This window comes from Paraburkholderia sp. WC7.3g (genome assembly GCF_050436345.1).
Taxonomy (GTDB): Bacteria; Pseudomonadota; Gammaproteobacteria; order Burkholderiales; family Burkholderiaceae; genus Paraburkholderia; species Paraburkholderia podalyriae.
Genome location: NZ_JBNDMA010000002.1, coordinates 2,407,766 through 2,523,108 on the forward strand (window position 1 = coordinate 2,407,766; position 115,343 = coordinate 2,523,108).

Genomic DNA, 115,343 nt, shown 5'->3' on the forward strand with positions numbered 1-115,343 from the left:
CGAGCCGCAGCCGCGCGAGCGGCGTGCGCAGATCGTGCGAGATGCCCGCTAGCATCAGTGCCCGATCCGCCTCCAGCTGTTCGAGGTCGCGCACCATCTGGTTGAAGCTTCGATTGGTTTCGGCGGCGACCCCCATGCCGCGCTCGGGCAGCGGCTCGGGCGATTGCCCCGAGCCGACCCTGCGCGCGGCCATCGCGAGGCGCGCGAACGGCCGGTTCACCAGACTCGTGATGAACGCGGCGCCGAACAGCGACAGCGCGAGCGCGAACACGCCCCAGCCGGCCCATTGCAGGCCGGTCGCGTTGTCGAGCTGATCGCGGTCGAGCGCGACCCAGTAATCGTCGTCGTCGATCTTGAAGCTGATCCATACGCCGTTGATGTCGTTCACGCTCTGCGCGATCACGGTGTCGTCGCCGAGACGACCGCGGATGTCGTGCTCGATCAGGCGATTGAGCGATTCGTCGGGTTGGAGTTTGTATTTGTCGGTGGCTTCGCGCGGGTACACACGCACCCCTTCATTGCTCTCCAGATCCTGCAGCAACGCGCGCCGCAGGTCGGGATCGGAATAGAGGAGTGCGGTGCGCGTGAGCTTGACGATCGCGACGAGTTGCAGAGCCACGCGCTGCGCGCGCGGCTCCCGCTCGATCACGCGAAAGCTCTGGAACCACGCGGCGAGACTGACTGCGATCAACAGCGCGATCAGCAGAAAGGTCCGCCAGAAAAGGCCGCCGAACGCGAGCGTCAGGAGGCGCCGGTCGATCCGCATGGGCCCTTCTTATGTGACACAGAAACGAAAACGGAGCACAAACTCAGGCTGCACCGTCGGGGATGAACACGTAGCCGAGGCCCCACACGGTCTGAATGAAGCGCGGGCTGCCCGGATCCGGCTCGATCAGCTTGCGCAGACGCGAGATCTGTACGTCGAGGCTGCGGTCGAAGACCTCGTATTCGCGGCCGCGCGCGAGTTCCATCAGCTTTTCGCGCGACAGCGGCTGACGCGGATGACGTGCGAACACCTTCAGCACCGAGAACTCACCGGTGGTCAGCGGAATTTCCTGGCCGGCCTTGGTCAGCGTGCGGGTGGCGAGATTCAGCGCGAACTCGCCGAACTCGAACACCTCGGTGGTCTCTGACGGCGCACCCGGCAATTCGGACGGCGACTGACGACGCAGCACCGCGTGAATGCGCGCGACCAGTTCGCGTGGATTGAACGGCTTGGGCAGGTAGTCGTCGGCGCCCATCTCGAGGCCGACGATGCGATCGACATCTTCACCCTTGGCCGTCAGCATGATGATCGGCGTGCGGTCGTTGCTGCCGCGCAGACGCCGGCAGATCGACAGGCCGTCCTCACCGGGTAGCATCAGATCGAGCACCAGCAGATCGAAGCGCTCGCGTACCCAGAGCTTGTTCATCGACGGCGCATTTTCGGCGACGTAGACGTTGAAGCCCTGTTCACCGAGGTAGCGGCGCAGAAGATCGCGCAGGCGTGGATCGTCGTCGACGACGAGGATTTTCGAAGGGTTTTTGGTTTCCATGGTCGGCATCTTAGCGCGATTAGAAAGTGGTGCGCGGTTACACCATTTCTGGGGTTACAGTCGGTTACAAAATTTACCCGCAGTGTGGCGCGACGTAAAGTATGCGCGTTTAGACTCCTTTACTGAATGCGGCTGTTCGGTGGATACTTCACTCGACAAAACTCTCGTACCCGGCTGTTACCGGGGTTTGTATACGCATCTGAGGTAGCCGGTTGCCGCGCCACGAAGGGAACAACATGAAGGGAGGGGTTTGGCCAACTGTGCGCTTGAGCATGATTGCACTGGCGGTAGCCGGTACGCTCGCAGGCACACTGGGCCCGACGCTCGCCCATGCGCAGCCGTCCCCGGACCGAGCGGCGAGCGAGCATGCGTCCCGCTCCGCCAATAACAGAGCCAGCCGCCACAATGCGAGCATCGATCGCCCTGCCTCTGATGTAATGCTGCGTACCGCGGTTCCTCCCGATCTCGATCAACGTCGCCGCGACGGGCATATGACGCCCGAAGAGCGTCGGCTGTTGCGGCAACATATCGAAGACGCCGTGCGCGAGTTGTACAAGCGTTAATCTCAGCGCGCATTGCCGCGCGAAAATTTCTATTGCGTCTTTAGCGTCAACTTGCACGCTGCCGCATTTTCGTTCGATCGAGATCTGGGACACCGCGTCGCGCTCCGATCAATATCTCCGTGACGGCTGTGCTCACACGCGATCGCGCTCGTCAATCCCGCGCAGTTCGTCAGGGCCTTACGATTCGCGACGCCGGTGTCCTCGCGCGAGCGCAATCCGGCGCTCGCACCTATTCTCGACGTCGAAAACGACATCGTGAAGGCAGCCGATCTTCGGCGGCCTGTGCAAGGGCAGTCTCAACTAAAGACCGTGTTTCCAGGCGGCGCGTTCGGCTGCTCGATCAAAAACGGCGATGCAGGTGCTGGCCGCTTCGGACGTCGTGAAGGTAACGGCCGCCGGACGCGCGGTCCGACTGTCAGGCTACTTCGCGCGCCACGTGATCCACAACTTGCGGATCGGCGTCAACGCGATGCGTTGGTGCAGCACGTGATAACCGTCGCGCTCGATTTCATCGAGCAACGCCAACGCGAGCGCCGCGAGAGCGAGCAGCGTGCGCTGGACGCGCCGAGCGTCGGCGGGCACCGCGGCGAGCGCGGTTTGCACCGCATCGCGCGCGCGCTGCGTTTCGAAGCGCATCAATTCGGTGAATGCGTCGGTGTATTTGCGGTTGATCAGATCGGCGGCGGTCACGTTGTAGCGCTGCATCTCGTCGATCGGAACATAGATACGGCCGTGACGCGCATCGTTGCCGGTCTCGGCGACCAACTGCGCGAGCATCAGCGCCTCGCCGAGCGGCGCGGCCCACTCCGACGCTTGCGCGGTATCGCTGGCCGATCCCGTTGCCGCGGCGCGTGACACGAGCGACGCAAAATTGCCGCCGACGCCACGCACATAGCGCCGCAGGTTCGGATAGTCGAGATAGCGTGCCTGGTCGAGATCCATCTCGAAGCCCGCGAGCAGCTCCTGCAGAGCCGAATGTTCGGCCCGCGCGTCGGGCAGATAGGCCGCCAGCGCCTTGGACACCGGATGCGACGGCGAGCCCGCGGCGAGCGCGGCGATTTCTTTCTGCCACCACGCGAGCTTCGTGCGGCCGACCGCGGGATCGCTCGTTTCCTTGACCGTTTCCTCGAACTCGCGACGCAATGCGAAGAGCGCTGTCAACAGCGGCTGACTGGCTGCGCGCGCCTGGCGAAGCGCATAGTAGGTGCTCGATCCTTCGGGCGCCGCTTTCTGCTGGCAATAGTCGTCGAAATTCACGGGATGAGATGGTGGGGAAGGGCTGGCGAGAAGGGCGCCGGCGTCCGTCGCGGCGCCTTTCTCGACGAGCCGAAAATTGTAGCATCGGCACCGCGCGCGCAGATACCGCCGGGTGCAGACAAGCGCGAATCAATCGGTTAGAATCTCGCGCTTACGCTTTCGGGCACGTGTGTTTAGCGCGCCCGGGAGTGCACAGGACAATCGACAATCGGGCGCGACGCATCGCGGCGTACCCGGCTGCGAGGGTGGCGAAATTGGTAGACGCACCAGGTTTAGGTCCTGACGCCCGCAAGGGTGTAGGGGTTCGAGTCCCCTCCCTCGCACCACTTATCGGTAGTCAAGAAAAACCCCGTCAAGTCTTTGGGCCGACGGGGTTTTTTCTTTGTTGCGCGGATTCTGGACGGCCGCTGTGTTGCTCCGCGGCTTTTCGTTGCGAACGCGCGACTCACGCGCCCGGCGTTCCCGGCGCTTCGTGCGAGCCCGGCAATTCCGCCTGCGCGGCGCCTTGGAGGAAACGGCGCGTCGACTCGAATGCCTGCAGCATCTGGTCCGGCCACGGTGTTTGCAGCATCACCGCCTGATGATTTTCAAATGCCGACGACAGCAGTTTCGCCAGCTCCGGCGAACGAAGATGACGCAGCACGACGCTGACCGCGATCGCGGTCGCCTGGCTCGCGCCGGCGGTCTGGAGTTCCGACGCGGTGAGTGCCGCGATCTGTTTGTTGATGTCCACTGAATCGTCCGTGAATGAGAGGGTGAAGGAGCGGGTGAGCGGCGCGTTGGCCGATGTTCAATTTTGCCACGCGCCGCCCAATCACGAACAACGGCGCTTTTAGACCCGGCCGGTTCGCCGCGCGTCATCGCTCGCGCGCGTTCATCGTGCTGATCACCTTGTCGAGCGCCGCGCCGAACGCGGCCCTTTCTGCTTCGTCGAGACAGTCGAACATATCGCCGTTCCATTTGCGCGCGATCGGCATCACCTTGCGATACAGCGCGCGGCCTTCCTGCGTCAGCGAGACCAGCACGACGCGGCCGTCCGCGGCGCTCGCCTCGCGCTGTACGAGCCCCTGCCTGATCAGCGCTTCGGCTGCGCGACTCGCCTGGCTTTTGTCGAGATTGGCATGGCGTGCCAGCTCCATGATCGAGAACGGTCCGAACGATCCCACCGACGCGATCACCCGCGCTTCAGGCAGCGTCACGTCGAGCTTCGCCGCGTAGCGCGCGCTGATGCGGCGCTCGGCCAGTTTGTTCAGCACATGCAGACGGTACGTGAGGAACTGCTCGAGCCCGGTTTTGGCGGAGTCCTTCATGGTCACCCCGTGATGAGTGGAACGGTCGTGGCGCTGTGACTGTTGCCGCAGCCGTTTAGCGGGTCAACGCACGCCGTATTTCAAGCGCGTCAGCTGCTCGGCCTCGTTGGCGAGCAGGCGCGCCGCGTCGCGAATCGCGACGTCGAGCGTGATCGGCCCCGGCGCCGGCGAAAAGCAGCCGCTGAAGTATTCGGCGAGACGCGGTAGCGCGGCGGGGTCGACCGCACCGGACAACAGCGTGGCGGCTACGCCCGCCGCCCGCGCATGCGCGCACGCGATGAATGGCGCCTTGCCATGCAACGTCTGCACATCGGAGCGGCCTTCGCCGGTGATTAGCCAGTCGGCGCCGGCGAGCGCGGCGTCGAGGCCGATTTGCCGCGCGACCGTTTCCGCACCCGGTTCGAACTGCGCGCCGAGCATGTGCAACGCGAAGCCGAGACCACCTGCCGCGCCGGCTCCCGGCAGGTCGCGCGCGGTCTGGCCGAGCGCGGCTTCGAGCAGATCGGCGAAGCGCGCGAGCGCCGCGTCGATCGGCGCGACCTGATCAGGCTTCACGCCTTTTTGCGGACCGAAAATCGCGGTCGCGCCGTGCTCGCCGATCAGCGGATTGTCGACGTCCGACATGCCGACGAACTGCGCGTCGGCAAGCCGCGCGTCGAGCAGCGACGCATCGACCCGCGCCACGCGCGCAAGCTGCTCGGGCGTGCCTTCGAGCGCGTTGCCTTGTGCGTCGAACAGTTGCAGGCCGAGGCCGGTCAGCAGGCCCGCGCCGCCGTCGTTCGTGCTGCTGCCGCCCAGCGCGACGAAAAAGCGCCGCACGCCTGCGTCGAGCAGCGCGCGAATCGCCTCGCCCATCCCGCGCGTGCTGCGCGCCTCGACCGGCACGCCCATGCCGACCGGGTCCGTGATGCCTACGATCTCCGCCGTTTCGATGATCGCGCTACCGTCCGCGAGCAGGCCCGCCAGCGCTTCGCGCGTCGGACCGGCCGCGCCGCGCACGCTAAGCGTGCGGCGCTCGCCGCCGCTCGTGAGCATGGCGTCGAGCGTGCCTTCGCCGCCGTCGGCCATCGGACAGATGCGCACGCTGGCGTCGGGGCGTGCGCGCTGGATGCCGGACGCGATCGCCTGCGCGACCTGTTCCGCGCTGAGCGAGCCTTTGAATGAATCGGGAGCGATGACGACGATAGGCGAGGGCGACGAATTCGGCATGGTGTCTCTGAGAGGTTTGAGTCGTTGTAAGCGGTTGCTGGAGCGGATGAAGCGAATGGCTGTGCGGACCGGCCCGACCGAGTGCGTTAGCTTATCAGCATGGGGACGTCGGCTGAATATGCCGAACGGCATAGGCGGGATCGCCGCCGCGACGCGTCGGCCGCGGGCCCATGCGAGCGTTTGCACGGACCTCGCGGTGCATAACGATAAAGCGCCGCAGGCAAGCGCGGTGCGAACCGGATAGCGATGCCAGCGGCAGACCGCGCTGCCTGCGTCAAAACTAACCGAAAATGGCCCTCAAAACGCGTGGAATGCCGGTAAAACTCGATGCAATTACCGAATCCCGGCTAGGCGCGCAAATAGTTTGCTAAAATATTCGGCTCTTTGGACTCAACCGTGCTGCCGGCGGCCTGCAAGCCCGCGGCGCAGGTGCGTGATCGATGCAATCGGCGCAAATGATGCGAAGCGACATTGACGGGCAGCACGGAGAAGATAACTGATTCGCTCGAATAATTTTAGGACGATTGAAGCCATGGCTAACGTTGTTGAAAACCTCGGCAAGCTCGAACGCCGCGTGACGATTTCCCTGCCGAAGGATGCCGTGCAGAAGGAAGTGGATTCGCGTATCCGTCAACTCGCGAAGAACGTGCGCATGCCGGGTTTTCGCCCCGGCAAGGTGCCGCTCAAGATGGTGACGCAACAGTATTCGGGCCAGGTGGAAGCCGAAGTGCTGAGCGACAAGGTCGGCAAGGAATTTTTCGACATCAGCCGCACCGAGAACCTGCGTGTCGCGGGTCAGCCGAGCTTCGCGCCGAAGGCCGACGCCGCTGAAGGCAGCTACGCGTTCGACGCGACTTTCGAGGTGTACCCGGAAGTGAAACTGGGCGACGTCGCCACGGCTGAAATCGAGCGCACCACGACCAGCATCAGCGAAGCGGAAATCGACCGCACGCTGGACATCCTGCGCAAGCAGCGCGTGCACTTCCACGCTCGCGGCGAAGCCGGCGAGCACGGCGACGGCGGCACGGACACGGCGGCGAAAGACGGCGATCGCGTGACGGTCGACTTCGCCGGCAAGCTCGACGGTGAAGCATTCCAGGGCGGTAGCGCCGAGGACTTCGGCTTCGTCCTCGGCGAAGGCCGCATGCTGCCGGAATTCGAAAAGGCGGCGCTCGGCCTGAAGGTCGGCGAAGCGAAGGAATTCGACCTGAAGTTCCCGGACGACTACCACGGCAAGGAAGTGGCGGGCAAGACGGCGCAGTTCACGATCACGATGAAGAAGATCGAATGGCCGCACCTGCCGGAAGTCGACGGTGAATTCGCGAAGTCGCTCGGCATCGAAGACGGCGATCTGACCAAGATGCGCGCCGAAATCAAGGACAACCTCGAGCGTGAAGCGAAGCGCCGCACGCAAGCGATCGTCAAGAACCAGGTGATGGACGCACTGCTGAAGATCTCGGAACTCGACGTGCCGAACGCGCTGATCGAACAGGATCAGGAACGCCTCGTCGCGATGGCCCGCCAGGATCTGGAGCAGCGCGGCGTGCCGAACGCGAAGGACGCGCCGATCCCGGCCGCGATGTTCAAGGAGCAGGCCGAACGCCGCGTCAAGCTGGGCCTCGTGCTGGCCGAGCTCGTGAAGGCGAACGAACTGCAGGCGAAGCCGGAGCAGATCCGTGCCGAAGTCGACGAATTCGCGAAAAGCTATGAAGACCCGAAGGAAGTCGTCCGCTGGTATTATTCGAACCAGCAACGTCTTGCTGAAATGGAAGCGTATGTCGTTGAAGCCAACGTCGTCGACTTCGTCCTCAGCAAGGCCAAGGTGACGGACAAGGAAGTGAGCTTCGAAGAGCTGGCGAGCGCAACGGCGCAAGGGTAAGCGCCGCTGCAACGGCGTGCCGGCTGTCGGAGCGACCGACGGCCCGCACGCCGTTTTTATGTGCCGCGTAAAGGTGCGTCGTAGCGGGTCCGGTCGTGCGGCGCACACATAAGACGGGACTTGAATACGGGCTCATCGCACCAACCTGTGTCGAGCAGCTAATATTCGGAATATTTCCAGACAAGGATCCATTGCATGACCTTTCGCGCCCAAATGCTGGACACGTTGACCTCCCAGTCGTCCCGGGATCTCGAAGCGCAGGCACTCGGTCTGGTGCCGATCGTCGTGGAAACGAGCGGCCGGGGCGAGCGTTCGTATGATATTTATTCGCGGCTGCTGAAGGAACGCATCGTGTTCCTCGTAGGCGAAGTGAACGACCAGACGGCCAATCTGGTGGTTGCGCAGATGCTGTTTCTCGAAAGCGAGAATCCGGACAAGGACATCTACTTCTATATCAACAGCCCGGGCGGCTCCGTGTCGGCGGGTATGGCGATTTACGATACGATGCAGTTCGTCAAGCCGGATGTCTCGACGCTGTGCATGGGGCTCGCGGCGAGCATGGGCGCGTTCCTGCTCGCGGCCGGCGCGAAGGGCAAGCGTTTCGCGCTGCCGAATTCGCGTGTGATGATTCACCAGCCACTGGGCGGCGCGCGCGGTCAGGCATCGGACATTGAAATCCAGGCGCGTGAAATCCTTTACCTGAAGGACCGGCTGAATCATCTGCTCGCGCACCACACTGGTCAGCCCGTCGAGCGTATTGCGCGCGACACCGACCGCGACAATTTCATGTCCGGCGATGACGCGCAGGCGTACGGTCTCGTCGACCAGGTGGCGCACAAGCGTCCCTGATCTGGTACGGTTTTGCCCCGCAAGGTCGTCCCGATTGCGTCAAAAGCGTCATCGGGTCGGTTGTGAATGTTCAACTTCCTTCCGTCCGGGCGTCTGCGGCAAGCGCCGTTATCATGCTTACTAGCTCTGCCGCGCCCAAACTGCGTGGCGGGGGCAAACGGCGTATTATGTAATCCGGTGTCCGGAGGCTCACACATCTATGGCGGACAAGAAAGGTTCTAACAGCGAAAAGCTGTTGTATTGCTCGTTTTGCGGAAAGAGCCAGCATGAGGTCAAGAAACTGATTGCTGGCCCGTCGGTATTCATCTGCGATGAATGTATCGACCTATGCAACGAAATCATCCGCGACGAGGCTGCAGGCGCAGGCATCGAGGCGGGCTTGTCCAAGTCCGATCTGCCGACTCCGCTGGAAATCCGCGAAATTCTCGACCAGTACGTGATCGGTCAGGAACGCGCAAAGAAGATCCTCGCGGTCGCGGTCTACAACCACTACAAGCGCCTCAAGCACCTCGACAAGAAGGACGAAATCGAGCTGTCAAAGAGCAACATCCTGCTGATCGGCCCGACTGGCTCCGGCAAGACGCTGCTCGCGCAGACGCTTGCCCGCCTTCTGAACGTGCCGTTCGTGATCGCCGACGCGACCACGCTGACGGAAGCCGGCTATGTCGGCGAAGACGTCGAGAACATCATTCAGAAGCTGCTGCAGAATTGTAATTACGAGGTGGACAAGGCCCAACGCGGCATTGTCTATATCGACGAAATCGACAAGATCAGCCGCAAGTCCGACAACCCGTCCATCACGCGCGACGTGTCGGGCGAGGGCGTGCAGCAGGCTCTGCTGAAGCTGGTCGAAGGCACGATGGCGTCGGTGCCGCCGCAAGGTGGCCGTAAGCATCCGAACCAGGACTTCATCCAGGTCGATACGACCAACATCCTGTTCATCTGCGGCGGCGCGTTCGACGGCCTCGAGAAGGTCATCGTCGATCGTACCGAGAAGACGGGTATCGGTTTCGGCGCGAGCGTGAAGAGCAAGCAGGACCGCGATGCCGGCGAAGTGCTGCGCGAGGTGGAACCGGAAGATCTGATCAAATTCGGCCTGATTCCGGAGTTGATCGGCCGCCTGCCGGTGGTCGCCACGCTCGGCAAGCTCGATGAGGCGGCGCTGATGAAGATTCTCGTCGAACCGAAGAATGCGCTGGTCAAGCAGTATCACAAGCTCTTCAGCATGGAGCGCGTCGAGCTCGAAATCCGTCCGGGCGCCTTGCAGGCCGTGGCGCGCAAGGCGATCCGCCGCAAGACGGGTGCGCGGGGCTTGCGTTCGATTCTGGAACAGGCGTTGCTCGACGTGATGTACGACCTGCCGCAAATGAAAGGTGTCAGCAAGGTCATCATCGACGACAACGTTATCGACGGCGACGGCAAACCGCTGCTGATCTACGAAGACGCGCCGAAGGTCGCGGGTTCGAACTGATCGGCTTTCGAGTTCTGCAAAAAAGCCGTTCATGGCGACGTGAACGGCTTTTTCGTTTATCGTGTGGTCAGGCTGGTTGTTCTCAACTATGGAGTCACTGAACCTTCGGAGTCACTGAACTTTTCCCACACGCGGAGGCTTGCAATATTTTCTGCTGGCCTCACCTATCGAACGAACTGATTCCACTCATGGGGAAATGAAATGTCAGGAACCCAACTCCTCCCGCCGGAACGCATTACGCTGCCGCTGCTCCCGCTGCGCGACGTAGTCGTTTTCCCGCACATGGTGATTCCGCTCTTCGTAGGCCGCCCAAAGTCGATCAAGGCTCTCGAAGCAGCGATGGAAGGCGGCAAGCACATCATGCTCGTCGCCCAGAAAACGGCTGCGAAAGATGAGCCGACCGAAAAGGACATGTACGAAGTAGGGTGTATCGCCAACATCCTGCAGATGCTGAAGCTGCCCGACGGTACCGTGAAGGTGCTCGTCGAAGGCTTGCAGCGCGCGAAGACGCTTTCCATCGAAGAACAGGAAACGCAGTTCTCGTGCGAAGTCATGCCGCTCGAACCCGACCACGCCGACAGCGCTGAAACCGAAGCGCTGCGTCGCGCGATCGTGTCGCAGTTCGACCAGTATGTGAAGCTGAACAAGAAGATCCCGCCGGAGATCCTGACGTCGCTGTCGGGTATCGACGAGGCCGGGCGTCTGGCCGACACGATCGCGGCGCATCTGCCGCTCAAGCTCGACCAGAAACAGCACATCCTCGAGATGTTCCCGGTGATCGAGCGCCTCGAGCATCTGCTCGCGCAACTCGAAGCCGAGATCGACATCCTGCAGGTCGAAAAGCGTATCCGTGGGCGCGTGAAGCGTCAGATGGAGAAGAGCCAGCGCGAGTACTACCTGAACGAACAGGTCAAGGCGATCCAGAAGGAACTCGGCGAAGGCGAAGAAGGTGCGGATCTCGAAGAACTCGAGAAGCGCATCACGGCTGCCCGCATGCCGAAGGAAGCGAAGAAGAAGGCCGACGCCGAACTTAAGAAGCTCAAGCTGATGTCGCCGATGTCGGCGGAAGCGACGGTCGTGCGCAACTACATCGACACGCTGATCGGCTTGCCGTGGCGCAAGAAGAGCAAGGTCAACAACGACCTGTCGAATGCGGAGCGCGTGCTCGACGAAGACCACTTTGGTCTCGAGAAGGTGAAGGAACGCATTCTCGAGTATCTCGCGGTCCAGCAACGAGTCGACAAGGTCAAGGCGCCGATCCTGTGCCTCGTTGGGCCTCCGGGTGTCGGTAAGACTTCGCTTGGCCAGTCGATCGCGCGCGCGACGAACCGCAAGTTCGTGCGCATGGCATTGGGCGGCGTGCGTGACGAAGCCGAGATTCGCGGCCACCGTCGCACGTACATCGGTTCGATGCCGGGCAAGATCCTGCAAAGCCTGACCAAGGTCGGCGTGCGCAATCCGCTTTTCCTGCTCGACGAAGTCGACAAGATGGGCCAGGATTTCCGCGGCGATCCGTCGTCGGCGCTGCTTGAAGTGCTCGATCCGGAACAGAACCATACGTTTGCCGATCACTACGTCGAAGTCGACTTCGATCTGTCGGACGTGATGTTCGTCGCGACGTCGAACTCGCTGAACATTCCGCCGCCGCTGCTCGACCGGATGGAAGTGATCCGTCTGGCGGGTTACACGGAAGACGAGAAGGTCAGCATCGCGCAGCGTTATCTGTTGCCGAAGCAGAAGAAGAACAACGGCCTCAAGGAAGGCGAGGTCGATGTGACGGAAACTGCGATTCGCGACATCATTCGTTACTACACGCGCGAAGCGGGCGTCCGCTCGCTCGAGCGTGAAATTTCGAAGATCTGCCGCAAGGTTGTGAAGATGCTTCTGCTGAAGAAGGCGGAAGGCGCGGTGAAGGTCGACGGTAGCAACCTCGACACGTTCCTCGGCGTGCGCAAGTACGACTTCGGTCTGGCCGCGAAGGAAAATCAGGTGGGCCAGGTCACGGGTCTCGCGTGGACGGAAGTGGGCGGCGATTTGCTGACCATCGAAGCCGCGGTGATGCCGGGCAAGGGCAATGTGATCCGCACGGGTTCGCTCGGCGACGTGATGAAGGAGTCCGTCGAAGCGGCGCGCTCGGTCGTGCGTTCGCGTTCGCGTCGTCTTGGCATCAAGGACGAAGCGTTCGAGAAGCAGGACATTCACATCCACGTGCCGGAAGGCGCGACGCCGAAAGATGGTCCTTCGGCCGGTATCGCGATGACGACCGCGCTGGTGTCGGTGTTGACCGGTATCCCGGTGCGCGCCGATGTCGCGATGACGGGCGAAATCACGCTGCGTGGCGAAGTCCTGCCGATCGGCGGCCTTAAGGAGAAGTTGCTTGCGGCGCATCGGGGTGGCATCAAGCTGGTGCTGATTCCGGAAGAGAACGTGAAGGACTTGACGGAGATTCCGGACAACGTGAAGAACGCAATCGAAATCGTGCCGGTCCGCTGGATCGACAAGGTGCTCGAGCTTGCGCTCGAACGTGTACCGCAGGCGTTGCCGGAAGAAGAGCCGAAGCCTTCGGCGCCGGTTGGGGCTGAGCCGGGCAAGGATGCCGCGACGGACGTCGTCAAGCACTGAGGTTCAAAGCGCATTAGAACGCGCTGACGCCAGAGCATTCCGCAGCAAGGATGCTCGCTGCAGCAGAAAACCCGCGGTCGAGGCCGCGGGTTTTTTATTGCCCGCACGACTTTGTCGCTGGGTCGCATCGCCAGTCTTTCCGCTGCAACATACTGTGGATGAAAAGGCCCCTCTAAAACCGCCCTGATCAGGCCCAACCCCGGTTGACACAAGGGTTTCGGCCGCTTCTAATGGGGCGGCCTGGCGTTAGCGCCGGCCGCGTGGCAGGAAGTGCTGGAAAGCACGTCACAGTTGCTAATAAACATTCACGGGGGTTTGAATGAACAAGACGGAATTGATCGATCACATCGCACAGCAAGCCGACATTTCCAAAGCCGCGGCCGGCCGTGCGCTCGATGCAGTCATCGCGGGTGTCAAAAGCACGTTGAAGAAGGGCGAGTCGGTCACGTTGGTCGGCTTTGGCACGTTCGCGGTCGGCAAGCGCACCGCGCGCACCGGACGCAACCCGCGCACGGGCGCCGCGATCAAAATCAAGGCAGCGAAAGTTCCTAAATTTAGGCCTGGAAAAGCTCTGAAGGATGCGCTAAACTAATCGACTTGCTGCTTGGCGAATCGCTTAACCCGATTGCATCAACGATTCACGGGGAAACAGCGGCAAAGTGGAAAACATATCAAGCAATGAATCACGAAACGGGTGCTTAGCTCAGTTGGTAGAGCGGCGCCCTTACAAGGCGTAGGTCGGGAGTTCGAGCCTCTCAGCACCCACCAGTTTCAGATTCAGCAATAGTGTTTTCGGCAGCGAATGTCGCAAAAGCGCAGTATAAGGAGTGGTAGTTCAGTCGGTTAGAATACCGGCCTGTCACGCCGGGGGTCGCGGGTTCGAGTCCCGTCCACTCCGCCAGTATCCACGAAAGGCGAACTCCGGTTCGCCTTTTTTGTTGCCCGCTGTTGTAAGATCGGGCGTTCTGTTTTTGGCACCCCTCACGCATGCTCGATTTTTTCCGCAATCACCAACGCCTGATGATGTTCATGCTCATCCTCGTCATTTTGCCGGGGTTGGGTTTCGTGGGTATTCAGGGCTTCCGCGGCTTCTTTGACGAAAGTGCAAACGTCGCGAGTGTCAACGGTCACAAGATCACGCGCGTCGAATACGACGATGCGATGCGCCAGCAGATCGATCGCGGGCGTCAGATGCTCGGCGCGAAGTTCGACATGAAGTCGTTCGACACGCCCGAGCGTCGTCGCCAGATGCTCGACGGCATGATCGAGCAGCGTGTGCTCGCCGACGAAACGCAGCGTCTGCATCTGACCGCGTCGGACCAAGCGGTGCGCCGCGCGCTGCTGTCCGATCCGGTGATCTCATCACTGAAGAATCCCGACGGTTCGATCGACCTCGACCGCTACAAGCAGTTGCTCGCGATGCAGGGCATGACGCCCGATCAATACGACGAGCGGGTACGCTACAACCTTGCGATGCAACAACTGCCCGCCAGCATCGAGGCGAGCGCGTTCACGTCGAAGACGCTCGCGCAGCACCTGACCGAGTTGGCCCAGCAGCAGCGTGAAGTGCAGGGGATCGCGTTCCATCCGCACGACTACGCGGCGAAGATCCAGCCGACCGATGCGCAACTGCAAGCGTATTACGACGCGAATCGCAATGACTTCGCGACGCCCGCTACCGCGACGATCCAGTACCTGGTGATCTCGCCGGCCACGCTGAGCGCATCGGTGCAGCCGAGCGACGCGGACCTCAAGAAGTACTACGACGACAACATCGCGCACTTCCGCACCGAAGGCGAGGTGCGCGCGAGCCATATCCTGATTACGGCACCGAAGGACGCGAGCGCGGCCGACAAGGCGAAGGCGAAGCAGAAGGCCGAGGAGTTGCTCGCGCAGCTCAAGGCGCATCCGGACCAGTTCGCCCAGATCGCACAGCAGAACTCGCAGGACCCGGGTTCCGCATCGAAGGGCGGTGACCTCGGTTATTTCGGCCGCGGCATGATCGCGGGCGGCCAGGCGTTCGACGACGCGGTGTTCGCGCTGAAGAAGGACGAAATCAGCGGCATCGTGCAGACCGACTTCGGTTTTCACATCATCAAGGTCACGGATGTGAAGCCGGCGGTCACGAAGTCGTTCGACGAAGTGAAAGACCAGATCGCCAGGGAACTGAAGACGCAACTGGCGAGCAAGGCGTTCACCGATAGTTCGGAAGGCTTCACGTCGCTCGTCTACGAAAAGTCCAAGAGCCTGCAGCCGGCCGCGGACAAGTTCAAGCTGCAGATCCAGACCGCGACGGTCACGCCGCAGCCGGATACGAAGCTGCCGCCTGACAGCCCGCTGAACAACCCGAAGTTCCTCGGGGCCGTGTTCGCGAACGACTCGGTGTCGGCGCACAACAATACGCAGGCCATCGACGTCGGCAACAACACGCTGATCGCCGCGCGCGTCACGGACTACAAGCCCGCTGCCGTGCCCGCGTTCGACGCGGTGAAGGACGCAGTGCGCCAGAAGGTGATCGCCGGGCAGTCGAACGAAGCGGCGCACAAGGACGGCATCGCGAAGCTGGCCGAGTTCGAGAAGTCGAAGTCGACCGCCGGTTTCTCGTCGCCGCTGAAGGTGTCACGCAATGACGCGCAGGGCGTGCCGCCCGCCGCACTGAGCGCAATCTACACGGTCGATGCGCAAAAGCTGCCGGCCTACGTCGGTGTCGATCTCGGCGACGACGGCTATGCGATCTATCGCGTGAACCAGATCGTGCCGCCCGCGCCCACCGATGCACAGCATCTCGCCGCCGCGCAGCAACAGATTGCGCAGGTGGACGCGCAATCGCAGGCCGAAGCCTATCTGAAGGCGCTGCGCGAGCGCTCGAGCGTGAAGTTGTACGGTACGCCCGACAGCGCCGCGCAAACCGCCGACCAGTAAGCGTTACCTGCCCGTCACAAAGAAAAGCCCCGCAGATGCGGGGCTTTTTTGTCTACAGCCCGAGCGACAGCTTCAAAGACAGCCGCTGATCGCACTGGTGGCGTTGCTGCCGCCAGCGCCGCTAGCGCGGAAACCGACCCACGTGCCCCTGCCGCTATACGACGGACGGACCACCGCGGCCGCGCCGTTGGGCGGTTGCTGGCCCGGGACGTAGACGTCCATTGCCTGATCGTTGGCAAGCGTATTTTGCAAGACCACCTGTTGTTGCGAGCTATCCGCCCATTTCTGCGCAATGCAGGTTGCGACGGCGCGAGGCGGCTGCTGGCTTTGACCGACCGACTGAACGCCGGCCGGCGGTTGAGCCGCGCAGGCCGAGATGGCGACGGTCAAAGCGATTAACGGTAAATATTTCAACGTTATCTCCTCAGAAGTCGCTCACGAATGAGCCGGGTGGCACGGGATTCGAATGTATCGAATGTGTCGGCGATCCGTGCTCCCCCAAGTTCCGGAAACAAGTCGTTAGCAGGCTTTTCAGTGCGGCGAACTTGTGCGAAGGAGTGGCTTGACAGCGGGCCACACGTTGTTGAGTAGCAGCGGCTGTGCCTGCTGCGTCGGGTGGAACTGATCGGCCTGGAACATGTCCGGTTTGTCCGCGATGCCGGCGAGCAGAAACGGCACGAGTGGCAGATGGAACTCCTTCGACAACTGGCCGTATAGGCCGTGGAACTTTTGCGTATAGTCAGGGCCGTAATTGGGCGGCACGTACATGCCGATGAGCACGACCTTCGCGTGGCCTTGTTGCGCCTGTTCGATGATCGTGCGCAGGTTGTCCTCGGTCGTGGAGAGCGGCACGCCGCGCAATGCGTCGTTGGCGCCGAGCTCGACGATTACGATGCTCGGCTTCAGCCGTTCCATCAGCGCGGGCAGACGCGCGCGTCCGCCGCTCGTCGTGTCGCCGCTGATGCTCGCATTGGCGACGCTATAATCGATCCGCTCCTGGGCGAGCCGCTGACGCATCAACGCGACCCAGCCCGTATCGCGGGGCAGACCGTACTCGGCGGAGATGCTGTCGCCGAGTACGACGATTACCGGCTTCGCGGGTTCGGGCGCATTTGCCGCGTGAGCCTGCAACGGTAATGAAACCAGCGCGGCGGCCATCATGGCCGCACCGAATGCCGCAGTCAGCGCCGCGGCGCGAGGGGCGATGGCGCGCACTTTCAACCTACGCTTCACCATGCCAAACAGAACTGATCCAGTCATTGAAGTGCGGGGTTTATGCAAGAAGGTTAAGGATGCGACGGGCGAACTGACGATTCTCGATCACATCGATCTTGCCATCGATGCCGGCAGCAGTGTGGCGATCGTCGGTGCATCCGGCTCGGGCAAGTCTACGCTGCTCGGCTTGCTTGCCGGATTGGACAGCGCCAGCGCGGGCTCGGTTCGGCTGCTCGGCCGCGAACTCGGCGAGCTCGACGAAGACGGGCGCGCCGCGTTGCGCAGCGGCGCGGTCGGTTTCGTGTTCCAGTCGTTTCAATTGATGCCGCATTTGACCGCGCTCGAAAACGTCACGTTGCCGCTCGAGCTGCAAGGCGGCATCGGCACACGCGAGGCCGCCGCGCGTGCGCGCGAGCTGCTCGTACAGGTCGGGCTCGCGCAGCGTACCGGTCATTATCCGAAGCTGTTGTCGGGCGGAGAGCAGCAGCGCGTGGCGCTCGCGCGCGCGTTCGTCACGCGCCCGGCGATCCTGTTCGCCGACGAACCCACCGGCAGTCTCGACGCGGCCACTGGGCACGCGGTCATCGATCTGATGTTCGAGTTGAATCGCGCGCATGGCGCGACGCTCGTGCTTGTCACACATGACATCGAACTCGCGCGCCGTTGCGATACGACGGTGACGATCGAAGCGGGGCGGCTCGCTGGATGATCTAACGGACCGCAGTCTTGCGCTCGCATGCCTCGAGCTGCCGTCGTCGAAGCAAAAACAAAGCGGGCCGTAGCCCGCTTCAGGTTTCCAGTGGCCGCTATCGCGCGCTACTGCGCATTTCAAACTGCCAACTCAGCGCGTTAACGCAGCGCGCGCCCGCGCGATCAACGCCGAGGTCGACGAGTCATGCTTCTTCACGTCGGCGCTTGCCGCGCCCAGATCCGCCTCGACCACCTTGCCGAGAATTTTGCCAAGCTCGACGCCCCACTGATCGAATGGGTTGATGTTCCACACCGACGCCTGCACCAGCACCTTATGCTCATAAAGCGCGATCAACGCGCCGAGCGTGCGCGCGGTCAATGCGTCGAGCAGCAGTGTCGCGGTGGGGCGGTTGCCCGGGAACGTGAGGTGCGGTGCGAGTTCCGGCTTGTCGGGGCCGGCCACCTTCATCGCTTCTTCAAGCGTGCGGCCCAGCATCAACGCTTCGCTCTGCGCGAAGCAGTTCGCGAGCAGCTTCGGATGATGGCTCGCGAGCGGATGCTCGGGCGTCAGCACCGCGATGAAGTCGATCGGCACGATCGTCGGGCCCTGGTGCAGCATCTGAAAGAACGCGTGCTGACCGTTCGTGCCGGGTTCGCCCCATGTGACCGCGGAAGTCGCATAGTCGACCATCGCGCCGTCGAGACGCGCGGACTTGCCGTTGCTCTCCATTTCGAGCTGCTGCAGATACGACGGCAGGAATTGCAGCGCCTGCGAATACGGCGCGACCAGATAGCTCTGCGAGCCGAAGAAGTTGCGATACCAGATGCCGATCATGCCGAGCAGCACCGGCAGGTTCCTGTCGAGCGGCGCGGTGCGGAAATGCTGGTCCATTTCGTTCGCGCCGGCGAGCAGTTCGTCGAACTGCTGCGGGCCGATCGCGATCATGATCGACAGACCGACGGCCGACCACAGCGAATAGCGGCCACCGACCCAGTCCCACATCTCGAACACGTTCTCTTTCGCGATGCCGAACTTCACGACCTCGGGCGGATTCGCCGACACGCCGACGAAGTGCTTTGCAAGCGCGCTTTCCGGGCAGCCGTTCTTGATGAAAAAGTCGCGCAACGAGCGCGCATTGGTCATCGTTTCGAGCGTCGTGAAGGTCTTCGATACGATGATCGCGAGCGTCTGTTCGGGATCGATCTGCTGCATCACGTTGTACAGATCGGCGCCGTCGACGTTAGACACGAAGTGCGTCGAGATCTCGGGCGTCGCGAGATGATGCAGCGCGTGCACGACCATCTTCGGCCCGAGATCCGAGCCGCCGATGCCGATGTTCACGACATGGCGAATCCGCTTGCCGGTGTAGCCGGTCCATGCGCCGCTGCGAACCTGTTCGGCGAACCCGGCCATTTTCTTACGCTCGGCCTGCACTTCGGTGAAGAACGGCGCGTTCGGGTCGGTTGCGCGCAATGCGGTGTGCAGCGCGGCGCGACCTTCGGTCGGATTGACGACTTCGCCCGCGAACATCGCGTCGCGGCGCTTTTCGACGCCTCCTTCGCGTGCGAGTTGCACGAGCAGCTGCAGGGTTTCGTCGGTGATGCGGTGCTTCGAGAAATCGGCTGAGAGACCGCCGCCCGCGAACGTCAAGCGTTCGGCGCGGGTGGGAGCGGGATCGTTCTCGGGGGCGAACCAGTCGCGCAGATGCGCATTGCGAATCGTGTCGTAATGCGTCTGCAGCGAGGACCAGGAGGGGAGCGAGTTCTGGGTCATAGCGTCCGTCTAACCAAGGGGCACGAAGGAAGGTGCGCGCATCAAGCTCTGACGCGCGGCGCAGGCAATCAGTATAGCGGGGATGCGTGACGGGCAGCGGTGCGTTGCGCGCGTTCGCCATGATTGGGCTGGCGATGTTTCAGCCGTGTGAACTGGTGATGCGAACAACCCGCGCGCGATACGTCCGTCAAGCGACCGTCGCCGGATAGAACAGCCGGTTCAACAGGGTACGCACCATCGGCGCCAGCTCGCCGGCCGTCAGACCCGCGGGGCCGTGGCCTTGCTCGCTCAGCGTATCGGCGGCAAGACCGTGCAGATAGACGCCCGCGAGCGCCGCCTCGTAGCGAGGCAGGTGCTGCGCGAGCAGCGCGCCGATGATGCCGCCGAGCACGTCGCCGGTGCCGCCCGTCGCGAGCGCGGCGTTGCCGGTCGGGTTCAGCGCGAGGCGGCCGTCGGGCGCGGCGATGAGGGTGCCGGCGCCCTTCAGCACGACGATGCTCGCAAAACGCGCGCCGAGCGCGCGGGCGGCCGCGGGCCGGTCGCGCTGCACGCTCGCCGCGTCGCTGCCGAGCAGGCGCGCCGCTTCGAGAGGATGCGGCGTGAGGATGCACGGATCGCCTTGCACGCCGCGCGCGGTGACTTCGGCGGCGAGCGCGGGATCTTTGGCGATCAGGTTCAGCGCATCGGCATCGAACAGTTTCGGGACGTCGAGCGGCAGCACGTCGTGCAGTACGCGCGTAGCACGTTCGCCATGCCCCATGCCGCAGCCGATCGCAAGTGCGTCCATCGAATCGAGCGGCAGCGTGTCGATCGGATGCAGCATCAGTTCAGGGTGCGGCGGATCGTAGGGCGGGGCACCTTCGCCGAGCAGCGCGACGTGCACCTTGCCCGCGCCGGTGTAGAGCGCCGCGCGCGCCGCGAGGATCGGCGCGCCGCACATGCCGGTGTCGCCGCCGACCACCGCGAGGCTGCCAAAGGTGCCCTTGTTGGTCGCGAAGTCGCGCGGGGGCATGAACGGGCCAAAGAGCCCTGGGGCGCTGAGCTGCATCGCGGCACGCGGGCCGCCTGTGCCGGCATCCGGGCTGCCGTCGTCATCGATCCCCGCCGCGAGTCCGATCGGTGCGACCGTCACCCGGCCGGCGAGGTCGCGGCCCTGGGCGGTGAAAAGCCCCGGCTTCGCCCCGATGAACGTGATCGTGTGCGTCGCATGAACCGCCGTCGCCGCGTTGCCGCCGATCACCGCGCCGGTGTCGCTGTCGAGCCCGCTCGGCACGTCGAGCGCAAGCACGGCGCCTTGTGTCGGGCGCGTCTTCGTGCGCTGCGACAACTGCCGCGCGAGTGCCGCGAACACGCCATCGAGCGGCCGCGCGAGGCCGATGCCGAACATGCCGTCGACGAGCCAGCCATAGCCGTCGAGCGAGGCCGGCGGCGCCGCGTCGATCGGCACGCCGGCAGCGCGTGCGGCCTCGAGCGCCCAGCGCGCGTCGGCGGGCTTCACGTCGGCCGGCATGCAGACTTCGACGGCGACGCCGGCCTTATGCAGTTCGGTCGCGACGACCAGCGCATCGCCGCCGTTGTTGCCGGGGCCGGCGATCAGCCACACGCGCTGCTGCGATTTCGTCACCGACGTATCGGCGGCGATTCGTTCGAGCAGCCAGCGCGCGGCCGCGAGGCCGGCGCGCGCCATCAGCGTATGTTCGGGCAGCGTCGCGGCGGCCTGGGATTCGGCGATCCGCAAATCGGTCAGCGTCAGCAGCGGCAGCGCGCGCGGCTGCGAGTCGGTCAGCGGATCGAACAGGGTGGGCAGCGAGTTTTCTGCGTCTGGCATGGCGAAGCCTGGCGGTGCGCCCGTGGCACGGCGGGCAGACTTTGGAATCGCTATGGTAGTGCCGAAACGCGCACGGCGTGCGGCTGTTTCGGTTCAACAGGAGCGCGCGAGGCCTTACTGGAACCGCTGCGGCCGCAACGCCGCGAGCGTGTCCGGTGGCAGCGTCGGCGTCTGTCCCGACATCAGCTCGGCTACGAGCTTGCCCGCGCCGCAGGCGAGACCCCAGCCGGCCGGGCCATGCCCGACGTTGACGAACAGCCGCGGATGCAGCGCGTTGCCGATCACCGGCAAGCCATCGGGCGACAGCAGTTTCACGCCTTCCCAGGGCAGCGCCGCCGAAATGCGCGCCGCGCCCGGAATCCAGTCGTGGGTCGCCTGGCCAAGCAGCGCGAGCGCCTCTTTGGTCAGCGCTTCGCCGAGCGGCTTGTCGATCTGGCTGGCGCTTTGCAGCACCGCGCCGCCCGCGATCCGCAGCCGATGGTTCATGCGGCTGATGCCGATGCGCTTGACCGCATCGACGATCGCGACGTGCGGCGCGCATTCCTCGTGCGCGATCGGTGCGACCAGCGTATGCAGCCGCAGCGGATGCAGCGGCAGCCTGAGCCCCGCGCGCTCGAGCAGCGCGAGGCTGCCGTAACCGGCCGCGACCACGACCGCGTCGGCCTGGACCACGTCGATTTCGCGCGAGCGGGGCGCGCCGTCGCGCGGCGCGAGTTCGACCGCCGCACGCTGGCTCTCGAGCCGAATGCCTGTCACTTCACAGTTCGCCATGAACTGCACGCCGCCCAGCGTATCGAGCACCTGTTTGACGAGCTTCGTGAAGAGCGGACAGTTGGCGGTGCGCTCGTGCTCGAACCGCACGCCGCCCGCGAATTCCGGGTCGGTGGGCACCGCGTGCTCGAACGCCGCGCATTCCGCCGGGCTCAGCACGTGATGCGGCACCTCGAACTGGCGCAGCAGATCGAGTGCGGCCGCGCTCAGCTCCCATTCGTGCGCGGCGCGCACGAGATACAGGAGCCCGCTCGCCTGTTCGAATTCGAGGCCGAAGCGGGCTTCGACGTCGGCCATCGCATCGCGCGAGGATTCGATTAGCGGCCGCAGCAGCGCGTATTGGCGCGCGAACGCCCCGGCTTCCTGCCACTCGCCGAGCTGCTTGATGAACTGCCGCGCGGCGCCGTTGAAACCGGTCTTGCTGATCACGCCATTTTTCGCGTTGTAGCGGCTCGCCATGAACGTCGGGCCGAACCAGACGTCGAGCGGCGTCGGCAGCACGGTGCCGCCTTGCCCATAGGTGGCGCCTTGCGCGACGGTCGCGTGACGCTCGACGACGCATACCCGGTGGCCGGCCGCGCGCAGGTGATAAGCGGTGGCGACGCCCGCTATCCCGCCGCCAATGACGATGACATCCATTGCTCTGATTCGATGTGCCGACGGGCCGCTCGCGCGCGTTCCCGTTGGCTGTGACATGCGGCGCCCCGCCGGGTGAAGCCCTGGCCGCGTGCGCCGATCTGGTGAAACGCGAATGATAGCAGTCAAAACACCCGCGCGGCGACGCGACGGGCAGCGCGGCGAGGGCGCGCGGGGCCGGGCGCTGTCGGCCGCCCACGCACCCGGGAGCCCGCTGGAAGCCAGTTCCCGGGGTATAATCCCGGACTTCCTTTCCGCCTCACGTCGCCTGCATGCGCGGGGCTCTCCGGCATCAATGAGCGACGCAACGTCAAGTCCCATGGCCCACTTCTCGTGTTTCCCCGGCGCTTCGGCCCTTTCCGATTTCCGTCAAACCCGCCTGCTCGACACACTCACGCGCATCAACGCGAATATCACCGGCGTGCGCGGGCAGTATCTGCACTTCGTCAACGCCCAGACCGAACTGTCCGCTGAAGACCGCGCGAAGGTCGAGGCGCTGATGCACTACGGCAATCCGTTCGAAGCAGGCAACGAGCGTGGCACCGTCGAGACCTTCCTCGTCGTGCCGCGCTTTGGCACCGTGTCGCCGTGGGCCAGCAAGGCAACCGACATCGCGCATCTATGCGGCCTCACGCAGGTGCGCCGCATCGAGCGCGGCGTCGAATACACGGTGACACTGAAAAGCGGCCTGCTCGGCGGCAGGAAGACGCTGTCCGACGAAGCGAGTGCGGCCGTCGCCGCGGCGCTACACGACCGCATGACCGAGAGCGTCGTGCCGTCGCGCGACCATGCGCTGCATCTGTTCGACGAACTGCCGGCCAGGCCGCTGCAAACCGTCGACGTGCTCGCGAGCGGCCGCGCCGCGCTCGAAACCGCCAACGCGGAACTCGGCCTCGCGCTCGCCGGCGACGAAATCGATTATCTGGTCGACGCGTTCACGAAGCTCGGCCGCAATCCGACCGATGTCGAGCTGATGATGTTCGCGCAGGCCAACAGCGAACACTGCCGCCACAAGATCTTCAACGCGGACTGGACGATCGACGGCGAAAAGCAGGACATGTCGCTGTTCAATATGATCCGCAACACCGAGAAACTGAATCCGCAGGGCACGATCGTCGCGTATTCGGATAACTCGGCGATCATGGTCGGCGGCATGGCCGAGCGCTGGTTCCCGCGCACGCCGGCGCAGCTCGGCGCGAGCGAATTGCCCGAGCACTATGGCCGCAGCGTCGAGCTCACACACACGCTGATGAAGGTGGAAACGCACAACCATCCGACCGCGATTTCGCCGTTCCCGGGCGCCGCGACCGGCGCTGGCGGCGAAATCCGCGACGAAGGCGCGACCGGACGCGGCGCGCGTCCGAAGGCCGGTCTCGCGGGCTTCACGGTATCGAACCTCGAACTGCCGGATGGCGTCGAGACATGGGAAAACGCGCGCGATACCGCCCAGCCGCTCGCACAGCGCAATCCGGCCGACCAGCACGAAGCGTATGGCCGCCCGGACCGCATCGCGTCGCCGCTGCAGATCATGATCGACGGCCCGCTCGGCGGCGCCGCATTCAACAACGAATTCGGCCGGCCGAATCTCGGCGGCTACTTCCGCACCTACGAGCAGAACGTCGCGGGCCTCGTGCGCGGCTATCACAAGCCGATCATGATCGCCGGCGGCATCGGCAATATTTCCGACCAGCACACGCACAAGCACGATCTGCCGGAAGGCTCGCTGCTGATCCAGATCGGCGGTCCGGGCATGCGCATCGGCATGGGCGGCGGCGCCGCGAGCTCGATGGCGACCGGCACCAACACGGCCGAGCTCGATTTCGACTCGGTGCAGCGCGGCAACCCGGAAATCGAGCGGCGCGCGCAGGAGGTCATCAACGCGTGCTGGCAACTCGGCGACAAGAACCCGATCCTGAGCATTCACGACGTCGGCGCGGGCGGTCTGTCGAACGCGTTCCCCGAGGTGGTGGACGGTGCAGGCAAGGGTGCATTGTTTGAACTGCGCAAGATACAGCTCGAAGAGAGCGGCCTGTCGCCGCGCGAAATCTGGTCGAACGAAGCGCAGGAGCGCTACGTGCTTGCGATCGCGCCGGCCGATTTGCCGGTGTTCGAGGCGATGTGCAAGCGCGAGCGCTGCCCGTTCGCGGTGATCGGCACGGCCACCGCCGAGCGTCAACTGAAGCTGATCGACGCCGAACAGCCGGAAGGCGCGCACCAGCCGGTCGATATGCCGATGGAAGTGCTGCTCGGCAAGGCGCCGCGTATGCACCGCGACGTGAAGCATGTCGAGCGCAGACTCGAACCGGTCGACGTGACCGGCCTCGCGCTGCAGGACGTCGCGCAGAGCGTGCTGCGTCATCCGACGGTCGCGAGCAAGTCGTTCCTGATCACGATCGGCGACCGCTCGGTCGGCGGTACGACCGCGCGCGACCAGATGGTCGGTCCGTGGCAGGTGCCGGTGGCCGACGTCGCGATCACGACGATGGACTACGCAGGCTTCAGCGGCGAAGCGATGACGATGTCCGAGCGCACGCCGCTCGCCGTCATCAACGCACCGGCCTCTGGCCGTATGGCGGTCGGCGAGGCGATCACCAACATCGCGGCGGCGCCGATCGCGTCGCTCGACAAACTCAAGCTGTCGGCCAACTGGATGGCCGCGTGCGGCGCGCCTGGCGAAGACGCCGCGCTCTACGACACGGTCAAGGCGATCGGCATGGAACTGTGCCCGGCGCTCGGTATCGGCATTCCGGTCGGCAAGGATTCGCTGTCGATGCGCACACGCTGGGAGGAGAGCGGCGTCGCGAAGGAAGTGGTCGCGCCGGTGTCGCTGATCATCTCCGCGTTCGCGCCGGTCGAAGACGTGCGCCGCCATCTGACGCCGCAACTGAAGCGCGTGAGCGAAGTCGGCGAGTCGGTGCTGATCGCGATCGATCTCGGCCGCGGCAAGCAGCGTCTGGGCGGCAGCATCCTCGCGCAGGTCACGCAGCAGGTCGGCGACACAGTACCGGACGTCGACGATCCGGAAGATCTGAAGCGCTTCTTCAACGCGATCCAGGCGCTCAATCGCGACGGCAAGCTGCTCGCGTACCACGACCGCTCGGACGGCGGTCTGTGGGCGACGGTCTGCGAAATGGCATTCGCGGGTCACGCGGGCGTGTCGCTGAACGTCGATATGCTGGTGCTCGACGCGCATCACGAATCCGATTACGGCGACGCGAAGGACTGGGCGAAGCAGACCAGCGGCCGCCGCGAAGACCGCACGCTGCGCGCGCTCTTCAACGAAGAACTGGGCGCCGTCGTTCAGGTGCGCACGGCCGATCGCGACGCGGTGCTCGCCGCGCTGCGCGAGCATGGTCTGTCGGCGTGCTCGCACGTGATCGGCAAGACCAGCGAGCGCGACCTGATCGAGATTTATCGCGACGCGAAGAAGGTCTACGAAGCGCCGCGTGCCGAACTGCATCGCACGTGGAGCGAGGTGAGCTGGCGCATCGCGCGTCTGCGCGACAACCCGGCTTGTGCCGACGCCGAATACGACGCGCTGCTGGATACGGCCGACCCGGGCATCACGCCGGTGCTGAGCTTCGATCCGGCTGACGATGTCGCCGCGCCGTTCATTGGCAAGGGCGCTCGTCCGCGCGTCGCGATCCTGCGCGAGCAGGGCGTGAACTCGCATCTGGAGACGGCCTATGCATTCGATCGCGCCGGCTTCGATGCGCACGACGTGCACATGAGCGACCTGCTGGCGGGCCGCGCGAACCTCGCCGATTTCGCGGGCGCGGTCGCGTGCGGCGGCTTCTCGTACGGCGATACGCTGGGTGCCGGCGAAGGCTGGGCCAAGACGATCCGCTTCAATGCGCAACTGGCCGACATGTTCGCCGCGTTCTTCGGTCGTGACGACACGTTCGCGCTCGGCATCTGCAACGGCTGTCAGATGATGAGCAGCCTCGCGTCGATGATCCCCGGCGCCGAAGCATGGCCGAAGTTCACGCGCAACAAGTCCGAGAAGTTCGAGGCGCGTTTCTCGCTCGTCGAGGTGCAGGCATCGCCGTCGATGTTCTTCGCCGGCATGGAAGGCTCGCGCATTCCGGTCGCGGTCGCGCACGGCGAAGGCTTTGCGGATTTCTCGCAGCAGGGCGACAGGTCGAAGGTCGCGGTCGCGATGCGCTATGTCGATCACCGTGGTCAGGCGACCGAGCAGTATCCGTTCAACCCGAACGGTTCGCCCGAGGGCATCACGTCGGTCACGACGGCCGACGGCCGCTTCACGGTGCTGATGCCGCACACGGAGCGCGTGCATCGCACGGTGCAGATGAGCTGGCATCCGCAGGGCTGGGGCGAGATCGGCACGGATGCGAGCCCATGGCTGCGCGTGTTCCAGAACGCGCGCCGCTGGCTCGGTTGATGAGTCGAGGGGCTGCCACCCGCGTGCGGCGGCTCCTGTTTTGCGGCAGCCACGCACGCCGCCGCTGCAAATCTTGCAGCAACAAAAAAGCCGCCCACGGGCGTAATGCCGTTCAGTTAAGCGACTGAACGGCATTTTTGTTTTTGGCGCAAACCGGTTGTAAACGGGACGCGGCGATGTTAACTTTCATCGCCATGCTGGTCGATGATCTGCGCCTCCTTGTTGAATCCCGGCCGCCGCTCGATTGGGGCCGGCTGGGTCAGCATCTGCCGTACGAATGGATCGAGTATGCAGTGCAGGCCAGTGGCAGTGCCAGCGTACGTCGGCGTCGGCTGCCCGCGCAACAGATCGTATGGCTGGTGATTGCGCTGGCGTTGTACCGGCACCAGTCGATCAGCGAGGTTGTCGATGAACTGGACCTTGCGTTACCTGTGGCCGATGCGTCGTTTGTCAGTAAGAGCGCCATCACCCAGGCGCGGCAGCGCGTCGGCGCGGCGCCACTGGCGTGGCTGTTTCACGAATCAGCCAGAAACTGGGTTGCGCAGGATCAGGACCAATACCTCTTCAAGGGATTCTCGCTGTTCGCGATGGATGGCACCACGCTGCGCACCGCCGACAGTGCCGCCAACCGCAGGCATTTCGGCGCCTCGGCCGCCGCCCATGGCCGCATTGGCAGCTATCCGCAACTGCGCGCGGTAACGCTCACCGCGCTTGCGACGCATCTGGTGCGTGATGCTGTGTTCGGTCCTTACGACATCAACGAGATGGTCTCGGCGCGTGAACTCATTCCTCGCGTGCCAAACAATTCCATCACCGTATTCGACCGGGGGTTCATGTCGGCCCAGCTCCTGTGCAATCTGGTCTCGGGCGGCGAGAACCGGCATTACATCATTCCGGCCAAATCCAATCTGCGATGCGAGGTCGTGAGCGGGCACGACGGCGACCAGATCGTACGAATGCGAGTCTCACCGCAGGCCCGCACCAAATGCCCGGATTTGCCCGAATCCTGGCAAGCGCGCGCCGTGCTCGCCGTGGATGCAAGTGGGCGGCAACGGACACTGCTGACGTCCCTGACTGATCGAAGACGGTTCAAGGCTGCCGACATCGTGTCGTGCTACGAGCGTCGCTGGCAGATCGAGACCAGCTACCACGAGTTCAAGCAGTCGATGCTGGGCATGGAGCTGACCCTTCGCAGCCAGACCGTGGAAGGCGTCTATCAGGAATTCTGGGGCGCGCTGATCGCCTATAACCTGATACGTCTGGAGATGGCCAAAGCCGCACTGGCGGCCGGACATGCACCCGATGAACTGAGCTTCATCCGCGCGTTCCACACCATTCAGTACGAGATGAGCTGGGCGGCCGTGACGCGCTCGTACGGCAAACTGCCCGCGCTGCTCAAGCGCCTGCGTGAGCGGCTCAAACAACTTCCCAATGAGAAACGGTCCGGGCGCAGTTGCGCTCGAACCGTCAAAACCCGACCGTTTCGTTACACCGTTCGAGTCCTCAAAAGAGACCTTAACTGAACGGCATTACGCCCACGGGCGGCTTTATCGCATTCATGCTTCAGAGCCAGACGGACTATCAGAAGATAATCTGCCCGCCGACCTTTACTGAATCTTCGCGTTCTTGCGCAGATTCTCTTCGAACGCCTGCAGCTTTTCCTGCTGGATCTGCTGCACGATCTGCGCGCGCACCTGCTCGAGCGGAGGCGGCGTGACAGCGCGGATGCCATCGACACGGATGATGTGCCAGCCGAATTGCGTATGCACCGGCGTGTCGGTCATCTGGCCTTTCTGCAGATGCGTGGCCGCGTCCGCGAATTCAGGCACGTAGGCCTTCGGGTCCGACCAGTCGAGGTCGCCGCCGTTCTTGCCCGATCCCGGGTCCTTCGAGTACTGCTTGGCCAGAGCCTCGAAGCTTGCGCCGGCCTTGATCTTCGCGATCAGATCCTTCGCCTGCTGCTCGTTGTCGACGAGGATATGGTGCAGGTGATATTCGTTGCCGCCCGCATCCTTGACGAGCGCGTTGTAGCGCGCGGTGACTTCGGCATCGGTCGGCTGGTTGGTCTTCACGAAGTCTTCGATCAATGCGCGCAGCATCACGGTTTGCTGCGCGACCGCGATTTGGGCCTTGACGTCCGGACGATTCGGTAGCCCGCGACGCAGGGCTTCCTGCATCAGGATTTCGCGGTTCACGAGCTCTTCGCGCACGGCCTGCTGCAGTTGCGGCGTGTCCTGCTGTCCCTGATGAACCAGTTGCTGGATCAATGCATCGGCGCGCGACTTCGGAATCGACGTACCGTTGACGACGGCGATGTTCTGTGCGAATGCAGGTGCGGCCGCGAACGCAGCCAGCAATACCCAGAGGCGGGTTTTCTTCAAGGTCATCGAAAGGTTCCTAGCGAGGCAACAAAGCAAATTCTTCGGGCGTATACGCCGTGATGGCAAGGGCATGAATGCCGCGCTGCATGGCATCGGCCAGCGCATCATACACCATGCGATGCCGCGCCACGCGGGGCTTGCCGGCAAACGCGACGGCCACGATCGTGACACTGAAATGACCGCCGGCCGACGCGCCGGCATGGCCCGCGTGCTGCGCACTGTCGTCGGTGATGCGGATCGACTCGACGGGCGCGAGCGCGGCCGCGAGGCGCGCTTCGATCAGCGCGGCGCGCTCGGCGGTGGTGGCGTGCATAAACAGGTCGCTCATGTCATTCCTCCTTCATGTACTTCGACAGCCACAGGCTCTGTCCGACGATGAACACGAGCAGGCAGCCGGTCGCGCCGAACAGTTTGAAATTGACCCACTGATCGGTCGTGTAGTGATACGCGACGAACAGGTTCAGCAGACCGAGCAGCACGAAAAACACCGCCCAGATCCGGTTCAGCTTGCCCCAGATCGCGTGCGGCAGCGTGATCTGCTTGCCCATCATCGCTTCGATCAGGTTCTTGTCGAAGCCGAGCTGCGACACGATCAGCGCGACCGAAAACGCCCAGTACAGCACGGTCGGCTTCCATTTGATGAAGGTGTCGTTGTGCAGCACGAGCGTCGCGCCGCCGAATACCACGACGACGCCGAGGCTCACCCACAGCATCGGATCGACCTTGCGGTGGCGGAAAGCCACCCACGCGATCTGCACCAGCGTGGCGACGATCGCCACTGCCGTCGCCGTGAAAATGCCCCAGATCTTGAAGGCGACGAAGAACAGGATGATCGGGAACAGATCGAACAGGAATTTCATTATCTGGTCGGGAAGTCGGAGAGTGAGTCGAACAGTGAAGCGCGCCCGATTGGCGTGCAAGGTGCGGCGCCCGCTGGCGAGCGGAACTGCCGCATTGGAAGGGCGCCGCGCGCGGTTCGCGCCGCGGCGCCCGAGGCGCGAAGGCCTGCTGCCGCGCCGCGTTACTTGGGCTCGAATTGTAACGCAGCCGAATTGATGCAGTAACGCAGACCGGTCGGCGCGGGGCCGTCCTCGAACACGTGGCCCAGATGCGCGCCGCAGTTCTTGCACTGCACCTCGATGCGCAGCATGCCGTGCGAGCGGTCGGTCTTCTCGGCGATCACCTCGCCGTTGATGGGCCGGAAGTAGCTCGGCCAGCCGCAGCCGGCGTCGAACTTGGTGTCCGATTCGAACAGCGGCGTGCCGCAGCACACGCAGTCGTAGACGCCGCGTTCCCAGTAATCGTTGTAGCGGCCCGAGAACGGGCGCTCGGTGGCCGCGTGGCGCGTCACCTGGTATTCGATTTCGGACAGCTCTTCGCGCCACTCGGCATCGCTTTTCTGTACGGCTGGCGCGTCATGCTTGAGATCGTCGGGGTTGCTCATGGTCGGGTTCCTGTCTCGGGTTTGTCTCGGTGCTTTCTCGCGGGGCGGCCGTGGCGATTGCGCCGCACCGGCGCGTCATGACGAACAGCTCACCTCCAGCGAGTTCGCCCAGTCGGGCGGCAGGCCCGCATACGATGCGTATTCGGGCTGCTCGTCGAACGGATGACGCAGCACGGCCGCGAGCCGTTCGAGTTCGGAGAAATCCTTCTGTTTCGCGCGTTGGATCGCCGTTTCCGCCAGATGGTTGCGAAGTACGAATTTGGGGTTGACGCGATTCATTGCAATGGCGCGCGTGGCGTCGTCGCGTGGCTCTTCGGCGAGCCGCGCGCGGTACTCGATCGCCCACGCGTCGAAGGCGGCGCGATCGAGGAACAGGTCGCGCACCGGCGCATCGCCGCTCGCGTCGTGTTTCGACAGGCGCGCGAGATTGCGAAACGTCAGCGTGAAATCGGCGCGGTTCGCGTGCATCACTTCGAACAGCCGGTTCACGAGTGCGTCGTCGCCATCGCGCGTCTGTTCGATGCCGAGCTTCGCGCGCATGCGGTTTTCGAGCGCCGGCGCGAAGCGCTCCCTGAAGCCGGCGAGCAGGTGCTGCGCATCTTCGACCGCCTTGTCGGCGCGCACGCTTTCGTCGTGCTTCTCGCCGAACAGCGGCAGCAGGCCCTGTGCGAGGCAGAAGAGGTTCCAGTACGCGATTTGCGGCTGCAGCCGGTACGCGTAACGGCCCTGCGTATCGGAGTGATTGCAGATGTGGCCGGCGTCGAAGCCATCCATGAAGCCGAACGGGCCGTAGTCGATCGTCAGGCCAAGGATCGACATGTTGTCGGTATTCATCACGCCGTGACAGAAACCGACGGCCTGCCAGTCGACCATCAGATCCGCGGTGGAGCGCACCGCTTCGGCGAGCAGCGCCAGATACGGATCGTCGGCCTCGTTGCAATGCGGATAGAAGCGCTCGATCACGTGATCGGCCAGCGCGCGCAACGCGTCGACGCGATCGTTCGCATAGAAGTGCTCGAAGTGGCCGAAGCGCACGAAGCTCGGCGCGACGCGCGTGACCACCGCGGCGGTTTCGATCGTCTCGCGCCGCACCGGCTGGTCGGAGCCGATCACGCACAACGCGCGCGTGGTCGGAATGCCGAGATGATGCATCGCCTCCGAGCACAGATATTCGCGGATCGACGAGCGCAGCACCGCGCGGCCGTCACCCATGCGCGAATAGGGCGTGCGGCCCGCGCCTTTGAGCTGCAATTCCAGACGCTCGCCATCGTGTTCGAGCTCGCCGAGACAGAGCGCGCGGCCGTCACCGAGCTGGCCGGCCCACACGCCGAACTGATGGCCCGAGTACACCGACGCATAGGGCAGCGCGTCGGCTGGCAAGCTGCGCGTCGCGTTGCCGCAGAACAGCTCGACGAAGCCCGGATCACGCTCGATGCGCTCAGGCATCCCGAGCCGCGCGGCGGCCTCGGCCGAAAAGCCGACCAGGTAGGGCGCGTCGAGCGGCGCGGCGGGCAGGCGCGTGAGGAACGAGCCGCCGAGGCGCACGAACGCGTTGGATGGGGGAGTGGCGAGTGTGTTCGAAAGATCCGTCAAAGCTGCGGATAGCCCTGCAATGCTTGGGGAAAACGACATGTTGAGCGCCTCTGGATTAACCGATATTGTAAGTCGGCGCCCGCGGCGCTGCTGGCCGGCCGGCTTTATCGCTCGACCTGCTGCCGCGTTCGTCGCCGCCACGCTCTTCCGCCCCGCGCTTCATCGCACGTTATCCGTTTCTCGATCGCGTACCCAGCCAGACTCGACCCAACCCCGACCCAACCCCGACCCAACCCCATCGACACCGACAAGCCGAGGAGACCCCGCCTTATGACGACGCCGCTGCTGGGCCAGATGATGGACGTGCCGCTGACCGTGTCATCGTTGCTTGCGCATGCCGCGCGGCATTTCGGCAGCACCGAGATCGTGTCGCGGCGCATCGAAGGCGATCTGCATCGCTACACGTACCGCGATTGCGAGACGCGTGCGAAACAGCTCGCGCAGGCGTTGCTCGCGCTCGGCGTCGAACCGGGCGAACGGGTCGCGACGCTCGCGTGGAACGGCTACCGGCATCTCGAAGCGTATTACGGCACGACGGGGTTCGGCGCCGTTTGTCACACGATCAACCCGCGGCTTTTCCCCGACCAGATCGCCTACATCATCAATCACGCCGACGACGCGTACGTGTTGTTCGACACGACGTTCGCCGCGCTCGTCGACACGCTCGCGCCGCAGTGCCCGCGCGTGCGCGGCTGGATCGCACTATGCGATGAAGCGCATCGGCCGCCGATGCAAACCGCGGATGGCCGGCCCCCCGTGCTGTGCTACGAAACGCTGATGGACGGGCAGGACGGCCGCTTCGACTGGCCGGCGCTCGACGAGCGCCAGGCGTCGTATCTCTGCTATACGTCGGGCACGACCGGCAATCCGAAAGGCGCGCTGTATACGCATCGCTCGACGGTGCTGCACGCGTTCGGCGCGGCGTTGCCCGACGCGATGAACCTGTCGGCGCGCGACGCGGTGCTGCCCGTCGTACCGATGTTCCATGTCAACGCATGGGGCCTGCCGCATGCGGGGCCGCTCGCCGGCGCGAAGCTCGTGTTTCCCGGCAAGGACCTCGACGGCAAGTCGCTGTACGAACTGATGGAGAGCGAACGCATCACGTGTTCGGCTGGCGTGCCGACCGTCTGGCTCGGTCTGCTCAACTACCTGCGCGAAACGGGCGCGAGGTTTTCGTCGCTCGAGCGCACGGTGATCGGCGGCTCCGCCTGTCCGCCCGCGATGCTGCGCGTCCTGGAGGACGACTACGGCGTGCAGGTGATCCATGCATGGGGCATGACGGAGATGTCGCCGCTCGGTACCTTGTCGAAATTGACGTGGGAGCAGAGCCAGCGGCCGCTCGCCGATCGGCGCAAGCTGCTCGAAAAGCAGGGCCATGCGATCTATGGCGTCGATATGAAGATCGTCGGCGAGGATGGCCGCGAGTTGCCCTGGGATGGCGTCGCGTTCGGCGATCTGCACGTGCGCGGGCCGTGGGTGATCGACCGGTACTTCCGCAAGGAAGACTCGCCGCTCGTCGACGGCTGGTTCCCGACCGGCGATGTCGCGACGATCGATCCCGACAGCTTCCTGCACATCACTGACCGCTCGAAGGACGTGATCAAGTCGGGCGGCGAATGGATCAGCTCGATCGAAGTCGAGAACGTCGCGGTCGCGCATCCGGCGGTCGCGGAAGCCGCGTGCATCGCGTGCGCGCATCCGAAGTGGACCGAGCGGCCGTTGCTCGTCATCGTCAAACGCGCGGGGCACGACGTCACACGCGACGAACTGCTCGCGTTCTACGACGGCAAGGTCGCGAAGTGGTGGATTCCCGATGACGTGGTGTTCGTCGACGAACTGCCGCACACGGCGACCGGCAAGCTGCAGAAGCTGAAACTGCGCGATCTGTTCCGCGACTACGTGCTGCCATCCGCGCTCGAAGACAGCCGCAACTGTCCGCTGACGCCAGAGGCTTAGGGGAAACCCTGCCTCGCAATAAATTGAACGTTCGTGCTTTTTTGGTGTATTGTGCCTTCTAACCCGGAACCGTCGCTTTAAAAACCCTGACAATGAGCAGGTTCGATGAACCGGACGGGCGGCGCACCATGCGCCGCCTCAATGCATGAATCGCATGGAGGCACGCAGATGGCAGTGGACTACACAACTCATGACGGCGTGGCCGTTCTCACGCTGAACAATCCGCCCGTCAATGGGCTCGGTCTGTCGACGCGAGCGGGGATTGTCGAAGGACTCGAGTGCGCGCAGAACGATCCGGCCGTCAAGGCCATCGTGCTGACGGGCGCGGGCAAGGCCTTTTCGGGCGGCGCCGACATCGCCGAATTCAATACGCCGAAGGCGACCCAGGAACCGACGCTCGCGACCGTCATCAAGACGGTGGAAGGCAGCGCGAAGCCGGTCGTCGCGGCGATCCACAGCGTCGCAATGGGCGGCGGCCTCGAACTGGCGCTCGGCGCGCATTACCGCGTCGCCGCGGCCGGCGCGCAGATCGCGCTGCCCGAAGTGAAGCTCGGCCTTCTGCCCGGTGCGGGCGGCACGCAGCGTCTGCCGCGCGCGATTGGTCTGGAAGCGGCACTGAACATGATCGTGTCGGGCGCGCCGGTGCTCTCCGAAAAGCTCGCCGATTCGGGTCTGTTCGACGAAGTCGTCGCGAATCCCGCCGAACTGGCCGAAGCCGCGCTCGCGTTCGCGCGCAAGGTCGGCGCCCAGGCAGGCCCGCATCCGAAGCTGCGCGAGCGCAAGATCGAGCATCCGAACGCGGCCGGTTTCATCCAGTTCGCGCGCAATAGCGTCGCCGCAATCGCGAAGAACTTCCCGGCGCCGCTTCGATGCATCGACGCGGTCGAAGCCGGTGTGAAAGACGGCTTCGACAAAGGCCTCGCATTCGAGCGCGAATGCTTCATCGCGCTCGTGCAGACGCCGGAGAGCCGCGCGCTGCGTCACGCGTTCTTCGGCGAGCGCGCGGCGAGCAAGATTCCCGACGTGCCGTCCGATACGCCCGTGCGCGATATCAATCAGGTGGCCGTGATCGGTGCCGGCACGATGGGCGGCGGCATCGCGATGAACTTCATCAACGCGGGCATTCCGGTTACGCTGCTGGAAACGAAGCAGGAAGCACTCGACCGCGGTCTCGCGACGATCCGCAAGAACTACGAGGCGACCGTCAACAAAGGCAAGCTGAAACCCGAGGTGATGGAACAGCGCCTCGCGCTGCTGAGCTCGACGCTGTCCTACGACGACCTGAAGCACGCCGACCTGATCGTCGAAGCCGTGTTCGAAGAGCTCGGAGTGAAGGAGCAGGTGTTCCGCCGGCTCGATGAAGTCGCGAAGCCCGGTGCGATCCTCGCGTCGAACACGTCGACACTCGACGTCGACAAGATCGCCGCGTTCACGAAGCGTCCGCAGGATGTGGTCGGCATGCACTTCTTCAGCCCGGCCAACGTGATGAAGCTGCTCGAAGTCGTGCGTGGCAAAGAGACCGCGAAAGACGTGCTCGCCACCGTGATGAAGCTCGCGAAGAAAATCAAAAAGACCGCGGTGGTGTCGGGCGTGTGCGACGGCTTTATCGGCAACCGGATGATCGAGCAGTACGTTCGTCAGGCGCTCTTCATACTCGAAGAAGGCGCGCTGCCCGCGCAGGTCGACCGCGCGATCGAAAAGTTCGGCTTCGCGATGGGTCCGTTCCGCATGAGCGACCTCGCCGGTAACGACATCGGCTGGGCGATCCGCAAGCGCCGCTATCTGGAACACCCGGACATGCATTACTCGAAGATCGCCGACCGTCTGTGCGAGATGGGCCGCTTCGGCCAGAAGACCGGCGGCGGCTGGTACGACTACAAGGCGGGCGATCGCACCGCGTATCCGTCGGGCGTGGTCAACGCAATGATCGGCGAATACTCGAAGGAAGCCAACGCCGAGCGCCGCAACATCAGCGACGAGGAAATCGTCGAGCGTCTGGTGTTCGCGCTCGTCAACGAAGGCGCGAAGATTCTCGACGAAGGCATCGCATCGAAGGCGTCGGACATCGACATGGTCTATCTGACCGGCTACGGCTTCCCGCTCTATCGCGGCGGCCCGATGCTGTACGCGGACATGGTCGGACTTTACAACGTCGAGCGCGCGATTCGCCGCTATGCGGCGCGACCGAACGGCGACGCGTGGAAGCTCGCGCCGGGCATCGCGAAGCTGGCCGCCGAAGGTCGCGGATTCAACGGCTGAGAACCGCTGATTTCAGCGCACGGACCGAATGGTGCGGACTCCTCCCGCATCGCTTACATCAAACGACAGAGGCGGCGCGCAGAGGCGCTTTTGGACGCACGGCAAAGCGCCGGCGCGCCGCTTTCGACATTGCATTTGGAGACAGGCATGACTGACGCCGTAATCGTATCCACCGCCCGCACTGGCCTCGCCAAATCGTGGCGCGGCGGCTTCAACATGACGCACGGCGCGACGCTCGGCGGCCACGTGACGCAGGCCGCGGTCGAGCGCGCCAAGCTCGACCCGGCGCGCATCGAGGACGTGATCATGGGTTGCGCGAATCCTGAAGGCGCGACGGGCGGCAATATCGCGCGGCAGATCGCTTTGCGCGCGGGCTTGCCGGTCAGCGTGCCGGGCATGACCGTGAACCGTTTCTGCTCGTCGGGATTGCAGACGATCGCGCTCGCGTCGCAACGCGTGATCGCCGGTGAAGGCGACGTGTACGTCGCGGGCGGCGTCGAGTCGATCTCGTGCGTGCAGAACGAGATGAACCACCACATGATGACCGACGGCTGGCTCACCGAGCACAAGCCGGAAATCTACTGGTCGATGCTGCAGACCGCCGAGAACGTCGCGAAGCGCTACTCGATCTCGAAGGAGCGTCAGGACGAGTACGGCGTGCGCTCGCAGCAGCGCGCGCACGCCGCGCTCGAAGCCGGCAGGTTCAAGAATGAAATCGTGCCGCTGACGGTGCTCGCGGGCGTCGCCGACAAGGCGACCGGCCGTCTCTATACGAAGGAAGTGACCGTCAGCGGCGACGAAGGCATTCGCGCCGACACGACGCTCGAAGGCGTGTCGAAGATTCGCACCGCACTGCCGGGCGGCGTGATTACCGCGGGCAATGCGAGCCAGTTTTCGGACGGCGCATCCGCTTGCGTCGTGATGAACGCGACGCTGGCCGAACGCGAAGGGCTGCAGCCGCTCGGCATTTTCCGCGGCTTTGCGGTGGCCGGCTGCGAACCCGATGAGATGGGCATCGGCCCGGTATTCGCGGTGCCGAAGCTGTTGAAGAAGGCCGGCCTCAAGGTCGAGGACATTGGCCTGTGGGAACTGAACGAAGCGTTCGCGGTGCAGGTGCTCTATTGCGCCGACAAGCTGGGTATTGCGCACGACCGCCTGAACGTGGACGGAGGCGCGATCGCGGTGGGTCATCCGTATGGCGTGTCGGGTGCGCGGCTGGTCGGCCATGCGCTGATCGAAGGCAAGCGGCGCGGCGTGAAGTTCGTCGTCGTGACGATGTGCATCGGTGGCGGGCAGGGCGCGGCAGGCTTGTTCGAGATCGCGTGAGTCGGGTGCGCACGCGCCTGATATAGCGGGCGCCGCGTGTGTGCCTACTGCGACGCAATGCCCGGCAGCGTCAACATACCCTGATCGACGAAGCGCGTCGTGCCGGTCAGGCCGCCCGCGAGTTTGCCATGCAGCCGGTACGGGACCTGCCCGGACTGCGCGATGCCCGCAAGCCCGAGCGCCTGCCGAACCGCGGCGAAAGCCGGCACGGTCAGCGGCACGGTGACGACGGTTTCGCCAAAGCGCGGCACGGTGCCGCTCTGGTCGCTGACGCCGCTGGCGAACGGCTTGCCGTTCAGTTCCAGATCGAGCGACACGCCGTTGAAGCTGACCGCGGAGTCATTGGGATTCTGCACGCGCAGGTTGACGTTGAAGCGCATCTCCATGCCCTGGCCCGCGATCGGCTCGATGCCCGCCACGTTGACGCGCAACGGGTCGGCGCCGAACAGGCCCGCGCAGCCAGCGAGTGTCAGCGTGACAGCGACGACGGCGGCGAACAGGCGCCACACACGTGAGACCCGGCCCGGCAGCAGCGCGCGAAAGAATGACATGACCTGCACCTGAGGAAGCGGGTTGGTCAGGCATTGTAACGGGCCACGTGGCGTGCGCAGCGACGTTTCAGGCCGCGCGCCGCCACCGTGTGCGCACGGCGACTGCGAGACGCCGAACCGCTTGCAGAATGAAACCGCGCGCGCGCCATTCTGCGCGTGCAGGCATCACGATGAACGCGGCGCGATCGGCCAGCGTCGCGCGGATCGACACGACGCCACGTTGCGATGTCATAAACCGCTCGCCTTCGTGCAATGTGAGCGACGTGAGCGGGGCGTCGTTGCCGAGCCAGGCCAGCGAATGATCGCGGAAGACGAGTTGCAATGCACCTTCGACCGCGATGATCGAACTGCGGGCGCGCAAGTCGTGCAGGGCCATCTGTCCGGCGGCAAGATGCGACGCCGCGGTGTAATCCAGTTCTGCACCGGGTAAACAGCGATCGTGGTATGGACGCACAGGCATGACCGATTCCTTTAAACCGTCTTCGTGTCACACAGCTTAGGGAATCGGTCCAGATGAAAACAGCCGCAGGTGTCGACAATCTGAACCGGTACAGCGGTGCGTTTCGTCACGCTGTATCGGTCCGGATCACGTCGATGTGTATCTGTCGCCGCGCGCGAACTATCCGCACCATCGGCTCATGAGCGAACTCCTCTTCACCCCGCAAGCTCCGTCGACGGACCGGCCAACCGAACGCCAGCCGCTTTACCGGCAACTGGCCGATCAGTACCGCCGCGCGATCGGCAACGGCGTGCTGCGCCCGGGCGACCGCATGCCGTCGATGCGCGCGTTCATGCAGCGCCACGGCGTGAGCCTCGCGACCGCGACCGAGAGTTATCGCGAACTGGAGCGCGCCGCGCTGATCGACGCCCGGCCGCGCGCCGGTTATTTCGTACGCATGCCGTCGACGGCTGCGCTGCCCTGCGCCGCCGAGCCCGATCTCGCGATGCAGCCTGGCGCCGCCGCGCAGTTCGTCGGCATTCACTCGGAGATATCCGCGCTGGTGTCGAAATTCCAGCGCAATCCGCACGCGCTGAATCTCGGCGGCGCGACCGCGTCGCCCGATCTTTATCCGACCGATGCGTTGCAAAAAGCCGCAGTGCGCGCGTTGCGCCGGCGGCCTACCTTGCTGACCGCCGTCGGGCCCGATCAGGGTGATCCGGCGTTGCGCGCGATCATCGCCCGGCGCGCACTCGAGGCCGGCAGCCAGATCGGCGCGGACGACATCATCATGACGCACGGCGGCGTCGAAGCGATGAATCTCGCGTTGCGCGCGGTGACACAGCCGGGCGACACCGTCGCGGTCGAATCACCGTGCTTCTTCGGTTTGCTGCAGGCGCTCGAAAGTCTCGGTCTGCGCGCGCTCGAAATTCCGACCAGCCCGAGCACCGGCCTCGCGATCGAGGCGCTGGCGTTCGCGCTGCACACGCATCCCGACATCAAGGCGGTCGTGGTGGTGCCGAACCTGCAAAACCCGCTCGGCAGCGTGATGCCCGACGCGCACAAGGCGAGCCTCGTCGAACTTTGCGCGCGCGCCGGCATCGCGCTGATCGAGGACGATCCCTACCGCGAGCTGGTGGAGTCCGCGCAGCCGCCCCGCTCGCTGAAGGCGTGGGACACCGATGGCACCGTGATCCATTGCACCTCGTTCAACAAGACGCTGGCGCCTGGCATGCGCGTCGGCTGGATCAACGGCGGCCGGTGGCATCCGCGCATCGGCATGCTGAAGTTCGCGCAGTCGCGCCACAACGAGCAGTTGTCGCAAGTCGTGCTTGCCGGGTTCCTGGAGACAAGCGCGCACGAGCGCCATTTGCGGCGTTTGCGCGAGAGCTTGCAGCTGCAGCGTGAGCGGATGGCCGCGGCGGTGGCTGCATCGTTTCCCGACGGCACGCGATTCACGCCGCCGCGCGGCGGGATGTTTTTCTGGATCGAATTGCCGCGTGAGGTATCGTCGGCGGCTTTTTTCGATGCCGCGTTGGATGACGGGATTCGCATCATGCCCGGCACGGTGTTTTCGAACGCGGGGCGTTTCGACCACTTCATCCGGCTCAGCTGTCCGAGTGCGGATCTGGATCTGACCGATGAAGCGGTGCGCCGGCTGGGGCGCCTCGCGGCACGGATGGCGGTCCATGCGCCAACGCGATAGCGGGTATCATTTCCTGCCGAAGGCGACACATGCGCCGTCGGCTACGAAATCTGATACCTGAGCAATGACCGATCCATCCACCTCATCCAGAACGGGCCATGCATCGTTGCCCGAAAGCCCCTTCATCGACCGTCTCGGCGCGCAGTTGCTGTCCGCTGCCGATGGCGTCAGCGAAGTCGTGCTGCCGTTGCAGCGCGATCATATGAACACATGGGACGTCGCGCACGGCGGCGTCACGATGACGCTGGCCGACGTCGCGCTCGCGATGGCCGCGCGCAGTCTCGCGGGCGACGGTGTCGGCGTCGTCACCGTGGAGATGAAGGTCAACTTCATGCAGCCGGGCCGCGGCGAGTTGCGCGCGACCGGCCGCGTGTTGCATCGCTCGACGACGATGGCCTATTGCGAAGGCGAGATCCGCGACAGCGAAGGCCACTTCGTCGCCAAAGCGCTCGGCACCTTCAAGTACATGCGCCGCCTCGCGGTGGGCCGCGACGTCAGGCAACAGCGTCTGCGCAGTGACCCCGCGGCGAAGCCCGGTCCGAGCGACTGAGCCCCCAACAACCCAAGGAGACGACCGCATGGCCCAGATCAACCGCCAATTGCTGCTGGTTTCGCGCCCGCAAGGCGAGGCCACAGCCGATAACTTCAAGCTCGTCGAAACGCCGCTCGCGCCGCTCGCCGACGGCGAAGTGCGGGTGCGCAACCACTACCTGTCGCTCGATCCGTATATGCGCGGACGCATGAACGACAGCAAGTCGTACGCGCCGCCGCAGCCGTTGAACGAAGTGATGATCGGCGGCACGGTCGGCGAGGTCGTCGAGTCGAGGAATCCGAAGTTCGCGGTCGGCGACAAGGTCGTCGCGATGTTCGGCTGGCAGGAGTACGGCACGTCGAACGGCGCGGGCATGCAGAAGGTCGACGACACGCATGTGCCGCTGTCGGCGTATCTCGGCCCGGTCGGCATGCCGGGCGTCACCGCGTGGTACGGGCTGAACCGCATCATCGCGCCGAAGGCTGGCGAGACGGTGGTCGTCAGCGCGGCGAGCGGCGCGGTGGGCAGCGTGGTCGGTCAGCTCGCGAAGGCGGCGCGCGCGCGCGCGGTCGGCATCGCGGGCGGCGCGGACAAATGCCGCTATGTGGTCGACACGCTCGGCTTCGACGCGTGCATCGACTACAAGGCCGGTAACCTGTACCAGGACCTGAAGGCCGTGACGCCCGACGGTGTCGACGGCTATTTCGAGAATGTCGGCGGCGAGGTGCTCGACGCGACGCTCGCGCGCATGAACGCGTTCGGGCGCATCGCGCTGTGCGGCTTCATCGCGGGCTATGACGGCCAGCCGCTGCCACTCAGGCAACCGTCGCTGATGCTGACGCAACGGCTGCTGGTGCAGGGCTTTATCGTCAGCGAACATATGGACGTGTGGCCCGAGGCGCTCAAGCAGCTCGGCACGCTCGTCGCGCAGAAAAAGCTGCAGTATCGCGAGACGATCGCGCAAGGACTGGAAGCCGCGCCCGAGGCGTTCATCGGCTTGCTGAAGGGCAAGAACTTCGGCAAGCAACTGGTCAAGCTGATCTGAGCGCGACGTCATCACGCAACGACGAGCCGCCGCTCAACGAGGGAGTCACAGGATGTTCGAATTCGCAGGCAAGGTGGCGGTGATCACCGGCGCGGGCAGCGGCTTCGGCCGCGCGTTCGCGCACAAGGGCGCGGCGCTCGGCATGAAGCTCGTGCTCGCCGACGTCAACGCCGACGAGCTCGCGCAGACCGTCGACGCATTGCGCGAAGCCGGCGCCGACGCGATCGGCGTGCCGACCGACGTATCGAACCCCGCACAGGTCGAGGCGCTCGCGGAGGCCGCGCTCGCCACGTTCGGCAAGGTGCACGTGCTGTTCAACAACGCGGGCGTCGGCACTGGCGGCTTCCTGTGGGAGAACTCGGCCAACGACTGGTCGTGGGTGTTCGGCGTCAACGTGATGGGTGTCGCGCACGGTGTGCGCGTGTTCGCGCCGATCATGCTGGCGCAGAACGAGCCGGCGCATATCGTCAACACGGCATCGGTGGCGGGGCTGCTGGCGCCGCCGGCGATGGGCATCTACAACGCGTCCAAGCATGCGGTGGTGGCGCTGACCGAGACGCTCTATCACGACCTGAAGCTCGCGCAGGCCGGCACGGGCGGCGAGGTCGGCTGTTCGCTGCTGTGTCCCGCGTTCGTGCCGACCGGCATCGCGGACGCCGAGCGCGCGCGGCCCGACGCGCTGCGCAACGCGAGCCGGCCGACGCGCTCGCAGATCGCGGCCGGCAAGCAGTTGCAGCGTGCGGTGCAGTCGGGCAAGCTCACCGCCGATGATGTCGCCGACCTCGCGTTCGAGGCGATCGCGGCACGGCGTTTCTATATCATCACGCATCCGGGCATCATGGCGACCGTGAAGCTGCGTCACGAGGACATCGAGCAGTTGCGCGAGCCGTCCGATCCGATGTCGCTGAAGCCCGAGGTGAACAACGCGCAGTAGCGGGAGGCAGCTTGGCCGGCGCGCCGGCACCTGTGAATCTTCGGCGCACTTGCGCCGCCCAATGCGCGACGCGCATCACGTTGCCGAAACCATGCCGCTGAATCCAACGATCGAGCAGGTGCTCGACATGATCGCGCGGGCCAAACGCCCGCAGTATCACCAGATGAGCGCGCAAGCGGCACGCGCGTCGTACGAGAAAAGCGCGCCGATCCTCGAGATCGCGAGCGCGCCGATGTTTTCCGTTGAAGACCTGCGCGTGCCGACGCGCGACGGCGCGACGATCCGCGCGCGTCTCTACTTCCCGGTCGAGCCCAACTGGGCCGAGCCGATGCCGGCGTTCGTGTACTACCACGGCGGCGGCTTCACGGTCGGCAGCGTCGATACGCACGATGCGCTGTGCCGGATGTTCGCGCGCGACGGCCAGTGCGCGGTGCTGTCGGTCGATTACCGGCTCGCGCCCGAGCACAAGTTTCCGATCGCTGTCGACGATGCCTTCGACGCCCTCAGCTGGCTGCACGCGCACGCGGCGGAATTCGGCATCGACGGCACGCGGCTCGCGGTGGGCGGCGATAGCGCGGGCGGCACGCTCGCGACGGTCTGCGCGGTGCTCGCGCGCGAAGCCGGCATCGCACTCGCGCTGCAATTGCTGATCTATCCGGGCACGACCGGCCATCAACAGACCGACTCGCACTCCCGTCTCGCCGACGGCTTTCTGCTGTCGGGCGACACGATCCAGTGGTTTTTCGAGCACTACCTGCGCGGCAGTGGCGATCGTGACGACTGGCGTTTCGCGCCGCTCGACGGCGAGCGCGGCGCGCCCGATTTTCGCGGCGTCGCGCCCGCGTGGATCGCGACCGCCGAATACGATCCGCTCAGCGACGAGGGCGATGCGTATGCGCGGAAACTGCGCGCGCTCGGCAATCCGGTGACGCTCAAACGCTACGCCGGCATGATCCACGAGTTCTTCAAGATGGGCGGCTTCGTGCCCGAAGTCGCGCAGGCGCACGCGGATGCCGCGGCGGCGTTGCGCGCGGCATTCGGCATCGGCTGAAGGGGGGCGGTTCTCGCGAAGCGGTGAGCGGCCGGCGGCGAGCGCGCCGGCCAAGCGGAGATCAAGCGATCACGCCATGCTGATCCGGTCGCGCTCGACGTTAAACGCAAAGCTGCGCTCGAAATCGCCGGGCCGCACGATGCGGTGCGAGCCGTTGTCGTCGCTGCGTTCGGCTACCGCGACGCCGATCACGTCGCCATGGGCGGCGACGCGCAGCGCGGTGGTGCTGCGGGTGCCATAGTCCGGCGATTCGATGAACGCCGCCGACAGCACGCGCTCGCGCTCGAGCGGAATCCCGGTCGACGGCAATTCGTCGTCGCGCGCGAGTCGCGGATCGCGCATCAGATCGATCAACCGTTCGAGCGGCGGCATCGCATCGCGCGCGAGCAGCGTGCCGAGCTCGCCGCGCTTGGTGACGAGCTTCGGCCACGCGGTATCGAGCACCGCGTTCGAGATGCCGTGCGTGCCCGGCGCGAGCAGCGTGGGCCCGCTGTTGCCGTCGACGCTGCCGCGATTGCAGAACCACGCGAGCTCGCGACGCGTCCAGTCGCCGACCAGCAGATTGAAGCCGTTGTAGATGTCGCCGGTCTGCGCGACGTGCTGCAGATACGCGAGCGGCGTCTCGTGCGGATTGCCGTCGGCGTCGCGCGCGGTGCTAGTCAGCCAGTTGCTGACGAGCGTGCCGCGGGTCGGCGCATCGGCACGCATTTCGCCCGGCGCGCGGTAATTGGTCAGCGCGGCGAAGCGGCCGTCGCGCGACAGCCCGAGCCACGTGCCGCCGCCCACGAGATCACGGCCCGCCAGCACGGCCGGCGCGTCGCGCCACCAGCCGATCGGCTCGGCCGTGCGGCGGAAGAACTCGTCGCGATTGGCGGCGAGCGTGAACAGCGGACCATCGAGCGCATCAGGTCGCCAGTCGAAAACGATCAGGCACATCGGGGAGCATCTCCCGGTCAGAGCATGGGCCGGCCGCCCGATGCAGCAACGCAGGCGGCTAAAGAAAGCAGCAAAAGAAAGCGGCAAAAATCGGACGCGAATCAAGCAGCCAATAAAAACGGCGCCCGATCGCGCCGCTTTTTACCCTCTCCAACGATCAGACTTCGGCCGGCAGCCCGTAGGGCAGCGTCAGGAAGCGCAGCGCGGGGCCGTCGGCCGCGCCGACATGCACGCTGCCGCTGTCCAGCGCCGTCAGCTTGATCTCGACCAGCAGATCGACGCCGCCGCCTTGTGCCGACGCCGCGTTGACGATCATCCCGCACGGCTGGCCCGGATCATCCGATTGGAACAGCTCGATGCCGGGGCGCACCGTGTCAAGTTCGCCGGCGACGTTGGCGAGCGATGTGCGTCGCTTGATCGTGCCGCGATACTGGCTGCGCGCGACCACTTCCTGACCCGGATAGCAGCCCTTGCGGAAATTGACCGCGCCGAGCACGTCGAAGTTGACCATTTGCGGCACGAACTGCTCGACGACCGGCTGTGTGATGCGCGGTTCGCCCGCGCGGATGTCGAGCCAGTCCCAAACCGCCGGCGACACGCGCTTGAGCTTGTCATCGAGCGACGGCAGCAGCGCTTCGACCTGCGCCTTCGGCCCGATCCACAGATAGCGCAGCCGCTCCAACGCATCCGGCACGCGGATCAGCGTGCCGGCCGCGCCGTCGACCTGCACGTGCACACCGTCGGGCAGCGCGTCGAACACGCCGGACAGTGCGCCGCGCACGTCGCCCGCGAGGCCGATCACGGCGAGCTCGCCGCTGACGTCCACGAGCTTGGCCTTTGCGCGCAGCACGAACATCGACAGACGCTTTTGCGCCGCGGCCTGCACGTCTTTCGACACCAGCAGGCGGATCGTGTCGCCGCTGCGCCAGCTGAGGAACGACGCAAGCAGCCGGCCCTTGGCCGAGCAGTAGCCGGCGAGGCGCGCGTTCGCGGCATCGAGATGCTGGACGTCGTTGGTCAACTGGGCGTGCAGGAAGCTCGCCGCGTCGTCGCCGGTCGTGTCGATCACGCCGAACTGCGGCAGCGGCATGTAGGCGCCATGCTGGAGCACGGCGGCGAATTCTTCGGCCGACGGGCGCGGCAGGATGGGCAGGGCGGCGGGAGCGTGAGCTGAAGCGTTACCCGATGCACTAACGAGCGGTGTGTTCATGGATTCCGGGAACAGTCAGTTCTGACTTGGGCTAGGGCAAACAGTCATTATATTCAGTCCAGCCCTGTCGCGTTTCGCATGTCCCTGGCGAATGAAGGCTTTCCGAGAGCCTTACGCGGCAGGGGTTTGCACGTTATCACCCTCCGGCTGTGCCCATGTTGGCGTGGTCTGCCAGAGAGTGGAGGGCAAGATGGGCGGATGCGCGGCTGTCATTCCGTGGGCGGCGTGGCCGGTGCCATGCCTGGAAATTATTTTGCTCGGGAATTGTCCGAAGCTGTGCAACTCAGACCTACGTCGTGACAGCGTACGACTCGAGTACCATCGGGCCGACGCCAGCGGATTTCATACCGGCGGTGACCATCTAGTGCCCGCATCTATACAATACAGGTCGCAAAAGGCCGAAAGGGCTGCAAAACGGCACCGTCCCCATGTTGACCGACGCAAGACTTTCCCGTTAAAAATCAGTTCGTTGCCATCTAAACGCTAATTCTCTCCTGTCGTGTCCCTTCTGAAGAAATGTTTCGTCGCCGGCGCGCTCGTCGTTGTGCTGGCCGCGGCGGCCATCGCCGCTGGATACTACTGGGCCACCCGCCCGCTCGAATTGACCCCGGCGCAACTCGACGTCACCGTCAAGCCGCACAGCAGCCTGCGCAGCGTCGCGCTGCAGCTCAATCGCGGCGGCGTGCCGGTCGAACCCGAGCTGTTCATCGCGATGACGCGGCTGCTCGGGCTGCAAAGCGAACTGAAGTCCGGCAATTACGAGTTCAAGAGCGGCATCACGCCCTACGAGGTGCTGCAGAAAATCGCCCGCGGCGACGTCAACGAATACGTGGCGACGGTCATCGAAGGCTGGACCTTCAAGCATATGCGCGCCGAACTCGACGCGAATCCCGCGCTCAAGCACGACACGCTCGGCATGAGCGACGCCGATCTGATGAGCGCAATCGGCGCGCCGGAGGCGTCGATCGGCAACGGCGAAGGGCTGTTCTTCCCCGATACCTACCTGTTCGACAAGGGCACGAGCGACCTCGACATCTACCGCCGCGCGTACCGGCTGATGCGCGTGCGTCTCGATGAGGCGTGGCTCGCGCGCGCGCCGAACCTGCCATACAAAACGCCATACGACGCGCTGACGATGGCGTCGATCATCGAAAAGGAAACCGGCAAGGCGTCCGACCGGGCCCTCGTCGCCGCGGTGTTCGCCAACCGTCTGCGCGCCGGCATGCCGCTACAGACCGACCCGACCGTGATCTACGGGATGGGCGACAGCTTCGCCGGCCACATCAGGAAGAAAGACCTGCAGACCGACACTCCCTACAATACCTACACCCGCATGGGCTTGCCGCCGACGCCGATCTCGCTGCCGAGCGTCGCGTCGCTGCAGGCGGCGATGAACCCGGCGCAGAGCAACGCGCTGTACTTCGTGTCGCGCGGCGACGGCAGCAGCATCTTTTCTGACACCCTCGGCGAACACAACAAGGCCGTGGACAAATACATTCGAGGGCAATGATGGCGCGCGGCAAATTCATTACGTTTGAAGGCATCGACGGCGCGGGCAAGACCACTCATCTGGGCTGGTTCCGCGAACGGCTCGAGGCCAGGCTCGCGCCGAGCGGTCGCTCGGTCGTGATGACGCGCGAGCCGGGCGGCACGCCGCTCGGCGAGCAGATCCGCGAGATCGTGCTGCACCAGAAGATGGACCTCGAAACCGAGGCGCTGTTGATGTTCGCGCTGCGCCGCCAGCATCTGGCCGAGGTGATCGAGCCGGCTCTCGCGCGCGGCGACTGGGTGCTGTCCGACCGTTTCACCGACGCCACTTTTGCGTACCAGGGCGGCGGCCGCGGCTTGCCGCGCGACAAGCTGGAGGCGCTCGAGCGCTGGGTGCAGGGCGGTTTCCAGCCGGATTTGACCGTGCTGTTCGACCTGCCGCCGGCCGTCGCCAGCCAGCGACGCAGCGCGGCGCGCAATCCGGATCGTTTCGAGAGCGAGTCGGCGGCGTTTTTCGAGCGCACGCGTGCCGAATACATGCGCCGTGCCGAAGAAGCGCCGTATCGATTCGCTATCATCGACTCTTCGAAGAGCATCGTGCGAATTCAGAAGCAGCTTGAGGAATTGATTGCAACCGTCTGATTTCAAAGTAATATAAGTTGCTCTTATACTCCTGCTCGATGTTCGTGCAACCTCTGAAATAACGTTCTGATCCTATTGATTCAAAAAGATAAACGATGATCTATCCGTGGCAAGCCGATGACTGGGACCGCCTGCGGCAGCTGCGCGGCCACTGGCCGCACGCGTTGTTGCTGCACGGCCAGGCTGGCATCGGCAAGCTGCGCTTCGCGCAGCACGTCGCGCAGGGTCTGCTGTGCGAGGCGCCGCAGCCAAACGGCGAGCCGTGCGGCGCGTGCGTGGCCTGCAACTGGTTCGCGCAGGGCAATCATCCCGACTACCGCATCGTCGTGCCGGAGGCGCTCGCCGCCGAAGCCGGTCTCGCGAACGCCGCCAACGGCGTCGACGACAAAGCCGAAAAGTCCGACAAGGCCGATGGCGATGAAACCAGGAAAACCCGCGCGGCGAGCAAGGAAATCAAGATCGAACAGATCCGCGGTCTGCTCGACTTCGTCGGCGTCGGTTCGCATCGCGGCGGCGCGCGCGTGGTCGTGCTGTATCCGGCCGAGGTGCTCAACGTCGCGGCCGCCAATGCGTTATTGAAGACGCTCGAAGAGCCGCCCGCGAGCGTCGTGTTCCTGATGGTGTCGGCGCGTATCGACCGTTTGCTGCCCACCATCATCAGCCGCTGCCGTCAGTGGCCGATGAGCGTGCCCGCGCCGGACACCGCGGCGCAATGGCTCGCCGCGCAAGGCATCGACGCCGCCGCCGCGCTGCTTGCCGAAGCGGGCGGCGCGCCGCTCGCCGCGCTCGCGCTCGCCAGCGACGAAAACCGTCCGCTGCGCGACTGGACGCTCAGGCAGCTCGCGGCCGGCGCCGGATGTGACGCATTCGCGTGCGGCGAGACGCTGCAGAAGCTGCCGGTGCCGGTCGTGCTCGGCTGGCTGCAGCGCTGGATGTACGATCTGCTCGCGCAGCGCACCGCCGGCGCGCCGCGATATTTCCCGCAGGCGTCGGCCGCGCTCGCGCGTTGCGCCGCGGCAGCCGACGCCAATGCATTCGCGCGTTTTCTGCGCACGGTCACGCGCCAGCGCGCCGTCGAAAACCATCCGCTGAACGCACGGCTCGTGTTCGAGGAACTGTTCATCGGCTATCGGGCGCTGTTTGCGTGAACCCGCAGCCGGGGAAGCCTTTCGGTCTTTTTTGATTCAAGCCAACTGACATGAGCCTTTGCTACCGCGACGCCACGCTCGACGATCTGCCCGCGATCGTCGCCATCTACAATTCGACGATCCCGTCGCGCCAGGTCACCGCGGACCTCGAACCGGTCAGCGTCGAGAGCCGGCAAGCGTGGTTTCACGCGCACGCCCCGCACAAGCGGCCGCTGTGGGTGGTCGAGGATCCGAAACAGGCGGGCCGCGTGATCGCGTGGCTCAGCTTTTCCGATTTTTATGGCCGGCCGGCCTATCAGCGCACCGCCGAAGTCAGCATCTATCTCGACGAAAGCGCCCGCGGCCAAGGGCTCGGCAAGCAACTGCTGGCCGCGTCGCTCGACGCGGCACCGGGTCTCGGCATCGACACGGTGCTCGGCTTCGTCTTCGGTCACAATGAAGCGAGCGTGCGGCTGTTCCGCGGCTTCGGCTTCGACGCATGGGGCACGCTGCCGCGCGTCGCGGTGCTGGACGGCGTCGAGCGCGATCTGGTAATTCTTGGCAAGCGCCTTGCACACGCAAACTCGCACGCCGACTGAGCGCAAGCCCATTTTTCGCAGGACCTGACCATGTTTGTCGATTCGCACTGCCATATCAACTTCGAAGGACTCGCGGACCGTCTGCCGCAACTGCTCGACAACATGCGCAGCCATTCGGTCTCGCACGCGCTGTGCGTGTCGGTGGATCTCGAGACGCTGCCGTCGGTGCTGGACATCGCCAGCCGCTATGACAACGTGTACGCGTCGGTCGGTGTGCATCCCGATCATGAGCACATGCGCGAGCCGAGCGTGGCCGAGCTGGTCGAACTGGCCGCGCACCCGAAGGTCGTCGCGATCGGTGAAACCGGGCTCGACTACTACCGCCTCGAAGGCCGCTCGATCGCCGACATGGAGTGGCAGCGCGAGCGCTTTCGCACGCACATCCGCGCCGCGCACGCAACGAACAAGCCGCTGATCATCCACACGCGTTCGTCTTCGGAAGATACGTTGCGCATCATGGCCGAGGAGCGCGCGGGCGAGCCGGGCGGCGTCATGCATTGCTTCACCGAACCGTGGGCCATCGCCGAGCAGGCGCTCGCGCAGAATTTTTACATTTCGCTGTCGGGCATCGTCACGTTCAAGAACGCGACCGACGTGCAGGAGGTCGCGCGCCGCGTGCCGCTCGACCGTTTGCTGATCGAGACCGACTCGCCGTATCTGGCGCCGGTGCCGTATCGCGGCAAACCGAATGAACCTGCGTACGTCAGTTATGTCGGACGCTTCATCGCGCAGCAACGCGAGATGTCGGACGAGGCGCTGGCCGCCGCCACCACGCAAAACTTTTTCAGGCTGTTCAGAAGCGCCGCGCCGCTCGCAATCTGAACAAAAAAAGCGCAATAACATCAAAGAGATAGGAAGACTTCCTAAAGTACCATATGAAAAATATTTCGACGTCGTCCGCTGCTTTCCAACCGCTGTCCGCCGGGCCGACCGCCCGGGCTCTCGCGCCCGCGCGCCGTCTCGCGTGTGCCGCCGCGCTCGCATGCGCGGCGCTGGTCGCGGTGCCGGTGCACGCGGCGCCGATCGACTCGCTGATCAAGTCGGTCAAGTTCGACGACGTGGACGGTGTCAACAAGCTGCTCGCGAAGGGGATGGACCCGAACAGCGTCGACAATCAGGGCATGCCGCTGCTCGTGATCGCCGCGCGCGAGAAATCGGACAAGGTCGCGGCCGCGCTGCTCGCGAATCCGAAGACCGATATCGAGATGCAGGACAAGGCCGGCGAAAACGCGCTGATGATGGCCTCGCTGGCCGGCGACCTGAGCCTGGTGAACCTGCTGATCGCGAAGGACGCCGAGGTCAACAAGAAGGGCTGGGCGCCGCTGCACTACGCGGCCGCGAACGGCCACGACGACATCGTCAAGGTGCTGCTCGACCACTCGGCCTACGTCGACGCGGGCTCGCCCAACGGTACCACGCCGCTGATGATGGCCGCGCGCGGCGGGCACGTGTCGACCGTCAAGCTGTTGCTCGACAACGGCGCGGACCTGTCGGTGAAAAACCAGATCGGCATGACGGCGCTTGATTTCGCGAAGACCTACAAGGAGCCGGATGTCGTCGAGGGACTCACGGCGCGCATGCAGCAGCAGAAGCAATGACGCTGACGGCAGGCGGCCGGATGCGCCCGTGACGCCCGCGACGCGTCACGCGCGTCGCGCGGTCGTGTCGTGTTGCGGCCGTTTTGTCCAACCCGCGCGGCAGCCGGCCTGCTGCCGCCGCATAAAACAGTGCAGAATGACGACTTCGGCGCGCCGCGCGGCGCGCCGTCCGGACGCGGCAGAAGACCGCGTGATAAACAACCCTGGAAAGGAACACCATGCTGCGGGCTTTGATTTTCGCCGGCGCGCTTGCCTTGCCGCTTTCGGCAGCCGCGTTTACGGGAGGCGACCTCAACAAGCTGTGCACCAAGACGGATGTGGCTTCGCGTAGCGCCTGCGCGGCCTACATCGAAGGCGCGGCCGATGGCATCTTCAACACGATCGATGCGATCGGCGGCACTACCGGTCCGCGTGTCGGCCAGTATTTCTGCCTGCCGCCGGATGCGCGCTCGGCGCAGTTGACCGACGCGGTGCGCAAGTACATCGCCGAGAACCCGACCGCCGCGGGCTACAACGCGAGCACCGCGATATCGCTGGGACTCGGCAAGGCGTTTCCGTGCAAGAGCGGCGGCTGATCGATCACCGCCGCGCATCGAAGAACCCGTTGTAACGCCCAGGCGCCGTCGTGCGCCCCGGGTGTCGAGGTCATCGCTCCCGCCGGGGGCCTGCCCCTGGATGTCAGTAGTCCCGCAGGCGCGCCGCCGCTGATCGAGCCCGGAGGAAGATGCCCGCTATGCCTACTATCGACTTCTACCGCATGGCCGCCGCGCCGCTGCATACGTGGTTGGGCACGCTGATCGTGACGGCCATCGTGACGATCGTGACCATCGCCATTCACCGCTTGGGCGCGCGGATCGTGATGCGTCTCGCGCAGCCGCATGCGGTGACGAGCGTCGTGCTGCGCTATATCGACAAGCCGTCGCTGTTCGCTCTCGTGATCCTCGTGTTCGCGTGGGTCTGGTCCGAGGCGCCCAATACCCTCAACTTCATCGAACCGGTGCGCGACGTCACCGGCATCGCACTGATCGCCGCGCTCACGTGGCTGTCGGTCCGCTCGGCCGCGGCGATCGGCGAAGCGATCATCCGCGCCCATCCGCTCGATTCCGCCGATAACCTGCAGGCGCGCCGCATCCATACGCAGGCGCGCGTGCTCGCGCGCTCGGTGATGATCGTGATCGTGATCATCGGCGTGGGCGGCGCGCTGATGACCTTGCCCAATGTGCGGCAGATCGGCGCGAGCCTGCTGGCGTCGGCGGGTGTCGCCGGTCTGGTCGCCGGTATCGCGGCGCGGCCGGTGCTTGGCAACCTGATCGCCGGTTTGCAGATTGCGCTGTCGCAGCCGATCCGCCTCGACGACGTCGTCGTGATCCAGAACGAGTGGGGGCGCATCGAGGAGATCACCGGCACTTACGTGTCGGTGCGGCTGTGGGACCAGCGCCGGCTGATCGTGCCGCTCCAATGGTTTATCGAAAATCCGTTCTCGAACTGGACGCGCAGCAGCTCGCAGATCATCGGCACCGTGTTCCTGTTCGTCGATTACCGGATGCCGCTCGCGCCGTTGCGCGAGGAGCTCGCGCGCATCGTCGAGAACGCGCCCGAATGGGACCGCCGCGTGCAGGTGTTGCAGGTGACGGACTGCACCGAGCGCGCGATGCAGTTGCGCGCCCTCGTCAGCGCGCCCGATTCCGGCCTCGCGTGGGACCTGCGCTGCCGCGTGCGCGAAGGGCTGCTCGATTTCGTTCACCGGCATTACCCGGAATATTTGCCGCGCGCGCGCGCCGAGGTGTCGGCGGAACTGGAGACCAGCGGCGCTGGCCCGAGCGACTGGCTGCCGCGCAGCCGGCAGGCGCCGGCCGGCAGCACCGCCGCGCACACCGAAGCGGATCCGGTGGCGAGCCGCATCGGCCGCACTGGCGATGCCGGGGTCGCGCGGAAGGCGAAAGAGCAGGCTTAGCCGCGCATCGCGCATCGCATCGGGCGTAGGGAGTAGGGCGAGCCGCAAGCGGCGGGCGCGCTCGCGCGATGCGATGCGGGGCACGCCGATTGCTACTATGGGGAGCGTTATGCTCGCTCAGACAGCGCGGCGCACCGGAGCACAAGAACTACGGAGGACATCGACTATGGGCCGACTGATCGTCGTGTCGAATCGGGTCGCGACGCCGACGGAGACCAAGGGATCGGCGGGCGGGCTCGCAGTCGGCGTATTCGGCGCGCTGAAGGATGCCGGCGGCGTCTGGTTCGGCTGGAGCGGCGACGTGGTCAGCGAGACGATCGCCAACGCGGGGCCGACGCTCGAACAGGACGGCGCGGTGACCTTCGCGACCGTCGGCCTCACGCGCAAGGACTACGACCAGTACTATCGCGGCTTCTCGAACGCGACGCTGTGGCCGGTATTCCACTACCGCAACGACCTCGCGCGCTACGAGCGCGACGAGTACGCGGGCTACCGGCGCGTCAATGCGTGGCTCGCGCACAAGCTGGTCAAGCTGCTCGAACCCGACGACATCATCTGGATTCACGACTACCATCTGATTCCGTTCGCCGAGGCGCTGCGCAGCGAGGGGGTGACGAACCGCATCGGCTTTTTCCTGCACATTCCGTTTCCCGCGCCGCAGATCCTGCTCAACATTCCGCCGCACGAGGAGCTCGCGAAGTCGCTGTCGTGCTACGACCTGCTCGGGTTCCAGACCGCTACCGACCAGCAGGCGTTCCACGACTACGTGACGCGTCACGCGCGCGGCACGGTCGGCGCGGACGGCATCGTCGAGGCGTTCGGGCGCAAGCTGCGCACCGGCGTCTACCGGATCGGCGTGTTCCCCGACGAAATCGCCGAGCAGGCCAAGCGCTACGAAAGCCGCCAGCACGTGCTCGACCTGAAGCAAAGCCTCGAAGGGCGCAAGCTGGTCATGAGCGTCGACCGGCTCGATTATTCGAAGGGACTCGTCGAGCGTTTTCGCGCGTTCGAGCTGCTGCTCGAACGCTCGCCCGAATGGCGCGGCAACGTCACGCTCGTGCAGATCGCGCCGCCGACGCGCTCGGACGTCGCGACCTATCAGAAGATCCGCCACGATCTCGAATACGAGGCGGGGCGGATCAACGGCCGCTACTCGGGGCTCGATTACACGCCGATCCGCTATCTGAACCAGCAGTACGACCGCTGGAAGCTGATGTCGCTGTTCCGCGAGTCGCAGATCGGCTTCGTCACACCGCTGCACGACGGCATGAACCTCGTCGCGAAGGAGTACGTCGCCGCGCAGAATCCCGACGATCCCGGCGTGCTCGTGCTGTCGATTTTCGCGGGCGCCGCGGCCGAGCTGTCCGGCGCGCTGCTCGTCAATCCGCACGACGCGATCGGCATGTGCGAAGCCTTGCAACGCGCGCTGCAGATGCCGCTCGATGCGCGCCAGCGGCGTCACGAGGTCAACATGGCCGCGCTGCGCAAGAACGATCTCGGCGTGTGGCGCGACACCTTCCTCGATGATCTGCGCAGCATGCCGGTGCGCCCGTCTGGCGAGGGCAGCGGCCACACGTGACGGCGCGGGGAGGGTCCAAAGCCCGGCGTCACCGGATGTAAGCCGCGTGTAACAGCACCGAGCAATTGCAAGACCTGCGGCCTTCGCGCCGATGCCAGGGAATAATGACCCTAGCGACGATGCATCCGATGCCGATGCGCCGCGTGCATTGATCCAAAGTCATGGCACTGTCATACTCGTCGTCGCCGACGGCATCGCTTTTCGCGCGCCAGTCGTCGGTCCATGGAGACACAATATGAAAATTGCGCAGATCGCCCCGCTGACCGAATCGGTGCCACCGAAACTTTACGGCGGCACCGAGCGTGTCGTGTCGTACATCACCGAGGCGCTGGTCGAGCAGGGCCACGACGTCACGCTGTTCGCGAGCGGCGACTCCGTCACCAGCGCGAAGCTCGAAGCGGTGTGGCCGCGCGCGCTGCGCCTCGATCCGGGCATTCGCGACCGCATCGCGCCGCATATGCTGCTGATGGAACTCGTGCGCCGCCAGGCCGAAGAGTTCGACGTGCTGCATTTCCACCTCGACTACTACTCGTTCTCGGTATTCAAGCGGCAGGACACGCCGTTCGTCACGACGATGCACGGCCGGCTCGATCTGCCCGAGCAGCAGCCGGTGTTCGACACGTTCAACACCGCGCCCGTGATCTCGATTTCGAATGCGCAGCGTCATCCGCTGCCGCAGGCGCGCTGGCTCACCACGGTCTATCACGGCCTGCCGGAACAGCTCTATACGCCGCAACCGGTCGAGCAGAAGTACCTCGCGTTTCTCGGCCGGATTTCGCCGGAAAAGCGCGTCGATACGGCGATCCGCATCGCGGGCCGGTGCGGCTTGCCGATCCGCATCGCCGCCAAGGTCGATGCGGCCGACAGCGAATACTTCGAGCGCGATATCCGGCCGTTGCTCGACCTGCCGTACGTCGAGTACATCGGCGAGATTGCCGATCATCAGAAGGCCGAGTTCTTGTCAGGCGCGCATGCGCTGCTGTTTCCGATCGACTGGCCGGAGCCATTCGGTCTCGTGATGATCGAGGCGATGGCGTGCGGCACGCCGGTGATCGCGTTCAATCGCGGCTCGGTGCCCGAAGTGCTCGAAGAGGGCGTGACCGGCTTTATCGTCGAGGACGAGATCGGCGCGGTGGCGGCCGTGAACCGGCTGCACAAGGTGCCGCGCGCGGGCGTGCGGCGGCGCTTCGAGGAACGCTTCACGTCGCACCGGATGGCGCGTCAGTATGTGGAGGCGTATCAGTCGGTGATTCGCGCGCAGAAGCGCTCGAGGTTCACGGTGGTCGATTCGTCGGGCGGTTGACGCGGGATCGTTGGGACGTGTCGAAGCATAGGACGGCGGTGCGTGACGCGCAGCGCCGTTTTTTTTTCGCGCTTGAGATTTATTTCGCGCCTGGCCGGCGGCATCGGCATCACACAACTAAAAGACCGCGCGACGACCCGCACAGGGTCCTCCGCGCAGCCTTCGCCGCGATGCGATCCGGATGCAACACCTGCGCGCGCGTCGGGGTGCGCGCGCACGGGTTCAGCCAGGCGTGCCAATGAACGCGCTCAGATCTTCAGCCGCGAGACCTTCGTGCCTTGCAGCGACACGTCGCCCATCAGGCCCGCGTTGGTCATCACGAAAACCTGCACCGGCGCGGTGGCCGTGGTGGTGTCGACGGCGCCGTTCGCGCCGATCTTCACGAGCGCGACCGATGCATCGACGCCGGCCGACCAGCCGTTCGCGTTGCGGAATTTGTCGAGCGAATCCTGCGTCATGAACAGGAAGATGATCGCCTTCGACTGCGCACCCGCCTGCAAGCCGAACGAGCCCGACGCGGTGCTGTAGTAGCCGACCGTCGCGCCGCCCACCCGCAAGGCGCCTTCGCCATACTGGCCGCCGACGATCAAGCCCGCCTGCAGCACCGACGGGAACACCAGCACGCCGCGCGCCTTCGACACCAGCTCGCGCGAGCCCGGCACGGTCGTGAACAGCTTGGACAGCGTGCCGTCGACGCTGGCGTCGATCGACTGTCGTTTCGAGGCGTCGACATGAGCATTGTCCGGCGTGTTGCCCGTGGTCGTGCACCCGGCGAGTGCGAGGCCTCCGAAAGCAAGCGCAGCGGTCGTCTTCAACATGAAGTGTCGTCTTTGCATCGTTTTTCTCCGTCATGGATCCGGGGCGCAACCGTGTGGTGTCGCCTGGTTGCCTTTAAGTTATAACACACGGCGGTTTAAAAGGCGTATTGCATGGCGACGCTAAAAGCCTTATGTGACAAGGGTTTAAGGCTGATCGCAACAGCTTCGTCAGTAATTTTGACCGGCCGTGCGCGTGACGTCGGAACATGCGTCGAGCAATGATTGGACGGGAGCAAAGCCGACCGGCGCCCGGACGCGGCGATTTAGGGGACCCTTCGACGCGGCCATGCGACGCGCCGGTTTTTACCGATTTTCGCGTCGCGCGGCGGGCCTTCCACGTGGAGAACGGACATGTTGTTTCGACGCGTCGAATCGCAGCAGAGTGCAAGCGGCACAGTGGCCGTTCAACCGTGATTCGCCGGACTCTTGATCGCGGGCGGGCGCCGCAGCGCGCGCCGCACCATGCCGATGATCACGCCGATCGCGAACAGGATCGCCGCCGGCACGACCCAATAGCCGACGAACGCGTGCCACAGATAAGAGACCAGCGTTGAGCGGCGCACGCTGTATTCGTTGATGGCGTCCTGCTGGCGCGGCGCGTTGGCGGCCAGCACGTCGGCCGGGCAGCCGGCGGCTTTTGCCTCGTCGGGCTTGCCGTGGCAATGCGCGGGCGCGCCGGCGGCGCGCTGCGCGCCGGTGAAAGTCCAGGTGGTCAGCGCGCGGTCGAGATCGACCGCGTTGTACGACATTTCCTCACGGACCTCGTTGACCGCGACGATCGCCACGGGTACGGCCCAAAATATGATGACCAGCAACCACCGCCTTAACCAGCGGTTTTTATGCTTCGATACCATCTTTGCCTCCAATCGATGCTCAGTAGCACCAACGACAAGATGGCGGCCCGCGTAGTTGACTGTTCTATATATGAGGGTGGGCCGTCTCCGCAGCCATCATAGAAGAAAACGGCGCGTTGCGGCGGGTGGGCCGCGAAGCGGGGGGATTCGATCGATGCGCATCGTGGGTGGGACGATGCGCCGGCGCCGCGTCGAGCGGCGGGCGCCGGCATGGGGGATGGCTACGCCTGTCGCTCAGTTGGCCGGCGCAGACGACAGACAGGTCTTCATGAACGTCTTGCGGTCGTCGCCCTTCTTGTCGGCCGCCTGCTTGTTGCAGGTCTTCATCTTGTCCTGCTGGCTCATCGGCGCGGCGGCGGCCGGCTTCGCGGCCAGACAGGTTTTCATGAACGCCTTGCGCTCGTCGCCTTTCTTGTCGCCGGCCTGCTTGTTGCAGTCGGCCATTTTGGTTTGCTGGCTGTTCTGCGCGAACGCCGGCGATACGAGTACCGCGCCCAGCACCAGCGTAGCAATAGCGGATTGGATTCTCATGGGACACTCCATCGGTGGTGAAAACGTTTATGGTCGTTCATGCGCGCGGGCGACGACGGCGTCCGGCAGCCCATCGGCGCATCCATTATGGCAAATGCCGTCTGCCAGAACGGCCCGAAATGCATTCTGGTTGACAGCGCCCGGCGCTCGTTTTCCCTGAGTGGCGCGCTGCGACCGGGGATGCCGCATTTGAAACGATCGAATCAAAGGTAGCGGGAATCCTGTTATGCGATGCAGATTAGTTGACTGGATTATTTCAAGCATATTGAAATTAAATTACGATGCCCGGTATTTTGATCTATTCCCATCACGCAATTTGAATTTCTTCCTTGCTGCAAATGCACCTGAATAAAAAATAGGCATGAAATCAGGTCGCTGCCGTTATGCCTAACCGCGACCCGATGCATGCCACCTGACGGCAACCTTCATCCTTGCGAGGAGCCTTACCATGCATTACCTGTTGATGTACGAGCTTGTACCTGACTATCTGGAGCGGCGCGGCGAGTACCGCGACGCGCATCTGAAACTCGCATGGGCCGCCGCCGAGCGGGGCGAACTGCTACTGGCCGGCGCGCTCGCCGAGCCGACCGACGCTGCGGTGCTGCTGTTTACCGGCGCCTCGCCGGCGGTCGCCGAAGCCTTTGCCAAGGCCGATCCATATGTGCTCTCCGGACTCGTCACGCGCTGGCGCGTGCGCGAATGGACCACGGTAGTCGGCGAGCACGCATCGAAACCGGTGCGCGCGTAACGTCGCTCGAAGTGACGTCGTCGTCTCTGTCACGCGTCGAACTCCGCGCATGCGCAGTGGCCGGCATGCGCGTCGCCGTCCTTGCGCCGACGGGCGAGACCGACGCTCCCAACAACCATCAAAAGGCATGGAAATGCATGCTGGATCGGCAATTGCATTTCTAAATCCCATTCGGTTCGTTGTTGCGGTATTGTGCTCTGCAATAGGCAGATCCGATGCCGGATAAGCAGCGGCTTCTGTTACGGCAATGCGTGAATCGATGCAGCGAAACGGAAAAGATTGTTTCTTTCCGTAACACTTGTCTCAGCCGTACTCATGCAAAGAATGCGATGGTATGCTTCGTGCACACATTCTCCCATGCACGAGTGAGACCACGTCCTGTGCCTCGCAATAAGGAAGAGCCGCACCAATTACGGGCGGACTGCTCCAGCGAGGTAAACGGACAAAACAGATTTGTGCAACCGAGGGTCGCATACGGATCGTGAACGCTGAGAATCCGTGGCAGGCCCAAAGCCGCGGCCAGGCCAGGCCGCGTGGAGAAAATCCATGTTTTTCGATGAGCTAAACAACGACGAATGGGCGCTGCTCGCACCACTCGTCTCCGACGAGCCGGCCGTCCGTCTGAACCGGCGCGGCCGGCCGCGCGCCGAACCACGCATCGTGACGAATGCCGTACTGTGGATTCTGACCACCGGCGAGCCGTGGTCGAAGCTGCCGGGCCGCTATCCGTCCGGTCCCACGTGCCGCCGCCGCTTCGAAGAGTGGCAGCTTAACGGCACCCTGCTAGAGATGGTCCGCCTGCTGTCGCAGAGCGGGCGCACCTTCGCGTACATTCCCCAACCGGCGCCGCCCGTTACGGCCAGACCCGAGGCACCGGTTGCGCAAACCCCGAGTCCGCGCGACGACAACACGCTGCGCGGCGTGTCGTGGAAGAGTCCCGAGTCGTGGCAGGCGCCCGGCGTCGCGAGCACGTTGAGCCCATGGCGCACGGCCGATCCGATCGGCGACATCACGCGGCAATTGTCCGGGCTTCCGTCAGCGGCGGCGCCGGCTGATCCGGCGACGACAACCGCGTTCGCGACGGCCGTGACGGCGGCGCAGATGCACGTCCAACCAGCCGCGTCCGGCGCGTTCGAGCCCGTGGCGGCCGACGAGCCGCGCCCGTCGCTGACGATGACGCTCGCTCCGCGCGGCACGCAAGTCGCCGATTCGCGCGGTTATCTGATCTACGTGGTGGTCGAGGAAGTGCCGAATGCGATGTACCGCGCGTGGGCGGAGATCATCAGGGACGGCAGGCGCGTCGAGCGTTCCGGCCTTGTCGGTCCGCGCTTCTTGCATCCGGAACACGCGCAGCAGTTCGCGCTCGACTGGGCGCGTCAGTGGATCGATCGCGAATGCGCAACCGATGCGGCGGCCACCGCGATGGCCGATGCCACATCCGAACCTGCGTCGGCACCCGCGTCGGCCGACCCCGCGCAGCGGTCCGTGGGCCGACCGATGTCGGGCCTGCGTCATGTGCCGGATGCGGCGTCGATCAGTGGCAGCGCAAATCAGGCGGCAAATCATGGTGCACCGTTGCACGGGCCGCTGAAGCCATCACTGAATGCATTACGCGGGCCGCTGCGTCGCTATCCATCCGACGCCGTGACCGCGGGCGTGACAAGCGCACCCACCGTGACGACCGACAGCGGCACCACGGAGCGCTTTTCGGCGACCTACATGGAACTCATCTCGCACGTGGGATGAGCCCGGCGGTCCCCGCGGCCGCGTTACGCCGCCGCAGGTTCCCGCTTCATCATTGCGACCGGACGCGGGTCATTGCCGTCCGTACGTATCGTCGAAGCGCACGATATCGTCTTCGCCCAGGTACGAACCCGACTGCACCTCGATCATTTCGAGCGGCATCTTGCCCGGGTTTTCCAGGCGATGCTTGACGCCGAGCGGAATATAAGCCGACTCGTTTTCGGACACGATAAAGCGCTCGTCGCCGCGCGTGACGAGTGCCGTGCCGCGCACGACGATCCAGTGCTCCGCGCGATGATGATGCATCTGCAACGACAGCCGCGCGCCCGGCTTCACGACGATACGCTTGACCTGGAAGCGCTCGCCGGTGTCGACGGAATCGTAGTTGCCCCACGGCCGATGCACCTTGCGATGATTGGCCGCCTCGAGCCCGCCGTCCTCGCGAATCCGGTTGACGATCTTCTTCACGTCCTGCACGCAGGATTTGTCCGCGACGAGAATCGCATCGGCGGTCTCGACGACGACCAGATTCTGCGTGCCGACGCAGGCAATCAGTCGTCCTTCGGAATGCGCGAAGGTCGAGTTCGCGCCTTCGAACATCACGCGGCCGCGGCTCACGTTGCGATCGGCGTCCTTCTCGCAGATGTCCCAGATCGCGTCCCAGCAACCGACGTCGGACCAGCCGGCCGCCAGTGGCACGACCACGCCGGACGCGACGCCCTGATCGCCGCCGAGCTTTTCCATCACGGCGTAGTCGATCGAATTCGACGGCGACGCGCTGAACGCATCGCGCTGCAGGCGCAAGAAGTCGCCGTCCGTGCTGCTGCCCGCGAAGGCCGCCTCGCATGCTTCGCAAATGGCCGGTTGAAAATGGCGGATCGCTTTGAGCCACGTCGATGCGCGCATGATGAAGATGCCGCTGTTCCACCAGTATTCGCGTGATTCGACATAGCGCTGCGCGAGCTCCAGATGCGGCTTTTCGACGAATCGGTCGAGGCGGTGCGCGTTGAGGCGATCCGGTGCTTCGGTATCCGGAGCATCCTGCGCATCATCGGAACCGAGCGGCGCGCCGATGCGGATATAGCCGTAACCGGTTTCGGCACGCGTCGGCACGATACCCATCGTGACGATATGGCCGGCCGCCGCGTGCTGAACGCCGGCGGCGATCGCCGCGTGAAAGCCTTCGCTGTCGGTGACCGCGTGATCGGCGGGCATCACGACCATGATGCCGTCTTCGTCCTGCGCGGCGACGGACAACGCCGCCACCGTCAACGCGGGCGCGGTGTCACGGCCCACCGGTTCGAGTATCAGCCGGCTCGGCTTGCCGCTCGTGCGCAACTGTTCGGCCGTCGTGAAGCGCTGTTCTTCGTTGGCGACGACCACGAGCTGGCCGGCGAGCGGATAACCGGCTTCGAGCCGGTCGAGCCGGCGGGTCGTCGATTGCAGCAGCGACTCTTCGCCGAGCAGGCCGATCAGTTGCTTCGGATGCTGCTCGCGCGACATCGGCCACAGACGGGTGCCCGAGCCGCCCGCGAGTATCACGGGGTGAACCTTGAGCTTGACACCGGTTGCGGTTGAGGACATGGGCGAATGGGCGGCTGTGGGCCGGGTGCCGGCGGGCGTGACCGGGGCCGGAGCTGTCATGGTGAACTCTCCTCGAGGCTGGATGAATGCGTCGAGTTTTATCACGAAGTCGCGAATCAATAAAAGCGCGTTAAATACAATGCCGATAAAGAGCGCGCCGAACTTATTCGAAAAGCACGAAAAAATGCCAAATCGAATTATTCAAAAATAAAAAATACCTGAAAAAAATCGGCCGGGATTTTTTTGCGCTTAATGATGCGCAAGAATGGGGGCACGGATCGCGCCCACGCTTCGCGGGTGAGCATGGCGCGAATGCGAAATCTCTCCTATGCAAAAGGCTCGAATCGATCGTCCTGAAGGCGACGTCGATCCGCGATGCGGCAAAAAGTACCGCACAAAATGCATAAAAATACCGGAATTTTGACCGATACAATTTGAGATTTTTTGCGGTCTTGTCGTGCGAATTTTAATACCGCTTTATTGAGGTATGTACAGGGGTATTCACTCATTGAACTCGGCTTTTCCATTCCGGGAAATAAAAAGTGCAATGCTGAAACCCGCATGCAGCATCCATTTCAACCAACCGACGGATCGCACTTGACCGACAAACAGAGGGGCGGCGCATGCTGAGCGTTCTAGCGAGAATCATCGACATCGCCATGGTCGCGCTCGCCGCGGTGCTGGCGGCGGCCGTGCACAGCGGCACAGTGGCATGGCTCGACGATATGCAAAGCGTGTCGCTCGCGTTCGGCTGCCTGCTGGTGGTGGTGTTCTTCCCGGCGCTCGGCATCTATCAGTCGTGGCGCGGCAAGCCGCTCTACGATCTGCTGTCGCGCGTCGCGGGCGGTTGGCTGATGGTCGAAGTGACCGGCGTGCTGATCAGCTTCAGCGTGCACCGCTCGGACAGCCTGTCGCGGCTGTGGCTCGTGTACTGGGCGCTCGCGTCGATCGTGCTGCTGGTCGTCACCAAGCTCATGGTCCATTCGATCCTGCGCGGGCTGCGCCGCGAGGGCTTCAATCAGCGGGCGGTCGCGATCGTCGGTGGCGCGCCGTACGGCCGCTTTCTGATCGAACAGATGCGCGGCCGTCCCGAAGCCGGCTTCACGCCCGTCGTCGTGTTCGACGAGGACGGCACCATCAATCCGTATGAAGACCCGGACGCGGCCCGCGCGGTCGCGGGCGTGCCGGTCGAGCGCGACTATCAGCGCATGCTCGAACTGGTGCGCCAGCGCGCGATCCGCGAGCTGTGGCTCGCGCTGCCGATCTCGAAGGAGAAGGCGATCCATCGCTTCGTGATGGACCTGCGCAACGACTTCGTGAACATCCGCTTCATCCCGGACGTGGGCAGCCTGACGCTGTTCAATCAGCCGATGGTCGAGTTGCTCGGCGTGCCCGCGATCAATCTGGCTGCCTCGCCGATCACCGATCTGCGCGTGCTGCCCAAGCGCGTCTTCGACAGCCTGTTCGCGCTCGGCGCATTGCTCGCGCTGGCGCCGCTGATGCTCGCGATCGCGCTGATGGTCAAGCTCAGCTCGCCGGGGCCGGTGTTTTTTCGCCAGCGCCGCAAGGGCATCGACGGCCGCGAGTTCGAGATCTACAAGTTCCGCTCGATGAAAGTCCACCAGGAAACGGCCGGCAAGATCACCCAGGCGACGCGGCGCGATCCGCGCATCACCGCGGTCGGCGCGTTCCTGCGCCGTACCAGCCTCGACGAGCTGCCGCAATTCATCAACGTGCTGCGCGGCGAGATGTCGGTGGTAGGTCCCCGTCCGCATGCCCTCGAGCACGACGACATCTACAAGGATCTGGTGAAGGGCTACATGCACCGCTACCGGATCAGGCCGGGCATCACCGGCTGGGCGCAGATCAACGGTTATCGCGGCGAAACCGATCGCATCGAAAAGATGATGGGCCGCGTGAAGCTCGATCTGTACTACATGCAGCACTGGACCTTCTGGCTCGACATCAAGATCGTCGTGCTGACGCTGTGGAAGGGCTTCGCGGGCAGCAACGCCTATTGAACGTGGAGCGCCGGGCCGTGCCGATGCCACGCATCGCACGAGGGCATTCCTGAATCAACTCCATTTATTGAGGTGCAATCCATGAACCTGACGATCATCGGTAGCGGCTATGTCGGCCTCGTGACCGGCGCGTGTCTGGCCGACATCGGCCACGACGTGTTCTGTCTCGACGTCGACGCGCGCAAGATCGACGTGCTCAACAACGGCGGCGTGCCGATCCACGAGCCGGGTCTGCAGGAGATCATCGCGCGCAATCGCCGCGCGAAGCGCCTGACGTTTTCCACCGACGTCGAGGCGGCGGTCGCGCACGGCGACATCCAGTTCATCGCGGTCGGCACGCCGGCCGACGAGGACGGTTCCGCCGATCTGCAATACGTGCTCGCGGCCGCGCGCAACATCGGCCGCCATATGAACGGCTTCAAGGTGATCGTCGATAAATCGACGGTGCCGGTCGGCACCGCCTCGCGCGTGCGCGAAGTGGTGGCCGCCGAACTGGCCGCGCGCGGCGTCGAGCAGATGTTCTCGGTCGTGTCGAATCCGGAGTTCCTGAAGGAGGGCGCGGCCGTCGACGATTTCACGCGGCCCGATCGCATCGTGCTCGGCTGCGACGAGGACGTGCCCGGCGAAAAGGCGCGCGAACTGATGAAGCGCCTGTATGCGCCGTTCAATCGCAATCGCGAGCGCACGCTGTATATGGACGTGCGTTCGGCCGAGTTCACCAAGTACGCGGCCAACGCGATGCTCGCGACGCGCATCTCGTACATGAACGAGCTCGCGAATCTGGCCGATCGCGTCGGCGCGGACATCGAGGCGGTGCGCCGCGGTATCGGTTCCGATCCGCGTATCGGCTACGACTTCCTGTACGCGGGCTGCGGCTATGGCGGCTCGTGTTTTCCGAAGGACGTGCAGGCGCTGATCCGCACCGCGGCCGATCACCACGCGAACCTGCGCATTCTCGAAGCGGTGGAAGCGGTCAACGACGCGCAGAAACAGGTCCTCGCGCAGAAGATCGTCGCGCGTCTCGGCGAAGATCTGTCGGACCGCACGTTCGGCGTGTGGGGCCTTGCGTTCAAGCCGAACACCGACGACATGCGCGCGGCGCCGAGCCGCGAGCTGATCGCCGGGCTGCTGCGCCGCGGTGCACGCGTGAAGGCCTACGACCCGGTCTCGATCGACGAAGCGAAGCGCGTGTTCGCGCTCGATCTGCAGCACGTGCCGCAACAGCATGCGCGCCTGGCATTCGTGAACGAAGAGATGGAGGCGGCGAGCGGCGTCGATGCGCTCGTGATCCTGACCGAATGGAAAGTCTTCAAAAGTCCTGATTTCGATGCGCTCAAGCGCGTGCTGAAGACGCCGCTGATTTTCGATGGCCGCAATCTGTACGAGCCGGACGCGCTGCTCGAACTCGGCATCGAGTATCACGCGATCGGCCGGCGGCATGCGTTACGCAATGCGCCGGCGCGTGTCGGCGCGAACGGTTCGATGCAGGCGGCGGAACTTGCCGCGACGGCACCGGCCGTCGCACCGGCCGGCCGCTGAGACCACTGCGATCGCCGCGCGAGGAATCCGCCATGTTCGACAACGTACTGATCGTCTGCCACGCCAACGTATGCCGCTCGCCCGCCGCCGAGATGCTGTTCAAGGCGCGCCTCGCGCGCGCGCCGCGCGCCGGCACCGCGCCGATCGCGTTTCATTCGGCCGGCATTCGCGCGGTGAACGGTCACGGCATGGATCCGGTGATGCGGCGCCTGCTCGAAGAGCGCGGCGTCGCCGCTGGCATCCACCACGCGCGGCGCCTCGACCGTTCGCTGGTACGCGCGGCCGATCTCGTGCTGGTGACCGAGCGCGCGCAGCTCAGCGATGTCGAATCGCTCGATCCGGCCGCGCGCGGCAAGGTCTATCCGCTCGGCAAGTGGGAAGCCGATTCGGACGTCGCCGATCCGCACGGCGGCGCGGAAGACGAATACAGGGAGAGTCTCGTGCTCATCGAACATCTGGTCATGGGATGGCTGAAAAAAATATGCTGAAGAAACCCCGCATCGAAAACTCATTCGCGAGCTTGCGCACGAAGCTCGCCGCCTCACTTCTGCTGACATCCTTTCTGTCGGCCTGCGCGACCGCCCCGGGCAATTATCTCGACACGTCGCGGCTCAAAGACAACGATCAGGCGCCGAGCGAAACCTATCCGGTCCATCTGATCGACGGCAAGCTGATCATGGCGCAGGCGCAGGCCGCCGCCGAAAAAATCCAGCCGTTGCCGCCGTCGACGCTGCCCGATCCGTCGCGGTATGTGTACCGCCTCGCGCCGCAGGACATTCTCGGCATCACCGTGTGGGATCACCCCGAGCTGACCACGCCGCAGGGCAGTACGTTGTCCTCGGGCGGCAACACCACGCAGACGATCGCGGGCGCATTGCAGCAGCCATATACGGCCGCGCTGCCGGGCCAGGCCGATCCATACGGCCAGACCATCGCCGCTGACGGCACGATCTTTTTTCCGTTCGTCGGCCGCATCCAGGCCGCGGGCAAAACCACGACCGAGCTGCGCGACCAACTCGCCGCCGGCCTCGTGCGCTTCATCCGCAATCCGCAGGTCGACGTGCGCGTGCTGTCGTATCGCGGCCAGAAGGTGCAGGTCACGGGCGAAGTGAAGCAGCCGGGACCGCTCGCGGTCAGCGACGTGCCGCTCACGCTGGTCGACGCGATCACGCGCTCGGGCGGCACCAACCCGGCCGCCGACATCCAGCGCGTGCGCCTCACGCGCAACCATAAGCTCTACGTGCTCGACGCCGATCGCATGCTCGATCAGGGCGACACCACGCAGGACGTGATGCTGCAGAACGGCGACGTGGTCAACGTGCCGGACCGTACCGACAGCCGCATCTTCGTGATGGGCGAAGTGAAGACGCCGATCCAGGTGCCGATCGTGCGTGGCCGCATGACGATCGCCGACGCGCTCACGCAGGGCGGCGGCATCCTCAACACCGATGCCAATCCGCGCCAGATCTTCGTGATGCGCGGCATGCGCGAGCATCCGACCACGCCTGAGGTGTTCCGCCTCGACATGACGCAGCCGGACTCGATCATGCTGTCCTCGCAGTTCCAGTTGCAGCCGCTCGACGTCGTGTACGTGGGCACCGCCGCGTCGACCACGTTCAACCGTGTGTTGCAGCAGGTGCTGCCGAGCGTGCAGACGCTGTTCTATCTGAAGCAGCTGACGCGCTGAACGTTTGGACGGTAGCGTGCCGCGCCGCTGTCGTCCGGGCGGCGCGGCACACGCAACGAATGCAGAAGTACCGCTGACGCGAAAGCCGAAGCCAACGACACGGGATCGAACTGTGAGCAATCAACTCTCTCCACACATGGCTGGTCCGATCAAGACCGAAGAAGAAGACGTCGTCCTCGGACAACTGGTGCAGGTGATCCTCGACGACATCTGGTGGCTGCTCGCGATCACCGCGATCATCGTCGCGATGGCGGTCGCGTACTGCTACCTTGCCAAGCCGATCTACTCGGCCGATGCACACGTGCGCGTCGAGCAGTCCGATAACACGTCGCAGGCGCTGACGCAGACGCAGACGGGCGCCGCGATCACCAGCGGTTCGACCTCGCTGCCGACCGACGCCGAGATCGAAATCATCAAGAGCCGCGGCGTGGTCGGCCCGGTCGTGCAGCAGCTGAAGCTGAACTTCAGCGTCACGCCGAAGACGATCCCGCTGCTCGGCAACATCGCCGCGCGCCTCGCGACGCCGGGCCAGCCCGCGCGTGCCTGGCTGGGGCTCACGTCGTACGCATGGGGTGGGGAGAACGTCGAGGTCGATTCGATCGACGTCACGCCGTCGCTCGAAGGCGAGAAGCTGCTGCTGCGAGTGATCGACGCGCAGCACTATGAACTGTTGGCGCCGAACGGCTCGGCGCTGCTGCGCGGCCAGGTGGGCCAGCAGGCGCAGGGCGGCGGCGTGACGATGCTCGTCAACACGCTGGTCGCGCGGCCCGGCCAGGAGTTCACCATCGTGCGCTCCAACGATCTCGACGCGATCACCGCGTTCCAGTCGGCGATCTCGGTGCAGGAGCAGGGCAAGCAGACCGGCGTGATCCAGATCTCGCTGGAGGACAAGAGCCCGGAACATGCGGCGCTCGTCGCCAATGCGCTGGCGCAGTCGTATTTGCGGCAGCACGTGTCGAACAAGCAGGCCGACGCGAGCAAGATGCTCGACTTCCTGAAGAGCGAGGAGCCGCGCCTGAAGGCCGATCTCGAACGCGCGGAAGCCGCGCTGACCGCCTATCAACGTGAGTCCGGCTCGATCAACGCGAGCGACGAAGCGAAGGTCTACCTCGAAGGCAGCGTGCAATACGAGCAGCAGATCGCCGCGTTGCGTCTGCAGATGACGCAGCTCGCCGAGCGCTACGGCGACGATCATCCGACGCTCGTCGCCGCGCGTCAGCAGATGGCCGAGCTGCAAGCGCAGCGCACCAAATACGCGGACCGTTTCCGCAATCTGCCGGCCACCGAAGTGAAGGCCGTGCAGTTGCAGCGCGACGCGAAGGTCGCCGAAGACATTTACGTGCTGCTGCTCAATCGCGTGCAGGAACTGTCAGTGCAGAAAGCCGGCACGGGCGGCAGCGTGCATATCGTCGACGCCGCGCTGCGCCCCGGCGCGCCGGTCAAGCCGAAGAAGATGCTGATCATCTCGGCGGCAGTGATTCTCGGGCTGATCGCGGGCACCGGTTTCGTGTTCCTGCGCCGCAATCTGTTCAAGGGCATCGACGACCCCGATCACGTCGAGCGCGCGTTCCATCTGCCGGTGTTCGGACTGGTGCCGCAAAGCGTCGAACAGGCGCAGCTCGAAAGCAGCTACGTGCGCGGCGGCGAACGGCTGCGTCCTGTGCTCGCGAATGCGCGGCCGAAGGACGTGACGATCGAAAGCCTGCGCAGCCTGCGCACCGCGATGCAGTTCACGCTGCTGGACGCGCGCAACCGCATCGTCATGCTGACGGGCCCGATGGCGGGCGTCGGCAAGAGCTTCCTCAGCGTGAATCTCGCGATGCTGCTCGCGCATTCGGGCAAGCGCGTGCTGCTGATCGACGGCGACATGCGGCGCGGCGCGCTCGAACGTCAGATCGGCGGTCTGCAGGAGAACGGCCTGTCCGAGCTGCTGAGCGGCCAGATCTCGCTGGAGGAAGCGATTCGCGGGTCGAGCATCGAGGGCCTCAGCTTCATCTCATGCGGCCGCCGTCCGCCGAATCCGTCCGAGCTGCTGATGTCGCCGCGTCTGCCGCAGTACCTCGACGGCCTCGCGAAACGCTACGACGTGATCCTCGTCGACACGCCGCCGGTGCTCGCCGTGACCGATGCGTCGATCATCGGCGCGTATGCGGGCTCGACGTTCTTCGTGATGCGCTCGGGCATGCACAGCGAGGTCGAGCTTGCCGATGCGCTGAAGCGGTTGCGCGCGGCGGGCGTCCACGTGCAGGGCGGCATCTTCAACGGCATGCCGGCGCGCTCGCGGATCGGCTACGACCGCGGCTACGCGGCGGCGCAGGAATACCTGAGCACGTGACGCGAGCGACGGATCCCAGCTCGAGACGAACAGAGAGGACATCACGATGAAAGTGACGGTACTGGTACCGACCTATCGCCGCCCGGCCGATCTCACGCGCTGCCTCGCGGCGCTCGAGGGGCAATCGCGCGCGCCCGACGAAGTGATCGTGGTCGCACGCGTCGACGACGACGCGACGCACGCGTGCCTGCGCGATCGGTCCACCGGCGGCCGCCTGCCGCTCGTGATCGCGCCGGTGGACGTGCCCGGCCAGGTCGCGGCGCTCAATCGCGGGCTCGATGCCGCGAGCGGCGACGTCATCGCGATCACCGACGACGACGCCGCGCCGCGCCGCGACTGGGTCGAGCGCATCGCGGCCGGGTTCGAAGCCGATGCGCGCCTCGGCGCGCTGGGCGGGCGCGACTGGGTGCACGAAAAAGGCCGCGTGCTCGACGGCGAGCGGCCGCTAGTCGGCAAGGTGACCGCGCACGGCAAGATCATCGGCAATCATCATCTGGGCGTCGGTGGCGCGCGCGAAGTCGACATCCTGAAGGGCGCCAACATGAGCTACCGGCGCGACGCGGTGCGCACGATCCGCTTCGACGCGCGTCTGCGCGGCGCGGGCGCGCAGGTGCACAACGACATGGCGTTCAGCCTCGCGGTAAAAAACGCGGGCTGGAAGCTCGTCTACGACCCGCAGGTCGCGGTCGATCATTTCCCGGCCGAACGTTTCGACGACGACAGACGCGACGCGCAGACGATGGCCGCGCTGCGCAACGCCGCGTTCAACTTCCATCTGATCCTGCGCGACCAGTTGCCGCCGCTGCGCCGCGAAACCGCGTGGTGGTGGTGGACGCTGGTCGGCACACGGCTTTATCCGGGCCTCACGCATGCGGCGCTCGCGCTGCTGTCGAAACGCGCGCAGTTGACGCTGTCGCGCTGGCGCGAGGTTCGTGCTGGCGCCCACGAGGCGCGGCGCGCACTGTCGAAGAGCGGAGTGTCCGCATGAGTACGAAGGTTCATGTCCATCTGTTTTACGGCGCCGATCCGCGCTTTTATCGCAAGGGCGACGACATCGGCTGCCTGTATGGTTATCACCATGCGCAGTCCGAAGCATTCGCGCTGACCTATTCGAAGGACGCGCGCGAAAGCCGTCCCGTGCGGCTCGTGCGGCGCGCGCTGAAGGCCGCGCTCGGCTTTGATTTCATTCATACGTGGCGCAATCGCGCGGAGATGCTGCGCTCTGACGTGATCTGGACGCATACCGAGCAGGAGTGGCTGTCCGCCGCGCTGATGCTGCTGCTGTGCGAGCGCAAACCACGGCGCGGCGCGTCGCCGCTGCTGCTTGCGCAAAGCGTCTGGCTGCTCGACAAGTGGCCTTCGTACGGCATCGCGCGCAGCTGGTTGTATCGCAAGCTGATGACGCGCGCGGATCGCTTGACCACGCTCGCGAGCGAAAACGCCGGGTTGTGCCAACGCTATTTCAATCGTGACGCGACGCCGCTGCTGTACGGCCTGAACACGCGCGACTTCCCGGTCACCCCGCCGACCCAGTGGACGCCGCGCACGCCGCTGCGCATCGCGGCGATCGGCAACGATCGCGACCGCGACTGGGAGACGCTGATCAAGGCGGTCGGCAACGATCCGCGCTACACGGTGAAGCTCGCGACGCGGCGGCGCATTCCCGCGTCGCTGCGCGCGTCGAACGTCGAAATCGCGCTGTTCTCGGGCATCAAAAAGCAGCACGAGCTATACGACTGGGCCGACGTAATCGTCGTGCCGCTGCGGCCTAACTCGCACGCGTCGGGCATTACCGTGATGCTCGAAGCGGCAGCGGTGGGCAAGCCGATGGTCGCGACCGACGTCGGGGCGCTGCGCGATTATTTTCCCGCCGACGAAGCCGCCTACGTGCCGCCGTTCAATCCGCAGGCACTGCGCGATGCGCTCGACCGGCTCGCCGCCGAGCCGGACGAGGCGCTGCGCCAGGCACAGGCAGCGGCGGCCGGTCTGCTCGCGCGCGATCTGACCACGCAGCACTATGCGATGCAGCATGTGCGGATCACGCGCGAAATGCTGAGCGCGCGCGGGCAGGCGAACGCGCCCGCCGCGGCCACGCAGAAGCAACGCGCCGCACCCGCGCGCGAATCGCGCGGAGGCCTATAAGCGATGTCGACGATTCCGCGCGCGAACCCGCTGCCGCCGCCAGCCGCCGCCAACGCCGGCCCCGTCAAAAACGCCGCGAGCGGGGTGCTGTCCGGCGGCCCGCGGGAATGGCTGCCGCCGCTATTGCTGTGGCTGATCACCGCGGTGCTGATCGTCGCGCACCAGGGCACGGTGCTCACGCTCGCGTTTCCGGTGCTCGCGATCCTGACGGGCCTGTGGCTCTACTTCAGGAGCCCGGCGCGCTATATCGGCTTCATGTGGTGGCTGTGGTTCCTGAGTCCCGAAGTGCGGCGTCTCGCCGACTGGTCGAAGGGCGCGTTCACGCCGACGAGCCTGATCCAGGTCGCGCCGCTCGCGGTGACCATGATCAGCGGCCTGTCGCTGCTGCGCTACTACCGGCTGCTCGCGCAGCGCCGCGGCTTGCCGGTGCTGCTGATCCTGCTCGGCCTCGTCTACGCGTTCCTGATCGGCGTGATGTCGAGCGGCCCGCTCGCGGCCACCTACGACCTCGCGAACTGGCTCTATCCGATCCTGATCGGTTTTCACATCATGGCGCACACGCGCCAGTATCCGCGCTATCGCGACACGATCATCAACACGTTCATCTGGGGCATGCTGGTGATGGGCGGCTACGGCCTGATCCAGTTTTTCATCATGCCGCCGTGGGACGCGCTGTGGATGCTCGGCTCGCAGATGAACTCGCAGGGCGACCCGGTGCCGATGGGCGTGCGCGTGTTCAGCACGATGAATTCGTCGGGACCGTTCGCGTTCGCGATGATGGGCGCGATGGTCTTCGTGATGGCCGCGCAGCACCGCGTGCGCTGGATCGCGGCCGGGCTCGGCTTCTTTTCGTTCGCGCTGAGCCTCGTGCGCTCGACGTGGGGCGGCTGGGTCATCGCGCTGTTGATCCAGCTCGTGAAGTCGAACAACAAGGTGCGCGTGCGCATCGTCGGTAGCGCGGTGCTGCTCGCCGGCTTCTGCGTGCCGCTGCTTGCGGTGGGTCCGGTGGCCGAACGGATGCAGGCGCGGCTCGGCACGATCGTCAATCTGCACGACGACCAGAGCTACGCGGCGCGTAACGAGTTCTACGCGAACTTCGCGAAGACCGCGTTTACCGACGTCTCGGGCGAAGGCCTGGGCGCGACCGGCACCTCGACCAAGCTCTCCAACGACGGCGGCCAGCTCGGCCAGTACGGCAACTTCGACAGCGGCGTGATGAACATTCCGTTCGTGCTCGGCTGGCCCGGCACCTTGCTGTACATGTCCGGCATCGTGTGGCTGCTGACCCGCGCGGTGCTCGCGTCGTTCAGGCTGCGCGACGACAAGTTCGTCTCGGCGTGCCTGAGCCTGTGTCTTGCAACCTTCGCGATGCTCGTGTTCACGAACTCGCTGGTCGGCACCGGCGGCCTGCTGCTTTTCATCAGCGCTTTTTCGATTCTTTCCGCGGTCCACTACGAAAAAATGAACCGCGGACGCACGCTATTTCTCCACGGAGGCACGGATTGAGAGTCGCCATTGTCACGCACGTAGTGCGCCATAACGACGGCCAGGGGCGCGTCAATCACGAGATCGCGCGCGCGGCGCTCGACGAGAACATTCGCGTGACGCTGGTTGCGTCGCACGTGGCGCCCGAACTGCTCGCGCATCCGAACGTGCGCTGGGCGCCGATGAAGATCGGCCGCTGGTGGCCGACCAATCTGTTGCGCCAGCAGGTTTTCGCGGCGAAGAGCGCGCTGTGGCTGCGCGCGCATCGCCGCGACTACGACGTGCTGCACGTGAACGGCTTCATCACGTGGATGCGCGCCGACGTCAATACCTCGCATTTCGTCCATAGCGGCTGGTTCGCGAGCAAGTACTATCCGTTCGGCCTCACGAAGGGCGTGTGGTCCGCGTACCAGTCGGTTTATACGCGCTGCAACGCGCTGCTCGAACGCTGGGCGTACCGGCGCTCGAAGGTGATCACGGCGGTGTCGCAGAAGGTCGCCGACGAAATCCGCGCGATCGGCCTCACGCCGGGCAACCGCGTGGATGTCATCTACAACGGCGTCGATACCCAGGGCTTCGCGGCGGCGAGCGGTGATCGCGCGAAGTTCGGGTTGCCAGGCGATGCGTTCCTGTTGCTGTTCGTCGGCGATCTACGCACGCCGCGCAAGAATCTCGGCACCGTGCTCGCCGCGTTGAAGCATCTGCCCGAGCACGTGCAGATCGCGGTGGCCGGTTTTCTGCCGGGCAGTCCGTATCCGGACGAGGCAAAGGCGCTCGGCATCGCGCATCGCGTGCATTTTCTCGGGCTCGTGAAGGAAATGCCGGTGCTGATGCATTCGGTCGACGCGTTCGTGTTTCCGTCGCGCTACGAAGCGATGAGCCTGTCGCTGCTCGAAGCGATGGCGGCGGGGCTGCCCGTCGTGACCGCGCGCACCGCGGGCGGCGCCGAGATCATCACGCCCGAGTGCGGCATCGTGCTGGACGATCCCGACGACCCGCAAGCTCTCGCTCGCGCGGTCGCGCAACTCGCCAGCGACGACACCGCGCGCCGCGCGATGGGCGCAGCCGCGAGCGAACTCGCGACCGGCTTCGGCTGGGCGCGCATGGCCGCGCAATACATCGCGCTGTACCGGCAACTGGCCGGACAGCAGGAAAACCGCCGGCGCAGCCAGACCGAAGCAACGGTGGTCGCGCAGAACGATGCGCTGACGCTGAACCATCTCGCCGGACAGAAGAGCGTGGAATGAACGCGCGGACCGCGCAAGCCACGCTATCGACATAGCAACCCACCGCAAGCAATACACAGGGGCACACCTTCATGACGACTGGCTCAATCAAATCACTGCAGATCGGGATGCACTGGTTTCCCGAACGCGCGGGCGGCCTCGACCGCATGTACTACTCGCTGGTCGGCGCGCTGCCGGGCGCGGGCGTCGCGGTGCGCGGCGTCGTCGCCGGCTCGCCGAAAGTCGCGACCGATACCGGTGGCGCGATCAACGGCTTCGGCTCCGCCGCGCAATCGCTGCCGCTGCGGCTGATGGCGGCACGCCGCGCGCTGCGCCATGAAATCCGTACGTCGCGGCCCGACGTGATTTCGTCGCACTTCGCGCTCTATACGTTTCCGGGTCTCGACGTGACGCGCGGCATTCCGCAGGTGTCGCATTTTCAGGGACCGTGGGCCGACGAGAGCCACGTCGAAGGCGCCGATTCGCTCGGCCAGCGCGCGAAGCGCTATCTGGAACAGTCGGTGTACGCGCGTTCGTCGCGGCTGATCGTGCTGTCCGACGCGTTCGGCAAGATCCTGACGACGCGCTACGGCATCTCGCCGGAACGCGTGCGCGTGGTGCCGGGCTGCGTCGACGTCGAGCAGTTCAATCTGCCGATCACGCGGGCCGACGCGCGTCTGCGGCTGCAACTGCCGCAGGATCGGCCGATCGTGCTCGCGGTGCGGCGCCTGGTGCGGCGCATGGGCCTCGAAGATCTGATCGACGCGGTCAAGCTGCTCAAACGCAGTGCGCCCGATGTGCTGCTGCTGATCGCCGGCAAGGGCCGGCTCGAAGGCGAGCTTCAGGCGCGCATCGGCGACGCCGGGCTCGAGCACAACGTCAAGCTGCTCGGCTTCGTTCCCGACCAGCATCTGGCTGCGCTGTATCGCGCGGCCAATCTCAGCGTCGTGCCGACCGTCGCGCTGGAAGGCTTCGGGCTCATCACCGTCGAATCGCTTGCGTCGGGCACGCCGGTGCTGGTGACGCCGGTCGGCGGATTGCCCGAGGCGGTGGCGGGATTGTCGCCCGATCTGGTGTTGCCCGAGACCGGCGCGCAGGCGATCGCCACGGGTCTCTCTGGCGCGCTGAACGGCACCCTGAAGCTGCCCGATGCCGATGCGTGCCGCCGCTATGCGCGCGAACACTTCGATAATGCGGTGATCGCGAAGCGCGTCGCCGCGGTCTATGCCGAGGCGATTGCGGCGGACGCGCTGCATTGAAGCGGCGCGGCGGCGGTTCGATCGAATGAAAAAAAAGCGACGCACGGATCGTTGCGTCCGGGCCTCGCGTTCATGCCGCCGCGGGCCAGCGAAAAAAATGGGCCAACAATAACGGCACTTTTCGCTCGAACTTGAGCCCGGATCAGCCCTTAGCCGAGATTTTTCGGCGCTATTTCGCAAATCCCTGAAACGTCGCGCCTGGCGTCCATTCCGTCACGTTGACGTCACACATTCGCGACGATAATCCCCGCGCCCGAAAGCACAAAAACATAGGGGCGTCCCGCTAAAAGCGGGGGACGTTGTATTTCCAGACTTCGGGGATTCTCAAATGACCATCCGTCACCGCATCACGCTTCTCGTCATTCTGATGCTCGTCGCGCTATCCGCCATTGGTGGATACGCTGTGCTTCAGACCCGCACCAGCGCCGTCAACGTCAGGCAGGTTACCCAGGGCGTCGTGCCGAGCGCGCTCGCGTCGGCAGACCTCGTGTCGCAGGTCAAGGACGTTCAGCTCGCGATGATGACCCTCGTCTATGCGCCTGACGCGAACATGGTCTCGCAGGCGCAAGACCTTCTGAAGAGCAAGGAAGCCTCGTTGCAGGCGGCGCTCGACGTGCAGGCGAGGGCCGCGCAAGGTCAGGCCCAAACCGGGCTCGTGAGCCAGGCGCGCGAGAGCCTCGCGAATTATTTCAGCGCGGTCAACGACACCGCAAAGATGAAGGCCGACGGCAAGACCGAACTGGCGCAAGCCTATCTGTTCGCGAACGTCGCCCAATACCGCGATGAACTCGAAGGCATCGTCGAGACGCTGCGGATCGAGAAAAACCGCCAGAAGGACGCCGCGATCGACGAACTGAACAGCGCGCTCGCCACCACGACGACGGCGATCGCCGCCGCCACCGGCGCGGCCATCGTCGTGCTGGTGCTGATCAGCGCGCTGCTGTATCGCCAGATCACCCGTCCGCTGAGCCGCATGCAAGTGGAGATGAGCGAGATCGCGGCGAGCCAGGACTTCACCCGCCGCGTGCCGGTCGGCCGCATGGACGAGATCGGTCATTCGATCGTCGCGTTCAACGGCATGATCGAGAAGATCCAGCAAAGCTCGCTGCAGTTGAAGCAGAAGACCGCCGATATCCAGGCGATGCTGCAAAACATGCAGCAGGGGATTCTGACGGTGGTCGAAGGCGTGATCGTGCATCCGGAGTACTCCGCCTATCTCGAGGCGATCTTCGAGACGCGCGAGATTGCGGGCCGTCCGTTGCTCGATCTCGTGTTCGGCGGCACCGATATCAACAGCGATGCGCTCGCACAGATCGAAGCGGCGCTGCAGGCATGCATCGGTGAAGACAGCATGAACTTCGAGTTCAATCAGCACCTGCTCGTCAACGAGATCGCGAAGCCGATGGCCGATGGCCGCGTGAAGACGCTCGATCTGAGCTGGTCGGCCATCACCGACGAAAACGACGTCGTATTGCGTTTGATGCTGTGCGTGCGCGACGTGACCGAACTGCGCGCGCTCGCCGCCGAGGCCGGCGAACAGAAGCGCCGGCTGGAGATGATCGGCGAGATTCTCGCGGTGAGCCAGGAGAAGTTCCATCACTTCGTCGAAAGCGCGACGGACTTTATCAGCGAGAACGAACGGATCATCCGTCAGCATCACGAGCCGAGTCACGAAGCCGTCGCCGAACTGTTCCGCAACATGCATACCGTCAAGGGCAATGCGCGCACGTACAGTCTTCAGCATCTGACCGGCATCGTCCACGAAACCGAACAGCGCTACGACGCGCTGCGCCGCGCGGACAGCAGCGAGGCGTGGGACCAGCAGTTGCTGATCGAGGACCTGCAGCGCGTGAAGGCGGCGCTCGAGACCTACGCGACCATCAACGAAGTGAGTCTCGGCCGCAAGGGCCCGGGCCAGAGCGGCGCGGGGGAGGGCTATCTGATCGTGGATCGCGAATCGATCCAGAAGCAGCTGGAACTGCTCGAAAGCGCCGATCCGGCCGACCGCGACGCACTCGTGTCGATGCGCGAATCGTTGCAGCGTGAGCTGCGTCTGTTGGGCACCGAATCGATCTACGAAGCGCTCGCGGGCCTGCTCGAATCGCTGCCGTCTCTGGCGGCCGAACTCGGCAAGGAAGCGCCGGTCGTCAGCATCGACAACAACGGCTACCGCGTGCGCAACGAGGTCAGCCATACGCTGCGCAATGTGTTCACGCATCTGCTGCGCAATTCGGTCGACCACGGTATCGAGCCCGCCGCCGAGCGTGTTGCGAACGGCAAGGACGCGGCGGGCGTCATCGAGCTGGAAGTGGGCGTCGACCATCACGCGCTGCAGATCACCATCAGCGACGACGGCCGCGGCCTCGCGCTCGCGAAAATTCGTGCGGCCGCGATCGAACGCGGCTGGATCGACGCCGACGCCGCGCTGAGCGACGAAGCGATTGCCGAGTTGATCTTCCGTTCCGGTTTTTCGACCGCGCAGACCGTCAGCGAGATTTCGGGCCGAGGCGTCGGCATGGATGCGGTGCGCGATTTCGTGCGGCGCGAGCAGGGTCGCATCGAATTGCGCTTCACCGACGATCGTCGCGGCGCGGACTATCGCCGCTTTCAGACCGTCGTGTCGTTTCCCGAAGACTGGGCGGTGGACAGTCTCGACGCGTCCGCCGATCAAGCGCGGCAGCGTGATGCGGATGCGGATGCGGATGCGGTGGCAGGCTAACGGCCTGATGGATTGAACGAAGCGATGGGAGCAGGTTGTGTTTGAAAGTTATCTTCTGGCGGCAGGCCTTGGCGGTATCGTCTGCGCACTCGCCACGCGAATGATTTATCGTCGGAAGCTTCGCGCTGGCGCGCAAGCGCAGCGTCTCGACGCGCTCGCGCGGCAGGCCCTCGAACAGCAACTCGATGCGGCGGTCCGGCTCGCCGAGCAGGCGAACAGCGAGCGCGCCGCGCTGGAGGCGATGCTCGCGGATTTGCGCGCGCAGGCCGAGCAGTGCGCGCAGGATCGCGAAGCGTTGCAGGCGGTGCTCGACGCTGCGAGCGCGCGAAGCGACGAATGGCTGCAGCATGCGACGCGCATCGCGCAGGAGGCGTCTCGTCTGAAGACGCTGACCATCACGTTCGAGCGTTGGCACGAGCAGATGATCTCGCTGATGTCGCAGAATCGCGACATGCACAAGAAGAACCAGGATCTGTCGTCGATCGTGCAGCACGTGCTGATCGTTTCGCTGAATGCTTCGATCGAAGCGGCGCGCGCCGGCACCGCGGGTCGCGGCTTTTCGATCGTCGCGGGCGAAGTGCGTTCTTTGGCGTCGCGCTCGCAGGAGTTGTCGAAGAGCTATCGCGAGAGCCTGCATCGCAACGACCTGACGACGGCCGCGACGTTCCAGGACATCCAGGCCGGCGGCAAGATGATCACCGCATCGCTCGGCGGCGTCGAACTGCTGGCGACCCAGTTTCAATCCCGCCTCGAGCAGGCCGCAGCGTGATTACCGATCAGGCAAAGCAAAGCATCGCGGACATCTTCTGTCACGCGGCTCGCGCAAGATTGCCCGCCACGCCGGGCGACGCGTGCGAGATCACCGCGGTGCCGAGGTGGGATCGCGATCATCCGGCCGGACCCTGCGCGATGGCGCTAACGATCTCGTCGATCGGTTTTCGTCTGCTGTTCGTGCTGCACTTCGGCCAGGACGACGCGACGCGCGAATACTACGCCAGCAGCGATACGACGCGTTCGCTGTCGGAAACGCTGATGGAACTCGGCAACCTGTGTTGCGGCTACATGAACCAGCAACTGGTCAATCATTTCCCCGATCTGGGCATGTCGACGCCGTATGAATTGAACAGCGCCTGTGTTGAGTATCTGGACGAGTTGCGGCCCGATCACGTGTGGGCGTACGAGCTGACGATCGGCGGTGCGGTCCGACTGGGCGTCACGCTATGTCTATGCGCGCAGGCGCCACTCGATTTCAAGGCTGAGCTGGCCACGGCCGACGAGGCCGAAGGCGAACTCGAACTCTTCTAGCAACACATCGTCGAGTCCGGCGAACTCGATCTGTATTGATACGACGCGTCAGTGACGCAAGGAAATGTTATGGCAAAGATTCTGGTGGTGGACGATTCGAGCACGGTACGCGATGAAGTTGCGGGCTTTCTGGCGAAAAACGGCCTCGATGTCGCGACGGCCATCGACGGCAAGGATGGCCTTGTCAAGCTGAAGACGGATTCGAGTATTCGCCTGATCGTCAGTGACGTGAACATGCCGAACATGGACGGCCTGACGATGGTCGAAAAAATCCGCGGCGAGCTCGCGAACAAGACCGTCAACGTGATCATGCTGACGACCGAAAGCAGCCCCGCGATGAAGGAGCGCGGCAAGGCCGCCGGCGTGAAGGGCTGGATCGTCAAGCCGTTCAAGGGCGATGCGGTGCTGGAGACGTTCAGGAAACTGGCGGGTTGACGGGGCAGTGTGCGGCGAGCGCCGCCGCACACGGGTGCCGCGTCAGAACGTTTCGTGATGCTCGTTGCGCCCAATGTCCGCCTGCACCATCATCTGGCACAGCTGTTCGAGCGGGGTTTGGGGCTGCCAGCCGAGCGTGTCGCGCGCCTTGTCCGCGCAGCCGATCAGCAGGTCCACTTCGGCCGGCCGATAGAACTTCGGATTCACACGCACGAGCGTCTTGCCGGTCGCGACGTCGATGCCGGTCTCGCGCTCATCCTTGCCCGACCATTCGAGCTGATAGCCGGCCGCCGTGAACGCCATGCGCACGAAGTCGCGAACCGTTTCGGTGCGGCCCGTCGCGAGCACGAAGGTGTCGGGCGCGTCGGCCTGCAGCATGCGCCACATGCCCTCGACGTATTCGAGCGCGAAACCCCAGTCGCGCCGCGCGCTCAGATTGCCGAGTTCGAGCACGTCCAGTTTGCCGAGCTTGATCTTCGCGACCGTGTCGGTGATCTTGCGCGTGACGAATTCGCGGCCGCGTAGCGGCGATTCGTGATTGAACAGAATGCCGCTGCTCGCGAACAGGTTGTACGACTCGCGATAGTTGATCGTCGACCAGTGCGCGAACAGCTTCGCGACACCATACGGGCTGCGCGGATAGAACGGCGTGCTCTCGCGTTGCGGCACCGCCTGCACGAGACCGAACATCTCGGAGGTCGACGCCTGGTAAAAGCGCGTCTTCGGGCTCAGGATACGCAGGCCTTCGAGCAGATTCAGCGCGCCGATGCCGGTCACTTCGGCGGTGGTCACGGGCTGGTCGAACGACACGCCGACGAAACTCTGCGCGGCGAGGTTGTACAACTCGTCTGCCTGCGTGCTGTCGAGCAGACGCAGCGTCGAGCCAAGGTCGGTGAGGTCGTGTTCGACCAGACGCAGATTCGGATGGTCGAGCACGCCAAGCTCACGCATGCGCCAGAAGTTGACAGAACTCGTGCGCCGGTAGGTGCCGGTCACGTGATAGCCCTTGTCGAGCAGCAGCCGGGTCAGATAGGCGCCGTCCTGTCCGGAGACGCCGGTGATGATCGCTTTGCGTGGTTGGCTCATAGCTTGCCTTCTGGTTTGTGAATGGAAAAGAACGGAGCGCGCCTAAAAACGTGGCTCAATGTGTGTGGTCCAGCAGCAGCCGCACCAACGGTTCGACGACCCGATAATCCTGTTCGGCCTTCAGCCGGTACAACTCCGGCTTCGGATGCGCGCCGTCCGACATCAGTGTTTTCCAGTCGGGCAGGCTGCTCACATACGCGTATTGATCGACGAGCGGCACCTGCTGTTCGGCGGCCACGCGTCGCGTCATCGCGACCATCGCGGCGAGCCGCGTGTTCAGCCGGTTGTCGGGCATCGGGTTCGAGGTTTGCAAAACCGGCTCCTTGCCGAGCGCCCGCGCGGTTTGCACGAGAGTCGTTTCGGCCGCGTAGAACTGCTCGGGCGTCTGGTTCTGCATCACTTCGTTGATGCCGTAGTTGATCAGCACGATGCGCGCGTGCGATGCGCCGAGGCGTTCGCGCCACGGCAGGCCTGCCGTCGGTCCAGCGCGACGGTTGCCGGTGCCGTCGCGCAACTGTGTGGCCATCGTGCCGCCAACGCCATAGTTCGTGACGCGCACGCGCTCGCCGTCATGCTCGTACAACGCTTGCTGCAGATACGTCACCGCGTTGCGCGCTTGCGCGGCGCAATGGCCATCGCTACAGGTGATACCCAGCGTGGTCGAATCGCCGTAGGCGTCGATCAGCACTTGCGTCGGTGATGGCGTTGGCGGCTCGGCCGTGGCCGCGCTCGTGGTCGGCGCGAGCAGCGTCAGCGCCGACACGACGCCCAGCACGCCAGCGGCAATCGCAGCCCGGCGGTTCATGCGCGGCTTTGCGGTGTTTGCCGCGCAACGTTGGCGCCCGTGGCGGTCGTCGTTCGCGCACCGCGCGCGCCGAAAATCAACCGCTTCTCGAATGCGAACCATGTGATGCTCGCGTACACGAGCGTGATCGCGAGCGCGATCGCGGCGCTCAGATAGCGATTCAAATGCAGCGGCCACACCATGTAGAGCACGCTCAGATGGATCAGATAGATCGTGTAGCTGATGGTGCCGACATAAACGAGCACGCGATTGCATAACAGCCGCTTCACGATGCCCTTGCTCTGCAGCGCGATCACGACGATCGACGTGCACAGCACCAGCGACACGCTATAAAGCCCCGCATTCGACAACGGCGTATTGGCCGCGCGAAAACGCGGGAAGTGCAGATGCAGCCAGGCCAGCACCGCGAGCGCGGCCAGAGCGCCGAGCACCGCGAGTCCCTTGAACGATTCGAGCGCATTGCGATCGCGCCGCACGGCAACCGCGAGCAGCGCGCCGGCCGCGAGCAGATCCATGCGAAACGGCGTCAGGTAATAGATCGGCCAGAACGAATCGAACCACGGCGTCGCGAGCGCGCGCAACAGGGGCACCAGCACGATCAGCGCGGCCGCCACGTAGCCGAGTAAGCGCTCGGGGACGAGCAGGATCACGAACGGCCAGAAGATATAGAACTGCTCTTCGACCGCGAGCGACCACAGCACGTTGAGGCTGTCGTGACCGCTTTGATTCAGCGCATCGCCGATATTGGTCGCGAAAAACGCGTACCAGTACCAGTGCTGCGCCCACGCGAGGCCGAACAGCACCGACGACACGGCCATCAGCAGCAGGTACGGCGGCAGGATGCGGCGCGCGCGCCGCGTATAGAAATAGCGGAAATACGACTGCTGACGCGACTTGCGATCGAGCAGGATGCCGCTGATCAGGAAGCCGCTCAGAACGAAAAACAGATCGACGCCCATCCATAGCGGCGCCTTCAACGCGTGCTGGGCGAACACCGCGAGCACGGCGATCGCGCGCAGGCCGTCGAGCTGCACGATGCGGGAATGGGAGGGCGCGAGGGGCAATGCGCTGGCTGTCATGAACCGTCCATGGTGTAAAGCGGATGGGCCGGGCGAAGGGCCGCGCGGTTCGCATCGAATGGCCGGCGAACAGGCGAGCGCTTCGCGTCGCAACGGAAGTGCAATCGATTCTAGGGAAAAGAAAGTCGAGAAAAAACCCGCAGGAATTAGATAAATGAACCAAATTGAAACAGGGAATTTCTTTAGCACATTCTGTGCAGAATAATATGTTTGTATCGTCAGAATATGGTAGTCCGCAATAGATGCCGATTGCATGATATAGCCTCGATAGGCGGGTCGAATTGTCACGCCGGAACGCAAGCGCCGTGGCATCTGTGTTTCTATCGATTTTTTAAAATCATCTATTTCCTGATGGATTAGCCGGCGAATATTTTTGAATTATTTTCGATTTTCGTCGCCGCATTTTTTCCGCGTAACGTAGCCGTGTGGATGTCTGTCTTCAGACGCCGCGCTTCAATCGGTTGCGCTTCGATTCGCGTTACCGCCTCACTGAATTTCGCCCCGAGCGGGCACAGGTCCGCGTGCATTGCGTTGATCGGACATCGACTGGGGGATCCGCCTTGCCTCGTTTCACGTTCAAAAGCTGGCTCATGCTGACCGTTTGCGTTGCCGGAGTCGTCGCGGCATCGGGCAGTCTGCCGGCTTGCGCCGAAACCGCGTTGAACGCGAAGACCTCATGGCTCGGCAACAGCTTCGGCTTCGGCGATGGCGGATGGACGCAGATCAACATCACCGCGATCGCGGTTACGCCCGATGGCAAGGTGTACACGAACGCGCCGTGGGACGAAAGCGGCGCCGAAGCGAGCGTGTACCAGGATGGCAAGATGCTCGGCTTCGCGGGCGGCACGCATGGCTGGGGCAACGCCGGCGGTAATGCGATCGCGCTCAACCGGAAGTATGCGTTCGTCGCGATCGCGGTCGGCAATGAGAAGGGGCGGCTGGTCGAACCGGGCGTGTGGCCGGACAAGGGCAAGCAATGGTTTGGCATTTCGCGGCGTCTGATCAACGATCCGAAGCGCGTCGCGCCGTTTCAGGCCGCCGCGAAGAACACGGACCCGCATGCGCAGCTCGCGGCCGGTTTTCTGATGATGAACGAAGTGACGACCGGCACGAACGCGGAGATCGGCGGGCTCGCCGCGAACGACACGACGCTGTTCGCGGCCAATACCGCGCGCAATCGCATCGAAGTCTACGATGCCGAGTCGATGCAGCAGAAAGCGACGTGGAACGTGCATGAGCCCGGACGGCTCGCACTCGCGCCCGACGGCACGCTATGGGTGCTGACCGGCACACGCGGCGATCGCGCGCCGGGTATCGAGCACTACACGGCGAGCGGTCAGCGCATCGACGACACGATCACGCTGTCGGCCGATACGGTTGCGGTCGACCTCGCCGTCGATGCGCAAGGCCGCATTCTGATCGCCGACAACGGTCCGCGCCAGCAGGTGTTGTTCTTGTCAAAGCGCGACGGCCGCTACACCGAGTCGGGCACGCTCGGCGAACGCGGCGGCATTTTCAGCGGCGTCGCGGGCAAGCCCGGACCGTTGCGATTCAACGGGTTGACTGGCGTGGGTGTCGACGCGCGCGGCAACGTGTACGTGTCGACCAATGGCATCGGTCCGCGTTACGAGCCGATCGGCGCGGGCCTCGGTGCGACGCTCGAAAGCTATGCGGCGGATGGCAAACGCAACTGGCAGGTCGAGGGGCTGCTGTTCGTCGACGGCGCGTGGATCGATCCGGCCAGGCCCGACAGCGTTTATACCGGCAACAAGCGCTTCGAACTCGATCTGTCGAAGCCGTCGGGGCAGGACTGGAAATATGCGGGATTCCTGTCGAATCGGTTCAGATATCCGGACGATCCGGTGTTCCATACCGACCAGTATCCGGGCCTGCCGATCGCGCGGCGGCTAAAGGGGCGCACGTTCCTCTATCTGACCGACATGTACGCGGACCATCTGAAGATCTATCGCTTCGATTCGCAGCACGACGGCGAGAGCGCGATTCCTTCCGGCTTTATCGCGGGCCGCGAGCGCGCGGTCGCGAAGGTGCCGAATGCGCCGCCGGGCGGTGACTGGATCTGGCGCGATACGAATGGCGACGGGCGCTTCGAGCGCGACGAATACACGCTGAACACGAGCGGCACGAAGCTCGCGGGCGGCTGGGGCTGGTGGGTCGATACCGCAGGCGACATCTGGCGCACCCGGGATACGAAGGGCATCTACCGCTTCCGCTTCGGCGGACTCGATGCGAAGGGCAATCCGGTCTACTCGTACTCGAACCTGACGCAGTACCCGGTGCCGCCGCCGTTCACCGAGCTGCATCGCGCGATCTATGAACCGGACACCGACACGATGTACGTGAGCGGCTATACGGCCGATATGCCAACCGCGCAGGGCTTCTGGAAAGAAGTGGGACGCGTGCTGGTGCGCTACGACAAGTGGTCGAGCGGCAAGCCGGTGCAGCGCTATGCGATTGCGCTGCCGTGGCAGACGCAGAGCAAGCCCATCGCGACGATCATCGGCCTCACCGTCGAGGGTCGATACGTGTTCGGCGTCGAGCCGGTCGGCGCGGTGCACGTGTGGGACAAGGACAGCGGCAAGGAACTCGGCGTGATCCGGCCGGGCCCCGAAGTGGGCCGCGCGTCGGGCTGGGTCGACGTGCCGAACGGTATCAGCGCGGCCAGGCGTGGCGATGGCGAGTACCTGGTGTTCGTCGAGGAAGACGCGCGCGGCAAGGTGCTGATGTATCGCTGGAAGCCCTGACGTGCGTTGGCCTCGCTGACGCAGCCCGGCACCCAACCTAACCGCAAAACTCAAGGGACTCGATGGACAAAGGCATTCTCAGGAACGTGGCGATCAATTTTTTCGGGCTCGTGCTGCCAACGTTCGTGTCGCTCGTCACCGTGCCGTCGTATATCCGGCTGCTCGGCGTCGAGCGCTACGGCGTGATCAGTCTCGTGTGGACGCTGATCGGCTACTTCGGGATTCTCGATCTCGGCATGAGCATGGCGGCGCAGAACCATATTTCGAAAGCGCGCGCGTCGGGCGATCAGCAGGAAAGCGCGCGCGTGTTCTGGAGCGCGACGTGGCTCAATCTGGCGACCGGCGTGATCGGCGGTCTGATCATCTACTTCGGCGCGTTCCTGTACACCGCCTATTTCACGAAGGTATCGCCCGAGCTGCAGCACGAAGTCTATATGGCGCTGCCGTGGCTCGCGGTCGCGATTCCGATCGCGAACGTGTCGTGGGTGTTCGCGGGCGCGATCAACGGCGCGGAACGTTTCGGCGTCTACAACACGAACCAGACGATCGGCACGTTCCTGTTCCAGCTGTTGCCGCTCGGCGCCGCGCTGTGGCTCGGCGCCACCTTGCAGAATGTGCTCGCGGCGGCGGTGGTCGCGCGGATTCTCGCGGCGTTGCTGCTCGGCCGCTACGCGCTCAAAGTGCTTGAAATACGCAGCATTGAACCGCCGCGGCTCGGCGTCGCGAAGGGGCTGTTCAACTTCGGCGGCTGGATGCTGATCGCGAGCGTGACGACGATGGTCGCCGATTCGCTCGATCGCGTGATGCTCGGTTCACGGCTCGGCGCGCGTTTCGTCACGTACTACACGGTGCCGCAGAACCTCGTCACGCGTCTGAACATCGTGCCGACCGCGCTCGTTCGCACGCTGTTTCCGCGCTTGTCCGCGGTCGGCCGCGCGGATGCCGACACGATCACGCAGCAGTCGCTCGAATTTCTCAACGGCGTGTTCACGCCAGTCGCGCTCGTCGCGATGCTGGTGCTCGAACCGTTCCTGCATCTGTGGGTCGGCAACGAGATCGCGACGGTGGCGGCGCCGGTGGGCCGCATCATGATCGTTGCCGTGTGGCTCGTCGGCCAGGCGAACGTGACGCGCATCCTGATCCAGTCGCAGGTCAATCCCGCCACCGCCGCGCGCGTCGGCCTCGTCGAGTTGCCGCTTTTCGCCGGCGCGTTGTGGTTCGGCATCACGCATTTCGGGCTGACGGGCGCGGCGGTCGCCGTCGCTGCTCGCGCGCTATTCGACTACGCGGTGCTGCTGCACTTCGCCGCGATCCGCGCGCGCCAGATCGTGCTCGACATGCTCGCCCATCTCGCCTTCCTGCTCGCCAGCCTGTGGCTCGCGAGCTTCCTGCCGAGCCTCGCGCTCGCGATCGCCGCTGGGCTGCTGATGGTCGGCGCGAACGTCGCGTGGTCGATCACGATGACGCCCGCCTTGCGCAATCTTGCGCGTTCACTGCTGTTGCGACTGAATCCGAGGAAAAGCGCATGAACCAAGACGTCCTTGAAAAAGACCTGTTGAGGCCTCCGACGCGCAGCGCGCTCGACGAACTGACGAGCGTACCCGGCATGCAGCCGGCACCGCGCCGCACCGCGCGACGCGCGAGCAAAGACGTGCGCATCGCGATCGTGCACGACTGGCTGGTCACCTACGCGGGCGCGGAGAAAGTGCTCGAGCAGATCATCGCGTGCTTTCCCGATGCGGATCTGTTCAGCCTCGTGGACTTTCTCGACGATCGCAGCTTCCTGCGCGGCAAGCCGGTGACGACGTCGTTCATCCAGAAGCTGCCGCTCGCGCGCAGCAAGTACCGCTCGTATCTGCCGCTGATGCCGCTTGCGATCGAACAGCTCGACGTGTCGGCGTACGACGTCGTGATTTCGAGCAGCCACGCGGTCGCCAAGGGCATTCTGACCGGTCCCGACCAGGTGCATATCAGCTACGTGCATTCGCCGATCCGCTATGCGTGGGATTTGCAGCATCAGTATCTGCAGCAGTCGAAGCTGACCAACGGTCCGAAGTCGGCGCTGGCGCGGCTGATTCTGCACTACATGCGCAACTGGGATATCCGCACGTCGAACTCGGTGGACGGCTTCGTGGCGAACTCGGCGTTCATCGCGCGACGCATCAGGAAGGTGTATCAGCGCGACGCGCAGGTGATCTTCCCGCCAGTCGACGTCGACGCGTTCACGCTGTGTACGCAGAAGGAAGACTTTTATCTGACCGCGTCGCGGATGGTGCCGTACAAGAAAATCGATCTGATCGTCGAGGCGTTCGCGCAGATGCCCGAGCGCAAGCTCGTCGTGATCGGCGACGGACCCGACATGGCGAAGATCCGCGCGAAGGCCGGGCCGAACGTCGAGATCATGGGCTATCAGCCGTTCGAGGTGCTGAAGGACCGCATGAGCCGCGCGAAGGCATTCGTGTTCGCCGCCGAAGAGGACTTCGGCATTTCGGTGGTCGAGGCGCAGGCTTGCGGCACGCCGGTGATCGCATACGGCAAGGGCGGGGCGCTCGAAACCGTGCGCGAACTGTCCGAACCGAAGCCCACTGGCATGTTCTTCGATGAGCAGGATACCGACTCGATCATCGCGGCGGTCAATCGTTTCGACGAAGTCGTGCACCGGTTGCTGCCCGAGAATTGCCGCGGCAACGCCGAGCAGTTTTCGGCCGCGCATTTCCGCGAGCGCTTTTTCTCGCATGTGCGCGCGTCGGTGCCCGCGTTGGGCACGGCGACGCTGCCGGCCTATACGCCGTATCGGCCGGGCGCGCTACGCGCGGCGAACGTGCCGCGCATTCTCGCCGTCGATCAGAGCGGCGTGCTCGGCGGCGCCGAGCTGTCACTACTCGAAATCGTCAAGGCGCTGCGTTCGCACGTCGAAGTCGTGCTGTTCGACGACGGTCCGTTCAACGCCGCGCTCGCGAAGACCGGTGTCGAGGTCACCGTACTCGATGCCGGCGCGCTGAAAAATGTGCGCAAGCAGGGTGGTTCGCTGCCGAAAGGACAGGCGCTGAAAGGGCTCATATCGCTTGTGCGCGCCACTGCGAAACGCGCGCGCAAGGTTGACGTGATCTACGCGAACACGCAACGCGCGATGGTGATCGGCGCAGTGGCCGGCAAGCTCGCGAGACGGCCGGTGGTGTGGCATCTGCGCGACATCGTCAGCGCCGAGCATTTCGGCGGCAAGCAGCTAGCGATCATCAAGTGGTGCGCGCGGCTCGGCCTCACGCATGTGATCGCCAATTCGGCCGCGTCGGCGCAGGCGTTCGCGAAGCTCACGCGATTCGACAGCGGTCGCATCGACGTCGTATTCAACGGGATTGCCGCGGAGCCGTTCGACGCGTTGCGCACGGTGCCGCAAGCCGTGCTGCGCGAACGGCTGAATCTGCCGCGCGACGCGTTTCTCGTCGGCTCGTTCAGCAGGCTTGCGCGTTGGAAGGGGCAGCATGTGCTGCTCGAAGCGATGGTGCTCAATCCGCAGATGCATGCGGTGCTGGTCGGCGCGGCGCTGTTCGGCGAGGACCAGTACGAGATCGAGCTGCGGTCGTTCGTCGCCGCGCACAAGCTTGGCGGACGGGTGCATTTTCTTGGCTTCCAGCACGATATCGCCGCGTGCATGTGCGCGGTCGACGCGGTCGTGCATACGTCGATCACGCCCGAGCCGTTCGGGCGCGTGATCGTCGAGGGCATGCTCGCGCAGCGGCCCGTCGTGGCATCGCGCGCGGGCGGCGTGCTCGAAATCATCGACGACTACGAGAACGGCGTGCTGTGTACGCCGGGCGACGCGCATGCGCTCGCCGATACGCTCGCCGAATTGCGCTCGAACGGCGACTTGCGCGACAAACTGGTCAGGAACGGCTATCGGACCGCGCAGGAGCGTTTCGGCACGCGCAGCTATGTGGATGGGGTCGCGCAGATTCTGACGGGCGTGGCAGCGCGGTGATGAGGTGATTTTTACGCGAGGGTAGACGAGGGCTTGGCCAGTCCTTGCTTGGCGTAGCGGAGCGAAAGTCTTGATGGACTTTCGCTCCGTTTTTTTTATGGCGGCCAGAAAGTCATAAAAAATCGAATATGAGATCCCGTAAGCAGCCAGGTCTCCCGGCTCGCCACAGGCGTCCCAATACTTTCGCGTTCTTGTGGCTCGATTGGACGTTTCCTAAGCTATCAAGATGGATCAAACCAATTGATCATCTAAAAGGATCGCAGTCAATAGAGTTAATACGAAACACACCGGTTTTGACAAACATTGACGTTAGTTATGGTAACCACTTGTTGGCGCATGGTTTCAACGGCTAGAGACAACACAAATGCAGCATGGAGTCTTTTTGTTGAGCCGCGATACCGGAAAGATGCGTATGAGCATGCGTTTCGCGAAACATCGTTAATATCTGTCAAAACAGTTCTATCTCAATTTAAAGTCGTTGACTGTGTCATGTTTTAGATGGTTAATTCCCCGTGTGTGCTCTGGAAAATCAGCGAAGGTCAAATGGAACAACAGAAACAGGATGAAACCGGGGGCAAGGAAGAGTGTCTGCTTTGCCGTATCACCTATTCAGTCTACTCAAATTTCCCGCCAATGCCGTCCGCAATGGCGCTGAACGCCGAAACCGGCGAATGGTTTCCGTTCGATAGGCTGAAGTCGTATTCAAGCGGTTACGAGATGGCGGAAGCCCTCGGTTACGCATGGGCGTGCGATTGTCGCGGGCGTGCCCCCAAACGGTTCAATGAGCAGTTCGAGCTAAGAGACTTCACTGGCAAGCGACAGGCAGGGGTGCGTTACCGCGTACGCGCGGGTTCGAGGGTCGTTGCGAAAGGCGTCACGGATGCCCAGGGGCGCACCCAGCGTGTTTCAACAGGTGACGCAAAGCAGGTTTTTATCGATGTTGCCGGGTCATAGGGGCGGAGAGCAGGTAAGTCTTTTATTACGAGAAAGCAGATGACAAATGAATTTTTCAACAAAAATAGCCAATATCTCGAGACCGACGAGAATGAAGAATGGACCGAGGTCGGAACAGCCATTACCAATACAACTCTGGGGTCAATATCCAATGTCGTCATCAAAAATCATCGTGATATCGCAATCAGGAATGCAGACAACATAACCGGCTATATTGCAACATTCGATGGGCGAAATATCAGATGAGTAAGAAGGTGAAAGTGAGGGGCAGTGTTGTGATCGTAGCGCTTGCCATTTTGCCTTGTCTTTATGGATCGGCTGGCGCATGCACGATCGGGGAAGAAGCAGAGGTAGAGTTGCCATTTAATACAACTGTGCTTACTAACGCAAACAGGCTCGCAATCAAGAATGCCACAGTTGAGGCGAAAAAATGGCCAGACGTTCAGATTCAGGCGGTGATAATGGCTGGCGCATATACTGCCGAGCGCAATATGGACCGATTGAAAGAAAGCCGTGCGAGGAACGTGAAATCGTATTTGGAGCAGCTTGGTGTCAGGAGTGAAAATATTCTGATCGAGAAACATACTTTTACAGACGAGATGGTAGTAAAGGGCGCTGATGGCAAACCGAGTTACCGTCAGGTTTTCGTAGAATTCAAGCCAATCTGTAAGGGTAGCTGCGCGTGGATGTGTGACGATCCAAGAGTTACGCCACGAACCAAGCTTATCAACCCGTAACCGAGCAACGGCACACCGATGAAATCCGCGGTGATACTGGTGGCGGCTTTGGCCGCCCTATCTAGCAACGCACATGCTGCTCAGTCTTACGACAGCTACGAAGCCTTCTACGTTGCCCAACCGGGGGCAGTGTTTGGCGACCCGATCAAACGGAGCGGTGACCCGACCGAGCAAAACGCCGGCGTAGTCTATTCCTACCCAGGCGAGCCAGGCATCTTTGCGAAGCTACAAGCCAAACTGGAACGGAATACGCTAAATATTGAACTCTGGGGAAATCGCCTGGCAGTCAACGGCAAATCTTATCGCTTTGCGGACGCTACAACGTTTCCCGGAGAGCATGTGTCCGAAATCTTTCCGCAATCAGCCAATGTATTCGTTGCTGCGCGAACCGATACTCATCCGCCCCTACTCTGCATGGAAGGGCACGGCAGCGGTTCGGGCGAAGCTGCAAGTCGATACCAGCAGATCTCACTCCTGGTAAACCCTCTTGCGCGCAACCCGACGTTTCTGCATCTGCCAAGTCTACTTTCTTCATGTCGGGCCGTAGTGGCGACGAAGGACGGCAAGCTTGCGTTTCCGAAGAACAGTTACGTTTTCGACGATGCACAGGCATCCCGCCTGGGCCTGCTAGTGTCGTACTACACGTTTGAGAATCAGCGCTTTGTCCCGGTCCCAGCTTTAAAGCAACTCCGGCTCAGATTTGCGCATCCGGAAATACCCTTTCAATTTTCCATTCAGGACAAGGACTAAGTATCGGCGGTGCTACGTCATCGCCGCGGAGAGCGGGCTCTCATGAATAGAAAGCTGAGTTGCAGAGATAGCGCGTTGGCGGCCCTGAATACGGCGGCGGAGTAAACAACGTTTAGCACAGAGAGTCGGCGCCGGGTTGTTCTGCACGTTGCTTGTTCCGACTGCTTACGCAGAAGGGTCGATTAGCTTCAACGATAACATCGTGCCGATGCTGAAGGATCGCCCGCTATTCAAGGAATATATATTGCAATCGTTTTCCGTTGCAGATGCCGGATGGGGAGTCCGAATGGACAGTCCGACCATGCGGCATATGGGCGGCGCGCGAATGGGACCATACAGATTCCGGGCGATCTGGCACAGTCCGCATGGTGACACCCCTATCGTGGCTCGCCCGTGATCACGCTGATCGTGCAATAACCAATGCAGACAGTATTGCCCGGTACGTTTTGGCACGCTACTAACAACATGAACATGAAATCTATCCGGTACGCCTTGGGCGCAGTCGCCGTGGCGATATCGTTGCAATCGCATGCCTGCTCAGTCTTTCTTCAGGACAACATGCAATTGCCGCTTAACACTGCTGATGTAGGCAATAGTGACCGTCTTTCTCTGACTCGCCACTACCTGACAGCAAGGGAATGAACAACAGAAGGCGCGAGCGCAGAGGTTGATGCGGCAGCTTTTGAAACCGAGCGGAATCCGAAAGAGCTTGCTGCCTTACGAGGAAAGAATGTCAAGGCGTTCCTGATTCAACTAGGTTTGGACAAGGAAAAAATACACGTCTATGAACGAGTCATCGAACTGAGCGGGGGCAAGCTCAATCCAGATAACAAATGGCAGATTGGTGTCAAGTTCGTTCCAATTTGTCCGCATTCGGGATGTCAGAGCCTGTGTAATAGCCCAAAGCTACAAGGAGTCGCCAGCTATGCGGTAACGGCTGATACACCGGGTCCAGCACCCGGAAGCAACCGCTTTGCGTGTGGAGACAATCGCGAACCCGCGAAAGTCCGTATTCTCGAAACTGAGGTGTGGACTGCGCGAACTGACGAAAAAAAATTGACTCTGATCGGAAACGACGGCTCCGGCAATCAGAAACCTCTCGCAGAGATTTGCTACCGCGTGACAACCAGCGCACAGGAGTACATTGGGGTGACTGACGATCAGGGTCGTACCGAGCGTATGCAGTTGCTTGGTCCCGAACGCACGAAGATCGAAATGAAGGTCGAGGTGGACCGGTATCCCGCGAGCGACGATGACTGATTGACAACTATGGTCAGTCTTTCTTTTGACGCGAAGTGATAGCTTGAACTGACGCCCCGCCTCGGCGGGGCCATTTAAAGGCCGCCATGAATACGGCGGCCATGACCCGATGCCCTCGTTCTGCTAGCGCCTTCCAGGCTTAAAACTCGCCGACCACTTCATCGCAGGCAACTCAACCAGCCGAAAGAACACATAGGCGGACGGCACCGCGACCAGCATATAGCCGAACGACGGCCAGATCGACATCTGCAGCGACGAACGAAACAGCCACGCCGACAGCAGCACGAAGATCGGCAGATGGATCAGATACAACGAGAAGCTGAAGTCACCGACGCGGGACAGCGGGCGCGACAGCGCGAGCGACGCTGCGCGAAGCAGCGCGAGCACGCCGCTCGCTTCGCGTTGCGCGTCATTGCGCGCATCGAGCGCCTTGTACAGATAGCACGCGAAGCCGAGCGCCCATATCTGGAACGCGCCGTACTGACCGAAATGAAACGCGACGCAGCCGGCCGCGACCAAGGCCGCCGCGAGCACGTACAGCGATGCGGGCGCACGCGCCTCTCGCGCGCTGCGCGCTTTGGCGTCGGCGATCCACGCGCCGAGCGTCCATGAGAACCAGTACGACGTGAAGAACTGCAAATCGTGGCGCTCCAACCCGTATGCGGACGCAACGTTGATCGCGCCGACGAGCGCGAGCACGGCGTTCATGCCGATGCGTCTGCGTAGCACGAACAGCAGCGGATAGATCGCATAGAACTGCACTTCGAGCGACAGCGTCCACAACGCACCGTTCGAGCCATACGTTTTGCCGGCCACGCCCTGCAGCGAAAACAGATTGACCAGAAACGCGTGCAGACCGATGTCGCGAATCTTGTGGCTGACGGGCGGAAATTGCAGGCTCAATGAGTCGAGCGCGAAGGTCAGCGCGAGCGCCGCGAGCAGCACTGGATAGATGCGCGCGAAGCGCCGCAGCCAGAAGTTAACCGCATCGAGCCGGTAAGCGGGATTGTCCGCGAGCCGCAGCGCGCCGCCGCGATGGATGCAATAGCCGCTGATCACGAAGAACATCGGCACACCGGCCGAGCCCCACGCGATCGGAAACGTCAGATACGCGGCAAGCGTACCGGGATTCAGCGTATGTCCGGCGCTCTGATGAAACGCCTGCATACCGACCCACACGATCTGGCGGCAATGAAAGTAGGCGACCAGCAGCGCGGCGAAGCCTCGCATCGCGTCGATCACGTGCTCCTTGCTGGCGCTACCGATGCGTGCATCGGCGCGCGCCTGCGCCGCGGGCGGGCTGGTCTCCACGCGCGGCAGCGCAGAGAGGGGCAGGGATGAGCCGGCGGCATCCAGTGCTGGGTCGCTCATACGCGGTCCTTATCTGAATCGGGAAAAAGAGAGATTGAAGCGCAACAGGCAGTCGACCAGGCGTCTTGCGCACCCCGCGACGCATCCATGCTAGAGCATCGCAATCCCGAAAAATGGATAAAAAAATTGCATTTCGGATTAAATGTGACGTGGATTTTGTGACGAATTGTAATTACGCATCTGCGTATGCAGCGTCGAATTATTTGCCGTTTTTGTCGTGCTAATTTGAGGCAAGGATTTTCTGACCCGAGGTGAAGTCATGAACCTGCACTTACTGGCCGGCGTGGCCGTCCTGCTGATCCTGGTGGCCGCCTCCGCGTACCGCGATGCGTTGCGCAATGAGCCGATCCGTCGTTATCGCATGAACCCGGGCAAGCTGCCGCCGGTCGACGAACAGGAATGACGCGCGGCCGGACCCGCTCGCCGAATCGTCGGGCGGGGAATGCCAACGGCTGTCCGAAAGGTAAGACTTTCGGATTGGCCCATCATCGTTTGGCGATAAATACGTAATAATTTCCTCAATTTTTCGCAATATCGCATTGCGATTAATGTGCGAATTATCCGAATTAAATCGGAGAAAACCCGCTTTCGTGAATCTCGCAGTTTTTCTGCTAGCCTTGCGCCGACATCGATTGGCCGCCAGGTCCGTGAACACACTAACTTCTAACCGATGTGGGAATGCCTACCATGCTGAAAGTCACCAAAGCCGTGTTTCCCGTAGCGGGCCTCGGGACACGATTCCTGCCGGCTACCAAAGCAAGTCCGAAGGAAATGCTGCCGATCGTCGACAAGCCGCTGATCCAGTACGCGGTCGAAGAAGCGATCGCCGCCGGCATCACCGAGATGATCTTCGTGACGGGCCGCAGCAAGCGCGCAATTGAAGATCACTTCGACAAATCCTATGAGATCGAGTCCGAACTCGAGGCTCGCAACAAGCAGAAGCTGCTCGATCTCGTGCGCAGCATCAAGCCGGCCAATGTCGACTGCTTTTATGTGCGCCAGGCCGAAGCGCTCGGGCTCGGTCATGCGGTGCTGTGCGCCGAAAAACTCGTGGGCGACAGCCCGTTCGCGGTGATTCTCGCCGACGACCTGCTGCATAGCACGAAGCCCGTGATGAGCCAGCTCGTCGATACGTTCAATCACTATCACAGCTCGGTGATCGGCGTCGAAACGATCGCGCGCGAGGACAGCCGCTCATACGGCGTCGTCGACGGTCGCGAGTGGGAAGACAACGTGATCAAGCTGTCGGGCATCGTCGAGAAGCCCGCGCCGGACCAGGCGCCGTCGAACCTCGGCGTGGTGGGCCGCTACGTGCTGATGCCTACGATCTTCAAGCACATCCGCGCGCTGAAGCCGGGCGCGGGCGGCGAGCTGCAACTGACCGACGCGGTGCAGTCGCTGCTGACCGAAGAGCAGGTGCTCGCGTACCGCTACTTCGGCACGCGCTTCGACTGCGGCAGCAAGCTCGGCTATCTGAAGGCGACCGTCGAATTCGCGCTGCGCCATCCCGAGGTGAAGGCTGAATTCGAGGCGTATCTGCAAGCCTACATGCAGAACGAAGCGTCAGGCGGCGAGGCGGCGCAATTGACGGCCGAAGCCGCGTGACGTGACGTGTCCTGGAAGGAAAAACGGGCGCCGCATTGTTGTGCGGCGCCCGTTGTCGTTTCGGCCGGACGGCGTTAACGCTGTTTCTTCACTTCAAGCCGGAACTTGTGCAGCAACGGCTCGGTATATCCGCTCGGCTGCTGGCGGCCCTCGAAGACCAGCGCCTGCGCGGCCTTGAACGCGATCGTGTCGAAGCCCGGCGCCAGCGGCTGATACAGCGGATCACCCGCGTTCTGCGCGTCTACGACCTTGGCCATGCGCTTGAACGTCTGCTCGACGAGCTCGCGTTTGATCACACCGTGATACAGCCAGTTGGCGATGTGCTGGCTCGAAATACGCAGCGTCGCGCGGTCTTCCATCAGCCCGACGTTGTGAATGTCCGGCACCTTGGAGCAGCCGACGCCCTGATCGATCCAGCGCACCACGTAGCCGAGGATGCCCTGCGCGTTGTTGTCGACCTCGGCGCGGATTTCGTCGTCGTTCCACTGCGCCTTGTCGACGACCGGAATCGTCAGCAGGCCGTCGAGCAGTTCGTCGCGCACCTTCGCGTAGTCGGTGCGTTCGAGCTCCTGCTGGACCGCTTGCACGTCGATCTGGTGATAGTGCAGTGCGTGCAGCGTCGCGGCAGTCGGCGAGGGCACCCACGCGGTGTTCGCGCCGGCCTTCGGATGGCCGATCTTCTGCTCGAGCATCGCGTGCATCAGGTCGGGCATCGCCCACATGCCCTTGCCGATCTGCGCGCGGCCGCGCAGGCCCGCGCTCAAACCGACCAGCACGTTGCTGCGCTCGTACGACGTGATCCACTTGCTCGACTTCATGTCGCCCTTGCGCATCATCGGCCCCGCTTCCATCGCCGAGTGCATCTCGTCGCCGGTGCGGTCGAGGAAGCCCGTGTTGATGAACGCGACGCGCGCCGACGCTTCGGCGATACATGCGAGCAGGTTCACGCTGGTGCGGCGCTCCTCGTCCATAATGCCCATCTTGATCGTGTTGCGCGGCAGCTTCAGCAGGTCTTCGACGCGCGCGAACAACTCGCTCGCGAACGCGACTTCGGCCGGCCCGTGCATCTTCGGCTTCACGATATAGATCGAGCCGGTGCGCGAGTTCAGCTTGTTGTGGCGGTCGCGCAGCGCGCACAACGTGGTGATCACCGCATCCAGAATGCCTTCCGGAATCTCGTGGCCGTCTTTCGTCAGCACGGCCGGGTTCGTCATCAGATGGCCGACGTTGCGGATGAACAGCAGCGAGCGGCCATGCAGCTTGACCTGCGACTTGCCGTCCGCGCTGGTGTACTCGCGATCGGCGTTGAGCCGGCGCGTGAAGGTCTTGCCGTTCTTGGTGACCTGTTCGGTCAGGTCGCCGTTCATCAGGCCGAGCCAGTTGCGATAGAGCTGCACCTTGTCGTCGGCGTCGACGGCCGCGACCGAGTCCTCGCAATCGATGATCGTGGTCACCGCCGCTTCGACGACGATGTCCTTGACATGGGCGGCATCGGTCTTGCCGATCGAATCGTTCGCATCGATCTGAATCTCGACATGCAGGCCGTTGTGCTTGATCAGCACCGCCGACGGCGCGCTCGGGTCGCCCTGATAGCCGACGAACTGCGCGGGGGTCGCGAGGGCGCTGGTGCCGCTCTTCAGCGTGACGACGAGCTGGCCGTTTTCGACGCTATAGCGTGACGCGTCCACATGCGAGCCGTTCGCGAGCGGCGCGGCCTGATCGAGGAACTTGCGTGCATACGCGATCACCGCGGCGCCGCGCACCGGGTTGAAACCCTTCTGCTTTTCCGCGCCGTCCGTTTCGGGGATCGCGTCGGTGCCGTACAGCGCGTCGTACAAGCTGCCCCAGCGCGCGTTCGCGGCGTTCAGCGCATAGCGCTGGTTCGATAGCGGCACGACGAGCTGCGGGCCGGCCTGCCCGGAGATTTCGCTGTCCACGTGGTCGGTCGTGGCTTCGACGCTGGCGGGCACCGGCACGATGTAGCCGATACCTTCCAGAAACGCGCGGTACGCGCGCAGGTCGCGCACCGGGCCGGGGTTGGCCCGATGCCAGTTGTCAAGTTCGCTTTGCAGGCGGTCGCGCTCGGCGAGCAACGCACGATTTTTCGGCGCCAGCTCGTGCACGAGGGCGTCGAAACCCGACCAGAAGGCGGCGCTGTCGATTCCGCTGCCGGGCAGGGCTTCGGTTTCAACGAACTGGTCGAGGTTGGCGGCGACCTGCAGTCCGCCGCGCGGGTTCATCTGAGTCATCGACTGCTCCATCTGTTATGGGACCGATGAGGGGGCATCGGTCCGCGTTGTGCCATGGGATTGCTTCGGCGCTCGACGCTCTAGACGCCGAGCGCCTGAATGCCGGCCTTCGCGATCTGCGCATCCTGCTCCGACTTGACGCCCGACACACCGACCGCGCCAACCACCTGGCCGTCGACGATCACCGGCACGCCGCCTTCGAGCGTGCCCTGCAACGGCGCGCTGAGGAACGCGGTGCGGCCGTTGTTGATCATGTCTTCATAGACCTTGGTTTCGCGGCGGCCGAGCGCCGCGGTGCGCGCTTTCTCGGTCGCGATATACGAGGTGGACGGCGCCGCGCCATCCAGACGCAATACCGCGAGCGGATGGCCGCCATCGTCCGCGACCACGATCGCGACAGGCCACTTGTTCTTTTCGGCTTCCGCGCGGGCGGCATCGACGATGCGGGTCGTCTCGGTGACGGTCAACACGGGTTTGCTCAGCATAATGAATATCCTGTCTCGGTGATGGGAGGGGGTTCTACAGCTTCTTTCAGTGACCGGTCGATGCGGCGCGCCGGCGCCTGTCTGATCCGACGATTTTACTTCCAGGCGTCCCAAGGCGAAACGGCGGCTTCCCTGGTCGGCCATCACCGGTGCACGCGAAGCCACCGCTGGAAGCGCGCACGCGGAGCGCTTTACAATCGCATCTTCACCAAAACTGCGTTCCCACGAGACCTCGGACCATGCCTGTCATCAGCGAACTGTTCGTCTATCCGATCAAATCCTGCGCGGGCATCGCGCTGGGCGAGGCGCGCCTGCTGGCGACGGGCCTCGAATACGACCGCAACTGGATGATCGTCGATCCTGAAGGCGCGATGTTCACGCAGCGCGCGTATCCGCGCATGGCCTTGATCAAGGTCGAACTCGGCGAGCAGGATCTGATCGTGCGCGCGCCGGGCATGCGCGAGCTGCGCACGCCGCTCGATGCCGCGCGGCTCGCGGCCGCCCCCAGGGTCGATACCGCGGTGTGGCGCGACGCGGCCTACGGGCTCGACACCGGCGAACAAACGGCGGCCTGGTTCACGGAGTTCCTCGGTCTGCCCGCGCGCTTGCTGCGCTTCGATCCCGAGCGCGAACGCATCGTCGATCCCGACTATACGGACAGCACCGGCGGCGCCACGACCTTTTTTGCGGATGGCTTTCCGCTGCTGGTGGTCGGCCAGGCGTCGCGCTCGACGATCTGAACGCGCGCCTGAACGGTAAAGGCGCGCCGTCGATCGGAATCGATCGCTTTCGGCCCAATATCGTGCTCAGCGGCCTCGATGCCTATGAAGAGGACTATGTCGAGACGCTCGCGGTCGACCCGAATGCGGACTCGAGCGCGCGCGTCGAGTTGCGTCTCGTCAAGCTATGCTCGCGCTGCCCGATGCCGACCATCGATCAGGCGCGCGGCGCACCCGATCCCGATTGGCCGAACGAGCCGACCGACACGATGCTCGATTACCGCGTGAGCGAGCGCTTCGACGGCGCGGTCACGTTCGGCAACAACGCGCTGGTCGCGAGCGGGGCGGGGGCATGGCTGCGGGTCGGGCAGCAGGTCGATGCGGAGTTGGGGTTCGGCGACTGAGCCTGTCAGGCCGCCCGCACGATGGCTGACGCGGGCGGCGTTTGCCCGCCGCCTTCGCCGCGACGTTCGCGTTCCCAGCAGGGCGCCTCGGCGCTCTCGCCGACTGCGTTTCCCACCAGAATCACCGCCGGACTGCCGAAGCCCGCGCCGAGTGCATCGGCGGCGAGCCGATCGAGCCGCGTCAACAGGCGCCGCTCGTCGATGCCGCCGGCCCATTGCACGACCGCGGCCGGCGTTTCGGCCGGCAGGTGCGCGAGCAACGCGGCGGCGATGCTGTCGATACGCCGCATTCCCATGTAGATCGCGAGCGTCGTGCGCGTCGCGGCGAGCGCGGCCCAGTCCGGCTCGCCGTGATCTTCGGTGTGCGCGGTGACGAAGCTCACGCCGTGGCAATGCCGCCGATGCGTGAGCGACATGCCAAGCCCCGCCGCAGCGGCGAAGCCCGACGAGATGCCGTTGACGATCTCGACCGCGAGGCCTGCGTCGCGCAGCATCGCGAGCTCCTCGCCCGCGCGCCCGAACAGCAGCGCTTCGCCGCCTTTGACGCGCACCACGTGCAAACCCTTCAGCGCATAGCGCCGCATCAGTCGCTCGATGAACGCCTGCGGCGTCGAGCGGCAGCCGCCGCGTTTGCCGACCCGAATCACGCGGGCCTGCGGCGCGAGCGTCACGATGTCGGGATTCGCGAGGTCGTCGAGCAGCACGACGTCGGCGGCGGCGAGCGCCTTGACGGCCTTCAGGGTCAGCAAGTCGAGGTCGCCCGGGCCCGCGCTCAGCAGCGTGACCTTGCCGGTGTCGGTATTCATGTTGGTGTCCTTATGCCGTTGGTTTCTGTTGGCCCGAAACGAAAACGGCGCCCGCCCGTGAAGATCACGAGGGGACGCCGTTGTCCATTGCATTGCCTGTCGACGGTTGAGTCCGCGCGTCGCGACGACGTTGCCGCGATGACGTTGCGCAAGAGCCACGCAAGGACCACGCCATCGGTCCGATCAAGGCGCGCAAGCCGTTGCCACACGTTGCGATTCACGCGGAAAACATGACGGCGATCGCACGCCCGTGCGCGTTCGTTTCGCACGTCCACAGTGCTGCGTCGCACCATCCCTGTGCTTTGCCGCATCAAAACGCGTCGCGCGCGAGGTGCGGTCCGAGGCCGCGCGAGGTGCCGCAAACGCCCGCCACACGGCGCTTTGCCGCGCATTTATCCGAATTGGCACAGCCTTTGCGATAAGCGTTGCCATCGGACCAACGTGGGTTCGTCGCGCATGCAGCACAACCGCACGCGCTCCGCAGCACCGAACAGGACAACGGCGTCCCCCGGATTCAGCCCTCGGCTGGGTTCGCGGGACGCCGTTTTTATTTCCGCAACCGCTTTCGCCAGACACCAGAGGACAGCGCGCTCATGAAAATCATCGTTATCGGCCACGGGATGGTCGGCCACAAGCTGGTCGAATGCCTGGCGCAACAGGCCGCGGCCGATCTCGACATCACGGTGCTGTGCGAAGAATCGCGACCGGCCTACGATCGCGTGCATCTGTCCGAGTTCTTCGCGGGCAAGACCGCCGATGACCTGTCGCTGGTCGAGCCCGGCTTTTTCGAGCGCCACGGCGTGCAACTGAAGCTGAACGCGCGAGCCGTCTCGGTCGACCGCGACGCGCGCACGGTGACGGTCTCGAACGGCGAAACGCTGCCGTACGACCGCCTCGTGTTCGCGACCGGCTCCTATCCGTTCGTGCCGCCGGTGGCGGGCCGCGAGCGCGGCGACTGCTTCGTGTATCGAACCATCGACGATCTCGAAGCGATGCGCGAATGCGGCGCCCGCTCGAAAACGGGCACCGTCGTCGGCGGTGGCCTGCTCGGCCTTGAATGCGCGAAGGCGCTGCGCGACATGGGCCTGCAAACGCACGTGGTCGAATTCGCTCCGCGCCTGATGGCGGTGCAGGTCGACGACGGTGGCGGCCGCGTATTGCGCAGCCGGATCGAAGAACTCGGCGTCACGGTGCACACGCAGAAGAATACGACGGCGATCGTCGACGGCGAAGCGGGCACGCACCGCATGCAGTTCGCCGACGGCAGCCATCTCGACACCGACATGATCGTGTTCTCCGCGGGCATCCGTCCGCGCGACGATCTCGCGCGCGCGTGCGGCCTCGAACTCGGCGCACGCGGCGGCATCGCAATCGACGACGCGTGCCGCACCAGCGATCCGCACATCTACGCGATCGGCGAATGCGCGCTGTGGCAGGGCCAGCTGTTCGGCCTCGTCGCGCCCGGCTACGAGATGGCGCGCGCTGTCGCGAAACAGTTGCTCGGCGACACGGCCGAATTCGCGGGCGCCGACATGAGCACCAAGCTCAAGCTGATGGGCGTCGACGTCGCCAGCATCGGCGACGCGCACGGCAATACGCCGGGCAGCCGCACCTATCGGTTCAGCGACGAACGCAAGCAGATCTACAAGAAGCTCGTCGTCTCCGAGTGCGGCAAATACCTGCTCGGCGGGCGTGATGGTCGGCGACGCGAGCGAATACGGCACGCTGCTGCAGATGATGCTGAACCGCATCGAGTTGCCCGAGTCCCCCGAATTCCTGATCCTGCCGCAAGCGGACGGCAACGCGAAACCGGCGCTCGGCGTCGAGGCATTGCCCGCTGCCGCGCAGATCTGTTCGTGCAACAACGTGTCGAAGGGCGCGCTGTGCGCGGCGGTCTGCGCGGGCGCGACCGACATCGGCGCATTGAAGAGCGCGACCGGCGCGGGCACTTCGTGCGGCGGCTGCGTGCCGCTCGTCACGCAGGTGATGAAGGCCGAGATGAAGAAGCAGGGTCTCGCGGTGAACAACCACGTCTGCGAGCACTTCCCGTATTCGCGCCAGGAGCTGTACCACCTCGTGCGCGTCGAGGGACTGCGCAGTTTCGGCGCGCTGCTCGCGAAGCATGGCCGCGGGCTCGGCTGCGATATCTGCAAGCCGGCGATCGCGAGCATCCTCGCGTCGTGCTGGAACGAATTCGTGCTGAAGAAGGAGCACGCGTCGCTGCAGGACACCAACGACTACTACCTCGCCAACATCCAGCGCGACGGCACCTATTCGGTCGTGCCACGCATGCCGGGCGGCGAAGTGACGCCCGACGGTCTGATCGCGGTCGCGCAGGTCGCGAAGAAATACGGTCTCTACACGAAGATCACCGGCGGTCAGCGTGTCGATCTGTTTGGCGCGCGGGTCGAACAATTGCCGTCGATCTGGGAAGAGCTGATCGCGGCCGGCTTCGAATCGGGCCACGCGTATGGCAAATCGCTGCGCACCGTGAAGTCGTGCGTCGGTTCGACGTGGTGCCGCTACGGCGTCGGCGATTCGGTCGGTCTCGCGGTCGAACTCGAGAATCGCTACAAGGGGCTGCGCACTCCGCACAAGATCAAGTTCGGTGTGTCGGGCTGCACCCGCGAATGCGCGGAAGCGCAGGGCAAGGACGTCGGCGTGATCGCGACCGAGAAGGGCTGGAATCTGTACGTGTGCGGCAATGGCGGCATGAAGCCGCGTCACGCGGAACTGCTCGCCGCGGACCTCGATAAGGCGACGCTGGTGCGCTACATCGACCGCTTCCTGATGTTCTACGTACGCACCGCCGATCGCCTGCAACGCACCAGCGTGTGGCGCGACAACCTCGAAGGCGGGCTCGATTATCTGATCGATGTGATCGTCAACGATCGCCTTGACGTCGCCGTGGAACTCGAAGCGGAGATGCAGCACGTGGTCGACACCTACGAGTGCGAATGGAAGAAGGCCGTCACCGATCCCGAGACGCGCAAGCGTTTCCGCCATTTCGTCAACAGCGGCGAGTCGGACAGCAACGTCGCGTTCGTCGAGGAGCGTGGACAGATCCGGCCGGCCACGGCTGACGAGCGGCAGGTGCGGCGCATCGATATTCCAGTCGTCGTCGAGACGGTTTGATCCGATCCGATCCGATCCGATCCCAGCTTGTTCATCAAGGAGCCCAGTCATGAAGAACGAACCATTGCCTCGCGCCTGGACCGCAATCTGCGCGCTCGACGACATCGTGCCGAACACCGGCGTTTGTGCGCTCGTGAACGGCGAACAGGTGGCCGTGTTTTACGTGGATGGCGGCGAAGCCGAGTCGCCGGCCACGCCCACGATCTATGCGATCGACAATTTCGATCCGGGTTCGCACGCGGCGGTACTGTCGCGCGGACTCGTCGGCAGTCTCGGCGAACGCATCGTGGTCGCGTCGCCGATCTACAAGCACCACTTCGATCTGCGCACCGGCGAATGCCTCGAAACGCCGTCGTATTCGGTCAGCGCGTTTGCCACGCGCGTCGAACACGGCCAGGTGTGGGTCGCGGTTTGATGTAGCGGCCTTTGTTCATCGTTCCGATTTTTCAACCAGATCATTCGCGCATGTCTGCTACCAGCGTAAAGAGCGTGTGTCCGTATTGCGGCGTCGGCTGCGGCATGGTGCTGCACGTCGAGGACGGCCAGGTCGTGAAGATCGCTGGCGACAAGGAGCATCCGGCCAACCTGGGCCGGCTCTGCACCAAAGGGCAGTCGGCCCACGTCGCGCTGCGCAAGTCGGGTCGTCTCGAAGGCGCGTTCGTGCGTCGTGCGCGCGACGAAGACCCGGTGCCGCTGCCGATGGCGCAGGCGTTGAGCAGTACCGCCGCGCGTCTGCGGCGTGTGCTCGACGAGCATGGTCCCGATGCGCTGTCGTTTTACGTGTCGGGGCAGATGTCGCTCGAAGCGCAGTATCTGGTCAACAAGCTCGCGAAGGGCTTTATCGGCACGAACAATATCGAAGCGAATTCGCGCCTGTGCATGGCGAGCGCGGCTAGCGGCTACAAGCTGTCGCTCGGCGCGGACGGCCCGCCCGGCTCGTACGAAGACTTCGATCACGCGGATCTGTTTTTCGTCAGCGGCGCGAATATGGCCGACTGTCATCCGATCCTGTTCCTGCGCATGATGGATCGCGTGAAGGCGGGCGCGAAGCTGATCGTCGTCGATCCGCGCCGTAACGCGACCGCCGAGAAAGCCGATCTGTTCCTGCAGATCAAACCCGGCACCGACCTCGCGCTGCTGAACGGTCTGCTGCATCTGCTGCACGAAAACGGCGCAACGGATGCGGCTTTTATCGCCGAACACACCGAAGGCTGGGATGCGATGCCGGCGTTCCTCGCGCAGTACACGCCGGAGAACGTCGCGCGCATCACGGGCCTCGCCGCCGACGACATCCGCCGCGCCGCGCAAATGATCGCGTCGGCCAATGACTGGATGAGCTGCTGGACGATGGGCCTGAACCAGAGCACGCACGGCACGTGGCACACCAATGCGCTGTGCAATCTGCATCTGGCGACGGGCCGCATCTGCCGGCGCGGCAGTGGACCGTTCTCGCTGACCGGCCAACCGAACGCGATGGGCGGCCGCGAAATGGGCTACATGGGCCCGGGTTTGCCGGGGCAGCGTTCAGCGCTGGTCGCCGAAGACCGTGCGTTCGTCGAAGCACTGTGGGGCATCGCGCCAGGCACGCTCAAGGCGGACCCGGGCAACGGCACGATCGACCTGTTCGCGCGGATGGCCTCGGGCGACATCAAGGCGTGCTGGATCATCTGCACGAATCCGGTGGCGACCGTCCCGAACCGGCAGACCGCGATCGCCGGTTTGCGCGCGGCCGAACTCGTGATCGCGCAGGACGCGTTCCTCGATACCGAAACGAACCGCTACGCCGACGTGCTGCTGCCCGGCGCGCTGTGGGCGGAAGCCGAAGGCGTGATGGTCAACTCGGAGCGCAATCTGACGCTGATGCAGCAGGCCATCGAACCGCCCGGCGCGGCGTTGCCCGACTGGCGGATCATCGCGCGCATCGCGTGTGAAATGGGCTTTGCCGACGCGTTCAGCTATGCAAGCGCCGACGAAGTGTTCGCCGAACTCACGCGCGCGGCGAACCCGGTGACCGGCTACGACCTGCGCGGCGCGAGCCATCGCCGTTTGAAGGACTCGCCGCTGCAGTGGCCGATCGCGTCAGCCGATTCGTCGGAGCGCAATCCGCTTCGCTATCTGAACGACGGCGTGAGCCAGACGCTAAGGGAATCCGACGATGGCAGCCGGCCGCGCATTGCTTTTCCGACCGCCAGCGGCAAGGCGAAGTTTTTCGCGCGTGCGTACGCGCCCGCGGCCGAGTTGCCCGATCGCGAGTTCCCGATCGTGTTGAACACGGGCCGCCTGCAGCATCAATGGCACACGATGAGCAAGACCGGCAAGGTCGCGATGCTGAACAAGCTGAACCCGGGACCGTTCGTCGAGATTCATCCGGACGACGCGGCCGAACTCGGCATTCGCGCGAAAGACGCAGTCGAGATCCGCTCGCGCCGTGGCCGCGCGGTCCTGCCCGCGGTCGTCACCGATCGTGTCAACGCGGGCCAGTGCTTCGCGCCGATGCACTGGAACGACGTGTTCGGCGACGAACTTTGCATCAACGCGGTGACCAACGACGCGATCGATCCGGTTTCTCTGCAGCCCGAACTGAAAGTCTGCGCGGTCGCGCTGAGTCCGGTGACGACCGATCGCGTCGCGCACACACGCGATGACGACGACGCGCTCTCTACCTTCGCCGGCGCAGCGGTGTTAACGCCCAGCGCCAAGGATCAACCCATGCCCCGTATCGAAGCCCTCACGACTTTGCTGCAATTGCCGCCCGAGCCCGCGCCGATGCCGTCGCTCTGCGATGCGGAGCGCGCGTATCTGACGGGTTTCGTCAGTGGCCTGCGTTCGGCCGAAGCGCAAGGCCTCGACACCGTGCCGGTGCTGCCGCACAGCGCGCCGTTCGATGCGGTGAAACGGCTCTATGTCGATGGTCTGCTGGCGGGGCTGTATAGCCGCAGCGCGACGACGGCCCAACCGTCGGCCGCTGCATCGAGGCCGAATCTCGCACAGGAAGAGCCACGCGAATCGGGCGTGCGCATCGTGCGCGCGCGGCCGAAGGTCACGCTGTTGTGGGCCTCGCAAACCGGCAACACCGAATCGCTGACCGAGCGTTACGCGACGCGTCTGATGGAATCGGGCTTCGAAATCCGCACCGCGTGCATGGCCGACTACTCGTTCGCGACGCTCGCGAAGGCGCAATACGTGCTGCTGATGACGAGCACGTTCGGCGACGGCGATGCGCCCGACAACGCGCAGGACTTCTGGACGCACCTGAACGCCGCGACGGCGCCGCGCCTCGACGCTGTGCGTTTCGCGGTGCTCGCGCTCGGCGATCGCAACTACGATCAGTTTTGCGGTCACGGCCGCCGTCTGGACGAGCGGCTCGCCGCGCAGGGTGCGCTGCGTCTGACCGAGCGCGTCGATTGCGATATTGAATATCAGCAAAGCGCCGATGCATGGCTCGAACGCGTGATCGTCTGCATCAAGCAAGCGGATGCCGCGTTGTACGCGGTGCCGCCGGGCGGCATGATCAACGCGGTGGTGGGCGCGGTGCCGACGAAGGCGCGGCCGGCTGCGTCGCGCGTGCTCGGCAATCTGCGCCTGAACCGGCAGGGCGCGGCGAAGGATACGCGCTACGTGTCGCTACAAACGGACGGGACGAACCTCGAATACGAAGCCGGCGATGCGCTCGGCGTATGGCCGAGCAACTGCCCCGAACTCGTCGACGAACTGATCACGCTGAGCGGTCTGGACGCGGAGGCATCGGTGCAGGTCGCGGGGATCGGCGACATGCGGCTCGCCGATGCGCTCGGCAAACACTACGAGATCGCGCGGCCGAGCGCCGAAGCGCTCGCGTTCGTCGCCGCGCGCAGCGGCAACGGCGCGCTGCGCGATCTGCTCGCGCCCGAACGCAAGGCCGATCTGAAGCAATGGCTCTGGGGACAGCAACTCGCCGATGTCTTGCACGAGTTTCCGGTGAGCCTGACGCCCACCGAGCTGACCGGCATGCTCAAGCGCGTGCAGCCGCGCCTGTATTCGATCGCGTCGAGCCCGAAGGCGCATCCGGGCGAGGTGCATCTGACGGTCTCGGCGGTGCGTTACAGCAATGGGCGGCGGCATCGCAAGGGCGTGTCGTCGACATTCCTCGCGGATCGCGCAAATGACGCCGACGTCCCCGTGTTCGTGCAGAAGTCCGCGCACTTTCGTCCTCCTCATCAATCGGACACGCCGATGATCATGGTCGGGCCCGGCACGGGCATCGCACCGTTTCGCGGCTTTCTGCACGAACGGCAGGCGCGCGGCGAGCGCGGACGCAACTGGCTGTTCTTCGGCGAGCAGCATGCCGCGACCGACTTCTACTATCGCGACGAACTCGAAGCGATGCGCGCGAGCGGTCTGCTGAGCCGGCTCGACGTCGCGTTTTCGCGCGACCAGGCCGACAAGATCTATGTGCAGGACCGCATGCGCGAACACGGTGCGCAACTGTGGGCATGGCTCGAAGACGGTGCGCATTTCTATGTGTGCGGCGACGCGAACCGGATGGCGCGCGACGTCGACGCGGCGCTGAAGGACGTGATCGCGACGCACGGTGGCATGAGCGAAGAGAAAGCACTCGAATACGTGAGCCGTCTGACGCGCGAAAAGCGCTATGCACGCGACGTGTATTGAGTCGCCGATGCGTTTCAGAAGATGCCTTTAAAAAAGCCTCGTAACAGACAGCACGATGGCATGACGCTTGCATGTCTAGTCCCGGTGAAAACTCCGGACGACATGCCGGTGCAAAAGATAAGTAACGCAGCAACCGGACTACCAGGCATTTTATTTACTGAGGATCTCTGATGAAAAACGTGATGCACTCTCTGCGAAGCGGTGATTGGCGCGCACTCGTCGCCTGCTTTCTGTATTTCGACACGGGCTTCACCGTTTGGGTGCTGTACGGACCGCTCGCGCCGTTCATCAGCAAGAGCATCGCGATGACGCCCGCGCAGCAGGGTCTGCTCGTCGCGGTGCCGGTGTTGTCCGCGGCGATTCTGCGCGTGACGCTCGGCAATCTGTATCAGTCCGCGCATGGCAAACGCATTGCGTTGATGGGTGTATTGCTGTCGGCGGTGCCGACGATCGTGCTGCCGCTGCTGCAAGCGGTGCCGTCGTACGAAATGCTGCTGGTGCTCGGCGTGTTCCTCGGCGTCGGCGGCGCCAGCTTCGCCGTCGCGCTGCCGATGGCCGGCAGCAACTATCCGCCGAAAGTGCAGGGCCTCGTGCTGGGGCTAGCCGCGGCCGGCAACATCGGCGCGGTGCTCGACGGCTTTCTGTTCCCGCAACTGGCGACGCGTTACGGCTGGCAACTGGCGGCAGGCGGCGCGTTGCCGCTGCTTGCGATCGCCGCGATCACGCTGTACTTCTGGGCCAACGACGCGGGCATCAAAACCGGCAGCGTGCTGCGCGCGTTCGGCAGCTTTGCGACGACGCTCGTCGGTTTGATCGTGCTCGTGCTGCTCGTCGAAGCGGGGCTGTTCGGCGCGGGCAAGACCGGCGTGCTGCTGTTGCCGGTGGTCGGCGCGCTGCTCGCGATCGCGGTGCTGCCGCAACGTTATCGCTCGGTGCTAGCCGAGCGCGATACGTGGGTCATCATGCTGGTCTATAGCATCACGTTCGGCGGTTTCGTCGGCATGTCCTCGTATGTGTCGCTGCTGCTGACCAACCTGTATCAACTGTCCAAAATCGACGCGGGTCTGTTCATGGCGCTGCTCGCGGCGACCGGCGCGATGGTGCGCCCGCTCGGCGGCCTGATTGCCGACCGGGTGTCGGGTGTGCGCGCGCTGACCGTGCTGCTCGCGATCATCGCCGTTGGCGACTTCCTGTTCGCCGTGGCGATGCCGTCGCTCACAGGCGGCATCGCGTTGCTGCTGTGCCTGTATGTCGCGTTCGGACTCGGCAACGGCGCGACGTTCCAGCTGGTGCCGCATCGCTGGGCCGGTCGCACCGGTCTGATGTCCGGCATCGTCGGCGCGGCGGGCGGCATCGGCGGCTTCTATCTGCCGGTCGTGATGGGCATCGCGAAAGAGAGCACCGGCAGCTATCAGATGGGCTTTGCGACGTTCGGCACGCTGTCGGCTTGCGCATTCGTTGCGATCGTCGCGCTGCGCCGGCCGTGGATGGCGTGGTCGGTGCAAACCGGCGTCATGCACGCGCATGCGACGGAGTAAGGCCCGGCGTGCGGCGTTCGGCCGTGCCGGCGACGCACGCGGGATGCTCTGACACAAAGCGCGGTCGCATGCTTGCATATCGGCGACGATGTTTCTAATATGCAGGCAGGAGGCTGCATATGAACTCATCGACTGATCGCATCGAAAAGCAGATTCTGTTGAAGGCGCCGCGCTCGCGCGTATGGCGCGCGCTGTCCAACGCCGAGGAATTCGGCAAATGGTTCGGCGTGAACCTGACCGGCCAGCAGTTCGTCGCGGGACAATCCGCACAGGGGCACATCACCTATCCGGGTTACGAGCATCTGGTGATGGAAGTGCTGGTCGAGCGTGTCGAGCCTGAGCATCATCTGTCGTGGCGCTGGCATCCGGCCGCGATCGATATCACGATCGACTACACGCCGGAGCCGACCACGCTCGTCGCGTTCGATCTGAGCGAGGTCGAGTCCGGCACGCTGCTGCGCGTCGTCGAATCGGGCTTCGACCAGTTACCGGTCGGGCGCCGCGAGCAGGCGTTCCGGCTGAACGAGGGCGGCTGGGCGCAGCAGATGGGCAACATCGAACGATATGTCGGCGCGAGCTAAGGCCGCCTGCGCGAAGGTGGGTTTCAAGGCGGCGACACTGCGCAGTTCGGCTGCGGTGTTCGCGGCGCTCGGTGACGAGACGCGCCTGCGTCTCGTCGCGGCGTTGTGCGCGGGCAGCGCGATGTCGATCGCCCAACTGACGGCCGGCACCGACATCACGCGGCAGTCGGTCACGCAGCATTTGCAGGTGCTTGCCGACGCGGGCCTCGTGCATGACGTGAAGGTCGGACGCGAGCGCCTGTGGGCATTCGAGCCCACGCATCTGGACGCGGCGCGCCGCGCGCTCGACGCGATTTCGTGGCAGTGGGATCAGGCGCTGCTGAAGCTGAAGACGATGGTCGAGGAATGAGGAACGCAGTGTTCGCGGTGAGCGCGCCAACCGGGCCCGCACGCTGACGGTTCGCCTGGCGGTGAGCCGCGTCAAGCCGCGACGGCAAGTGCCGCATTTTTTACCGACTGCAAGCGGCGCCCCGCGCACGGAAACGCGAAACGACGAAAAAGGGGCCAACAATTGGCCCCTAAAGCGCTGCAAAACAGAAAAAACCAGGCCGCGGCTAATCGGCGATCCGCTTGTCGGCCAGCGCGCTCTGGCAGTCGGCCAGCACCTGCCGGACGAGCCGCGCTTGCGGGTCGAGTTCGTCGGTATCGAGAATTTCCTCGACCGCGTCGCGCGCCCAGTCGGTGTCGACGAAGTACGCGTGGCGCCGCGCGATTTCGACCGCGGTGGCCGACAGTTTCGCGATGCAGAGCCAGTCGGCTTCGCGCGCGCGGCGGTCGAGCCACTTGTGCGCGGACTGCACGTGAAACGCCGCGTCGGGCCAGTCTTCGTTCAGATAATAAGCGCCGAGGCTTCCGCATGTGAGCCAGCACAACAGCTCCAGGCGGTCACGGGGACTCAGGTGTTGGCGTACATCACTCATGGCGACGCTCGCTGCAGTAAATGGCTTCCCGGTGAGGCCGGCGGGCGCCGTCCTCCGCTTTTATGAACATTAGCATGCGCAATTCCCGGGCGGCAATTCCCGACCAACCCTAGCGTGCGGCGCCGCCACAGGTGGGGTTTCGGGCGGCCCGTCAGCAAGGTGCGCGGGCGACCCGATCGACCCGCGAATGGCCCGCCGGAGCCGCCGCGCCGGCATTTAGCGGCTCACAGCGATTCCCGGCGCGGCTTCAGTGTTCGCCGCGCGTCGCGACGATGAAAAGTCGCGGAAACGGCAGCAGCACCGTGCCGTCGGCGAGCGCCGGGTAGGCTTTGGCGATTTCGTCGCGATAGCGCTGCAGAAAAGCGCTGCGTTCGGCGTCGTCGAGCGCGGCGAGAAACGGCCGCAGCGCGCTGCCCTTGAACCATTCGACCACCGCGTCGGCGCCCGCGAGCGGGTGGTGGTAGACCGTGCGCCACACGTCGACGCGCGCGCACAGCGGCTTGAGCAGCGCGTAATACCAGTTCGCGTCGTGGCGGATGGTGCGCTCGACACCCTTCAGCCTGGCGGCCCAAGGTCCGTCGACGGCGATTTCGCGCAGCAGCCGGTGCGCCGGTTCGTCGAGATTGACGGGCATTTGCACGGCGAGGCTGCCGCCCGCGGCAAGTTTCGCCACCAGCGCGGGGAACAGCCGCTCGTGGTCCGGCACCCATTGCAGCACCGCGTTCGCGAGGATCACGTCGTAGGGGCCGCGCGCGTCCCACGTCGAAACGTCGCTGACGTCGAAGCGCAGTTGCGGCAGACGCTGACGGGCCGCCGCGATCATGTCGGCGGAGCTGTCGATGCCGCTGACCGACGCACCCGGCACACGTCCGGCCAGCACCTCGGTCGAATTGCCCGGCCCGCAGCCGATGTCGACTGCGAGCCGCGCGCCGTCCAACGGCACCGCCGCAAGCAGATCGCGGACCGGGCGGGTGCGCTCGTTTTCGAACATCGCGTACTGCTTCGCGTGCCAATCGTCGTGGGCGGGGGTGGGGGTCGCGCTCATTGGTTGCTCCTTCGGGGCTCAGTGCGGCGATTCTCGGTCGCTGGCTGCCAGAATAAAACGAATTTACGATTCCGATTGCTTGATGCAAACTGGCCAGCTTCCGCGTTTCATTCCTTCAACCCGCTCAACCCGCACGACACACCACACCACCACTGATGCTACAGATACTCGGCAAGACCACTTCGATCGACGTGCGCAAGGTGCTGTGGACCTGCGCGGAACTTGGGCTTTGGTTCGAACAGGAAGATTGGGGCTCGGGCTTTCGCTCGACCGAGGCCGCCGAATTCCGCGCGCTGAACCCGAACGCGATGGTCCCTGTGATTCGCGATGGCGACTTCGTGCTGTGGGAATCGAACTCGATCATTCGATACCTCGCCAACCGTTATCGCGGTGACGCGCTATATCCGGCCGATCCGGTCGAGCGCGCGCGCTGCGACCAATGGATCGACTGGCAGGCGAGTGAATTGAACCGCTCGTGGAGCTACGCGTTTCTCGCGCTGGTGCGGCGCTCGCCCGAGCATCAGGATCCGCGGCAGATCGCGGCGTCGTGCGCGAACTGGTCGAAGCATATGGCGATCGTCGAGCAGCAGCTCGGGCGCACCGGCGCGTATATCGCGGGCGAGGTGTTCTCGCTCGCCGATATTCCGATCGCGCTGTCCGCCAACCGCTGGCTCGAAACGCCGCAGCAGCACGACGATTTTCCGGCGCTGGCCGCGTGTATGGCGCGCCTCGCCGAGCGCGACGGGTATCGCAGGTATTGCCGTAACGGCACGCCGTGAGCGTGGATTCGCGCGCGTTCGGGCAACCCGCCGCGGCTGACAGACAACCGCCTTCAATGCTTACGCGCGGCTTGTGAATTTCCGCGCTCAACCGCTTGTGCGCGGAGCACTCCGCGTCGCCTACAATGGCGGCCATTTAGCGATATTGAAGGTCCAACGATGCGGGTAACGAAATTCGCGCTGGCTTTGCTGACGGCATGCTTCACCCTGAACGCGAGCGCCGAGATGACGGCCGCCCAATACAAGCAATGGGCGCACGCCGACAACAGCTCGATCTACGCGGCGTACATCACCGGCACGATCAACGCGTTCGGCTGGGCGAACGGTGATCTGATCTCGAAGAAGCGGCCGCCGCTGTTCTGTCCGCCGCAAACGCTCGCGATCGGCAACCAGACGGTTTATCCGTTGCTCGATGCGTTCTTCGCGAACCATCCGGGCGTTTCCGACGATTTCCCGATCGGGCTCGCGATCCTGCGCGCGTTGCAGGGTGCGTATCCGTGCTGACGCAAATCAAACCTGCACGAGATTCGGAATCCGCACGTCCGGGTTGACGTCCGCCTCGTAATCGACGCCTTTCATTTCAAAGCCGAACAGACGCAGGAAATCGGTCTTGTAGCCGGCGAAATCG

At 64.3% G+C, this 115,343-nt stretch carries 95 protein-coding genes, 3 tRNA genes and 3 pseudogenes (2 of these 101 running past the window's edge); 67 read left to right on the top strand and 34 right to left on the bottom strand.

Annotation, left to right across the window (positions count from 1 at the left end; all coding sequences use genetic code 11):
• Together OKW43_RS22490 and ompR are read right to left on the bottom strand one after the other, a co-directional pair.
• On the bottom strand, positions 1 to 766 hold the 5' portion of the coding sequence (locus OKW43_RS22490; RefSeq protein WP_187635217.1) for an ATP-binding protein. The gene continues 584 nt to the left of window position 1, outside the view; only the first 766 of its 1,350 coding nucleotides appear in the window; its start codon is at positions 764 to 766; the stop codon falls past the left edge of the window.
• Positions 767 to 809: 43 nt separating this feature from the next.
• Positions 810 to 1,544: a two-component system response regulator OmpR gene (ompR, locus tag OKW43_RS22495; protein WP_006048917.1), complete on the bottom strand. Its 735-nt coding sequence runs from the start codon at positions 1,542 to 1,544 to the stop codon at positions 810 to 812.
• Between the two features lie 227 nt (positions 1,545 to 1,771).
• On the opposite strand from ompR, the gene OKW43_RS22500 reads away from it, so the two are divergent.
• Both OKW43_RS22500 and OKW43_RS22505 read left to right on the top strand, forming a co-directional pair.
• Positions 1,772 to 2,098 carry a hypothetical protein gene (locus OKW43_RS22500; RefSeq protein WP_429449928.1) on the top strand — a complete coding sequence of 109 codons (327 nt, stop codon included), beginning with the start codon at positions 1,772 to 1,774 and terminating at the stop codon, positions 2,096 to 2,098.
• A 58-nt stretch (positions 2,099 to 2,156) separates the two neighbouring features.
• Positions 2,157 to 2,489 (top strand): annotated as a pseudogene (locus tag OKW43_RS22505) (DUF1501 domain-containing protein); the annotation flags it as partial.
• Positions 2,490 to 2,518: 29 nt separating this feature from the next.
• On the opposite strand, the gene OKW43_RS22510 reads toward OKW43_RS22505, so the two are convergent.
• Positions 2,519 to 3,355, bottom strand: coding sequence for a squalene/phytoene synthase family protein (locus tag OKW43_RS22510; protein WP_429449930.1), 837 nt, complete (start codon positions 3,353 to 3,355; stop codon positions 2,519 to 2,521).
• 239 nt (positions 3,356 to 3,594) lie between these two features.
• On the opposite strand from OKW43_RS22510, the gene OKW43_RS22515 reads away from it, so the two are divergent.
• A tRNA-Leu gene (locus tag OKW43_RS22515) sits at positions 3,595 to 3,681 on the top strand.
• 119 nt (positions 3,682 to 3,800) lie between these two features.
• Here the strand turns inward: OKW43_RS22515 and OKW43_RS22520 are convergent.
• From OKW43_RS22520 to OKW43_RS22530, 3 genes are all read right to left on the bottom strand, one after another.
• Positions 3,801 to 4,088, bottom strand: a complete 288-nt coding sequence (locus OKW43_RS22520; RefSeq protein ID WP_187635220.1) for a hypothetical protein — start codon at positions 4,086 to 4,088, stop codon at positions 3,801 to 3,803.
• A 124-nt stretch (positions 4,089 to 4,212) separates the two neighbouring features.
• Positions 4,213 to 4,665: a MarR family winged helix-turn-helix transcriptional regulator gene (locus tag OKW43_RS22525; RefSeq protein WP_187635221.1), complete on the bottom strand. Its 453-nt coding sequence runs from the start codon at positions 4,663 to 4,665 to the stop codon at positions 4,213 to 4,215.
• 63 nt (positions 4,666 to 4,728) lie between these two features.
• A complete protein-coding gene (locus OKW43_RS22530; protein ID WP_187635222.1) occupies positions 4,729 to 5,874 on the bottom strand; it encodes a glycerate kinase in 1,146 nt (381 codons plus the stop codon).
• A gap of 532 nt (positions 5,875 to 6,406) precedes the next feature.
• On the opposite strand from OKW43_RS22530, the gene tig reads away from it, so the two are divergent.
• The 8 genes from tig (at position 6,407) to OKW43_RS22570 (ending at position 15,617) form a co-directional block, all read left to right on the top strand.
• Positions 6,407 to 7,753, top strand: coding sequence for a trigger factor (gene tig / locus OKW43_RS22535; protein WP_187635223.1), 1,347 nt, complete (start codon positions 6,407 to 6,409; stop codon positions 7,751 to 7,753).
• Between the two features lie 195 nt (positions 7,754 to 7,948).
• Entirely contained in the window at positions 7,949 to 8,602 is a 654-nt protein-coding gene (gene clpP, locus OKW43_RS22540; RefSeq protein ID WP_187635224.1) for an ATP-dependent Clp endopeptidase proteolytic subunit ClpP, read from the top strand.
• 199 nt (positions 8,603 to 8,801) lie between these two features.
• A complete protein-coding gene (gene clpX / locus OKW43_RS22545) occupies positions 8,802 to 10,073 on the top strand; it encodes an ATP-dependent Clp protease ATP-binding subunit ClpX (RefSeq protein WP_187635225.1) in 1,272 nt (423 codons plus the stop codon).
• A 201-nt stretch (positions 10,074 to 10,274) separates the two neighbouring features.
• Positions 10,275 to 12,695 (top strand): endopeptidase La, encoded by a 2,421-nt coding sequence (gene lon, locus OKW43_RS22550; RefSeq protein WP_187635226.1) that lies wholly within the window; start codon positions 10,275 to 10,277, stop codon positions 12,693 to 12,695.
• A 319-nt stretch (positions 12,696 to 13,014) separates the two neighbouring features.
• The gene (locus OKW43_RS22555) at positions 13,015 to 13,287 is read left to right on the top strand and encodes an HU family DNA-binding protein (protein WP_187635227.1); all 273 of its coding nucleotides are present in this window, start codon (positions 13,015 to 13,017) and stop codon (positions 13,285 to 13,287) included.
• 100 nt (positions 13,288 to 13,387) lie between these two features.
• Positions 13,388 to 13,463 (top strand) — tRNA-Val (locus OKW43_RS22560).
• A gap of 56 nt (positions 13,464 to 13,519) precedes the next feature.
• A tRNA-Asp gene (locus OKW43_RS22565) sits at positions 13,520 to 13,596 on the top strand.
• An 86-nt stretch (positions 13,597 to 13,682) separates the two neighbouring features.
• Positions 13,683 to 15,617, top strand: coding sequence for a SurA N-terminal domain-containing protein (locus OKW43_RS22570; RefSeq protein WP_429449935.1), 1,935 nt, complete (start codon positions 13,683 to 13,685; stop codon positions 15,615 to 15,617).
• A 72-nt stretch (positions 15,618 to 15,689) separates the two neighbouring features.
• Here the strand turns inward: OKW43_RS22570 and OKW43_RS22575 are convergent, their stop codons facing one another.
• Together OKW43_RS22575 and OKW43_RS22580 are read right to left on the bottom strand one after the other, a co-directional pair.
• Complete coding sequence (locus OKW43_RS22575; RefSeq protein WP_187635229.1) at positions 15,690 to 16,031, bottom strand: hypothetical protein; 342 nt, start codon at positions 16,029 to 16,031, stop codon at positions 15,690 to 15,692.
• Between the two features lie 117 nt (positions 16,032 to 16,148).
• Positions 16,149 to 16,853 (bottom strand): arylesterase, encoded by a 705-nt coding sequence (locus OKW43_RS22580; protein ID WP_187635230.1) that lies wholly within the window; start codon positions 16,851 to 16,853, stop codon positions 16,149 to 16,151.
• Here OKW43_RS22580 and OKW43_RS22585 point away from each other — a divergent pair.
• Positions 16,852 to 17,541: an ABC transporter ATP-binding protein gene (locus OKW43_RS22585; protein WP_429449937.1), complete on the top strand. Its 690-nt coding sequence runs from the start codon at positions 16,852 to 16,854 to the stop codon at positions 17,539 to 17,541. The genes OKW43_RS22580 and OKW43_RS22585 overlap by 2 nt on opposite strands.
• Positions 17,542 to 17,673: 132 nt before the next feature.
• Here the strand turns inward: OKW43_RS22585 and pgi are convergent, their stop codons facing one another.
• The 3 genes from pgi to OKW43_RS22600 form a co-directional block, all read right to left on the bottom strand.
• Entirely contained in the window at positions 17,674 to 19,296 is a 1,623-nt protein-coding gene (pgi, locus tag OKW43_RS22590) for a glucose-6-phosphate isomerase (protein ID WP_429449939.1), read from the bottom strand.
• Positions 19,297 to 19,483: 187 nt separating this feature from the next.
• A complete protein-coding gene (locus OKW43_RS22595) occupies positions 19,484 to 21,124 on the bottom strand; it encodes an NAD(P)H-hydrate dehydratase (RefSeq protein WP_429449941.1) in 1,641 nt (546 codons plus the stop codon).
• Between the two features lie 114 nt (positions 21,125 to 21,238).
• Positions 21,239 to 22,534: an FAD-dependent oxidoreductase gene (locus tag OKW43_RS22600; protein WP_429449943.1), complete on the bottom strand. Its 1,296-nt coding sequence runs from the start codon at positions 22,532 to 22,534 to the stop codon at positions 21,239 to 21,241.
• Between the two features lie 316 nt (positions 22,535 to 22,850).
• Between OKW43_RS22600 and purL the strand changes: the two genes are divergently transcribed.
• A complete protein-coding gene (gene purL, locus OKW43_RS22605; RefSeq protein WP_429449945.1) occupies positions 22,851 to 26,933 on the top strand; it encodes a phosphoribosylformylglycinamidine synthase in 4,083 nt (1,360 codons plus the stop codon).
• A gap of 194 nt (positions 26,934 to 27,127) precedes the next feature.
• The gene (locus OKW43_RS22610) at positions 27,128 to 28,456 is read left to right on the top strand and encodes an IS4 family transposase (RefSeq protein WP_429451765.1); all 1,329 of its coding nucleotides are present in this window, start codon (positions 27,128 to 27,130) and stop codon (positions 28,454 to 28,456) included.
• An 84-nt stretch (positions 28,457 to 28,540) separates the two neighbouring features.
• Here the strand turns inward: OKW43_RS22610 and OKW43_RS22615 are convergent, their stop codons facing one another.
• The 5 genes from OKW43_RS22615 to OKW43_RS22635 form a co-directional block, all read right to left on the bottom strand.
• Complete coding sequence (locus OKW43_RS22615) at positions 28,541 to 29,320, bottom strand: peptidylprolyl isomerase (protein WP_429449947.1); 780 nt, start codon at positions 29,318 to 29,320, stop codon at positions 28,541 to 28,543.
• A gap of 10 nt (positions 29,321 to 29,330) precedes the next feature.
• Complete coding sequence (locus OKW43_RS22620) at positions 29,331 to 29,642, bottom strand: BolA family protein (protein ID WP_187635237.1); 312 nt, start codon at positions 29,640 to 29,642, stop codon at positions 29,331 to 29,333.
• Between the two features lies 1 nt (position 29,643).
• Positions 29,644 to 30,174, bottom strand: coding sequence for a septation protein A (locus OKW43_RS22625; RefSeq protein ID WP_429449949.1), 531 nt, complete (start codon positions 30,172 to 30,174; stop codon positions 29,644 to 29,646).
• Positions 30,175 to 30,335: 161 nt separating this feature from the next.
• Complete coding sequence (gene msrB, locus OKW43_RS22630; protein WP_429449952.1) at positions 30,336 to 30,758, bottom strand: peptide-methionine (R)-S-oxide reductase MsrB; 423 nt, start codon at positions 30,756 to 30,758, stop codon at positions 30,336 to 30,338.
• 75 nt (positions 30,759 to 30,833) lie between these two features.
• On the bottom strand, positions 30,834 to 32,390 hold the full coding sequence (locus OKW43_RS22635; protein ID WP_429449955.1) for a protein adenylyltransferase SelO: 1,557 nt from the start codon (positions 32,388 to 32,390) through the stop codon (positions 30,834 to 30,836).
• 231 nt (positions 32,391 to 32,621) lie between these two features.
• Between OKW43_RS22635 and OKW43_RS22640 the strand changes: the two genes are divergently transcribed.
• The 3 genes from OKW43_RS22640 to OKW43_RS22650 all read left to right on the top strand — a co-directional run bounded on the left by OKW43_RS22640 (position 32,622) and on the right by OKW43_RS22650 (position 37,892).
• On the top strand, positions 32,622 to 34,307 hold the full coding sequence (locus OKW43_RS22640; protein ID WP_429449957.1) for a 3-(methylthio)propionyl-CoA ligase: 1,686 nt from the start codon (positions 32,622 to 32,624) through the stop codon (positions 34,305 to 34,307).
• 168 nt (positions 34,308 to 34,475) lie between these two features.
• The gene (locus OKW43_RS22645; protein ID WP_429449959.1) at positions 34,476 to 36,566 is read left to right on the top strand and encodes a 3-hydroxyacyl-CoA dehydrogenase NAD-binding domain-containing protein; all 2,091 of its coding nucleotides are present in this window, start codon (positions 34,476 to 34,478) and stop codon (positions 36,564 to 36,566) included.
• Positions 36,567 to 36,713: 147 nt separating this feature from the next.
• Complete coding sequence (locus tag OKW43_RS22650; RefSeq protein ID WP_429449961.1) at positions 36,714 to 37,892, top strand: acetyl-CoA C-acyltransferase; 1,179 nt, start codon at positions 36,714 to 36,716, stop codon at positions 37,890 to 37,892.
• A gap of 44 nt (positions 37,893 to 37,936) precedes the next feature.
• Here the strand turns inward: OKW43_RS22650 and OKW43_RS22655 are convergent, their stop codons facing one another.
• Entirely contained in the window at positions 37,937 to 38,443 is a 507-nt protein-coding gene (locus OKW43_RS22655) for an LEA type 2 family protein (RefSeq protein ID WP_429449963.1), read from the bottom strand.
• 67 nt (positions 38,444 to 38,510) lie between these two features.
• Positions 38,511 to 38,903 carry a hypothetical protein gene (locus tag OKW43_RS22660; RefSeq protein WP_429449965.1) on the bottom strand — a complete coding sequence of 131 codons (393 nt, stop codon included), beginning with the start codon at positions 38,901 to 38,903 and terminating at the stop codon, positions 38,511 to 38,513.
• 178 nt (positions 38,904 to 39,081) lie between these two features.
• Here OKW43_RS22660 and OKW43_RS22665 point away from each other — a divergent pair, with 178 nt between their 5' ends.
• The 5 genes from OKW43_RS22665 (at position 39,082) to OKW43_RS22685 (ending at position 44,149) form a co-directional block, all read left to right on the top strand.
• The gene (locus OKW43_RS22665; protein WP_429449968.1) at positions 39,082 to 40,587 is read left to right on the top strand and encodes a PLP-dependent aminotransferase family protein; all 1,506 of its coding nucleotides are present in this window, start codon (positions 39,082 to 39,084) and stop codon (positions 40,585 to 40,587) included.
• A 64-nt stretch (positions 40,588 to 40,651) separates the two neighbouring features.
• A complete protein-coding gene (locus OKW43_RS22670) occupies positions 40,652 to 41,137 on the top strand; it encodes a PaaI family thioesterase (RefSeq protein ID WP_187635247.1) in 486 nt (161 codons plus the stop codon).
• Between the two features lie 28 nt (positions 41,138 to 41,165).
• Positions 41,166 to 42,164: an NADP-dependent oxidoreductase gene (locus OKW43_RS22675; RefSeq protein WP_429449970.1), complete on the top strand. Its 999-nt coding sequence runs from the start codon at positions 41,166 to 41,168 to the stop codon at positions 42,162 to 42,164.
• 52 nt (positions 42,165 to 42,216) lie between these two features.
• Positions 42,217 to 43,098 (top strand): SDR family oxidoreductase, encoded by an 882-nt coding sequence (locus OKW43_RS22680; protein ID WP_429449972.1) that lies wholly within the window; start codon positions 42,217 to 42,219, stop codon positions 43,096 to 43,098.
• Between the two features lie 91 nt (positions 43,099 to 43,189).
• Positions 43,190 to 44,149 carry an alpha/beta hydrolase gene (locus tag OKW43_RS22685; protein ID WP_429449974.1) on the top strand — a complete coding sequence of 320 codons (960 nt, stop codon included), beginning with the start codon at positions 43,190 to 43,192 and terminating at the stop codon, positions 44,147 to 44,149.
• A gap of 69 nt (positions 44,150 to 44,218) precedes the next feature.
• Here the strand turns inward: OKW43_RS22685 and OKW43_RS22690 are convergent, their stop codons facing one another.
• Both OKW43_RS22690 and OKW43_RS22695 read right to left on the bottom strand, forming a co-directional pair.
• Positions 44,219 to 45,085, bottom strand: coding sequence for an NRDE family protein (locus tag OKW43_RS22690; RefSeq protein WP_187635250.1), 867 nt, complete (start codon positions 45,083 to 45,085; stop codon positions 44,219 to 44,221).
• Positions 45,086 to 45,242: 157 nt separating this feature from the next.
• Positions 45,243 to 46,295, bottom strand: a complete 1,053-nt coding sequence (locus OKW43_RS22695) for a YgfZ/GcvT domain-containing protein (RefSeq protein ID WP_429449976.1) — start codon at positions 46,293 to 46,295, stop codon at positions 45,243 to 45,245.
• 499 nt (positions 46,296 to 46,794) lie between these two features.
• Between OKW43_RS22695 and mltG the strand changes: the two genes are divergently transcribed.
• The 10 genes from mltG (at position 46,795) to OKW43_RS22745 (ending at position 56,585) form a co-directional block, all read left to right on the top strand.
• Positions 46,795 to 47,805, top strand: a complete 1,011-nt coding sequence (mltG, locus tag OKW43_RS22700) for an endolytic transglycosylase MltG (protein WP_429449978.1) — start codon at positions 46,795 to 46,797, stop codon at positions 47,803 to 47,805.
• The gene (gene tmk, locus OKW43_RS22705) at positions 47,805 to 48,425 is read left to right on the top strand and encodes a dTMP kinase (protein WP_429449980.1); all 621 of its coding nucleotides are present in this window, start codon (positions 47,805 to 47,807) and stop codon (positions 48,423 to 48,425) included. Before mltG ends, tmk begins: the two co-directional genes overlap by 1 nt.
• A gap of 95 nt (positions 48,426 to 48,520) precedes the next feature.
• Positions 48,521 to 49,573 (top strand): DNA polymerase III subunit delta', encoded by a 1,053-nt coding sequence (locus tag OKW43_RS22710; RefSeq protein WP_429449982.1) that lies wholly within the window; start codon positions 48,521 to 48,523, stop codon positions 49,571 to 49,573.
• Between the two features lie 50 nt (positions 49,574 to 49,623).
• Positions 49,624 to 50,151 (top strand): N-acetyltransferase family protein, encoded by a 528-nt coding sequence (locus OKW43_RS22715; RefSeq protein ID WP_429449984.1) that lies wholly within the window; start codon positions 49,624 to 49,626, stop codon positions 50,149 to 50,151.
• Positions 50,152 to 50,181: 30 nt separating this feature from the next.
• Positions 50,182 to 50,973: a TatD family hydrolase gene (locus tag OKW43_RS22720; RefSeq protein WP_187635256.1), complete on the top strand. Its 792-nt coding sequence runs from the start codon at positions 50,182 to 50,184 to the stop codon at positions 50,971 to 50,973.
• Positions 50,974 to 51,026: 53 nt separating this feature from the next.
• Positions 51,027 to 51,749, top strand: a complete 723-nt coding sequence (locus OKW43_RS22725) for an ankyrin repeat domain-containing protein (RefSeq protein ID WP_187635257.1) — start codon at positions 51,027 to 51,029, stop codon at positions 51,747 to 51,749.
• A 218-nt stretch (positions 51,750 to 51,967) separates the two neighbouring features.
• Entirely contained in the window at positions 51,968 to 52,324 is a 357-nt protein-coding gene (locus tag OKW43_RS22730; RefSeq protein WP_429449987.1) for a Rap1a/Tai family immunity protein, read from the top strand.
• Positions 52,325 to 52,482: 158 nt separating this feature from the next.
• Positions 52,483 to 53,703 (top strand): mechanosensitive ion channel family protein, encoded by a 1,221-nt coding sequence (locus tag OKW43_RS22735; RefSeq protein ID WP_187635259.1) that lies wholly within the window; start codon positions 52,483 to 52,485, stop codon positions 53,701 to 53,703.
• Between the two features lie 166 nt (positions 53,704 to 53,869).
• Positions 53,870 to 55,282 (top strand): alpha,alpha-trehalose-phosphate synthase (UDP-forming), encoded by a 1,413-nt coding sequence (otsA, locus tag OKW43_RS22740; RefSeq protein ID WP_187635260.1) that lies wholly within the window; start codon positions 53,870 to 53,872, stop codon positions 55,280 to 55,282.
• A 235-nt stretch (positions 55,283 to 55,517) separates the two neighbouring features.
• Positions 55,518 to 56,585 carry a glycosyltransferase family 4 protein gene (locus OKW43_RS22745; RefSeq protein ID WP_187635261.1) on the top strand — a complete coding sequence of 356 codons (1,068 nt, stop codon included), beginning with the start codon at positions 55,518 to 55,520 and terminating at the stop codon, positions 56,583 to 56,585.
• 248 nt (positions 56,586 to 56,833) lie between these two features.
• On the opposite strand, the gene OKW43_RS22750 is transcribed toward OKW43_RS22745, so the two are convergent.
• From OKW43_RS22750 to OKW43_RS22760, 3 genes are all read right to left on the bottom strand, one after another.
• The gene (locus OKW43_RS22750; protein ID WP_187635262.1) at positions 56,834 to 57,421 is read right to left on the bottom strand and encodes a BPSL1445 family SYLF domain-containing lipoprotein; all 588 of its coding nucleotides are present in this window, start codon (positions 57,419 to 57,421) and stop codon (positions 56,834 to 56,836) included.
• A gap of 386 nt (positions 57,422 to 57,807) precedes the next feature.
• Positions 57,808 to 58,257 carry a hypothetical protein gene (locus tag OKW43_RS22755; protein ID WP_429449990.1) on the bottom strand — a complete coding sequence of 150 codons (450 nt, stop codon included), beginning with the start codon at positions 58,255 to 58,257 and terminating at the stop codon, positions 57,808 to 57,810.
• Positions 58,258 to 58,491: 234 nt separating this feature from the next.
• Complete coding sequence (locus OKW43_RS22760; RefSeq protein ID WP_429449992.1) at positions 58,492 to 58,788, bottom strand: PsiF family protein; 297 nt, start codon at positions 58,786 to 58,788, stop codon at positions 58,492 to 58,494.
• Positions 58,789 to 59,236: 448 nt separating this feature from the next.
• On the opposite strand from OKW43_RS22760, the gene OKW43_RS22765 reads away from it, so the two are divergent.
• Positions 59,237 to 59,536 carry a YciI-like protein gene (locus OKW43_RS22765; protein ID WP_429449994.1) on the top strand — a complete coding sequence of 100 codons (300 nt, stop codon included), beginning with the start codon at positions 59,237 to 59,239 and terminating at the stop codon, positions 59,534 to 59,536.
• A 546-nt stretch (positions 59,537 to 60,082) separates the two neighbouring features.
• Positions 60,083 to 61,282, top strand: a complete 1,200-nt coding sequence (locus OKW43_RS22770) for a transposase (RefSeq protein WP_429449996.1) — start codon at positions 60,083 to 60,085, stop codon at positions 61,280 to 61,282.
• A 69-nt stretch (positions 61,283 to 61,351) separates the two neighbouring features.
• Here the strand turns inward: OKW43_RS22770 and OKW43_RS22775 are convergent, their stop codons facing one another.
• Entirely contained in the window at positions 61,352 to 62,923 is a 1,572-nt protein-coding gene (locus tag OKW43_RS22775; RefSeq protein ID WP_429449998.1) for a mannose-1-phosphate guanylyltransferase/mannose-6-phosphate isomerase, read from the bottom strand.
• Positions 62,924 to 63,486: 563 nt separating this feature from the next.
• Between OKW43_RS22775 and OKW43_RS22780 the strand changes: the two genes are divergently transcribed.
• The 14 genes from OKW43_RS22780 (at position 63,487) to OKW43_RS22845 (ending at position 81,016) form a co-directional block, all read left to right on the top strand.
• Complete coding sequence (locus OKW43_RS22780) at positions 63,487 to 64,884, top strand: undecaprenyl-phosphate glucose phosphotransferase (protein WP_429450000.1); 1,398 nt, start codon at positions 63,487 to 63,489, stop codon at positions 64,882 to 64,884.
• An 81-nt stretch (positions 64,885 to 64,965) separates the two neighbouring features.
• Positions 64,966 to 66,423 carry a UDP-glucose dehydrogenase family protein gene (locus OKW43_RS22785; RefSeq protein ID WP_429450002.1) on the top strand — a complete coding sequence of 486 codons (1,458 nt, stop codon included), beginning with the start codon at positions 64,966 to 64,968 and terminating at the stop codon, positions 66,421 to 66,423.
• A gap of 32 nt (positions 66,424 to 66,455) precedes the next feature.
• Positions 66,456 to 66,911: a low molecular weight phosphotyrosine protein phosphatase gene (locus OKW43_RS22790; RefSeq protein WP_187635269.1), complete on the top strand. Its 456-nt coding sequence runs from the start codon at positions 66,456 to 66,458 to the stop codon at positions 66,909 to 66,911.
• On the top strand, positions 66,890 to 68,110 hold the full coding sequence (locus tag OKW43_RS22795; RefSeq protein WP_429450003.1) for a polysaccharide biosynthesis/export family protein: 1,221 nt from the start codon (positions 66,890 to 66,892) through the stop codon (positions 68,108 to 68,110). The genes OKW43_RS22790 and OKW43_RS22795 overlap by 22 nt, the downstream gene beginning before the upstream one ends.
• Positions 68,111 to 68,246: 136 nt before the next feature.
• Positions 68,247 to 70,445, top strand: coding sequence for a polysaccharide biosynthesis tyrosine autokinase (locus OKW43_RS22800; protein WP_429451767.1), 2,199 nt, complete (start codon positions 68,247 to 68,249; stop codon positions 70,443 to 70,445).
• A gap of 46 nt (positions 70,446 to 70,491) precedes the next feature.
• Entirely contained in the window at positions 70,492 to 71,433 is a 942-nt protein-coding gene (locus OKW43_RS22805) for a glycosyltransferase family 2 protein (RefSeq protein WP_429450004.1), read from the top strand.
• Positions 71,430 to 72,587, top strand: a complete 1,158-nt coding sequence (locus OKW43_RS22810) for a glycosyltransferase family 4 protein (protein ID WP_429450006.1) — start codon at positions 71,430 to 71,432, stop codon at positions 72,585 to 72,587. The genes OKW43_RS22805 and OKW43_RS22810 overlap by 4 nt, the downstream gene beginning before the upstream one ends.
• Before the next feature lie 3 nt (positions 72,588 to 72,590).
• Positions 72,591 to 74,093, top strand: coding sequence for a glucose-6-phosphate isomerase (locus tag OKW43_RS22815; protein ID WP_429450008.1), 1,503 nt, complete (start codon positions 72,591 to 72,593; stop codon positions 74,091 to 74,093).
• Positions 74,090 to 75,319 carry a glycosyltransferase family 4 protein gene (locus OKW43_RS22820; protein WP_429450010.1) on the top strand — a complete coding sequence of 410 codons (1,230 nt, stop codon included), beginning with the start codon at positions 74,090 to 74,092 and terminating at the stop codon, positions 75,317 to 75,319. The genes OKW43_RS22815 and OKW43_RS22820 overlap by 4 nt, the downstream gene beginning before the upstream one ends.
• Positions 75,320 to 75,390: 71 nt before the next feature.
• A complete protein-coding gene (locus OKW43_RS22825) occupies positions 75,391 to 76,557 on the top strand; it encodes a glycosyltransferase family 4 protein (RefSeq protein WP_429450012.1) in 1,167 nt (388 codons plus the stop codon).
• Between the two features lie 328 nt (positions 76,558 to 76,885).
• Positions 76,886 to 79,276: an ATP-binding protein gene (locus tag OKW43_RS22830; RefSeq protein ID WP_187635276.1), complete on the top strand. Its 2,391-nt coding sequence runs from the start codon at positions 76,886 to 76,888 to the stop codon at positions 79,274 to 79,276.
• Between the two features lie 37 nt (positions 79,277 to 79,313).
• Positions 79,314 to 80,045: a methyl-accepting chemotaxis protein gene (locus OKW43_RS22835; RefSeq protein ID WP_187635277.1), complete on the top strand. Its 732-nt coding sequence runs from the start codon at positions 79,314 to 79,316 to the stop codon at positions 80,043 to 80,045.
• Entirely contained in the window at positions 80,042 to 80,581 is a 540-nt protein-coding gene (locus OKW43_RS22840; protein WP_187635278.1) for a hypothetical protein, read from the top strand. Before OKW43_RS22835 ends, OKW43_RS22840 begins: the two co-directional genes overlap by 4 nt.
• Before the next feature lie 69 nt (positions 80,582 to 80,650).
• Positions 80,651 to 81,016: a response regulator gene (locus tag OKW43_RS22845; protein ID WP_187635279.1), complete on the top strand. Its 366-nt coding sequence runs from the start codon at positions 80,651 to 80,653 to the stop codon at positions 81,014 to 81,016.
• A gap of 42 nt (positions 81,017 to 81,058) precedes the next feature.
• On the opposite strand, the gene gmd is transcribed toward OKW43_RS22845, so the two are convergent.
• Genes gmd through OKW43_RS22860 form a run of 3 tightly spaced genes read right to left on the bottom strand, consistent with a single transcriptional unit; the run spans position 81,059 to position 83,986 of the window.
• Entirely contained in the window at positions 81,059 to 82,102 is a 1,044-nt protein-coding gene (gene gmd / locus OKW43_RS22850; RefSeq protein ID WP_187635280.1) for a GDP-mannose 4,6-dehydratase, read from the bottom strand.
• 55 nt (positions 82,103 to 82,157) lie between these two features.
• The gene (locus OKW43_RS22855) at positions 82,158 to 82,907 is read right to left on the bottom strand and encodes an SGNH/GDSL hydrolase family protein (protein WP_187635281.1); all 750 of its coding nucleotides are present in this window, start codon (positions 82,905 to 82,907) and stop codon (positions 82,158 to 82,160) included.
• The gene (locus OKW43_RS22860) at positions 82,904 to 83,986 is read right to left on the bottom strand and encodes an acyltransferase family protein (RefSeq protein WP_187635282.1); all 1,083 of its coding nucleotides are present in this window, start codon (positions 83,984 to 83,986) and stop codon (positions 82,904 to 82,906) included. Before OKW43_RS22860 ends, OKW43_RS22855 begins: the two co-directional genes overlap by 4 nt.
• 560 nt (positions 83,987 to 84,546) lie before the next feature.
• Here OKW43_RS22860 and OKW43_RS22865 point away from each other — a divergent pair.
• From OKW43_RS22865 to OKW43_RS22900, 8 genes are all read left to right on the top strand, one after another.
• The gene (locus OKW43_RS22865; RefSeq protein ID WP_429450019.1) at positions 84,547 to 86,748 is read left to right on the top strand and encodes a hypothetical protein; all 2,202 of its coding nucleotides are present in this window, start codon (positions 84,547 to 84,549) and stop codon (positions 86,746 to 86,748) included.
• A 62-nt stretch (positions 86,749 to 86,810) separates the two neighbouring features.
• Positions 86,811 to 88,277, top strand: coding sequence for a flippase (locus tag OKW43_RS22870; RefSeq protein ID WP_187635284.1), 1,467 nt, complete (start codon positions 86,811 to 86,813; stop codon positions 88,275 to 88,277).
• Entirely contained in the window at positions 88,274 to 90,727 is a 2,454-nt protein-coding gene (locus OKW43_RS22875; RefSeq protein WP_429450021.1) for a glycosyltransferase family 4 protein, read from the top strand. The genes OKW43_RS22870 and OKW43_RS22875 overlap by 4 nt, the downstream gene beginning before the upstream one ends.
• A 543-nt stretch (positions 90,728 to 91,270) precedes the next feature.
• Positions 91,271 to 91,681: a hypothetical protein gene (locus tag OKW43_RS22880; protein ID WP_187635286.1), complete on the top strand. Its 411-nt coding sequence runs from the start codon at positions 91,271 to 91,273 to the stop codon at positions 91,679 to 91,681.
• 39 nt (positions 91,682 to 91,720) lie between these two features.
• On the top strand, positions 91,721 to 91,927 hold the full coding sequence (locus OKW43_RS22885; RefSeq protein ID WP_429450023.1) for a hypothetical protein: 207 nt from the start codon (positions 91,721 to 91,723) through the stop codon (positions 91,925 to 91,927).
• Positions 91,924 to 92,418 (top strand): hypothetical protein, encoded by a 495-nt coding sequence (locus OKW43_RS22890; protein ID WP_187635287.1) that lies wholly within the window; start codon positions 91,924 to 91,926, stop codon positions 92,416 to 92,418. The genes OKW43_RS22885 and OKW43_RS22890 overlap by 4 nt, the downstream gene beginning before the upstream one ends.
• Positions 92,419 to 92,436: 18 nt before the next feature.
• Positions 92,437 to 93,168: a hypothetical protein gene (locus OKW43_RS22895; RefSeq protein ID WP_429450025.1), complete on the top strand. Its 732-nt coding sequence runs from the start codon at positions 92,437 to 92,439 to the stop codon at positions 93,166 to 93,168.
• Positions 93,169 to 93,927: 759 nt separating this feature from the next.
• Positions 93,928 to 94,428, top strand: a complete 501-nt coding sequence (locus OKW43_RS22900) for a hypothetical protein (protein WP_429450027.1) — start codon at positions 93,928 to 93,930, stop codon at positions 94,426 to 94,428.
• Positions 94,429 to 94,551: 123 nt separating this feature from the next.
• Here the strand turns inward: OKW43_RS22900 and OKW43_RS22905 are convergent, their stop codons facing one another.
• The gene (locus OKW43_RS22905) at positions 94,552 to 95,799 is read right to left on the bottom strand and encodes an acyltransferase family protein (RefSeq protein WP_429450029.1); all 1,248 of its coding nucleotides are present in this window, start codon (positions 95,797 to 95,799) and stop codon (positions 94,552 to 94,554) included.
• A 259-nt stretch (positions 95,800 to 96,058) separates the two neighbouring features.
• Between OKW43_RS22905 and OKW43_RS22910 the strand changes: the two genes are divergently transcribed.
• Both OKW43_RS22910 and galU read left to right on the top strand, forming a co-directional pair.
• The gene (locus OKW43_RS22910) at positions 96,059 to 96,202 is read left to right on the top strand and encodes a hypothetical protein (protein ID WP_008921966.1); all 144 of its coding nucleotides are present in this window, start codon (positions 96,059 to 96,061) and stop codon (positions 96,200 to 96,202) included.
• A 284-nt stretch (positions 96,203 to 96,486) separates the two neighbouring features.
• A complete protein-coding gene (gene galU, locus OKW43_RS22915; protein ID WP_187635290.1) occupies positions 96,487 to 97,404 on the top strand; it encodes a UTP--glucose-1-phosphate uridylyltransferase GalU in 918 nt (305 codons plus the stop codon).
• A 74-nt stretch (positions 97,405 to 97,478) separates the two neighbouring features.
• Here the strand turns inward: galU and OKW43_RS22920 are convergent, their stop codons facing one another.
• On the bottom strand, positions 97,479 to 99,653 hold the full coding sequence (locus OKW43_RS22920) for a malate synthase G (RefSeq protein WP_429450031.1): 2,175 nt from the start codon (positions 99,651 to 99,653) through the stop codon (positions 97,479 to 97,481).
• An 80-nt stretch (positions 99,654 to 99,733) separates the two neighbouring features.
• Complete coding sequence (locus tag OKW43_RS22925; protein ID WP_429450033.1) at positions 99,734 to 100,138, bottom strand: heme-binding protein; 405 nt, start codon at positions 100,136 to 100,138, stop codon at positions 99,734 to 99,736.
• A gap of 239 nt (positions 100,139 to 100,377) precedes the next feature.
• On the opposite strand from OKW43_RS22925, the pseudogene OKW43_RS22930 reads away from it, so the two are divergent.
• Positions 100,378 to 101,261, top strand: a pseudogene (locus OKW43_RS22930) (MOSC domain-containing protein).
• Between the two features lie 5 nt (positions 101,262 to 101,266).
• Here the strand turns inward: OKW43_RS22930 and cobA are convergent.
• The gene (gene cobA, locus OKW43_RS22935; protein ID WP_429450035.1) at positions 101,267 to 102,067 is read right to left on the bottom strand and encodes a uroporphyrinogen-III C-methyltransferase; all 801 of its coding nucleotides are present in this window, start codon (positions 102,065 to 102,067) and stop codon (positions 101,267 to 101,269) included.
• A gap of 593 nt (positions 102,068 to 102,660) precedes the next feature.
• Between cobA and nirB the strand changes: the two are divergent.
• The 6 genes and pseudogenes from nirB (at position 102,661) to OKW43_RS22965 (ending at position 112,320) form a co-directional block, all read left to right on the top strand.
• Positions 102,661 to 105,202, top strand: a pseudogene (gene nirB / locus OKW43_RS22940) (nitrite reductase large subunit NirB).
• Between the two features lie 49 nt (positions 105,203 to 105,251).
• Complete coding sequence (gene nirD, locus OKW43_RS22945; RefSeq protein ID WP_187635296.1) at positions 105,252 to 105,617, top strand: nitrite reductase small subunit NirD; 366 nt, start codon at positions 105,252 to 105,254, stop codon at positions 105,615 to 105,617.
• A gap of 50 nt (positions 105,618 to 105,667) precedes the next feature.
• Positions 105,668 to 109,852 (top strand): bifunctional nitrate reductase/sulfite reductase flavoprotein subunit alpha, encoded by a 4,185-nt coding sequence (locus tag OKW43_RS22950; protein ID WP_187635297.1) that lies wholly within the window; start codon positions 105,668 to 105,670, stop codon positions 109,850 to 109,852.
• A 170-nt stretch (positions 109,853 to 110,022) separates the two neighbouring features.
• Positions 110,023 to 111,390, top strand: a complete 1,368-nt coding sequence (locus OKW43_RS22955) for an MFS transporter (RefSeq protein ID WP_187635298.1) — start codon at positions 110,023 to 110,025, stop codon at positions 111,388 to 111,390.
• Between the two features lie 119 nt (positions 111,391 to 111,509).
• The gene (locus OKW43_RS22960; protein WP_187635299.1) at positions 111,510 to 111,971 is read left to right on the top strand and encodes an SRPBCC family protein; all 462 of its coding nucleotides are present in this window, start codon (positions 111,510 to 111,512) and stop codon (positions 111,969 to 111,971) included.
• Positions 111,955 to 112,320, top strand: coding sequence for an ArsR/SmtB family transcription factor (locus tag OKW43_RS22965; RefSeq protein ID WP_187635300.1), 366 nt, complete (start codon positions 111,955 to 111,957; stop codon positions 112,318 to 112,320). The genes OKW43_RS22960 and OKW43_RS22965 overlap by 17 nt, the downstream gene beginning before the upstream one ends.
• Positions 112,321 to 112,525: 205 nt before the next feature.
• On the opposite strand, the gene OKW43_RS22970 is transcribed toward OKW43_RS22965, so the two are convergent.
• Both OKW43_RS22970 and tam read right to left on the bottom strand, forming a co-directional pair.
• Positions 112,526 to 112,891, bottom strand: coding sequence for a hypothetical protein (locus OKW43_RS22970; RefSeq protein WP_187635301.1), 366 nt, complete (start codon positions 112,889 to 112,891; stop codon positions 112,526 to 112,528).
• Between the two features lie 247 nt (positions 112,892 to 113,138).
• Complete coding sequence (tam, locus tag OKW43_RS22975) at positions 113,139 to 113,936, bottom strand: trans-aconitate 2-methyltransferase (RefSeq protein WP_187635302.1); 798 nt, start codon at positions 113,934 to 113,936, stop codon at positions 113,139 to 113,141.
• Between the two features lie 155 nt (positions 113,937 to 114,091).
• Here tam and OKW43_RS22980 point away from each other — a divergent pair, with 155 nt between their 5' ends.
• Both OKW43_RS22980 and OKW43_RS22985 read left to right on the top strand, forming a co-directional pair.
• Entirely contained in the window at positions 114,092 to 114,715 is a 624-nt protein-coding gene (locus tag OKW43_RS22980; protein WP_429450040.1) for a glutathione S-transferase family protein, read from the top strand.
• A 159-nt stretch (positions 114,716 to 114,874) separates the two neighbouring features.
• Positions 114,875 to 115,219 (top strand): hypothetical protein, encoded by a 345-nt coding sequence (locus tag OKW43_RS22985; protein WP_187635303.1) that lies wholly within the window; start codon positions 114,875 to 114,877, stop codon positions 115,217 to 115,219.
• 6 nt (positions 115,220 to 115,225) lie between these two features.
• On the opposite strand, the gene fabV is transcribed toward OKW43_RS22985, so the two are convergent.
• Positions 115,226 to 115,343, bottom strand: the final stretch of a protein-coding gene (gene fabV, locus OKW43_RS22990) for an enoyl-ACP reductase FabV (protein ID WP_187635304.1). Its footprint extends 1,079 nt past the window's final position; only the last 118 of its 1,197 coding nucleotides appear in the window; the start codon falls outside the window, past its right edge; its stop codon occupies positions 115,226 to 115,228.

Coding starts and splice junctions, on each gene's coding strand:
- ompR (WP_006048917.1), bottom strand. CDS start 1,544: ATGCCGACCATGGAAACCAAAAACCCTTCGAAAATCCTCGTCGTCGAC.
- OKW43_RS22500 (WP_429449928.1), top strand. CDS start 1,772: ATGAAGGGAGGGGTTTGGCCAACTGTGCGCTTGAGCATGATTGCACTG.
- OKW43_RS22525 (WP_187635221.1), bottom strand. CDS start 4,665: ATGAAGGACTCCGCCAAAACCGGGCTCGAGCAGTTCCTCACGTACCGT.
- OKW43_RS22530 (WP_187635222.1), bottom strand. CDS start 5,874: ATGCCGAATTCGTCGCCCTCGCCTATCGTCGTCATCGCTCCCGATTCA.
- tig (WP_187635223.1), top strand. CDS start 6,407: ATGGCTAACGTTGTTGAAAACCTCGGCAAGCTCGAACGCCGCGTGACG.
- clpP (WP_187635224.1), top strand. CDS start 7,949: ATGACCTTTCGCGCCCAAATGCTGGACACGTTGACCTCCCAGTCGTCC.
- clpX (WP_187635225.1), top strand. CDS start 8,802: ATGGCGGACAAGAAAGGTTCTAACAGCGAAAAGCTGTTGTATTGCTCG.
- lon (WP_187635226.1), top strand. CDS start 10,275: ATGTCAGGAACCCAACTCCTCCCGCCGGAACGCATTACGCTGCCGCTG.
- OKW43_RS22555 (WP_187635227.1), top strand. CDS start 13,015: ATGAACAAGACGGAATTGATCGATCACATCGCACAGCAAGCCGACATT.
- OKW43_RS22570 (WP_429449935.1), top strand. CDS start 13,683: ATGCTCGATTTTTTCCGCAATCACCAACGCCTGATGATGTTCATGCTC.
- OKW43_RS22585 (WP_429449937.1), top strand. CDS start 16,852: ATGCCAAACAGAACTGATCCAGTCATTGAAGTGCGGGGTTTATGCAAG.
- OKW43_RS22580 (WP_187635230.1), bottom strand. CDS start 16,853: ATGGTGAAGCGTAGGTTGAAAGTGCGCGCCATCGCCCCTCGCGCCGCG.
- pgi (WP_429449939.1), bottom strand. CDS start 19,296: ATGACCCAGAACTCGCTCCCCTCCTGGTCCTCGCTGCAGACGCATTAC.
- OKW43_RS22595 (WP_429449941.1), bottom strand. CDS start 21,124: ATGCCAGACGCAGAAAACTCGCTGCCCACCCTGTTCGATCCGCTGACC.
- OKW43_RS22600 (WP_429449943.1), bottom strand. CDS start 22,534: ATGGATGTCATCGTCATTGGCGGCGGGATAGCGGGCGTCGCCACCGCT.
- purL (WP_429449945.1), top strand. CDS start 22,851: ATGGCCCACTTCTCGTGTTTCCCCGGCGCTTCGGCCCTTTCCGATTTC.
- OKW43_RS22610 (WP_429451765.1), top strand. CDS start 27,128: ATGCTGGTCGATGATCTGCGCCTCCTTGTTGAATCCCGGCCGCCGCTC.
- OKW43_RS22615 (WP_429449947.1), bottom strand. CDS start 29,320: ATGACCTTGAAGAAAACCCGCCTCTGGGTATTGCTGGCTGCGTTCGCG.
- OKW43_RS22620 (WP_187635237.1), bottom strand. CDS start 29,642: ATGAGCGACCTGTTTATGCACGCCACCACCGCCGAGCGCGCCGCGCTG.
- OKW43_RS22625 (WP_429449949.1), bottom strand. CDS start 30,174: ATGAAATTCCTGTTCGATCTGTTCCCGATCATCCTGTTCTTCGTCGCC.
- msrB (WP_429449952.1), bottom strand. CDS start 30,758: ATGAGCAACCCCGACGATCTCAAGCATGACGCGCCAGCCGTACAGAAA.
- OKW43_RS22635 (WP_429449955.1), bottom strand. CDS start 32,390: ATGTCGTTTTCCCCAAGCATTGCAGGGCTATCCGCAGCTTTGACGGAT.
- OKW43_RS22640 (WP_429449957.1), top strand. CDS start 32,622: ATGACGACGCCGCTGCTGGGCCAGATGATGGACGTGCCGCTGACCGTG.
- OKW43_RS22645 (WP_429449959.1), top strand. CDS start 34,476: ATGGCAGTGGACTACACAACTCATGACGGCGTGGCCGTTCTCACGCTG.
- OKW43_RS22650 (WP_429449961.1), top strand. CDS start 36,714: ATGACTGACGCCGTAATCGTATCCACCGCCCGCACTGGCCTCGCCAAA.
- OKW43_RS22655 (WP_429449963.1), bottom strand. CDS start 38,443: ATGTCATTCTTTCGCGCGCTGCTGCCGGGCCGGGTCTCACGTGTGTGG.
- OKW43_RS22660 (WP_429449965.1), bottom strand. CDS start 38,903: ATGCCTGTGCGTCCATACCACGATCGCTGTTTACCCGGTGCAGAACTG.
- OKW43_RS22665 (WP_429449968.1), top strand. CDS start 39,082: ATGAGCGAACTCCTCTTCACCCCGCAAGCTCCGTCGACGGACCGGCCA.
- OKW43_RS22670 (WP_187635247.1), top strand. CDS start 40,652: ATGACCGATCCATCCACCTCATCCAGAACGGGCCATGCATCGTTGCCC.
- OKW43_RS22675 (WP_429449970.1), top strand. CDS start 41,166: ATGGCCCAGATCAACCGCCAATTGCTGCTGGTTTCGCGCCCGCAAGGC.
- OKW43_RS22680 (WP_429449972.1), top strand. CDS start 42,217: ATGTTCGAATTCGCAGGCAAGGTGGCGGTGATCACCGGCGCGGGCAGC.
- OKW43_RS22685 (WP_429449974.1), top strand. CDS start 43,190: ATGCCGCTGAATCCAACGATCGAGCAGGTGCTCGACATGATCGCGCGG.
- OKW43_RS22690 (WP_187635250.1), bottom strand. CDS start 45,085: ATGTGCCTGATCGTTTTCGACTGGCGACCTGATGCGCTCGATGGTCCG.
- OKW43_RS22695 (WP_429449976.1), bottom strand. CDS start 46,295: ATGAACACACCGCTCGTTAGTGCATCGGGTAACGCTTCAGCTCACGCT.
- tmk (WP_429449980.1), top strand. CDS start 47,805: ATGGCGCGCGGCAAATTCATTACGTTTGAAGGCATCGACGGCGCGGGC.
- OKW43_RS22710 (WP_429449982.1), top strand. CDS start 48,521: ATGATCTATCCGTGGCAAGCCGATGACTGGGACCGCCTGCGGCAGCTG.
- OKW43_RS22715 (WP_429449984.1), top strand. CDS start 49,624: ATGAGCCTTTGCTACCGCGACGCCACGCTCGACGATCTGCCCGCGATC.
- OKW43_RS22720 (WP_187635256.1), top strand. CDS start 50,182: ATGTTTGTCGATTCGCACTGCCATATCAACTTCGAAGGACTCGCGGAC.
- OKW43_RS22725 (WP_187635257.1), top strand. CDS start 51,027: ATGAAAAATATTTCGACGTCGTCCGCTGCTTTCCAACCGCTGTCCGCC.
- OKW43_RS22730 (WP_429449987.1), top strand. CDS start 51,968: ATGCTGCGGGCTTTGATTTTCGCCGGCGCGCTTGCCTTGCCGCTTTCG.
- OKW43_RS22735 (WP_187635259.1), top strand. CDS start 52,483: ATGCCTACTATCGACTTCTACCGCATGGCCGCCGCGCCGCTGCATACG.
- otsA (WP_187635260.1), top strand. CDS start 53,870: ATGGGCCGACTGATCGTCGTGTCGAATCGGGTCGCGACGCCGACGGAG.
- OKW43_RS22745 (WP_187635261.1), top strand. CDS start 55,518: ATGAAAATTGCGCAGATCGCCCCGCTGACCGAATCGGTGCCACCGAAA.
- OKW43_RS22750 (WP_187635262.1), bottom strand. CDS start 57,421: ATGCAAAGACGACACTTCATGTTGAAGACGACCGCTGCGCTTGCTTTC.
- OKW43_RS22755 (WP_429449990.1), bottom strand. CDS start 58,257: ATGGTATCGAAGCATAAAAACCGCTGGTTAAGGCGGTGGTTGCTGGTC.
- OKW43_RS22760 (WP_429449992.1), bottom strand. CDS start 58,788: ATGAGAATCCAATCCGCTATTGCTACGCTGGTGCTGGGCGCGGTACTC.
- OKW43_RS22765 (WP_429449994.1), top strand. CDS start 59,237: ATGCATTACCTGTTGATGTACGAGCTTGTACCTGACTATCTGGAGCGG.
- OKW43_RS22770 (WP_429449996.1), top strand. CDS start 60,083: ATGTTTTTCGATGAGCTAAACAACGACGAATGGGCGCTGCTCGCACCA.
- OKW43_RS22775 (WP_429449998.1), bottom strand. CDS start 62,923: ATGACAGCTCCGGCCCCGGTCACGCCCGCCGGCACCCGGCCCACAGCC.
- OKW43_RS22780 (WP_429450000.1), top strand. CDS start 63,487: ATGCTGAGCGTTCTAGCGAGAATCATCGACATCGCCATGGTCGCGCTC.
- OKW43_RS22785 (WP_429450002.1), top strand. CDS start 64,966: ATGAACCTGACGATCATCGGTAGCGGCTATGTCGGCCTCGTGACCGGC.
- OKW43_RS22790 (WP_187635269.1), top strand. CDS start 66,456: ATGTTCGACAACGTACTGATCGTCTGCCACGCCAACGTATGCCGCTCG.
- OKW43_RS22795 (WP_429450003.1), top strand. CDS start 66,890: ATGGCTGAAAAAAATATGCTGAAGAAACCCCGCATCGAAAACTCATTC.
- OKW43_RS22800 (WP_429451767.1), top strand. CDS start 68,247: ATGGCTGGTCCGATCAAGACCGAAGAAGAAGACGTCGTCCTCGGACAA.
- OKW43_RS22805 (WP_429450004.1), top strand. CDS start 70,492: ATGAAAGTGACGGTACTGGTACCGACCTATCGCCGCCCGGCCGATCTC.
- OKW43_RS22810 (WP_429450006.1), top strand. CDS start 71,430: ATGAGTACGAAGGTTCATGTCCATCTGTTTTACGGCGCCGATCCGCGC.
- OKW43_RS22815 (WP_429450008.1), top strand. CDS start 72,591: ATGTCGACGATTCCGCGCGCGAACCCGCTGCCGCCGCCAGCCGCCGCC.
- OKW43_RS22825 (WP_429450012.1), top strand. CDS start 75,391: ATGACGACTGGCTCAATCAAATCACTGCAGATCGGGATGCACTGGTTT.
- OKW43_RS22830 (WP_187635276.1), top strand. CDS start 76,886: ATGACCATCCGTCACCGCATCACGCTTCTCGTCATTCTGATGCTCGTC.
- OKW43_RS22845 (WP_187635279.1), top strand. CDS start 80,651: ATGGCAAAGATTCTGGTGGTGGACGATTCGAGCACGGTACGCGATGAA.
- gmd (WP_187635280.1), bottom strand. CDS start 82,102: ATGAGCCAACCACGCAAAGCGATCATCACCGGCGTCTCCGGACAGGAC.
- OKW43_RS22855 (WP_187635281.1), bottom strand. CDS start 82,907: ATGAACCGCCGGGCTGCGATTGCCGCTGGCGTGCTGGGCGTCGTGTCG.
- OKW43_RS22860 (WP_187635282.1), bottom strand. CDS start 83,986: ATGACAGCCAGCGCATTGCCCCTCGCGCCCTCCCATTCCCGCATCGTG.
- OKW43_RS22870 (WP_187635284.1), top strand. CDS start 86,811: ATGGACAAAGGCATTCTCAGGAACGTGGCGATCAATTTTTTCGGGCTC.
- OKW43_RS22875 (WP_429450021.1), top strand. CDS start 88,274: ATGAACCAAGACGTCCTTGAAAAAGACCTGTTGAGGCCTCCGACGCGC.
- OKW43_RS22880 (WP_187635286.1), top strand. CDS start 91,271: ATGGAACAACAGAAACAGGATGAAACCGGGGGCAAGGAAGAGTGTCTG.
- OKW43_RS22885 (WP_429450023.1), top strand. CDS start 91,721: ATGACAAATGAATTTTTCAACAAAAATAGCCAATATCTCGAGACCGAC.
- OKW43_RS22890 (WP_187635287.1), top strand. CDS start 91,924: ATGAGTAAGAAGGTGAAAGTGAGGGGCAGTGTTGTGATCGTAGCGCTT.
- OKW43_RS22895 (WP_429450025.1), top strand. CDS start 92,437: ATGAAATCCGCGGTGATACTGGTGGCGGCTTTGGCCGCCCTATCTAGC.
- OKW43_RS22905 (WP_429450029.1), bottom strand. CDS start 95,799: ATGAGCGACCCAGCACTGGATGCCGCCGGCTCATCCCTGCCCCTCTCT.
- OKW43_RS22910 (WP_008921966.1), top strand. CDS start 96,059: ATGAACCTGCACTTACTGGCCGGCGTGGCCGTCCTGCTGATCCTGGTG.
- galU (WP_187635290.1), top strand. CDS start 96,487: ATGCTGAAAGTCACCAAAGCCGTGTTTCCCGTAGCGGGCCTCGGGACA.
- OKW43_RS22920 (WP_429450031.1), bottom strand. CDS start 99,653: ATGACTCAGATGAACCCGCGCGGCGGACTGCAGGTCGCCGCCAACCTC.
- OKW43_RS22925 (WP_429450033.1), bottom strand. CDS start 100,138: ATGCTGAGCAAACCCGTGTTGACCGTCACCGAGACGACCCGCATCGTC.
- cobA (WP_429450035.1), bottom strand. CDS start 102,067: ATGAATACCGACACCGGCAAGGTCACGCTGCTGAGCGCGGGCCCGGGC.
- nirD (WP_187635296.1), top strand. CDS start 105,252: ATGAAGAACGAACCATTGCCTCGCGCCTGGACCGCAATCTGCGCGCTC.
- OKW43_RS22950 (WP_187635297.1), top strand. CDS start 105,668: ATGTCTGCTACCAGCGTAAAGAGCGTGTGTCCGTATTGCGGCGTCGGC.
- OKW43_RS22955 (WP_187635298.1), top strand. CDS start 110,023: ATGAAAAACGTGATGCACTCTCTGCGAAGCGGTGATTGGCGCGCACTC.
- OKW43_RS22960 (WP_187635299.1), top strand. CDS start 111,510: ATGAACTCATCGACTGATCGCATCGAAAAGCAGATTCTGTTGAAGGCG.
- OKW43_RS22965 (WP_187635300.1), top strand. CDS start 111,955: ATGTCGGCGCGAGCTAAGGCCGCCTGCGCGAAGGTGGGTTTCAAGGCG.
- OKW43_RS22970 (WP_187635301.1), bottom strand. CDS start 112,891: ATGAGTGATGTACGCCAACACCTGAGTCCCCGTGACCGCCTGGAGCTG.
- tam (WP_187635302.1), bottom strand. CDS start 113,936: ATGAGCGCGACCCCCACCCCCGCCCACGACGATTGGCACGCGAAGCAG.
- OKW43_RS22980 (WP_429450040.1), top strand. CDS start 114,092: ATGCTACAGATACTCGGCAAGACCACTTCGATCGACGTGCGCAAGGTG.
- OKW43_RS22985 (WP_187635303.1), top strand. CDS start 114,875: ATGCGGGTAACGAAATTCGCGCTGGCTTTGCTGACGGCATGCTTCACC.